We start from the raw sequence: 114,209 nt of genomic DNA on the forward strand, positions 1-114,209 counted from the left end.
GCGGGGACGTCGCTCGGCATGGAGACCACGGTAGGGCCGTGGCACGATCGAGGCGTGACGACCCTGCCCGACGACCAGCGCCTGCGCGACCTCGCGCGGCTGCGGAGCGTGCGCGACCGGATCGACCGCGAGTACGCGCAACCGCTCGACGTCGCGGCGCTCGCGGCCGGCGTGCACGTGTCGGCCGGGCACCTGAGCCGGGAGTTCAAGGCCGCGTACGGGGAGTCGGTGTACGCGTACCTCATGACGCGACGCATCGAGCGCGCGAAGGCGCTGCTGCGGCGTGGTGACCTGAGCGTCACGGACGTGTGCTTCGCGGTCGGGTGCTCGTCGCTGGGGACGTTCAGCACGCGCTTCACCGAGCTCGTGGGAGTGCCGCCGAGCGTGTACCGACGTCGGGCGGCCGAGTCCGACGCCGCGGCACGGTCGAGCACGGAGCTTCGCGCGACCGCCACGGCGGGGACGGGCCCCAGGGCCGCGGACGTCGTGTCCGGCAGGGTTCCGGCCGCCGGGCAGGACCCGGGTGCCGAGCGGCTGGACGGGATACCGGCGTGCGTCGCGCGGCGCGTCACGCGACCGGTCAGGAATCGAGAAGCGCGCTCCGGGCGACCGTCCTAGCGTCGTTCGCATGAACCTCACCATCAACTCCAGCTTCCTGCCCCAGACCGACCCCGACGCCTCGCTGGCCTTCTACCGCGACGTCCTCGGCTTCGAGATCCGCAACGACGTCGGCTACGAGGGGATGCGGTGGATCACCGTGGGCCCGGCCGACCAGCCGGACACCGCGATCGTGCTGCACCCGCCGGCCGCGACGCCGGGTCTCAGCGACGGGGACAAGCGCGCGCTCCTGGAGATCGTCGCGAAGGGCGCCTACTTCGGGGTGAACCTCGCGACGGCGGACGTCGACGAGACGTTCGCCCGGATCGAGGCCGCGGGGGCGGAGGTCGTGCAGGAGCCGATCGACCAGCCGTACGGCGTGCGCGACTGCGCGTTCCGCGACCCGGCGGGCAACGAGATCCGCATCCAGCAGCGGTCCTGAGCCCACGACGTCGGAGGACGACGACGAGCATCGGCGGCAGCGCGTCGCCGCGGAGCAGCCCCGCATCGCGCGGTACCAGGACAGTGCCGGGCGCCAGTACCCGCTCGTACGACGCACGCCGCGGTGACTCCCGTCAGACGGTGCATGCCCCGATGAGTCCTGCCCGCGCGGCCGGTCCCGACACCCGGGACGGCCGCGCGGGCGCAAAGCACGCGCCGTCGCGACCGTCGATCGGGCAGACTGCACGCAGCCGACCCGGTCGGTCCGCGCGTCGCCGCGTGGTGCGGCGGCTCGCCGGCACGACGCTCGGCCCGGTACGACGCTCGACAGGACGACCCGACCCGACGCCCTACCCGAGGAGACATCATGAGCACGGCAACGACGACTCAGGCGCGGGCCACGGAGCGGCGCGACGCGGACGGGCACGACGTCATCCGCGTCCAGGGGGCGCGGTCGAACAACCTGCAGGACGTGAGCGTCGAGATCCCCAAGCGGCGCCTCACGGTGTTCACGGGGGTCTCCGGGTCCGGCAAGAGCTCGCTCGTGTTCGACACGATCGCGGCGGAGTCGCAGCGCCTCATCAACGAGACGTACCCGGCGTTCCTGCAGGGCTTCATGCCGACGCTCGACCGCCCGGACGTCGACGTCCTCGACGGGCTCACGACGGCGATCGTCGTGGACCAGGAGCGCCTGGGGGCGAACCCGCGTTCCACCGTGGGCACGGTGACCGACGCCAACGCGATCCTGCGGGTCCTGTTCAGCCGGTTCGGGGAGCCGCAGATCGGGCCTCCGCCCGCGTTCTCGTTCAACGTCCCGGCCCGCAAGGCGAGCGGCATCATGACGTCCGCGACGGGCGAGAAGACGATCGTGCGCAACGCGATCTACCACGGCGGCATGTGCCCGCGGTGCGAGGGTCGCGGCTCCGTCTCGGACCTCGACCTCACCGAGATCTTCGACGACTCGAAGTCCCTGCTCGACGGCGCGATCAAGGTCCCGGGGTACACGGCCGACGGCTGGATGGTGCGCGGGTTCGTCGAGTCCGGGTTCTTCCCGGGCGACAAGCCGGTCCGCGAGTTCACCGAGAAGCAGCTCCAGGACTTCCTCTACAAGGAGCCCACCAAGATCAAGGCGGCGGGCATCAACCTCACGTACGAGGGCCTGATCCCCAAGATCCAGAAGTCGATGTTCTCCAAGGACGTCGACTCGCTCCAGCCGCACGTCCGGGCGTTCGTCGAGCGCGCGGCGACGTTCGCGGCGTGCCCCGACTGCGGCGGGACGCGGCTCTCGGAGTCGGCGCGCTCGTCGAAGATCCGCGGCGTCAACATCGCGGACCTGTGCGCGATGCAGATCACCGACCTGGCCGCCTGGATCAGGGACCTCGACGACCCGGACATGGCACCCGTCGTCAACGCGCTCGGCCACAACCTCGCGTCGTTCGTCGAGCTCGGGCTGGGGTACCTCAGCCTCGACCGGCCGTCGGGCACGCTGTCGGGCGGCGAGTCGCAGCGCATCAAGATGCTGCGTCACCTCGGGTCGTCGCTCACGGACGTCACGTACGTCTTCGACGAGCCGACGATCGGCCTGCACCCGCACGACATCGACCGCATGAACGGCCTCCTGCTCCAGCTGCGCGACAAGGGCAACACGGTCCTCGTCGTCGAGCACAAGCCGGAGACGATCACGATCGCCGACCACGTCGTCGACCTCGGGCCGGGCGCGGGGACGGCCGGCGGGCACGTGACGTTCGAGGGCACGGTGGACGGGCTCCGGGCGAGCGACACCGTGACGGGCCGCCACCTCGACGACCGGGCGACGCTCAAGGACGAGGTGCGGTCGCCGTCGGGCGCGCTGGAGGTGCGTGGCGCGGACGCGCACAACCTCCAGGACGTCGACGTCGACATCCCGCTCGGCGTGCTCGTCGTCGTGACGGGCGTGGCCGGGTCGGGCAAGAGCTCCCTGATCGAGGGCTCGGTGTCGCGGCGCGAGGACGTCGTGACGATCGACCAGGGCGCGGTGCGGGGGTCGCGCCGCAGCAACCCCGCGACGTACACGGGGCTGCTGGAGCCCATCCGCAAGGCGTTCGCCAAGGCCAACGGGGTCAAGCCCGCGCTGTTCAGCGCGAACTCCGAGGGCGCGTGCCCCGAGTGCAAGGGCGCGGGCGTCATCTACACCGAGCTCGGCTTCATGGAGACCGTCTCGACCCCGTGCGAGGACTGCGGGGGCCGGCGGTTCCAGGCCGCGGTGCTCGACTACACGCTCGGCGGCCTGAACATCGCCGACGTGCTCGACCTCCCGGTCTCGAAGGCGCGCGAGTTCTTCTCCGCGGGTGAGTCCAAGGTGCCCGCCGCGAAGGCGATCCTCGAGCGGCTCGACGACGTCGGCCTCGGGTACGTGAGCCTCGGCCAGCCGCTCACCACGCTGTCCGGCGGCGAGCGCCAGCGCCTCAAGCTCGCGACGCACCTGGGCGACAAGGGCGGCGTGATCGTCCTCGACGAGCCGACGACGGGCCTGCACCTCGCCGACGTGCAGAACCTCCTCGGCCTGCTCGACCGGATCGTCGACTCCGGCAAGTCCGTGATCGTCATCGAGCACCACCAGGCGGTCATGGCGCACGCGGACTGGATCGTCGACCTCGGCCCGGGCGCCGGGCACGACGGCGGTCGCGTCGTCTTCGAGGGCACCCCGGCCGACCTCGTGGCGGCCCGGTCCACGCTCACGGGCGAGCACCTGGCGTCGTACGTCGGCGCCTGAAGCCCGCTCACCCGCCCACACCCCAACCACCCCCCGCCCGTCGCCGAACAGGCGATCGTGGCGCGTCCTGGTCGACGGACGCGCCACGAGCGCCTGCTCGGCCGGCCAGGATCGCCTGGTCGGCGGCAGCGGGGGGTCTCCGTGCGGCGGGGGGCGGCGGGGCGGGGGGCGGGGGGTGGCGAGGATCCCGTGCTTGTCTGGGATCCCAGACTGAACTCGCGCCGGCAGGCTCCCGGTACGCCCGGCTGCGGTGTGTGCTGGCGGCATGGCAGCGACGACGCACTCCCCGGCCGCCCCCGGCCGGCCCGGTCCGGGCGCCCTCACCCCCCGCACACCGACACCAGCCGACCCCGGCACGACGGCGGGGCTCGCGCGCGACCCCGCCCGTGCCACGCGTGTGGTCGTCGTGGGCGACGGCCCGTTGACGATCGACGACGTGGTCGACGTCGCGCGCCACGACGCGCGCGTCCGGCTGGCCGACGCGGCGCTCGACGCGATGGCCGCGAGCCGCGCCGTCGTCGAGGGGCTCGCGGACGACGACCGCCCGCACTACGGCGTCTCGACCGGGTTCGGCGCGCTCGCCCGCCGCCACATCCCGGTCGAGCGGCGTGCGCAGCTCCAGCTCAGCCTCGTGCGGTCGCACGCGGCGGGGTCGGGGGCCGAGGTCGAGCGCGAGGTCGTGAGGGCGCTCCAGCTCCTGCGGCTCGCGACCCTGGCGACCGGGCGGACCGGGGCGCGCCCCGTCGTCGCACAGACGTACGCCGCGATGCTCGACGCCGGGATCACCCCCGTGGTGCGCGAGTTCGGCTCGCTCGGCTGCTCGGGCGACCTCGCGCCGCTCGCACACGTGGCGCTCGCTGCGCTCGGGGAGGGCGAGGTACGGGACGCCACGGGCGCGCTGCGACCCGCGGCCGACGCGCTCGACGAGGCCGGGATCGCTCCGCTCGTGCTGCGCGAGAAGGAGGGGCTCGCGCTCATCAACGGCACCGACGGCATGCTCGGCATGCTGTGCCTCGCGCTCCACGACCTCCGGTCCCTGCTCACGACCGCCGACGTCGCGGCCGCCGCGAGCGTCGAGGCGTTGCTCGGCTCGGACGCGCCGTTCGCGGCGGACCTCGTGGCGATGCGACCGCACCCCGGCCAGGCGGCGTCGGCCGCGAACCTGCGCGCCCTGCTCGACGGCTCGCCCGTCGTCGCGAGCCACCGCACGCTCGACCCCCAGGGCCGCCCGGAGTGCACGCGCGTGCAGGACGCGTACTCGCTGCGGTGCGCGCCCCAGGTCCACGGCGCGGCGCGCGACACGCTCGACCACGCGGCCGTCGTCGCGCGCCGCGAGCTCGCGTCGGCGATCGACAACCCGGTCGTCACCCTGGACGGGCGCGTCGAGTCGAACGGCAACTTCCACGGCGCCCCGGTCGCGTACGTGCTCGACTTCCTCGCGATCGCCGCGGCCGACGTCGCGAGCATGAGCGAGCGCCGCACCGACCGGTTCCTCGACAAGGCCCGCAACGAGGGTCTGCCGCCGTTCCTCGCCGACGACCCGGGTGTCGACTCCGGCCTGATGATCGCGCAGTACACCGCGGCGGGGATCGTCTCGGAGCTCAAGCGCCTCGCGGTGCCGGCGAGCGTCGACTCGATCCCGTCGTCGGCGATGCAGGAGGACCACGTCTCGATGGGGTGGGCCGGGGCGCGCAAGCTCCGCCGCGCCGTCGACGGCCTCGGCCGCGTCCTGGCCATCGAGCTCCTCACGGCCACGCGCGCCCTCGACCTGCGCTGCGCCCCCGACCGGTCAGCCCGCCACGGGACCCCGGACCCGTCCGCTGCGGACAGCTCGGTGATCGCGCTGGCGCCCGCGCGGGGGACCGGAGCCGTGCGGGACCTCGTCCGCACCGTCGTCGACGGTCCCGGCCCGGACCGCTACCTCTCGCCCGACATCGAGGCCGTGTCCCACCTCGTCACGAGCGGGGCCGTGGCCGCGGCGGCGAGCGCCGCCGTCGGGCACCTGGCCTGACCCCCGACCGCCCGACCTCACCCCGAAGGAGCGAGACGCCATGGCCCACGAGCCGACCCACCGACTCGGCACCCCCGTGCCCGTCCGCGCGCCGCGCGGCACGACCCTCACCGCGCGGTCGTGGCAGACCGAGGCGCCGCTGCGGATGCTCATGAACAACCTCGACCCGGAGGTCGCGGAGCGCCCTGACGACCTCGTCGTCTACGGCGGCACCGGCCGCGCGGCCCGTGACTGGCCGAGCTACCACGCCATCGTCCGCACGCTCACGACGCTGGCCGACGACGAGACGCTCCTCGTGCAGTCGGGCAAGCCCGTCGGGGTGCTGCGGACGCAGGAGTGGGCACCGCGCGTCCTGCTCGCGAACAGCAACCTCGTGGGGGACTGGGCGACGTGGCCCGAGTTCCGGCGTCTCGAGGCGATGGGCCTGACGATGTACGGGCAGATGACGGCCGGGTCGTGGATCTACATCGGCGCGCAGGGCATCCTCCAGGGCACGTACGAGACGCTCGCCGCGGTCGCCGCGAAGCGGTTCGGAGGCACGCTCGCCGGGACGCTCACCCTCACCGGCGGGTGCGGCGGGATGGGTGGCGCCCAGCCGCTCGCGGTGACGCTCAACGGCGGTGCGTGCCTCGTGGTCGACGTCGACCGGTCGCGCCTCGACCGCCGCGTCCGCGAGCGGTACCTCGACGTGGTCGCCGACGACCTCGACGCCGCGGTGCGGCTCGTCGAGGACGCGCGGCGCGAGCGCCGGGCGCTGTCGGTGGGGGTCGAGGGGAACAGCGCGGCGGTCGTGCCGGAGCTGCTGCGGCGCGGGGTCGAGGTCGACGTCGTCACGGACCAGACGTCGGCGCACGACCCGCTGTCGTACCTGCCGGTCGGGGTGTCGGTCGACGAGTGGGCCGACTATGCCGCCGCGAAGCCCGACGAGTTCACCGACCGCGCGCGCGAGTCCATGGCGCGGCACGTCGAGGGCATGGTCGGGTTCCTGGATGCGGGCGCCGAGGTGTTCGACTACGGCAACTCGATCCGTGATGAGGCCCGCCGCGGCGGGTACGACCGCGCGTTCGACTTCCCCGGGTTCGTGCCCGCGTACATCCGGCCGCTGTTCGCGCAGGGCAAGGGGCCGTTCCGGTGGGCCGCGCTGTCCGGCGACCCGCGCGACATCGCCGCGACCGACGCCGCCGTCCTCGACCTGTTCGACGACGACCACCTCCACCGCTGGATCCGCGCCGCCCAGGAGCGGGTCGCGTTCCAGGGTCTGCCCGCGCGCATCTGCTGGCTCGGGCACGGCGAGCGCGACCGCGCGGGCCTCGCGTTCAACGACCTCGTGGCGTCAGGCGCCGTCAGCGCGCCGGTCGTCATCGGTCGAGACCACCTCGACGCCGGGTCCGTCGCGTCGCCGTACCGCGAGACGGAGGCCATGGCCGACGGCTCCGACGCGATCGCCGACTGGCCGCTGCTCAACGCGCTGACCGCCGCGTCGTCGGGCGCGACGTGGGTCTCGATCCACCATGGCGGCGGCGTCGGCATGGGCCGGTCGATCCACGCGGGCCAGGTGTCCGTCGCGGACGGCACGCCGCTCGCCGCGGCGAAGCTCGCGCGCGTGCTGTCCAACGACCCGGGCCTCGGCGTGCTGCGCCACGTCGACGCCGGCTACGACGACGCGGTCACGGCGGCAGAGCGCGGCGGCCTCCGCGTCCCGACGCGGGAGTCCTGATGGACCACCCCTCGGCGCCAACCCCGGGGTCGTTCCCCACGGAGGGCCGGTCCTGGGGAGAGACCCCGGGCTCGGCAGCGTCCGGGAGGGGAGCGATCCCGGGTCCGGCGGGCGGGTCGACGCTCCTCACCGGGATCGGGGAGCTGACGACGAACGTGCCCGGCGGGCCCGGGACGCGCGAGGGCGACCCGACCGGGCTGGTGACGGACGCCGTCGTGCTGCTCGACGGCGGCCGGGTCGCCTGGACGGGTCCCGCCCGCGAGGTGCGCGACGCCGTCGGGCGCGCGCTGGGTGGGCGCGCGCCCGACGCCACCGTCGACGCGGGCGGGCGCGCCGTGATCCCGGGCTTCGTCGACTCGCACACCCACCTCCTGTTCGCGGGCGCCCGCGCCGCCGAGTTCGAGGCGCGCATGGCCGGGCGCCCGTACGAGGCCGGCGGCATCCGGTCCACCGTCGCGGCGACGCGCGCGGCGTCCGACGACGCGCTCCGGGCCGGTCTGGCCCGGCACCTCGACGAGGCGGCGCGGCAGGGCACGACCACGGTCGAGGTGAAGAGCGGGTACGGGCTCACGGTCGCCGACGAGGAGCGCGCCGCGCGGCTCGCGCGCGAGGTCACGCCGGAGGTGACGTTCCTCGGGGCCCACGTGGTGCCCGCCGAGTACGCGGGCCGCGCGGACGAGTACGTCGACCTCGTGCGCGGCGACATGCTCGCCGCGTGCGCCCCGTACGCGCGGTGGGTCGACGTGTTCTGCGAGACCGGCGCGTTCACGCCGGAGCAGTCGCGCCGGGTCCTCGAGGCCGGGGCCGCCGCGGGACTCGGCGTGCGCGTCCACGCGAACCAGCTCGGCCCGGGCGAGGGCGTGCGCCTCGCCGTCGCGCTGGGCGCGGCCGCCGTCGACCACTGCACCTACCTCACCGACGACGACGTCGCGGCGCTCGCGGGCTCGTGGTCGGGGGCGGCGGGCGCAGCGCCCGGGACCGTGGCGACCCTGCTCCCCGGTGTGGAGTTCTCCACGCGGCAGCCCTACCCGGACGCACGGCGCCTGCTCGACGCGGGCGCCGTCGTCGCGCTCGCGAGCGACTGCAACCCCGGGTCGAGCTACACGTCGTCGATGCCGCTGTGCGTCGCGCTCGCGGTGCGCGAGATGCGGATGACCGTGGCCGAGGCGGTGTGGTCCGCGACCGCGGGCGGGGCGCTCGCCCTGCGCCGGGACGACGTCGGGCACCTCGCCCCGGGTGCGCGGGCCGACGTCGTGCTGCTCGACGCCCCGAGCCGCGTCCACCTCGCGTACCGCCCGGGCGTCCCGCTCGTCGGGGCGGTCTGGAAGGACGGCGTCCGCCTCCCGCCGAGGTAGAGCCCCCGGTTCTTCGAGGGAGAGCCCCGGGGGGCCGAGGGAGAGACCCTGGTCGTGCCCGACGGGGGTGCGTTCGCCCGGCGGTCAGGTGAGCAGGCGGCGGCGGTACCCCTCGGCGACCGCCGAGGCCCGGTCGCGGACACCGAGCTTGTCGTAGACGTGCTGCAGGTGGGTCTTGATGCTCGCCTCGCCGATGAACAACGCCGCCGCGGCCTCCCGGTTCGAGCTGCCGTTCGCGACCAGCTGCAGCACCTGCTTCTCCCGGTCGGTCAGGGTCCCGGCGCCCGGCCGCCGGACCTGTCCCATGAGGTGCTGCGTCACCGACGGCGCGAGCACGGACTCCCCGCGCGCCGCGGCGCGGACCGCTCGCATGAGGTCGTCGGGGAGCGCGTCCTTCAGCAGGTAGCCGGTCGCGCCCGCCTCGATCGCGGGCAGCACGTCGCTCTCGCTGTCGAAGGTGGTCAGGATCAGCACGCGGGCGTCCGGAGCCCGGGCGCGCAGAGCAGCGGTCGCCGTGACGCCGTCCGTCCCGGGCATGCGCAGGTCCATGAGCACGACGTCCGCGGCCAGCTCGGTCGCGCGCTCGACGCCCTCGGCGCCGTCGCCGGCCTCGCCGACCACGACGATGTCCTCGGCCCCCGCGAAGGTGTCGCGCAGACCGCCCCGCACGACCGGGTGGTCGTCGACGATCACGACTCGGATCATCGGTCGATCATCCCTTCTGTACCCGTCCCGCCGGGAGCGATCGCCGGGACGCGCGCGCTGACGGACGTCCCCTCTCCCGGTGCGCTCTGCACCTCGACGTGCCCACCGACCCCGCGGATGCGCTGGCGCATGCTCGTCAGGCCGAAGCCGGTGCCGTCCTGCCTCCCGAAGCCGCGTCCGTCGTCCCGCACGTCGAGCAGCACCTCGGCGCCGGTGTACGACAGCGTGACGCCCACGCGGGTGGCTCCCGCGTGCTTCGCCACGTTCGTGAGCGACTCCTGCGCGACGCGGAACAGGGACACCTCGATCGCCGGGCTCAGGGGCTCGCGGTCGCCCGTGACCTCGACCTGCGCGCTGATCCCCTGGTCCTGGGACCACCGCTCGGTCAACGTGCGCAGCGCGTCGGGGAGGTGCGCCCGCCCCAGCTCCTGGGGAGCGAGCGCCTGCACGGACCGCCGCGCCTCGGTCAGGCTGCTGCGTGCGAGCCGCAGCGCACGCGCCACCTGCTCCCGCGCCTCGCCCCGCACGTCCGCGGAACGCTCCGCCGCCTGGAGCTGCGTGATGATGCCGGCGAGCCCCTGGGCGAGCGTGTCGTGGATCTCCCCGGCCAGCCGTTGCCGCTCGTCCTGGGCCCCGGACTCCCGCGCCTGCGCGACGAGCTGCGCGTGGAGCCCCGCGTTCTCGTGCAGCGCCTCCTCGAGGCGCTCGACGAGCTCCTCCCGCTTGCGCTCCTCCGGCTCGCTCCGAGCCGTCAGCAGGATGCCCGCCCCGATCGCCGCGGTCTGCACGGCGACGATGAGGAGGAACTCGCCGAGCACCTCCGGGCTCGGGTCGTCCCACACGTGCATCGCCGCGCCGTTGAGGACCACGGAGGTCGCCAGGACCCCGAGCACCCCCACGGGCCACGGCCGGAGCAGGTACGCCTGGAAGAAGCCCGAGATGGTGAAGACGAGGAACACCTCGGAGTAGGTCATGAGGACGACGCACAGCGTCAGCAGCCCGACGAGGTAGAGGCTCGCGGGCACGGGCCGCAGCGTCCTCCTCCGCAGCGGCAGCGTCTGCCCGACCAGCACCCACAGCGCCGAGGCCGCCACCAGCCCCAGCACGGGGGCACCCTCGGGCCAGAAGGGCTCTCCCGACCCCGTGAGCTCCTGCGACAGGTAGATCACCGTCGAGGTCGTCAGGAGCAGCCACGGGGCGACCAGCTGCAGGAGGTCCCAGACCCGGAGCTGCTCCGCCCTCCAGGCCAGCCGCGAGCGGTGCACGTTCTCGGCGTCCTCCGCGACCGCTGAGCCGGGCGCGCCGACGCCGGGGTGGCCGGTCCCCGAGTCCCGCATCATCGACACCTACTCCCAGCGGAAGAGCTTCGCGGCGATCGCGGTCGTGATCACGGCGATGGCCGCCATTATGGCAATCTGCAGCCAGAACGGCTGCCCGCCGGCCGCGGCGGTGACCTCCCCCGCCGCGGGGGACCACGCCGCGGTGAGCGCCTGCAGCCCGGGCGGGACGAACTCTCCGACGGTGCGCAGCGCGTCGGGCATGACGGCACGGGGGAGGAAGGCCCCGCCGAAGAACATCAGCGCGATGAAGAGGACGGTGCCGACCTGGTTCGCGGCGCTGCTCGTGCGGACCACGGCCGCGGAGACCAGGCCGATCCCGAGGAGTGCCGCATAGCCGACGACGAACGCGGCGACGAACTCCAACGGCCGCTCGGGCGGCGCGATGCCCAGCACCGCCCACGCGGCGAGGACCAGGAGCGTCGCCGAGACCACCACGGAGGCGAACGCGACGGTCATCTGCGCGAGCAGGACGTTGCGCGGGTGCGCAGGAGTGGTCGACAGCCTGCGCAGGATGCCGCGCTCGCGATACGTCGCGATCACCGACGGGACGTGCTGCACGGCGATCATCACCATCCCGAACACCAGGGCGGTCGGCGCCCACACGTCGACGGACCGGAGCCCGTCGGTCCCCGATATCGGCTCCTGGAGAGCGGGCACGGAGCCCAGCCCGAGCAGGAGCGCCGTCGGGAAGAGCACACCGAAGACGACGGTGGCGGAGTCACGGAGGAAGAGCTTCGTCTCGACCTCGACCAGCTGCAGACCGGCGTGCATCAGCGAGCCCTCCGCTCGGAGGGCGACGGCGATGCCGGGACACGTCCCGTCAGGGCCACGAACGCGTCGTCGAGGGTGCGCTGGGCGACGCGGAGGTCCTCCGCCACGACCTGCTCCCGGGCGAGAGCTCCTGCGACGCTGCTCAGGAGCTGTCCCTCCCCGGTGACGAGCCAGCGGTCGTCGACGACCTCGACCCGGGTCACCTCGGGAAGGGCGGTCAGGACGCTCTCGTCCAGCGGCCGGCTCGCGCGGAACCGGATCTGCTGCCCGGCGCTCGCCTGCGCGATCAGTCCTGCCGGTGTGCCCACGGCCGCGACGCGGCCGCCGTCGACGACGGCGACCCGGTCGCTGAGGCGCTCCGCCTCGTCCATGAAGTGCGTGACGAGGAGGACCGTCACGCCCGCGTCACGGACCCGCTCGACGAGGTCCCAGGTGTCGCGCCTCGCCTGCGGGTCGAGCCCCGTCGTGAGCTCGTCGAGGATCGCGACCTTCGGGTTGCCGACCAGGGCGACCGCGATCGAGAGCCGCTGCTTCTGCCCGCCGGAGAGCGCCTTGTACCGGGTGCCGCGCTTCTCGGCGAGCCCGAGCATCTCCAGGAGCTCGCGCGGGTCGGCCGGTCGCCGGTAGAAGGAGGCGTAGAGGTCGAGCGCCTCGGCGACCGTGATCGCGTCGGGGAAGCTGCTCTCCTGGAGCTGCACCCCGAGTCGTTCACGCACCTGGGCCCGGTCCGTGGTGGGGTCGAACCCCAGCACGGAGATCGAGCCCGAGTCGGGTGTGCGCAGGCCCGCGATGCTCTCGACCGTCGTCGTCTTGCCGGCGCCGTTCGGCCCGATGATGCCGAAGATCTCCCCCTCCTCGACGTCGAAGGAGACGTCGTCGACGGCGACGTGCCGCCCGTAGCGCTTGTGCAGGTGTCGTACTTCCAACGCGTTCATGCTGCGAGGCTAGGGACGGGTCGTGCCGTGCCACATCGACCGTGGCTGTGGCGGTGCGGTGGACTCGCGCCTCCACCGATCGGTCGATGCCGGGCGCCGTCGGGCGGGCTCGCGACTACACGGTCCGGGGCGTCGCGCGCAGGGCGAGGCCGGCGGCGAGCTCGAGGACGCAGAGCGCGGCGAGGCGGACGGTGCGGCCGTCGGGGGCGTCGGCGGTGGCGTCGACCTCGACGACGTCGGCAGAGCGCAGCCGGGCGTCGCGAGCCGCTGCGCGGACGAGGGCGCGCAGCTCCCAGGCCGCGATCCCGCCCGGGACGCTCGCGGGGCAGCCGGGGGCCACGGACCGGTCGCACACGTCGACGTCGACGTCGAGGTGCACCGGCCCGCCCGCGGCGCCCGCGACCTCGAGCGCCGCACGCATCACGTCCTCCGGGCCGCGTCGACGCAGCTCGTCGACGTGCACGACCGTGATCCCGAGCTCGACCGCCCGGCGCGCGTACTCGGCGGAGTTCGCGAAGTCGGCGATGCCGACCTGCACGACCCGCGCCGGGTCGAGCCCGGCCTCGACCAGCCGCCGCACGGGCGACCCGTTCGACACGCCGTCGCGCAGGTCGTGGTGGGCGTCGAGCGTGACGAGGCCCGCCGTGCCGAGGTCGTCGCCCCACGCCCCGAGCGCCGTCGCGACGGTCACGGAGTTGTCGCCGCCGAGCGCGACGAGCAGGCGGGCGCGCTCCAGCGCCGCGCGGACCGTTGCGCGCGTCCGGGCCTCGCCCTCCTCGCCGTCCGGCTCGTCGACGTCGCCGAGGTCCGCGAACGCCAGGCCGGCGAGGTCGACCGGCCCGCTGCGGTCCGACGACGCGCCGGTCCTGTCGGAGATCCCCTCGCCCGGGGTGGGCCGACCGCCCGAGGCTGCTCCGCCGACGACGGGACCCGGCGCGACGGCGGGCCGCACGCGGGCGGAGGGCCCGCCGTCGGGCAGGGGACGGTCGGGGACGAGGGCGGGACTGAACCGGCGCAGCGCGTCGCGCACGGCCGCGGGTGTCGCGTGCGCGCCGGTGGGGGAGAGCGACGTGCGCCAGGCCGGGACGCCGAGGACCGCGACGTCGACCGTGTCCCTGTCGAGCGGCGGCCAGCCGCCCGCCCGCGGCCAGGACGGGTCGTGGGACAGGGGCTGTGCGGCGCTGCTCACTCCTCGACCGTAGCAACGCCCCGCCGGGCCGAGCACCGGGTCAGGACGCGAGGGTCGCGAGGAGCGTCGCGAGCCCTAGCCCGGACTGCCCGAGGGTCCCGGTCCACAGCCGGTGGTCGGAGATCCACAGGACGACGCCGCCGAGCGTCATGAACCCCGCGGTGTACAGGACGAGGGTCCGCCCCTCGTCCACGAGGCCGTTCGCGGCGAGCACGACGCCGAGCACCGTGCCGGCGCCGAGGAACATGTTGTAGAACGCGACGTTGAACGCCCACAACGTGACCTCGCGCGGCGACGAGCGCGTGCGCAGCAGGAACTGCTGGGCCCAGGGTCGGTGGAAGAAGAAGGCCTCGACGACCCCGACGCCGACGTGCAGCACGCCGGCGGCGACGGCGAGGACCTGGGCGAGCGTGCTCATGGGAGCTCCTCCCGGTCGTGCGGCGCGAGCGAGCGGGCGAGGCGGCGGGCGCCGTCACCGTCCAGGTGGGCGAGGGCCGCGGGTCGCCCGGTGAGCAGCAGGAGCAGGGCGGTCATGGACCCGGTCACCTGCTGACCCTCGCCGCGTCGCCAGGACACGTCGGCGGCGACGAGGCGGAACCCGGCGAGCCGTTGTCGCGCGCGGAAGGGGAAGGACACGGCCCACACGCGCTCGGCCGCCTCCCGCGCCGCGACGGGCGGGGCGGGGGCGTCGATCCCGAGCGCGACGGCGACGTCCTGCGTGTGGACGAGCGCGTCGACGAGCGCGACGCGCGGGGTCGTCCCGGGGGCGAGGTGGTGCGACCCGACGGCCGCGTGCAGGGCGGCCAGGATCTCCTCGCGCGGACGCGTCCCCGCGTCCCGGGTCAGGATGTCCATCATCCCGTCGAAGCTCGCGCGGCCCCGGAGGAGCGCCCGGGCGAACCCGAGGGCGAGCGCCGCCCGCGAGGAGGTGGGGGCGAGGGTGAGGTGCGCGGCGACGTCGTGCACGCGCCACCCCGTGCACAGGCTGGGGCGCTCCCAGTCGGCGGGGTCGAGACCGGCGACGAGGTCCACGAAGGAGTTCCGGGCGGTCGCGATGGCCGCCCACACGTCCTCCTCCGCCATCCAGTAGTCGGGTGCACTCATCGGAGCGCCTCCAGAACTGATACGATGATCTGACTACTTTAGTCAGTTGCACTGACGATCGTCAACCCCTCGACGACCCGACGGAGGCACCGTGAGCGAGCAGGGCGAGCTCAACACCGGGCTGCTCCTGTTCATCCCCTACCGCGCTCTCGAGCTCCGGGTCTACACCGCGGTCCGCGAGGCCGGCTTCGACGACGCGACGCCTGCCCAGCTCCGGGTCTTCCAGCGGGTCGGGCCGCGCGGCACGCGCCTGACCGAGCTCGCGGAGGCGGCAGAGATCACCAAGCAGACGGCAGGGTTCCTCGTCGACCAGCTCGAGGCCGCGGGGTACGTCGAGCGAGTTCCCGACCCCGCGGACCGGCGGGCGCGACTCGTGCGCGTCACGGCCCGCGGCGAGGCCGCGTCGCGCGTCGCCGCCGCGGAGCTCGCCCGCGTCGAGGCCGAGTGGACCGCGCACCTCGGGGCGCGCGGCATGGCGGCCCTGCGGCGTCAGCTCGCACGCCTGCGCGAGATCACCGATCCCTGGGCCTGACGGCGAGCGATCAGCCCTTGCTCGCGTGCACGACGGCGACCGGGTGCGTCGCGTGGTGCAGCACCTGCTGGCTCACGGAGCCGAGCACCATGCCGCGCAGGTCGCCGCGCCCGCGCGAGCCGACGACGGTCAGCGCGGCGCCGGCCGCGGCCTCCCGGATCGCGACGGACGGCTCGCGGTCCACGACGAACGTCTCGACGAGGACGTCGTCGTGCTCGGGGGCGCGCACGCGGTCGAGCGCCGCCTCGACGGTGCGCGACGCCTCGGCCCGTGCGTCGCGCTCGGCCGACGTGTAGAACGACGGGTTCTCCTCCCACAGCGGCCCGACCGGCAGGCGCCACGCGCACACCGCGACGACGCGCGACCGGGTGCGGGCGGCCTCGTCGAGCGCGAACCGCAGCGCGGCGTCGCCGTGCACGGACCCGTCGACGCCGACCACGACGTCCGTCGTCCGCTCGCTCCGCTCCACGACGGGCGGCACGACGACGACGGGTACGGGCGACCGCGCGGCGAGCCGAGTCCCGACGGAACCGAAGAACATGGAGCCCACCGAGCCCAGGCCGCGCGACCCGACCACGACGAGGTCGGCGTCCTTGGCCTCGTCGAGCAGCGCCTCCGCGGGCGGGCCGGACCGCAGCGTGGTGCGCACGGGGACCGTGGGGTCGACGTGCGCCGCACGCTCGGCGGCGGCCGACAGGATGGGGCCGGCGATCTCACCGAGCTCCTCGACGCTCGGGTAGTACGCGCCGCCGACGAACGGCGTCGCGACCACCGGGACGTACGCCACGTGCAGCACGCGGAGCTCGGCGCCCCGACGCGCCGCCTCCCGCACGGCCCAGTCCAGGGCCTTGCCGCTCGTCGTGCTGCCGTCCACGCCGACCAGCACCACCTGGGTCGTCGAGTCGCTCACCGTGACCACCTCGGTCCGTCGTCCCCGTCGCGGCCGGGGGTCGCCCGCCGCCTGCACACCTCCTGGATACTCCTCGCGCCCGGCCTGCCGCACCCCACGACCGCCCCCGGCCTCCGGGACCCTCGCCTCGAAGCCGGGGGACGAAGGTCCCGCACCCGGGTCACGACGCCCTCGCGCGCGCGAGAATCCGTTTCCGACGGGCTAGGTTGAGGCCATGGGCTCTCCCCACCCGATCCGTGTGTTCCTGCTCGACGACCACGAGGTGGTCCGGCGCGGCGTGGCCGCGCTGCTCGAGGCGGCCGGTGACATCACCGTCGTCGGCGAGGCGGGCACCGCAGCCTCCGCGCTCGCGCGCATCAAGGCGACGCGGCCCGACGTCGCGATCCTCGACGTGCGCCTGCCCGACGGCTCCGGCGTCGAGGTGTGCCGCGAGGTGCGCTCCGAGCTCCCCGAGGTCGGCTGCCTCATGCTCACGTCGTTCGCCGACGACGAGGCGCTGTTCCAGGCCGTGCTCGCCGGGGCGTCGGGCTACGTGCTCAAGCAGATTCACGGCTCCGACCTCGTCGGCGCGGTCCGCACCGTCGCGGCGGGCGGGTCGCTCCTCGACCCGGCCAGCACCGCGCGCGTGCTGGAGCGTCTGCGGCACGCCGCGGACGAGACCCCGGACCGTCTCGAGGGCCTGTCCCAGCAGGAGCGCCAGATCGTCGCGCTCATCGGCGAGGGGCTGACGAACCGCGAGATCGGCAAGCGCCTCTACCTCGCGGAGAAGACGGTGAAGAACTACGTCTCGCACGTCCTCGCGACGCTCGGGCTCCAGCGACGCACCCAGGTCGCGGTGCTCGCGACCGAGATGCGCCAGGACGAGGCGTCGCGTCAGGGCACCCCGGGCGCGGGCGCGCCGGCGGGGGACCGGCAGCACGGTGGCCAGCCCTTCCGCCCCTGACGGCGACGCCGGGGCGATGCGTCCCGGGAGGCCCGAGGGCTCGTCGCCGGACGGACCGGGGGCCGACGGCGAAGGTCCGGGCGACCGCGCGCCGTCGGGACCTTCGGCTCTCGCCGATCTGACACCGCGGCGCGACGATGGCGACATGGACACAGTCGAGCGGACCGGGACAGGGGCACCGGTGGCAGGAGCGGGGCCCATGACGGCCGAACGCCCCCGCGCCTCGGCAGGGCTCTCGGAGCTCACGCCGGAGGAGAGCTACGCGCTCCTCGCGACCGTCCCCGTGGGCAGGATCGTCTACACCGACCACGCGCTGCCGGCTATCCAGCCGGTGAACTTCGTCCTCGACGGGCCCGACGTCGTGTTCCGTACCGCCGAGGGTTCCAAGCTTGCGGTCGCGGCGAGCCGCGCCGTCGTCGCGTTCGAGGTGGACCAGTTCGACGCCGAGGCGCGTTCCGGCTGGTCCGTCGTGCTCGTGGGCCGCACGTTCGAGGTCACCGAGCCGGTGGAGCGTGCACGGCTGCTCGCCCTCCCGCTCGTGACGTTCGTGCCGGGCGTGCGCGACCGGGTCATCAAGGTCGTCCCGCGCATCGTCACCGGGCGGCGGATACTGCGCTGAGGCGGACGCCCGGCCCGGCTACGCTCGCCGGATGACCGAGACGACCGAGGTGCGCGACGCGACGCCCGAGGACTGGCCGGGCATGTGGCGGGCCTTGGAGCCCGTCTTCCGCGCCGGTGAGACGTACACCTACCCGCGCGACATCAGCGAGGCCGACGCCCGCGCCGCCTGGACCGGCTCGCCCGGTGCCCGGGTCCTCGTCGCGGTCTCCACGGACCCCGACGCCACGGGCGTGGCGCAGGGGGCGGTGCTGGGCACGGCGAAGTACCTGCCCAACCACCCGGGTGCCGGGTCGCACGTCGCGAACGCGAGCTTCGTCGTCGGGCCCGACGGCGCGGGGCGGGGCGTGGGTCGCGCGCTCGCCCGCGCGGTGCTCGACGGGGCGCGCGGCGACGGCTACCGGGCGATGCAGTTCAACGCCGTCGTGGAGACGAACGAGCGCGCCGTGCGGCTCTGGGAGTCGCTCGGCTTCGCGATCCTCGCGACGGTGCCCGAGGCCTTCGACCACCCCGTGCAGGGTCTCGTGGGCCTGCACGTCATGCACCGCGCCCTCTGAGCCGCGGCGCGCCGGGTCAGACGAGCGGCACCCACCACTCGAGCCGCGTGCCGCCGTCGGGCAGCGCGGTCGCTGTGCTCGACCCGCCCAGTGCCGCCGCGCGCGCCTGCATGTTGCGCAGGCCCGAGCGGCGCCCGCCGGGCTGGATGCCGACGCCGTCGTCGGTGACCATGAGGCGCGCCTCGTGCGCGGTCACGGACAGGTGCACGACGACGTGGCTCGCCTGCGCGTGCCGCGCCACGTTGGTCAGGGACTCGCCCAGCACGACGACGAGCTGGTCGGCGACCTCGGCGGGCAGGCTCGGGCCGCCGTCCGACACGCCGGCTCCCGACCCCTCGGCCGCGACCTCGACGCTCACCTCCGGCGCGAAGCCCAGGACCGTCGTCGCGGCCTCGGCCTGGGCGCGGAACCGGTCCTCGATCGACGGCGCGTCCGGGTCGGTCGCCGTGTGCAGGGCGAAGATCGTCGAGCGGATCTGCCGGATCGTCTCGTCGAGGTCGGAGACGGTCTCCTCGATGCGGGTCCGGGCGTTCGGGTCGGCGACGAGCGGCTGCACGCTCATGAGGGTCATGGCGGACGCGAACAGGCGCTGGATCACGACGTCGTGCAGGTCGCGCGCGATGCGGTCGCGGTCCTCGAGCACGCCCACCTGCTTGGCCCGCCCGTAGAGCCGCGCGTTCTCGATCGCGACGCCCGCGGCGGCGGCGAGCGCGATCACGGCCGCCTCGTCCTCCGCCGTGAACTCGGTCGTGGAGTGCTCTCCGCCCGCCCCGGGCACCCGCTTGTCCGTCAGGTAGAGGTTGCCGAACACCGTCTCGCGCACCCGGACCGGGACGCCGAGGAACGTGTGCATCGGCGGGTGGCCCTCGGGGAAGCCTGCGGAGCGGACGTCGTCGGCGATCTCCGGGACGCGGATGGGCTCCGGGTGGTCGATCAGCTCCCCGAGCAGGCCCTCGCCGTGCGGCCAGTGGTCGATCGCGGCGACCTCGTCGTCCGAGAGCCCGAGCGGGATGAACTGCGCGAGGCGCTCGCGCCCCGAGGCGTCGAGCACACCGAGCGCGCCGTACCGGGCCCCCGTGAGCTCCATCGCCGCCTCGACGATGCGCCGCAGCACCTGCGGGAGGTCGAGGTCGCTCGTCACCGCCACGACGGCGTCCAGCACGCGTTGCCCGACGGCGGTCGGCAGGTCGGTCGTTCCGCTCACCCGATGCAGTCTCCCAGACACCGCGCCCCCGGCGGCACCCGGCCTGACGTGGGGGTGTGACGTGGGTGACACCCCCGCGCTATCGTGCGTCCACATCTCGGGACGTCCGACGCCGTCCTGCCGGTCGCCCGCCGCGCCCGGCCCGGCGCGAGCCGACCGAGGCCGCCGACGCAGGGGGCCGAAGGGACACGGTGCCGCATGCCGACCACCGACCAGGGCACGGGCCCCGCCGCGGCGACCGCGCTCGCAGACCTGCGCGCCGCCGTCGGGCACCTGCACCCCGACGACCCCGCCGAGCTCGTCGCCATCGCCGACGACCTGCGCGCCCTCGGCAGTCCCGCCGCCGCGGTGCCGTTCTACGAGGCGGCGGTCGAGCACGGGGTCCCCGGGGCGGTGTACCGGCTGGGCGTCGCGCACCACGAGGCGGGAGACGCCGCCGAGGCCTTCCGCTGCTTCGAGCTCGCCGGTCTCGCGGGCGACGTGCTCGGGGCGTTCATGGCCGCGCAGGTCGCGACCGAGCGGGGCGACCTGCACGCCGCCCGGCGGTGGTACGAGCAGGCGCTGGAGGTCGAGGGAGCCTCCGTGAGGCTCGCGCAGGTGCTGGCCGACCTGGGGGAGCGCGACGCCGCCGACGGCCTCCTCGCGACGGCCTCGGGCGAGAGCTGGGAGGCGGCCGTCGAGCTCGTGCGCGGCGGCGCGCTCACGGCCGACGAGGCCGTGGCCCTCCTGGAGGGCTGGGCCGAGGCGGGAGAGGCGCGGGTCGTGGTGGCGCTCGCGGACCTCTACGTCCGCGCTGGTCGCGCCCTCGCCGCGGAGGACCTGCTGGAGCAGGCCGCGCTCGCGGGCGAGCCGACCGCGCGCACGAGCCTCGGCGTCCTGCGGCTGCGCGCCGGACGGGTCGCGGAGGCGATGGCGCTGTGGCGCGAGTCCGCCGGCCAGGGCGACCCGCAGGCGGCGGAGCTGCTCGCCCGGTTCGGCTGACGCGCGGCGAGCACGGACGGTGGCCCGCCCTCCTCGCGACCGCCCGAGACGAGAAAGGCGCCCGGCGGGCGACCTGCTCCGTCGAGCGTCGGTCGCCCTGCCGGGCGCGAGGGGCGGGACGTGCGGGTGGTCTCCCCACCGCCCGCACGTCCCTCTTCCCCCGGGAGCGACTCCCTGCAGCGACGGCCTCAGAATCGTCGCGCGGTACCGGTCGCCCCGTCGGCCCGCCGCACACGGCGGGCGGTCGGAACCGTCAGACCAGCCAGGGGAGGCGCTGGACCAGCGGGAGCTTCTTCCACGTCCTGCCGAGACCCAGGACGTCGCCGGCGCCGATGAGCGCGAGGGCGATGATCGTCAGGGCCATCGTGAGGTGGTCGTCGAGGATCGGGTTCGTCGTCATGGGCAGCGACGCGAGGTACATGAACAGCAGGAGCGCCGTGCCGCTGACGGCCGCGACGCGCATGCCGATCCCGAGGATCAGCGCGAGCCCGATGCCGAGGAGGCCGAGCATGAACAGCACGTCGGCCCAGGCGGCGCCGGCCATGCCGTTGAAGAACCCGGCGAAGGGGCCCTCGACCCCCGACAGGTAGCCGGTCGTGGGGCTGCCGCCGTTGATCCAGGCGCGCTCCGACGGGGTGGAGAACCCGAGACCGAACGTCTTGTCGAGGAAGGCCCACAGGAAGTAGAACCCGAGCGCGATCCGCAGCACGCCGAGGACGACCTGTGCAGGTCGGCTTGCCCGTGCGGCGAGGCTGAGGGTCTCCGGCTCGTGGCCTTCGACCGTGGGGAGCGGCGCGTTGGCGTTCCGCTCGATCGTCCCCTTCATCACTGTCCCCTCTCGTCGACCCGGCCGGTGCGGTCGGGCTCCTGACATCAAGAGAACCCTGTGAAGGAAGGGTGGACGTCGGGCAAAGGTCGCCGGGCCCGGGGACCTAGGTCCCCGGTGCGCCGCGGCGGCCCCTGACGGCGACCCGGCGACGGCCGGGCGGTGGTCACGACGTCAGGAGCCGGTCGAGCCCTCCAGGTCCGCCCGGAGGGCGTCGACCTGCGTGCGCAGGCCCTCGATCGCGTCCCGGACGGCGGCGTCGGCGCCGGAGAGCGACTCGCCCACCGCCTCCAGGTCGGCCGACGCGTCCTCCAGCGCCGTCTCCGCGTCCGCGAGCCGCTGCTCGGCGTCCGCACGCGTCTCGTCGGTCGCGGCGGCGAGCTCGTCCGCGGCTGCGCGGGCCTCGTCGGCGGCCTCCTGCGCGCCGGTGACGGCGTCCTCGGCGCGCGTGCGCGCGTCGTCCGGGAGGGAGCCCAGGTCGTCCGTGATCGACCGGACGTCGTCGCCGATGGACTCCGCCTGGGTGCGGGCGTCGTCGAGGAACTGCTGCACCTGGTCGCCCGTGAGGGTGAATTCGGGCACGCTCACGGACCCGTCCTCCGCGCAGCCGCCGAGCGCGACGGTCGCGGCGAGCACGGAGCCGAGGACGAGTGCGCGGGACGTTGACCTGCGGTGACGTGTCGGTGAACTCATGGCGCCATTCTCCCTCGCGAACATGAGACGGGGGTGAGAGCCTCGTGGAGGCGGTGTACGGTAGGCGGACGAGGGCACTGTGGCGTGCAGCACACCGACCGGTGGGCGTGCGCAGCCGTGACGTCGGGCGCGACGACGCGCTGAACGGCGTGCGGGACCGCAGGTCCGTGGCAGGGCACGAAGCACGGGAGTGAGCGGTGAGCACCACGGCTGAGCACGAGGGCGCGACGGACGACGTGCCCGAGACGCCTGAGCCCGCAGCGCCCGCACCCGGGCCGTCGCCGACCTTCGTGCGACGGGCGCGCACCGTCTCCCACGTCCTCATCTCCTCCGCGCTCGCGATCACGCTGGCGGCCGCGCTCGCGGGGAGCGTCGAACCCCGACCGGGCGCGTCGTTCTTCTCCGCGGAGGGTGCGACCGCGACGCAGGTCTCGTCGCTGTCGAGCACGCTCGGTGCCGGTCTCGACGAGGACCAGCAGCTCGACGGGGCGATCGAGGTCCTCGCCACGGCGAACGCGCTCGAGGACGGCCAGGTCACCGCACCCGTGGAGCAGGCGCGCGCGGAGCTCGGCATGCTCCTCGCCACGTACCTCGCCCAGCAGGACGCCGCACGCCGCGTGCCCGTCCAGGTCGTCCCCGACGGCGGGCTCGACCTCGACGGGTCGCTCGACGACACCGAGGTTCCTGAGCTCCCCGAGCCGCTCGACCCGGGCACGGACCTCGACGACACGGACCGTCCCGGCGCGGACGAGCAGGGGACGACAGGCCCCGAGCGCCGCGCGCAGCAGCCCGCGTCCGTGGACGCCGCGGGAGACGCGGACGCGGTGCGCACGTCCGCCGTGCGCACGGTGCCGTCCCCCGGCCCGAGCGCCGAGCCCGGTGCGTCCCCGAGCCCGAGCGGGGCGCCGAGCCCGTCGCCGTCGGGCGACGCTCGGACAGGACCGACGGCGCCCGGCACCACCGGGGGCTCCGCGGGAGACCGCACGCTGCCCGAGGACGCCGTCCCGGCCCCCGACGGCGTCGCGCCGGGCGAGCTCGGTGGGACGCAGGGGGACCTGGACGACCCGTCGGGTGACAGCGGTGACGGCGAGCACGCCGAGGACGACGACCACGCCCACGGCGACGTGACGCTCGAGGACGTCGTCGTCTCGGCGACGCACCTCGCCGACCTGCTCGGCACGGACTTCTCCCCGGTCGGCGTCGTCCCGGCGGCCGGTGCGACCGCGCTCGCGGGGACGACGCTCGCGGAGCGCCTCGCCGAGGTCGTCGCGAAGTACGCCGGCTCGACCGCGCAGTACCAGAACGGGCGCATCCCGCCCGAGGCGCTGTGCGCGCTCGACTTCGCGCCCGGCAAGACGCTGCGCTGCGACGCGGCGGAGCAGCTCGAGGCACTGGCCGCCGAGTTCCAGAAGGAGTTCGGGTACGCGCTCAAGATCACCGACGCATACCGCCCCTACGACGACCAGGTGCGGCTCAAGGCCATCAAGCCGTACCTCGCGGCGGTGCCGGGGACGTCCCAGCACGGCTGGGGTCTCGCGATCGACATCGGCGGCAACGTCCCGTCGGGGACGTCGCGCGAGTACGTGTGGCTCCGCATGCACGGCCCGGACTACGGCTGGGACAACCCCGCGTGGGCGCGGCCGAACGGGTCCAAGCCCGAGCCGTGGCACTTCGAGTTCTTCGCCGCGGGCAAGATGCCGACGCGCTACACGCCGTCCGAGGGCACGGCGCCGTCGTCCCCGCAGAAACCCTCGACCCCGGGGACGCCGGCCCCGGCGCCGCAGCCCACGCCGACCGAGCCCCCGAAGCCGACCGAACCCACCACGCCCACCGAGCCGACGACGCCGACGGAGCCCACGGAACCGACCGAGCCCACGACGGTCGCCGTGCCGGCCGGGCTCGTCGGCCGGTCGCAGGCCGAGGTCGAGGCCGCGCTCGCGAAGGCCGGGCTCAAGGTCGGCGTGACGACCAAGGAGGACGCCGCCGCGGCGGGCACCGTGCTCGCGGTCAACCCCGGCTCCGGCACCCAGGTCGCGCCGGGGAGCACGGTGACGATCGTCGTCTCCTCCGGGCCCGCCGACCCCGAGCCCCCGGTGGACCCCGAGCCACCGGTCGACCCTGAGCCCACGCCGAACCCCACCCCGACCGAGCCGACGCCTGAGCCCACGGCCACGGTCGCGCCCGAGCCGACCGACCCCGCGACCGAGCAGACCGCACCCTGACGGTCCGTCGTCGCTCTGCGGTCCCGGTCCGGGTCCACCAGAACCGGACGCAGCGACGGCTCCGCGAAAAGAGGTGTACCTCGGACGTGGCGGCGGCGTAGCCTCGTCGACGATGTGATCCTCACCTGCCCCGACCGCTCCGTCCCGTCGAGCCCGTCGTCGTGGCCCCCGCGCCGTACCCGGCGCGCGTGCGTGCCGCCCGGGCACCCTGGTAGGTGATCACCCATGGCCCGTTCCACCCCTGTCCTGCGTGCGTCCGACGTCCGCGTGTCCTTCGCAGGCCGCCCCGTGCTGCGGGGCGTCGACCTCGCCGTCGACCCCGGCCACCGCACGGGCCTCGTCGGCGAGAACGGCGTCGGCAAGTCCACCCTGCTGCGCGTGCTCGCGGGCACGCTCGCGCCCGACGACGGGGCCGTGGCCCGGCCCGCCGACCTCGGGTTCCTGCACCAGGAGTTCCCCTACCCGCCGTCGACGACGGTCCGCACCGTCGTCGACGACGCGCTGGCGCGCGTCCGGGCGATCGAGCGCGAGCTCGAGGAGGCCGCGCTCGCCCTCGCGGGCCCGGACGGCGCCGAACCCGCCGCGGGGGCCGACGAGGCGTACGCGCGCGCCCTCGACCGGGCCGAGCTCGCGGACGTGTGGGACGCCGACGCAAGGGCCGCGCGCACGCTCGCCGGGCTGGGGCTCGACGTCGACGGCGTCGCCGGTCGCGAGGTCGGGTCGCTGTCGGGCGGGCAGCGCACGCGCCTCGGGCTCGCCGCGCTGCTCGTGCGCCAGCCGGGCGCGCTGCTGCTCGACGAGCCGACGAACCACCTCGACGACGGCGCCGCCGAGTTCCTCGCCGGGGCGCTGCGCGCGCTCCCGGGAGCGGTCGTGCTCGCGAGCCACGACCGGGTCTTCCTCGACGAGGTGTGCACCGAGATCCTCGACCTCGACCCGGTCGCCGAGCCGCTGCGGGGCGCCGCGACCGGGAGCCCGCGCGGCGGCGGGGGCGCGGCCACCCTGTACGGCGGCACGTACAGCGACTACCTGGAGGCGAAGCGCGTCGAGCGCGAGCGCTGGGAGCAGCGGTTCGAGGCCGAGCAGGCGGAGCTCGTCGAGCTGCGCCGGTCCGTCGCGGTCACCGCGCGCGACGTCTCGAAGGACCGCGAGCGCGGCAACCAGGCGAAGATCCTCTACGACTTCAAGGGCGAGCGCGTCCAGAGCCAGGTGTCGCGGCGCGTGCGCAACGCGCAGCAGCGGCTCGACACCCTGGAGCGCGACCAGGTGCGCAAGCCTCCGCCGCCGCTGCGCTTCGCCCCGCCGAGCGGCAGTGGCGTCGTGACCCCTGGTGGGGGCGACGTCGTCGCCTGGGCGCGGGGCGTCGTCGTGCGCCGACCCGCAGGCCCGGGCGAGGGGGTCGCGCCGGGCGAGCGCCCGGATCGGCTCGACATGGCGGCGTCGGGCGTGCCCTCGATCGAGGTCGCGCGCGGCACGCGACTGCTCGTCACGGGCGCCAACGGCGCCGGGAAGTCGACCCTGCTGCACGTCCTCGCGGGCGACCTCGCACCCGACGCGGGCACGGTCGGGCGGGCGCGCGGGGCGCGCGTCGGCCTGCTGGAGCAGGACGTCCACCTGCACGACGACGACCGCACCCCGCGCGAGCTCCTCGCCCTCGCGCAGGGCTGGGACCCCGCGGACCGGGCGGGAGCTCGCGAGGCCGCGGTGGACGCGCACGGGCTCCTCGCCCCGCGCGACCTCGGGCGCCCGCTCGCGGAGCTGTCCGTGGGTCAGCGGCGGCGCGTCGTGCTCGCCATGCTCGTGACGCAGGCGCCGGACGTGCTGCTCCTCGACGAGCCGACGAACCACGTGTCGCTCACGCTCGCCGGGGAGCTCATGGAGGCCGTCGAGGAGTGGCCGGGCGCCGTCGTCGTCGCGTCGCACGACCGGTGGCTGCGGCAGCGCTGGACGGGCGACGTCGTGCACCTCGCGTGAGCCCTGCACCTGTCAGCGCCCACGCGCCCGGACCCGTGGGGCGCTGACAGCTCGCTGGTCCTGTTCACCGCGCGGTGCGTAGGGTCGGTGGGTGGACGTCGAGCAGACCGGTGCCGCGGCACCGGACAACGCGTGGAAGCAGGTCGTCGCGTCGCTCGCGGACGCGGGCCGGCTCGAGGTGCTCGCGCGCGTCGTGACGGAGAGACCCGCCGAGGCCGTGCTCTCGACGGACGAGCGGCGGCGGCTCGCGCCGCTCCTCGCGTCGGGTGTGGTCGTGCGGGACGAGACGGGGTTCCTGCGCGCCGCGCCCGAGCGGTTCGCCGCGCTGCTCGCGACGGTTCCCACACCCCGGCCGACCGGCCCCGAGCGGTTCCTCGTCGACGGTCGCCTGCTGCGCTCGCCCAAGCGGTTGCGCGACCGCGAGCTCGTCGTGCGGTACCTGGCGGCGCAGGTGCTGCCCCTGGAGGAGCCTGTCACCGAGCTCACGTTGACCAAGCGGCTCGCGGCCCGTGCCGCGGACCCGGTGTCGCTGCGGCGCGCGATGGTCGACGGCGGTCTCGTGCACCGCACGCGTGACGGCGCCGAGTACTGGCGCACGGTCGTCACGGAGTTCGACGACGTCTGACCCCGGGCTCCCGGGGTGCGCGGCGGTGGGCGTCGGACCCGGCGGCTAGGGTCGGGTCCCATGAGCAGCGAGCGCGCCCTGGCGGCGCTGGAGGCGTCGGGCATCGACTACACCGTCACGCGGCACGGCCGGGTGGGGTCGCTCGAGGAGGCCGCCGCGGCCCGTGGTGTGGACCCGTCGCAGGTCCTCAAGACGATCGTCGTGCGGCGCGGCGAGGACGACTACCTGTTCGTGCTCGTCCCGGGCGACCGCCAGATCTCCTGGCCCAAGCTGCGCGCGCTCCTCGGCGTCTCGCGCCTGTCGATGCCGGACAAGGACGTGGCGCGCGACGTCACGGGCTACGAGCGCGGCACCATCACGCCGTTCGGCTCGACGCACGCGTGGCCGGTGGTCGCGGACGCACGGGTCGTCGCCGGGCCGGGGGAGGGTGACGGCGTCGCGGGCGACGCGGGCGAGCAGGGCGCCGAGCCCGACGCGGCGGCACGCCTCGTCTCGATCGGCGGTGGCGCGCACGGTGTCGCCGCGACGGTGGACGGCCAGGCTCTCGTCGGGGCGCTCGGCGCCCAGGTCGCGGACGTCACCGACCCGCTGTAGCGCACGCGGCCCGTCCGGGCCGGAACCTGCCCGAGGTTTGTGTGGGTTCGGAGGAAGGTCGCGCGCGACCCTCGCGGGGGGTGGTGTGCGTCGCGCGTCGGGTGCAGACTCTTTCTGCTCCGGTCACGGTCGCCCGGTGCGCCCCGTCACCCGACGGCGGCGCACGCGACCCGTACGGAGCCTCGCGGGGGCGCGCGGGGAACAGGCCGTCATCGCCGGACGTTCGTCCGGAGGGGCGGCCGACAGCACGCAGGACGACTCGAGAGAGACGGTGAGCGGGAACCGTGGACACAGGCAGCGCGATCGACCGGACGAGCGGGATCGTCTACGCCCCGGCGGACGGCGGCGTGGTCGTGACGATGTGGGGGGAGATCGACGCGGCGCTGCGCGACCGCGCGAGCGAGGCGATGTCGTACGTGCTCGACACGCGAGGTCGTGTCGTGGTCGACGTCGCCGACGTGACCTTCATCGACTCCTCGGGCATCGCGTTCATCATCCAGCTCTACATGCTCGGCGAGGAGGACGGTCGGGACGTCGTGCTCCGCGACCCGTCGCCCAGCATCGTCGAGCTGCTCGACATGATCGGCATGGGCGGGCGCATCCCCGTCGAACGCAGCGGCGCGTCGACGGGCCCGATCGAGGTCGTCGGCGCGGTCTGACTCAGGCCGACCCGTAGGGCGGGTCGTCGCGGCGGTCGGGTGCGTCCTGCGCGGCAGGTGCACCGGTGCCGTGCGGGGGGTTCTGCGCCGGGAGCTTCTGGCGCAGCGCCGCCCAGTAGAGGGCGTTGAGCATGGCGCCGACGACGGCGACCGGCACGAGCGCGTCCTTGAACCACAGCGCGGAGCACGCCAGGAGCGCCCCGTACACGATCGGTACCGCGAGGTCGAGGGTGCGCCTGTCCATGGTTCCTCCGTCGGTGGGGCGCCCGTGCGGGCGCCGTGCGGCTCGCACCCTACCGGGGGACGGGTGCGGGTCGACGCGTCGCGCCGCGGGTCGGACCGCACCGCCGTCGGTCCTCCGGCCTGTGGGTCGCGGTCGGTACGGTGCGATCATGCGCATCCTGCACACGTCCGACTGGCACCTCGGGCGCACGCTGCACGGGGTCGACCTGCTGGAGCACCAGGCCGCGCACCTCGACCACCTCGTCGAGCTGACCCGCACCGAGTCCGTCGACGCCGTCGTGGTCGCGGGCGACGTGTACGACCGCGCGATCCCACCGGTCGACGCAGTCTCGCTGCTGTCCGACTCGCTGACGCGCCTCGCGGAGCGCGCGCACGTCGTCGTCACGCCGGGGAACCACGACTCCGCGGTCCGGCTCGGGTTCGGGGACCGCGTGATGCGGCCGGGCGTGCACCTGCGCGCGCGGCTGTCCGACGTCGGGGAGCCGGTCGTGCTCGCGTCAGGGGGGAGCAGCGTGGACGAGGGCGGCGCGCCGCTGCTCGTCTACGCCCTGCCGTACCTCGACCCGGACACGGCGCGCCACGTGCTCGCCGACGACGCTGGTCACCCGCGGGCGGACCGGGGCGCGGAGCAGGCCACGGGCGGCCGGCGGGCGCCGCTCGCCAGGTCGCACGAGGCGGTCATGGGTGCCGCGATGCGGCGCGTCGGGGCCGACCTCGCGCGCCGCCGCGCGCAGGACCCGGCCGCCCGCGCGGTCGTCGTGGGGCACGCGTTCGTCGTCGGCGGCCTCGCCTCGGAGTCCGAGCGCGACATCCGTGTGGGCGGGGTCGATGCCGTGCCCGCCGCCACGTTCGGGGGCTGGGGGGTCGACTACGTCGCGCTCGGGCACCTGCACGGGCCGCAGCGCGTCCCTGTGCCCGATGTTTCACGTGAAACCGCAGGTCACGGCAGCGGGACGAAGACGGTCGCGCGCTACTCCGGCTCCCCGCTCGCCTTCTCCTTCTCGGAGCTGCACCAGCGCAAGTCCACGGCGCTCGTCGATCTCGACCGGCTCGGCGCGGACCCGGACGCGGCGGTCGAGCTCGTTCCCGCGCCCGTGCCGCGGCGGCTCGCCGAGGTCACGGGGACGCTCGACGACCTCCTCGGGGCGGCGGGCGAGCCGCACGTCGACGACTGGCTCCGGGTCGTCGTGACCGACGTCGTGCGCCCGGCCGAGCTCTACGGGCGCGTCCGGGCGCGCTTCCCCCACGCGCTCCAGGTGACCCACCGGCCGCCGCGACCCGCCGAGCGGGAGGTCGTGACCGCCGTCGGGCCGGGGCGCGACCCGCTCGACGTCGCGCGGGACTTCGTCCGGGACGTGTCCGGGCAGGCGCCGAGCGACGCGGAGGTCGCCGTGCTGCGCGAGGCGTTCGAGCTCGCGCTCGCGGAGGAGCGGAGCGCCTGATGCACCTGCACTCGCTGACCTTCCAGGCGATCGGGCCGTTCGCGGGCCTCCACCACGTCGACCTCGCGTCCCTCGGCGCGTCGGGGATCTTCCTGCTCGACGGGCCGACCGGCGCGGGCAAGTCCACGGTCATCGACGCGATCGTCTTCGCGCTGTACGGCAAGGTCGCCTCCGACGCCGCGAGCGACGACCGTCTCCGCTCGGCGTTCGCGGCCCCCGAGGTCGAGTCGTTCGTCGACCTCGTGCTGGAGGTCCCCTCGGGTGTCTACCGCGTGCGCCGCACGCCCGAGTACCGCCGTCCCAAGAAGCGCGGCACCGGCACGACGACCCAGCAGGCCTCGGTCCGGCTCTGGCGACTGGCGGAGGTGCCCTCCGCGGAGGCCGTCGCCGGGGTCGACGGCCCTCCGGGCGAGCTGCTCTCGGCGCGGCTCGACGAGGCCGGGGACGAGATCCGCCGGATCGTGGGTCTCGACCGTCGCCAGCTCGTGCAGACCGTCGTGCTGCCGCAGGGCGAGTTCGCGACGTTCCTGCGCGCCAAGCCCGAGGACCGGGCCGTGCTGCTCCAGAAGGTGTTCGGCACCGAGCTCTACCACCGCGCGGCGGTGCGGCTGGCCGAGCTGGCGCGCACGGCGCGCGCACGGTCGGACGCAGCGCGGCAGGGCGTCCGCGGCGCGGTCGAGCGGTTCGCCGGGGCGGCGGGGCTCGTTCCCGACGACGCGCGGCGGCTGCGCGAGGCCGCGCAGGACGACGCGCTGCTGCGCCGGGCCGACGAGGCCGCCGGACCGGCGAGCGGCGACGGCTCGTCCGCGTCGGCGGGGGTCCACGCGCTCGCGGTGGCGCACGTCGGGCGGCTCGCCACCGAGGCGGACGTCCTGGCGGAGCGTGAGGTGGCGGCGAACGCGACCCTCGTCGCGGCGCAGGACCACCTCGAGTCCGAGCGCGAGCTGGCGGACGCCGTGACGAGGCGTGCGCGGCTGCGCGCCGAGGCGGCCCGCCTCGCCGAGGAGGAGCCGCAGGTCGCCGCCGACCGGCGACGCGTCGACGCCGCGACCCGTGCCGCCGTCGTCGCGCCCGCCGCGCAGGGCCTCGCTCGCGCGCAGCAGGGCGTCGCCGCGGCGCAGGAGCGGCTCGTGCTCGCCCGGACGGGAGCGCCTGCGGACCTCGCCGACGCCGACGCGACGACGCTCGAGGCGCTGCGTGCCGGCGTCGCGACGGCCGCGGTGCGCGCGACGCGGCTGCTCCCGGTCGGGGCGTCGCTCCCGGTCCGCGAGCGGGAGGTGGCCGACGGTCGCAAGGACGTCGCGCAGGCGAGCGAGGAGCGAGGGCGCGTCCTCGACGAGCTCGCCGCGCGGCCGGCGCACCGCGAGGCGCTGCGCACGCGGCTGGCGGCGCTGGCCGAGACCGCAGGGACGCTCGGGGCGCTCCAGGAGCGGGCGCTCCGTGCCCGCGCGGTCGAGCGGGCGGCGCGACAGGCCGACGCCCTCGCCGGCGAGGAGGAGACGGCGCGTGCCGAGCGGGCGCGGGCCGCGGCGCTCGCCCGGGACGCCGTCGAGCACGAGGCGCGCGTCCGGGCGGCGCGCATCGCGGGGCTCGCGGGCGAGCTCGCGGCGGGGCTCACGGCGTCGTCGCCGTGCCCGGTGTGCGGTGGCACGGACCACCCGGCGCCGGCGCCGCTCGCGGACGGCCACCCCACCGCGGAGGACGTCGAGGACGCGGAACGTCGCCGCGCCGAGGCAGAGCGCGCGCTGCACGACGCCTCGGCGCGCGTCGAGGTGCTCGCCGAGCGGCTGACCGCGCGTCGCCGGGACGCCGAGGGTCTGACGCCGGACGAGGCCGTGGCGCAGGTCGCCGCCGTCGACGCGTCGGTCGCGGGTGCGCGGGCGGCGGCCCACGAGCGTGCGGACGCCGAGCGCGAGCTCGACGCCCTCGACGCCGCGACGGGCGCGCTCCAGGAGCGCGCCGCCGCGCTCGCGGAGACGATCGCCGGGACGACGGCGCGGCTCGGGGAGCTCGAGGCGGCGCTCGACGCCGACCGGGCCGAGATCCGCGCGGAGCTGGCTGCCGCCGGCCCGCTCGTGGAGCGGGTCGACCTGCCCGACCCGCTCGCGGGCGAGGGCGGCCCGCGCAACCCGGTCGCCGTCCTCGTCGCCGCGCTCGAGGAGCGGGTCCGCACGATCGACGCGCTCGCCGACGCGGGCGCCGCCCTCGCCACGTCGAGGAGCGCGGTCGACGAGCGTGCGGCCGAGCTCGGTGCGCTCGTCGACCGGTCCGGGTTCACGGACGCCGCCGAGGCGCTGGACGCGGTCCTCGACGAGCAGGACCGCCTCACGCTCTCGCGGCGCGTCGCCGAGCACGAGGCCGCGGGCGCCACCACCACGGCGGGGCTCGCCGACCCCGCCCTCGCGGACCTTCCCGAGGACGCGCGCCCCGACGTCGCCGCGGCGCGGGCCGCGGTCGCCGCGGCGGAGGCGTCGGCGCGGTCCGCGGCCCGCCGGCACGAGCTCGTCGCCCGGCAGGCGCAGGCGGCGGACGTCGCGGCGGAGGGGATCGGCACGGCCGTCGACGAGTGGGCCGGGGCGCGAGAGGCAGCGGGCCCGGTCGCCCGCATGGCGGCGCTGGCGTCCGGCTCCGGCGACAACGAGCACGCCCTCACGCTCGCCACGTACGTCCTCGTCCAGCGGTTCGAGGACGTCGTCGCGGCGGCGAACGAGCGCCTCGCGGAGATGTCGTCGGGCCGGTACGAGCTCGTGCGCAGCGCGACGCGCGAGGACGTGCGCGCGCACAAGCGCGGTCTCGCGATGAAGGTCCTCGACCACGTCACCGAGCGCGAGCGCGACCCGCGCACGCTGTCCGGCGGCGAGACGTTCTACGTGTCGCTGTGCCTGGCCCTCGGGCTCGCGGACGTCGTCACGGCGGAGGCGGGCGGCGTCGAGCTCGGGACGCTCTTCGTCGACGAGGGTTTCGGCAGCCTCGACCCCGAGACGCTCGACGCCGTGCTCACGGCCCTCGGTCGGCTCCGGGCGGGTGGGCGCGTCGTCGGCGTCGTGTCCCACGTCGAGGCCCTCAAGCAGGCCGTCGCGGAGCGGATCGAGGTTCGGCGCGCGCCCGGGGGCGGGAGCACGCTCACCGTGCGCGCGTGACGACGGCGGCACGCGCCGGGTACCGGCGCGCCCGGCCTCGCCAGGGGTGCGGGCGCACGCGGGCGGGCGTCATCGCGGGGGGAGCGGCGCGCACACCCGGTCCACGAGCTCGGTGACGGCCGCACGCACGGCGTGCGGCGGGGCCCCGCCGTCGAGCGCGAGCGCGGCCCGGTCGAACACGGCCGAGAGCAGGAGCGTGAGCGCGTCGAGACGGTCGTCGTGCGCGACGTCGTCGTCGACGCGCCCCGCCGCCGGCAGGTCGTCCCGCGCGCCGCGAGCGGTGTCGAGCGCCGCTCCGAGACCGGCGCGCAGCGTGCGACGGGCGTGCCGTGCGTCGAGCGCGTCGGCCTCGGTGGCGCCGAGCACGGCCGGGGCGTCGACGAGCAGCAGCCGTGTCCGGCCGGGCACCGCCATGGCGTCGAGGTAGGCGCGCGCGCCCTCGACGAGCATCGCGCGCGCGTCGGGCTCGCCCGACACCGCAGGAGATCCGGCTGCGGCCGCGGCTGCGGGTGCGGTGCGGTGCGGCTCGGTCCGCTCCTCGATCTCGCGGGCGACGGCCTCCGCCTCGGCCTCGACGACGGCCCGGAACAGGTCCCGCTTGTCCGCGTAGTGGTGGTAGAGCGCGCCGCGCGTGACGTGCGCGGCCGCGGCGATCTGCGGCGTCGACGTCGCGGCGTACCCCGCGTCGACGAACAGGTCGCGCGCGGCGGTGACGAGCGCGGTCCGGGTGGCGCGCGTGCGGTCGGCATTGGTGCGACGAGGCTCTTGCATACCGACAGACTGTAGGTCATTCTAGGAAACATGCAGTCTGTTTGTTAGTGGTCGGTGACCGCCGGCCCCGGACCAGGAGGAGAAGACCGTGCGCATCACGAGCTGGTACCCGGTGATCATGACCGGCGACGTCGCGGGGACGACGGCGTTCTACGTCGAGCACCTCGACCTCCGGCCGCTCTTCACGAGCGACTGGTACGTGCACCTGCAGTCCGCGGACGACGAGGACGTGAACCTCGCCGTGCTGGACGGCGACCACGAGACCATCCCCGAGAGCGGGCGGGGGAGGGCCGGGGGGCTCCTGCTCAACCTCGAGGTCGAGGACGTCGACGCCGTCCACGCGCGCTTCGTCGCGGCGGGCCTGCCGATCCTGCGCTCGTTGCGCGACGAGGCGTTCGGGCAGCGCCACTTCATCACCGCGGACCCGAACGGCGTCCTGATCGACGTCATCACGCCCATCCCGCCGACGGGCGAGTTCGTCGAGCAGTACGAGGAGTCCGCGCTCCCGACGGGGTAGCGGACCGGCGCCGCGCCGCTCCACCGCCGCGCGACCACCGCGCTCACCGACGTGCTCCGCGACGGATGTCACGAACCGGGACCGCGGCCGTCCCTCCTACGGGGGCAGGGCGACGACCGACCGCGGTCGTCGAGCGTCAACGCCGGGACCGTCGCCCGGTGCCGTCGAAGGAGAGCAGCAATGTCAGCAGCATCGTCCCCGCTCGAGCGAGAGCTGCGGCGCATGGAGGTCATCGCGCGCCGGGAGCAGATCCGGCTCGTGGGCCGCGCCCTGCCGCGCGTGGCGGAGCGCCGTCGCTGGGCCGACGCCCCGCGACGCCAGTCCCCGACGACCGCAGCCCGGTAGGCGCCGGCAGGAGCGTCAGCCTGCGCCGAGCCCGGCGAGGTCGCGCGCCCGCAGGAGCACGTCGTCGAGCATCTGCGGCGTGAGCCGCCCGGTGAAGGTGTTCTGCTGGCTCACGTGGAAGCACCCCAGGAGCGTGAGGGTCTGCTCCGGGGCCGCGTGCCCGCCGTCGGCCGGCTCGCGCCCGGGCCCTCCGGTCGCGGCACCGCCCGCCGGAGGGGGAGCCGCACGGAGCAGCGTCACCTCCGCGCCGTGCGCGAACCGAGGCCGGGGCCGCGGGACGTCCCAGCCCTGCTCGGCGAGCGTGGACAGGAGCGCCTGCCACCCGAACCCGCCGAGGACGACGGCGACGCGCACGGTGTCCCCGAGCAGCTCGACCTCGCGCGCGAGGTACGGCCCGCAGCGGTGCCGCTCCTCGGGCGTCGGCTTGTTGTCGGGCGGGGCGCACCGCACCGGGGCGGTGACGCGGATCCCGGTGAGGAGCAGTCCGTCGTCGGCGGACACGGACGTCGCCTGGTTGGCCAGGCCCGTGCGGTGCACGGACGCGAAGAGGAAGTCGCCGCTGCGGTCGCCCGTGAACATGCGGCCGGTGCGGTTGGCCCCGTGCGCGGCGGGCGCGAGCCCGACGACGAGGATGCCTGCGCGCTCGTCGCCGAACCCGGGGACGGGGCGGGCCCAGTAGTCGTCGTCGCGGAACGACGCACGTTTCACGTCGGCGACGTGCTCACGCCACGCGACGAGCCGCGGGCACGCGCGGCACTCGACAAGGCGAGCGTCGAGCGCCGCGAGCGTCGGCGCGGTGCGCGCCGCGAGCGGATAGTCGGGGTCGTCGGGCGTCACCCGCCCATTCTCCGCGCGGTCGTGCTCGGCGGGGAGCCCGGCCGGTCAGGCGCCGCGGTCCGTGAGCACCGTCGCCTCGGCGAGCGCCGCGGCGTCGTCGGGGACGTCGACGGCGCCCGCGTGACCGGGCTGGTCGGCGGCGCCCGCGGTGAGGGCGTCCGCCGCGTCGTCCGGGACGGGTGCGCCGAACGTGTGCCGCAGGCCGAGCAGGACCGCCCCCGCGACGACGACGACGCCGAACATCACCGCGGCCATCGTCACGGGCGGCGACCCGCCGAGCAGGCCGGTGACCGGCGCGACGACCGCGCCGACGCCGAACTGGAACGCCCCGATGAGCGCCGCCGCGCTCCCGGCGCGGTGCGCGTTGCGCTCGAGCGCGATGGCCGGCACGGACGGCATGACGAAGCCCGCGGTGCCGAGCGTGAGGACGATGAGCGGGACGAGCCACGCGAGACCGCCGCCGGCCAGCGCCGCGACGAGCAGCCCGCCTGACAGCACGAAGCCCGCGGCGACCGCGCCCTGCAGGATGCGCTCGGGCGCCACGCGGCCCACGAGCGCGCCGTTGATCTGGCTGCCCGCCGTCACGGACACCGCGCCGACGCCGAACACGATCGCGTACTGCTGCGCGGACATGCCGAAGAAGTCCTGGAACACGAACGTCGACGCGGAGATGTACGTGAACATCGCGGCCATGTAGAAGCCCGCGATGAGCGCGAGCCCGATGAACGACCAGTCGCCCAGCAGCGAGCCGTAGGAGCGGAGGGCGGCGGCGGTCCCGCCGGAGCGGCGCCGTTCCGCGGGCAGCGTCTCGCGCAGGCGCAGCAGCACGAGCACGAACAGCACCGCGCCGACCACGGCGAGCGCGACGAACATGCCGCGCCACGACCCGAGCCGCAGGAACTGGGCGCCGATGGTCGGCGCGAGGATCGGCGCGACGCCCACGACGAGCATGAGGCGCGCGATGACCTTGCCGATCTGGAAGCCCTCGAACGAGTCGCGCACGATCGCCATGGAGAGCACCATGCCGGCGGCCGCGGCGAGGCCCTGGACGAACCGCAGGCCGGTGAGCGCGGCCACCGACCCGGCGAACACGATGCCCGCGGACGCGGCGACGTACACCGCGAGCGAGACCAGCAGCGGCGTACGTCGGCCGATCGCGTCGGAGACCGACCCGATGAGGAGCTGGCCGATCGCGAGCCCGGCGAGCGTCGCGGTGAGCGTGAGCTGGACGCGGGACTCGGTCGTGCCGAGCTCGTCGACGATGCGCGGGAAGGCGGAGAGGTAGAGGTCGATCGTCAGCGGACCGATCGCGGTGAGCGCGGAGAGCAGGAGGACGAGCCCCGCGCTGACGCGCCCGGGTCGGGCGGGAGCGGCGGGGCTCGTGGAGCCGGCGCCCGGCGGGGCGGCGACGGGCGCGGTCGGCGCCGGGGTCGCGGGGGGAGTGGAGGCCATGACAGGCGCAACCCCGGGCGGGGCACCGCATGTTCCCGGACGCCGTACGCGATCGGATGCTGAGACGGCGGGCGGCCCGGGCCACCCGCCGTCTCGACGGGGATCGCGGCGTCGCTCCCTGGGGTCAGCCCTGCGCGTCGCGCCAGGCGACCCACTCGCGCACGAGCGAGAGGTCGTAGTCGGGACCGCTCGTGCCGACGGTGAACAGCGTCGCGCCGGCGGCGACGAGCGCGTCCGACGACTCCGCCGGCGGCCGCGAAACGCCGACCGACCGCTCGACGAGCGCGGCGGTGTCGCGACCGACGGCCTCGCCGTGCTCGTCGAGGATCGCGCTCTTGCGCGCGAGCGTCCCGGCGTCGCCGAACGAGTGCCACACGTCGGCGTGCTCGGCCACGACGCGCAGGGTCTTGCGCTCCCCGCCGCCACCGATCAGGACGGGGATGTCACGCGTCGGCGCGGGGCTCGACTCCGCCCAGCGGGCCTTGATCCGGGGCAGGGCCGCGGCGAGGTCGGCGATGCGCCCGCCGGCGGTGCCGAACTCGTAGCCGAACCGGTCGTAGTCCTTCTCGAACCAGCCCGCCCCGATCCCGAGGATCAGCCGCCCGCCGCTGATGTGGTCCACCGTCCGCGCCATGTCGGCCAGGAGGTCGGGGTTGCGGTAGCTGTTGCACGTCACGAGGGCGCCGATCTCGACGCGCTCGGTCTGCTCGGCCCACGCGCCGAGCATGGTCCAGCACTCGAAGTGCTTGCCGTCCGGGTCGCCGGTGAGCGGGAAGAAGTGGTCCCAGTTGAAGACGACGTCGACGCCGAGGTCCTCCGCGCGCAGCACGGCGTCGCGGACCTGGGCGTAGTCGGCGTGCTGCGGCTGGAGCTGGACGCCGATGCGGTACGGGTGCCGGGGTGAGGTCATGCGAAGCAATCTACGTCGACCGAGGACGACGACACCCCGGGTCGAGCACGACCGTGCCGTCGCCGCGAGCAGGAGAACGACAGCACGATCCGGCCCGGCGGACCTAGGGTGGGGCGCATGAAGCGACTGGTGGGCCTGCTCGTGACGCTCCTGGCGATCGTGGCGGTCGTCGTCGTCGCGGACCGGGTCGCGGTCGGCGCTGCGGAGCGCGGCGCCGTGACGGCGTTCGAGGAGCAGGCGGACGACGTCACCGGGGCGCAGCTCGACATCACGGGGTTCCCGTTCCTCACGCAGCTCGCGCGCGGCGAGCTCACGCACGTCACGGGCTCGGCGGACTCCGCCTCGTTCGGCGGCTACGCGATCTCCGACCTGCAGGTCGAGGCCGACGGTGTGAGCACGTCGGAGCCCCACCGCATCGCGTCCGGGACGGCGTCGGGGGTGATCGCCGCCGACTCCCTGCAGCAGGTCGTCGCCGAGCAGAGCGGCCTCGACGTGGGGCTGACGGCGTCCGGGGGCGTCCTGTCGCTGGCGTTCGACCTGCTGGGTGCGACGATCACGGTCGACGTGACCCCGCGCGTCTCCGGGCCGGCCGAGCTCGCGGTGGACGTCGTGGCGGTCCGCACGGGCCTCGGGACGGTGTCGGTCGAGGACCTGCCGTCGGGGATCGCGGGCGCGCTGTCCGACCTGCGGGTCCCGCTCGACCTGCCCGACGGCGTCGCGCTCGACTCCGTGGCCGTCGTCGAGGGCGGGGTGCGCGTCGCGGTGACGGGCACCGACGTCGTCGCCGAGGACCTGGTGGCGTCGTGACCTCGGGGGCCGGGCGGTAGGGATGGACGAGCGGGCGGTCGACGAGCGTCACGTCCTCGCGGCGCGCCTCGCCGCGCACCGCCTGCGGTCGCCCGACCTGCCCGACGTGCCGACCGCCGTCGGGCACCTGCTCGCCGTGCAGGGGCAGGAGTTCCACCCGTCGCTGTGGGGCCTCACGCGGCGGCTGCGGCCCGAGGCGCGACCCGGTGCGGCGGGAGCGGTCGCCGCGTGCGACCGGGGCGAGATGGTGCGCACCCACGTCCTGCGGCCCACGTGGCACCTCGTCCGGTCCGACGACGTCCGCTGGCTCCTCGAGCTGAGCGCGCCCCGGGTGCACCGGGCCAACGGCACGATGTACCGGCAGGTGGGTACCGACGGGCACGCGGCCGAGGTCGACCTCGTCGTCGCGTCCGTGGCTGAGCGGCCCCGGACGCGCCGCGAGCTCGCGGGGCTGCTCGCCGCCCAGGGTCGCCCGCTCGACGGCATGGCCCTCGGCTACGTGCTCATGCAGGCCGAGCTCGACCGGCTGCTGGTCAGCGGGCCCCTCGACGGGAAGCAGCAGACGTACGCCGCGTTCGACGACCGCGTCCCGGCGGGCTACGGGCCGCTCGGGGAGCGGTTCGACCGGGACGCCGCCCTCGTGGAGCTGCTGCGCCGCTACCTCGCCGGCCGCGCGTACGCGACGGTCAAGGACGTCGCGCAGTGGTCGGGCTTCACGCTCACCGACGTGCGGCACGCGCTCGACCTCCTCGGGGAGGACGTCGTGGCGGTACCGGGCGCGGGCACGCTGGAGGGCGCGACCCTGTGGCGGCTCGCGGACGCCGACGCCCGCGTGGTGGACCCCGGGCCGTTCGTGGGCGCCCTCGCGCCCGACGGCGACCCGGGCCGCCCGGTCGTCGACCTGCTGCAGAGCTACGACGAGCTCTTCATGTCCTACGGCGAGACGCGCGCGCTCGTCGTCGCGGAGGGTGTCGACCTGGGCGACCGGCTCGGGTCGTTCATCCACGGGCTCGCGGTCGACGGCGTGGTCGTCGGGCGGTGGCGCTGGGTCGTCGGGACGCGGGACGTCGTCGTCGAGCCGCAGTGGCGCCGCGCGCCCACGCCCGCGGAGACGGCGGCGTTCGACGAGCAGGTCGCCGCCGTCTCCGCGCACTGGGGCCGCACCCGGACCACCTGAGCCGGGACGCGCCCGCGGCCTCGGCCCGGGCGGCCCGGCGCGCGTCAGCCCTCGGCGGGGCCGGTGAGCACCTCGAGGCCCGCGGCGGCGCACGCCTCGTCGGCCATGCCGTCGGGAGCCCCGCCGACGCCGATCCCCGCGATCGTGGCGCCGTCGATCTTCACCGGGACGGCGCCCGGGAGGAACAGCGTGCCCGGCAGGTCGGCGACCGTCGCGCCGTCGCCCACCGCGCGCGGCGCGAGCTCGCTCGTCGCGGCGCCGAACGCCGCGGACGTGTACGCCTTGGCCTGCGCGGCCTCGAGCGTGTGCACCGCAGCCCCGTCGCCGCGCACGAGCGCCTGGACCTGTCCCGCGCGGTCGACGACCGCCACGCTGACGAAGCCGAGCCCCTCGGCCTGGCACGCGGCGAGCGCCGCGCCCGCGGCCTCCTGCGCCGCGGCCACGGAGAGCCGCCCGACCTGCACCACGTCCTCGGTGGTGACGTCGGCGACCGCGACGGCGTCGGGCTGCCCGGGCTGCTCAGCCTGGTCGGCGGCCGTGCCGTCGCTCCCGGACGCGCCGGCGGTGCAGGCGGTGAGCGTGAGGGCGGTCGCGAGCGCGACGGCGGTGAGGGTCAGCGGGCGGAGGCGCGAGGCGGCCATGGTGGTGCCTTTCTCGGAGTGGTCGGACGCGGTCGTCCGGGGTCGTGACCAGTCTTCGCGGCGGGCCGGTGCGTCCGCGTCGGCGGTTCGGGGCCGGCCCGCTGCCCCGTCCGGCGCGGCGCGTCTCGTCCGATCGGCTGATGTGCCGCGCCCGGTCCGCACCTACCGTGGTCCGGTGCCCACCGACCCGACCGCGCCCGCGGGGACCGCCGACGCGCGAGCCGATTCGCGCGCGGCCGAGGCGCGGGTCGGAGGCCTGCGGGCGCTCGACGTCGGGGTGCACGCGACGTTCCTCGCGCTCGTGGCGACGTCCACGACGCGGTACGTGGTGCGGCACGGCGCGGACGACCGCTGGCAGCTCGTGGTGGCGCTCGCGGCGGTGACCGTCGTCGCGTACGGGGCGCTCCTCGTGGCGTCGCGGCGGGCATCGGCACGCTCCGTCCCGGCGCGCTCGGCGACGCTCGTGCTCCTCGCGACGTGGTCCGTGCTCGCGCTGCTGGCCCCGAGCTTCGCGTGGTGCGCGCTCCCGCTGTTCTTCGTGTGCCGCGGCGCGTTCCGGCCGCCGTGGTCGCACGTGCTCGTCGGGGAGGTCGCGGTCGTGACGTCGGTCGCGCTGCTGCGCCTCTCGGACGGGACGGACTGGGCGGCGCTCGTCGGCCCGCCGTGCGTCGCGGTCCTGCTGACGCTCGTGACCGACCGGGTCGAGCGCGACGCCGCCGCGCGCGTCCGGCTCCAGGAGCAGATCGCGGACGCGCAGGCCCGCCTCGCGCGGTCGGAGCGCGAAGCGGGGGTCGTGGCCGAGCGCGAGCGCCTCGCACGCGAGATCCACGACACGGTGACGCAGGGGCTCGCGAGCGGTGTCCTCCTGCTGGAGGCGGCCGACCAGACGTGGGAGACCGCGCCCGACGACGCCCGGTCCGCCGTCCGCCGCGCGGCCGTGGCCGTGCGCGCGAGCCTCGCAGACACGCGCAACCTCGTCCACGACCTCGCGTCCGCACGCGTCGACCCGCACGGGTTCCACGCGTCGCTGCTCGCCGCCGCGCAGGGCCAGGTGCCGGGAGCGTCCCTCACGACGTGGGGCGACGCGCGCGCCGTCGCGCCCGAGGTCGCGCACGCGCTGCTGCGGGTCACGCAGAGCGCGGCGGCGAACGTCGCGCAGCACGCCGCCGCGGACCGCCTCGACGTGACGCTCACGTACCTGCCCGGCGCGGTCGCGCTCGACCTGTACGACGACGGCGTCGGCTTCGACCCCGAGGCGGTCGCCGCGCCGTCGAGCACCGGCGGGTACGGGCTGCGCGCGATGCGCCGCCGGGTCGCGCAGCTCGGCGGCACGGTCACGGTGGAGAGCGCGCCCGGCGAGGGGACCGTGGTCGCGGCGCAGGTCCCGACCCACGACGACGCACCCGCGACGAACTCCCTGGCGACCGACCCCGTGGAGGGATCCCGATGACCGACGCCGCACTCGTCGCCGTCCTGCTCGTGGACGACCAGCCGGTCGTGCGCGCCGGGCTGCGCGCGCTCCTGGAGTCGCAGCCCGACCTGCGGGTCGTCGCCGAGGCGGGGTCCGGCGAGGACGGGCTCGCACTGGTCGAGGGCGCCGCGCCCGACGTCGTCATGATGGACCTCGAGCTCGGCGACGGCATGGACGGGATCGACGCGACCCGGCGCCTGCGGGCCGCGCACCCCCGGGTCCCCGTGCTCGTGTTCACCACGTACGACACGGACGCCGACATCGTGCGCGTCATCGACGCGGGTGCGACCGGGTACCTGCTCAAGGACGCGCAGCCGCACGAGATCTTCGCCGCGGTCCGGGCAGCGGCCGCCGGGCGCAGCGTGCTCTCGCCGCCCGTGGCGTCGCGGCTCATGCACTCGATGCAGCACCCCGGCACCGCGCTCACGCCGCGCGAGGCCGAGCTCCTCACGCTGCTCGCCGACGGGCTGTCGAACCGCGAGCTCGGCCGCCGGCTCCACATCAGCGAGGCGACCGTGAAGACGCACCTCGCGCACGTCTACGCCAAGCTCGGCGTGGAGACGCGCGCTGCGGCCGTCGCGCACGCACTGCGCGCCCGGGGCGTGCGTCGCTGACACCGCCCGCGCGCCGGTAGGGTGCGGGCACCCGCGGAGCGGCGGGCCATGCAGGGTGACAGGGGGAACCATGCACGAGGCAGCGACCGAGGACGAGAACCGCACCCGACGAGACGACACCGGGACGGGGCGAGGCCCCCGTGCGCGAGCCCTGCTCGTGGGTGGGGCGCTCGTCGTCGCCGTCCTCGGTGTCGGGGTCGCAGCGGCCCTGACCGGCCGCGCGGCAGGGACCGAGCCGAGCGACGCCGTCGGCGGCGCACCCGTCGCGGAGGCACCCGAGGACGACCCGGCGGTCGCCGCCGAGACCCCGTCGTCGGCACCCGTCGAGACGAACGGGGTGCAGCAGTGCACCTTCGTCGGCTTCGAGGGCACGCCGATCCAGGTGCGGGGCGACGACGGCGAGCCGGAGGAGCTCGGCGGGCTCGAGGGCTGGTGGAACAGCACGCCGGTGAGCGACGCCGGGGGGTGGCTCGACGTCGAGAGGTGGCCGCGTCAGATTCTCGACCACCCCGCCACGGTCACCGTCGAGACCACGACGGGCACCGTGCTGGAGTCCTTCGACCGCCGTACCTGCACGGGTGTCGCCGACTGGACGGCCCCGGACCTGTCCGCGCTCCCGCCGTCGACCGTCGTCGTGCTCGACGCCGAGACGGGCGAGGTGCTCGCCGAGCACCCCGTGGAGCTCGTCGAGCCCTGACGCGGACGGGCCCCGGGCTGGTCAGGGTCGGGGCGCGCCCGGGCGCGTGACGAGGTGGATCAGCACCGCCGTCACCACGATCACCCCGACGTACACCGCCATCGCGACGGGGGAGGTGACGGCGAGGACCGTCAGCGCGACGTTCCCCACGAGGTGCAGCGCGACGGCGGCAGGCACGCCGCCCCGCAGGCGCTCGCTGACCAGCCAGTACGCGCTGGACAGCGGGATCATCGCGAGCAGGAACAGCATCGCCTCGACGCTCGCGAGGCCGAGCGACGACTGCCAGGTCCCGGTGAGCGCGAACAGCGGCAGGTGCCAGACCCCCCACACCGCGCCGAGCACGACCGACGTCGCGAGCGGCGAGAGCCGACGACGCAGGCGCGGCTGGGCGTAGCCGCGCCACCCGAACTCCTCCGAGAGCGGCCCCGCACACAGCGAGACGAGGGCGAACAGGAGCGGGCCGCCCGACCCGGCGACGGCGGCCGCGCCGGCCGACAGGTCCGCCGTCGGGCCGCCGAGGAGCGGGACGACGAGCGCCGTGAGGACGGCGGGCGCGGCACCGATCCCGACCGCGGCCGGGAGCCACCGCCCGGCCGCGCCCCAGCGTGCGGCCCGCGGGCTGCGACGACCCGCGCACCGCAGCACGAGCGCGGCGAGGCTCGGCCCGAACCCGGCGAACGCGTAGAGGGCGAACACCCGCGGATCGGCGAGGTCGCCACCGAGCAGGCTGGCGGCGCCCCACGACACCCAGGACAGCCCGAAGGCGAGCGCCCAGAACGTGGCGAGCCCGCCGCGCAGGGGTCGGCCGGGCGAGCCGGGGGACGACGTGGGGGAGACGCGTCGCGAGCGCGAGGCGACGGGGAGAGGGTGAGCGCTGGTCGTCATGTCTCGATCCCACCGGTTCGTCCGGTGCGGCGGAGCCCGGGACGCCGCCGCGGGACGGTGGGGACAACCCCCGTCGGCCCGGTCCGGGCGCGCTCCGCTCGCCCGGGAGCCTGGCCCTCGCTACCGTCGGACGAGTACCGGAGTGACCGGACGACCTATCGGCCCGTCGTCGTGCCGCCCGTCTCGGGCGCGCGGGCGGGCACCGGGACGAGGAGGACCGTGACGACGACCGGAGCGACCGGCGGGGCACCGACGGCCGAGGCACCGCGCGAGGAGTGGACCGGGCAGGTCGGCTTCATCATCGCCGCCATCGGCTCGGCCGTGGGGCTGGGCAACATCTGGCGCTTCCCCGGGGTGGCGTACGAGAACGGGGGCGGGGCGTTCCTCGTGCCCTACCTCGTCGCCCTCCTCACGGCGGGCATCCCGATCCTGTTCCTCGACTACGCGATCGGGCACCGGTTCCGCGGCTCGGCGCCCACGGCGTTCCGGCGGCTGCGGACGTGGCTCGAGGGCCTCGGCTGGTTCCAGGTGATGATCTGCTTCGTCATCGCGCTCTACTACACGGCCGTCATCGCGTGGGCCGTGAGCTTCTTCGTCTTCTCGTTCGACCTGCGGTGGGGCGACGACCCGGCCGCGTTCTTCACCGGCGAGTACCTGCAGCTCGGCGAGCCCGGCGTGAGCCTCGACTTCGTGCCCGCCGTGCTCATCCCGCTCGTCGCGGTGTGGGTCGTGACGATCGTCGTCCTCGCGGCGGGCGTCGCGAAGGGCGTGCAGCGCGCGAACACGGTCTTCCTGCCGCTGCTCGTGGTCGCGTTCCTCGTGCTCGTCGTGCGGTCGCTGTTCCTGGAGGGTGCGGCGGACGGGCTGAACGCGCTGTTCACGCCCGACTGGTCCGCGCTCGGCGACGCGAACGTGTGGATCGCGGCCTACAGCCAGATCTTCTTCTCGCTGTCGATCGCGTTCGGGATCATGATCACCTACGCGTCCTACCGCAAGCGTCGGGCCAACCTCACGACGCCGGGCCTCGTCGTCGCGTTCTCCAACTCGTCGTTCGAGATCCTCGCGGGCATCGGCGTCTTCGCGACGCTCGGCTTCCTGGCGCACGAGCAGGGGATCGGCGTGGGCGAGCTCGAGGGCATCAGCGGGCCGATCCTGTCGTTCGTCACGTTCCCCGCGATCGTGTCCCAGATGCCGGGCGGGCCGATCTTCGGCGCGCTGTTCTTCGGCTCGCTCGCCATGGCCGGGTTCACGTCGCTCCTGTCGATCCTCCAGGTCGTCTCGGCGGGCTTCCAGGAGAAGTTCGGGTGGACGCCGCGACAGGCGTCGGTGCGGCTCGGCGTCGTCAGCGCCGTGATCTCCGTGCTGCTCTTCTCCACGACGACCGGTCTCATCGCGCTCGACACGGCCGACCAGTGGGCCAACAACGTCGGCATCGTCGGGTCGGCGGTGCTCATGACCGTGCTCGTGCTGTGGGTGCTGCGGCGAGGCCCGGAGCTGCGGTACCACCTCAACGCGGTCTCGACCTTCCGCGTCGGCGCGTGGTGGCAGGTGCTCGTCGCCGTGCTCGCCCCGCTCGTGCTCGGGTACATGCTCGTGTCGCGCATCGTCACGCTCCTCGTCGAGGGGTACGAGGGGTACCCGGGCTGGTACCTCGCGCTCGTCGGGTGGGGCACGATCGCCTTCGTCGTCCTGGCAGCGCTCGTGCTCACCGCGATGCGCTGGCGGCGCAGCCCCGACGACTTCGTCCCGTGGCCGCCCTACCCGCCGGTCGAGCGGGACGCCCGCGGTGCGGAGGTGACCCGATGAGCGCGCCCGCCGTCGTCCTGCTGGTCCTCGCGATCACCGTCGTGTGGGGCGGGCTGATCGCGGCGATCCTGCTCCTGCGCGCGCAGCCCGAGCGCACCGACCTGCCGCCGGGCGGCGACGACGACCACCGCGAGGACACGGCCCCGATCGAGCGCGACACGTAACCCGCCCCGCACGGTCGAACATGACATGAGGGTCGTTAAGGGACGATTAGCGCCTCTCATGTCGACTTCGTCGTGCGGGTTCGTCACGGTTCGGCGTCGAAAGGGGCCCCGGTTTGGCGAGCGGGGCACTGCGGGCCCACACTTCTGCGCAGGTGCCGCGCACCGCCGGGTCCTCTGTTCCCCGTACGTTCCCCGGGCTTCACACGCCTGGGTGCCGACGTAACACGACGGAGACGATCGGTGTCTACGCTGCCCCCTGCCCGGCCCGAAAACCCGATCGGAGAACCCGATGCGTACCTCGCGCAAGCTCCCCCTCACCGGCCTCGTCGCGCTCGCCGCGACCAGCGCCCTCCTTCTCACCGCGTGCACCGACGCGTCCCAGACCGGGACGGACGGCAGCACCGCGGGCTCCGACGGCGAGACGTCGGCCGCCCCGTCGTTCGACCCGTCGACCATCGAGGTCGACGAGGCCGCGGCCGCGCTCCTGCCCGAGGACATCGCGTCCGCCGGCACGCTCACCGTCGGCTCGAACCTGGAGTACGCGCCCGCGGAGTTCGTCGACACGGACGGGCAGACCCCGATCGGGTTCGACATCGACGTCATCAAGGCCGTCGGGGCGACGCTCGGCCTCGAGGTCGACGTCCAGTCCGCCGACTTCCCGGCGATCATCCCCGCGCTCGGCACCAAGTTCGACGCCGGCATCTCCTCGTTCACGATCACCGAGGAGCGCATGCAGGAGTCGAACATGATCTCCTTCCTCAGCGCCGGCTCGGCCTACGCGGTCGCGTCGGGCAACCCCGACGACATCGACCCCTCGAGCCTGTGCGGGCTCACCGTCGCCGTGCAGACGGGCACGATCCAGGACGAGGACATCGCCGTGCAGAGCCAGGCGTGCACGGACGCGGGCGAGGAGGAGATCGACATCCTCCAGTACGACTCGCAGGCGGACGCCACCACGAACCTCGTCGGTGGCAAGGCCCAGGTGATGTACGCGGACTCCCCGGTCGTCGGCTACGCGATCGAGCAGACGGGCGACCAGATCGAACAGCTCGGCGACGTGTTCGACAGCGCGCCCCAGGGCATCGTCGTCGCGAAGGACGCGACCGACCTCGCCGCCGCGATCCAGGCGGCGCTGCAGTCGCTCATGGACAGCGGCCAGCTCGTCGAGGTGCTCGACGGCTGGGGCAGCGGTGACGCCGCTCTCGACACGGCCGAGATCAACCCGTCCGTCGGCTGACCCCGGCACGACCTGACACGACCCGCCGCGTCGTGGGCGCCCGCCGTACGACGGGCGCCCGCGACCGGCACACTGGTCGTCAGCGGAGGTGACGGCGCCCCGCGACGGCCGCTCCTGCCCGGAGCCCGAGACCCCGAGGTGGACCATGTCCCGACCTGACGCGGCCGACGATCCCGCACCCGATCGCTCCGTCACGACCGCCGACCCGGTCCCGGACCGCATCCACGCCCGGCCTGTCCCCCGGCCGGGACGGTGGATCTCCGCCGTCGTGCTCCTCGTCCTGGGAGCCATGGCCGTCAACGCCCTGGTGACGAACGAGAAGTTCCGGTGGGACGTCGTCTGGCTGTACTTCCGCGACGTCACGGTCGTGCGCGGCGTGGGCTGGACGCTCGTGCTGACGTTCGGCTCGATGGCGATCGCGATCGTCCTCGCCGTCCTGCTCGCGATCATGCGACGCTCGAACAACCCGGTGATGACCTCCGTCGCGTGGGGCTACATCTGGTTCTTCCGCGGCACCCCCATCTACACGCAGCTCGTGTTCTGGGGTCTCATCTCGGTGCTCTACCCGAGGCTGAGCCTCGGCATCCCGTTCGGGCCCGAGTTCTTCGAGTTCCGCACGGCGGACCTGTTCACCGCGTTCGTGTGCGCGCTCGTGGGCCTCGCGCTCAACGAGGCGGCCTACCTCGCGGAGATCGTGCGCGCCGGCCTCGGGTCGGTGGACCCGGGGCAGACCGAGGCGGCGAAGGCCCTCGGTATGAAGGACGGCAAGATCCTCATGCGGATCGTCCTGCCGCAGGCGATGCGCGTCATCGTGCCGCCCACGGGCAACGAGACCATCTCCATGCTCAAGACGACGTCCCTCGTCCTCGCGGTGCCGTTCACGCTCGACCTGCAGTACTCGACGAACGCGATCGGGAACCGGACGTTCCTCCCGATCCCGCTCCTCATGGTGGCGGCGATCTGGTACCTGCTCATCACGAGCATCCTCATGATCGGCCAGCACTACATCGAGCGGTACTACGGCCGCGGCTTCGGCACGCAGACCTCGTCCCGACGCCGCGGGCGCGGGCCGGGCGGGCGGGGCGGCGGCCGCAAGAAGCCGAGCAGGCAGGACCTCATCGCGGCGTCCGGCACGACGAAGGACGACCCCTTCCTGGAGGTGACCCCGTGAGCGGGACCCACGACGCGACGTCCTCGACGGCCGGTGCCACGCCGGACCGGTCCGAGCCCACCGGGACCCCCATGGTCCAGGTCGAGGGCCTGCACAAGATGTTCGGCGACCTCCACGTGCTCAAGGGCGTGGACCTCGTGGTCCCGCGCGGGTCGGTGTGCGTCGTGCTGGGGCCCTCCGGCTCGGGCAAGTCGACCCTCCTGCGCTGCGTCAACGAGCTCGAGGAGATCACCGGCGGTCGCATCCGTGTCGACGGCGAGCTCATGGGCTACCGCGAGGTCACGAAGGACGGGCGCTCGCGACTGTTCCGCCTGCACCCCAAGGTCGTCGCGCGCCAGCGCTCGCGCATCGGGATGGTGTTCCAGCGCTTCAACCTGTTCCCGCACATGACCGCGCTCGAGAACGTCGCCGAGGCGCCCGTGCAGGTCCGCGGGCTCGGCAAGGCGCAGGCCCGGGCGCGGGCCACGGAGCTCCTGGAGCGCGTGGGCCTCTCCGACCGGGCCGGCCACTACCCGGCGCAGCTCTCCGGCGGCCAGCAGCAGCGCGTCGCCATCGCGCGGGCGCTCGCGATGGACCCCGAGCTCATGCTGTTCGACGAGCCGACGTCGGCGCTCGACCCCGAGCTCGTCGGCGAGGTCCTCGCCGTCATGCGCGACCTCGCGCGGTCCGGCATGACGATGATGGTCGTGACGCACGAGATCGGGTTCGCGCGCGAGGTCGCGGACACCGTCGTCTTCATGGACGAGGGCGTCATCGTCGAGCAGGGCACGCCCGAGCAGGTGCTCGGCGACCCGCAGCACGAGCGCACGCGGTCGTTCCTCGCGCACGTGCTGTAGGAGCGGGTCAGCCCGCGCGACGGCGGCGCGGGAGCGCGGGTGCGCCGTGCGCCGGGGCGAGGCGCGGTGAGAGGCCCGTGGGGCGTGCGACCGTGACCATCTCCCCGCTGAGCGCCCGGCCCAGGTGCACGAGCGGCAGCATGTTCTCGTGCTCGACCACGAGCGCGTCGTAGATCGGGGTCTCGCTGTCGGTGGCGTGGGAGTGGGATCGCGTCAGCACGCCTCCCACTGTCGGCGAGGGACGTGCGTTCCGCGACCGGAAGCGGTGACGTGTCCGTGAGACGTTCGTGGAGACCGCGGGTGCGCTCGGCGGGCCGACGCCGCCTCCCGGCCCGGACGACCGGGGCGACCGGTGGCGCGGTCGGCGGGGCAGCGGTTCAATGCACCCTGACAGGTGTCGGTCACCGCGTCCCGTCGCGCCGGGAGGACCCCATGAGCCTCGCCCCGATCGTCCACGAGCTGCGGCTCGCGTGCTCCGTCGAGGTCGCCTTCGACACCTACGTCGACCGGATCGCCGAGTGGTGGCCGCCCGCGCACACGGCCGACGCCGCGTCGTTCAGCGGGATCGTCGTCGAGCCCGTGGTCGGCGGCCGCGTGGTCGCCTCGCACGGGGCGACCGAGGAGGTGTGGGGGCGCGTCACGCTCTGGGAGCGTGCGACCCACCTCGCGCACACGTTCACGCCAGGCCAGCCACCGGGCCGCGGGTCGCTCGTGCGGCTCGACCTGAGGCCGAGCGCGACCGGGACGGCCGTGCGGCTGGAGCACGGGGGCTGGGCGCCGGGGAGCGAGCGCGTGCGGTCGCGCTTCACGGGGTGGCCGCGGATCCTCAGCCGCTACGCCCGCCTCGCGGAGCACCCCGACCCGGAGAAGTGAGCGGGACCGGCTCGCTCACCAGCCCCAGTCGCCCCAGCCCCAGCTCCCGTCGTTCCCCTCGTTCCCGTTGTTCCCGCCGTTCCCGTTGCCGGGCTGGTTCTGCTCCTCGTCGCGGTCGTCCTGCTCCTTCTGCCGGTCGTCGAGCTCCTGCGACCGCTTCGAGGCGTCCTCCTCCGCCTTCGCGACGGCCGCCTCGCGCTCGGTGAGCTGCGTCGTCGCGGCGTCGAGCTCGGCGCGCTGCGCCTCCAGGTCGGCCCGCTCGGACTCGAGCTGCTCGCGCGCGGCCGCGACCTCGCTCTGCACGCGCTGCGCCTCCGCCTTCTCGCGCTGCGCCTCACCCTGCGCGGAGAGCGTCAGGCCGATGCCGACGAGCAGGCCGACGGCGACGCCCGCGAGACCGACCGCGGTGGGGACGAGCCACCGACGTCCGCGGTCCGGTGTCGGCTCGTCGTCGTCGTCCGCGGCACGCAGCCCGAGCGGGCCGACGGTCCCGGCGCGGGGCGTCGGGCCGGACGTGGGAGCCGACGGCGGCCCGGACGGGACGGGCCCGACGGGCACGACGCCGGACCGGGCCGCACCGGGCGAGACCGACGGGCTCACCGCCGGGGCGGCGGGTCGAGCCCCGGGGTCCTCGAGCATCCCGCCGAGCGCGGGGAGGATCATCGTCGAGCTGGACACCGGGTGGTCGTCGACGACGCTCGTCGCCACCGGGGCGATCGTCGCGACGTGCGTCGCGTCCGGGTGCCGGTCGACCGCGGGCGTCGCGCCCGACGAGCGCTCCCGCAGGGACCGGCGCGTCGGGGCCGCCCCGGTCCCGGAGGGCAGCGGCTCGGTCGAGCGCAGGACGGGGGCGTCCGGGACAGGCGCCGCGGGCGCGGCGTCGTCCCAGAAGACCCAGCCCGGGGGCGGCGGAGGCCAGGACGGGTCCGGGTGCCAGTCGGTCGTCGGGGTGAAGCCCTCGGGGACGGGCCACCCCGGGGGCGGTACGAACCGCACGGCCATGGGTCCTCCTTCGGTGGCGCGCTCCTCACGGCGGAGGCGCGGAGCTCGACGGGACGCGGGGTCCGACGGGAAGAGTAGGGGAGTTCCGGTCCTCGGCACGAATCGCGCCGCCGTTCGTCCCGTCGCCGCTCGCGCCACGTGGAGCGGCGGGCACGCGGGCCGGGCCGCGTGGGTGGGCGCTGGTAGAAACGGGTGCAGACCGACGTGGCGGACCGGCGACGGCCCCGGCTCGGCGGTGACCGACTTCTGACCCGGAGGTGTGCGTGTTCCTCGTCGACGAGCCGGTGCTGCGGGTCCCGGCGGCTGATCCGGGACCGGTCGCCGCGGGCGCCGCTCCGGTGGCCGAACCCGTCCTCGTGCACTCGGCGAGCGACCTCGTCGTCGCGGCCGACTGCGAGTACCGGCTCCTGTGCCGGCTCGACGAGCAGCTCGGCCGGGCCTCGCGCCGGGACACCGGGGAGGACCCGATGCTCGTGCGCGCCGCCGCGCTCGGCGAGCGGCACGAGCGCGACGTCCTCGCACGCTACGAGGCCGAGCACGGCCCGTTCGACCCCGCGACGGGTCGGGGCGTCCTTCGCGTCGAGCCCCCGCGCCGGGCGTCCTGGGACGAGCTCGTCGCCGCCGCGGACCGGACGCTGGCCGCCCTCGAGACGGGGGCCGACGTCGTGCACCAGGCGAGCTTCTTCGACGGGGCCTTCCACGGGCGCGCCGACTTCCTCGTGCGCACCGGGACGGACGACGCGGGGGCGGCGCGGTACGCCGTCGTCGACACCAAGCTCGCGCGCCGGGCCAAGGTGCCCGCCCTGCTCCAGCTCGCCGCCTACGGCGACCAGCTCCTCGCGGCGGGCGTCCCGGTCGACCCGGACGTCTCGCTCGTCCTCGGCACGCGCGAGCGCACGTCGCACCGCCTCGCGGACCTCCTGCCCGTCTTCCGGGACCGCCGCGACAGGCTGGTCCGGATCACGACGGAGCACGTCGCGCGCGACGGCCGCGCCCCCTGGGACGACCCCGACGTGCGTGCGTGCGGGCGCTGCGACGACTGCCGCGCGCAGATCGAGGCCCGCCGCGACGTGCTCCTCGTGGGCGGGGTGTACGAGTCGCAGCGCGCGCGGCTGCGCGCGGCGGGGATCCGCACGATCGACGAGCTCGCCGCCGCCACCGACGAGACGCCCGTGCCCGACGGCATGAGCCGCTCCGCGTTCGCGAAGGTCCGGCGCCAGGCCGCGCTCCAGCTCGGCACCGGGCCGTCCGACGGCACGGTCGTGTGGGCCGACGCGTCGGGGCCGCACGAGCTCTCGTGGCGCATCGACGACCCCGACCCCGTGCTCGCTCTGCCCCCGCCGAGCCCTGGCGACGTGTTCTTCGACTTCGAGGGCGACCCGCTGTGGACGGACGCCGCCGGCACGAGCTGGGGCCTCGACTACCTGTTCGGCTGGGTCGAGCGCCCCACCGGGCCCGACGACCGGCCGCCCTTCCACGCGCTGTGGGCCCACGACCTCGCGGCGGAGCGCGACGCGCTCGTCGCGTTCGTCGACCACGTCAACGCGCGCCGCCGCACGTACCCGGACCTGCACGTCTACCACTACGCCGACTACGAGCGCGCGCACCTGCTCGCGATCGCCGCGCGGCACGGGGTGTACGAGGAGGAGGTCGACGACCTCCTGCGCGACGGCGTCCTCGTGGACCTGTACGCCGTCGTGCGGCAAGCCCTGCACGTCTCCGACAAGTCCCGCTCGATCAAGAAGCTCGAGCCGCTCTACATGGGCGACGAGCTGCGCACTGGCGACGTGACCACCGCCGCGGCGTCCGTCGTCGCGTACGCCGAGTACACCGCGCTGCGCGAGGCGCGCCGGGACGACGAGGCGGACGAGCTGCTCCGCGGGATCGCGGACTACAACCGCTACGACTGCGTGTCGACGCTGCGGCTGGCGGACTGGTTGCGGCATGCGGTCGCCTCTCGTGACGACGCGGTGGCTGGCCTGGGTGCGGGGTCGGGGGACGTGCGCGCCGTCTACCATCCGCGCCGCTCGTCCCTCGCGGCGCTCCCGCCAGACCCGACCACGACGGCGCGCACGTCCCCCGACCCCGCTGCGTCCGTCGCCTCTCCCTGCGGTGCGACCTCGACGGGGCGCGCGTTCCAGGGCACTGCTGCTTCCGTCGCCACTCCCTCGGGCGAGATCCTTGCCGACCGGGCTGCTGCGGCCGTCGCGGGGGAGGTCGGGCCGCGGGAGCGGCCGTCGGCGGTGGTGCTGGAGGAGGAGATCCGGCAGGCGGTGGGGGAGGACCGGGCACGGCGCGGTGCGGACGAGCGGGCGCTCGCGCTGTACGGCGCGGCGGCCGGGTACTTCCGGCGCGAGGCCAAGCCCTTCTGGCACGAGCACTACTCGCGGCTCTCGCTCCCGACGGACGAGTGGCTGGGCCGGCGCAACGCGTTCCTCGTCGAGCAGGCCGAGGTCGTGTCGGGCTGGGAGGTGGAGCCGGGGCGGCGCACCTGGTCGCGCCGCCTCGAGCTCGTGGGCCGGCTCCCCGAGGGGAGCGACCTGCGCGTCGGCGTCGCGCCGTACGCGCTCTACGACCCGCCTCTGCCGCCCTGCGCGAAGACCGCCGTCGACGGTGTGCGGGGCTGGCTCACGGGGGCGTCGATCATCGACGCGGCGCGCCGCGCCACGCCCGCCGGCGAGCGGGACGTGCTGGTCGTGCGCGAGCAGCTCCCGACCGGGGCGGAGCCGTTCGACGCGACCCCCGTCGCGCTCACGCCGTCGCCCGGCCCGAGCGCGAGCTCCCTGGAGGCGGCGGCGGAGGCCGCAGCCCGGAACGCGTTCGGGTCGTGGCGGGCGACGGGCACGCTGCCGCGCGACGCCGCGACCGACGTCCTCCTGCGGCGACCCCCGCGGCTCGTGCCGGTGCCCCCTGCGGACCCTGACGTCCCTGACGTCCCTGACGTCCCGGGCGTCCCGGGCGTCCCGGGAGGCGCCGGCACGGCGGCCGAGCCCGGGCTGCCGCCCGTCGTGGACGGCGACGTCGTCGCGGCCGTCACGTCCGCCGTCGAGCGGCTCGACGACTCGTACCTCGCGGTCCAGGGGCCGCCCGGGACGGGCAAGACGTACGTCGGGTCGCGGGTCGTCGCCCGGCTCGTCGAGCAGGGGTGGCGGGTCGGCGTCGTCGCCCAGTCGCACGCAGTCGTGGAGAACATGCTGCGCGCGATCGTGCTCGGGGCGGGCGTCCCGCGCGACGCCGTCGCGAAGAAGCTGGCGGCGGACGGCCCGTCACCGCGCGCCGTGTACGACGAGCTCGACGGCAACCGGCTCGCGGCGTTCGCGACCCGCCCGGGCGGCCGGGTCGTCGGCGGGACCGCGTGGGACTTCGCGGCCGACCGGCTCCCGGCGGGCACGCTGGACCTGCTCGTCGTGGACGAGGCCGGGCAGTTCTCCCTCGCGAGCACGGTCGCGGTGTCGCGGGCCGCGCGCCGGCTCCTCCTGCTCGGCGACCCGCAGCAGCTCCCGCAGGTGAGCCAGGGCCGGCACCCGGAGCCCGTCGACCGGTCCGTGCTCGGCTGGCTCGCGGACGGCCACGGCGTGCTCCCGGCCGGGCGCGGCTACTTCCTGCCCACGACGTGGCGCATGCACCCGCGCCTCGCCCGGGCCGTCTCGACGCTCGCGTACGAGGACCGCCTCCACGCGCACCCGTGCACGGCGGAGCGCGAGCTCGACGGCGTCGCGCCTGGGGTCGAGCAGGTGCTCGTGGAGCACGCCGGGAACTCGGTGCGCTCTCCCGAGGAGGCGGCCGAGGTCGTCCGGCAGGTCGAGCGCGTCCTCGGGCGCACGTGGACGACGACGGTCGACGGGGTCGTGGAGGATCGTCCGCTGGGCCAGGGCGACGTCCTCGTCGTCGCGGCGTACAACGCGCAGGTGTGGGCCGTGCGCGGCGCGCTCGAGGCGGCGGGGTACCCGGACGTGCAGGTCGGCACCGTCGACCGGTTCCAGGGCAAGGAGGCACCCGTCGTCGTCGTGACGCTCGCGGCGTCCTCGGGCCGTGAGGCGTCGCGCGGGCTCGGGTTCCTGCTCTCCCGGCACCGCGTCAACGTCGCGGTGTCGCGCGCGCAGTGGAGCGCGGTCGTCGTGCGCGCGCCGGGTCTCACCGACCTGCTCCCGCACTCCCCGCGCGGTGTCGAGGAGCTGGGCGCGTTCCTCGGGCTGACGGGCTCCACGCCCGGCGGCTGAGCGCCGTCCGGCCGGCCGAACGCGTTCCGCCCGGCCGAGCGTGGTTCGCCCGGCCGAGCCGGGAGCCGTCGAGCCGAGCGCAGGCGCCGCCCGGCCGAGCAGGGGGCAGCCCGGCCGGGCGAGGTGGTACCGGCGGTGCTGGGGTCAGAACTCCCCGAAGCCGCCGCCGAAGTCGTCGAAACCGCCGCCGAAGTCGCCGCCGCCGAAGTCGCTGCCGCCGAAGTCTCCGCCGCCCGAGGGGTCCTCGCCTGCGGCCTCGACCGCCCCGCCGTCGCCGCCCTCCGCGGCACCGGGGTCCTCGCCGCCCTGCTCGGCCGCGGCGTCCTCCGCGACCGGTTGCGTCGGGTCGGCGAACGCGGGCCCGAACAGGGCGTTCGCGACGGCCGAGCCGATGACGACGCCCGCGATCGTGCCGAGCAGGCTGGAGCCGACCATGGCGCCGAAGCCGGGTGCGCCCTGGCCGCGGCCCGCGAAGGTGCGCTCGAGCGTGCCGGGCTGGCGCATCTCGGCGCGCGTCGCCATCCGGGCGAGGTCCTGCGGCGCGTCGGACGGCGCACGCTCCGACGCAGGCACCTGCTCACCGAGCTCGGCGAGCACCTGTCGCCGCTGCTCGGGCGTCAGGCGCGCGAACGCCTCGGCGTGCGCCTGCTCGACCTGGTCCGGCGGGGCGGTGCGCAGCAGGTACCGGTAGCGGTCGACCGCGACCTGGTCGGGGGTGCGGTGCGCGGTCGGGCGGGCGTCCTGCGGGGCGCTGCCGTACGCGGGCTGGGCGGGGTACTGCGTGGGCTGCCGTGCGGGGTGCTGCGCCTGCGGCGAGCCGTACGGTCCCGCCTGGGTCGGGCCGTACGCGTCGCGCGGCTCGCGGCCGAGGAGCCGGTCCAGGAATCCCATGGGTCGTCCTCCGAGTTCGGTGGCGCGGCGTCGGGCGCTCGCGCGGGGGTCGTGGCCGGTACGGCTCACTCTCGGACCAACGAGAACTCCCGGCCCGCGGTTCCGCCCGACGCCGAACCCGGGTTCCTTCCTCACCGCGTCCGTCGCGCGAGGAGCTACCCCGGGTTCGGCAGGGCTCCCGAGGCGCGACCGGCCCCGGACGCACGAGTGCCCCCGACCCGGAGGGGTCGGGGGCACTCGGTGAACGATCGGTCGGCGCGACCCACGAGGGTCGTCACCGGGGAGATCGGATCAGATCGCGCGGATGTTCTCCGCCTGCGGGCCCTTCGGGCCCTGCGTCACGTCGAACTCGACGCGCTGGTTCTCCTCCAGCGTGCGGAAGCCCTGCGACTGGATCGCGGAGTAGTGCGCGAACACGTCGGCCGAGCCGTCCTCGGGGGCGATGAAGCCGTAGCCCTTCTCGCTGTTGAACCACTTCACGGTTCCGGTAGCCATTGTTACTCCTTCAAGAGTGTGGAAACACCCCCCGCGGGCGCAGGGGAGTACATCACGGTGTTCGTCGTCAACTCTTGGGTAACAAGGTCCGCCGGGCGCCCACCAGGCGGTGGTCACATCGACGCGAGGACAAGCGAGGCACTGCAATCTCGGGGTCAACCGTACAGGGTAGGCCCCATCTTGGCCATGGCTCTCCCCGCTGGTGTCGTCCCCGGTCGTGCGCCGGGTCTCCGGGGCGTCGTGGGGCCCTCCGGGAGCCAGGCTCCGCGGTGCGTCAGGCCGCGGGCACCGTGAGCTCGACGACCGGCACGACACGACGCCAGTCGTCCTCGCCGCGCTCCGTCGCGAGCGGTTCCGCCCACTCGAGGACGACCGGCTCCAGCACTTCCCAGGAGCGGGCGTGCTCGGCCGCGTACTCGCGGAGGAACCGCGCTCCGTCCTCGGGCGCCAGGGTGCGGGCGTGGCCGCGCACGCCGCGACGGGCGCCCACCCAGAGGAGGACGCGCGGGTCGGCGACGACGTTGCGGTACCACTGAGATCGGGGGCCGAGCCCGGCGACGACGACCCACGTGCGGGGGTCCGGTCGCCCGGAGACCTCCAGCACGGCGTACCGGGTCTCGCCGGTCGTCCGGCCGCGGTGGCCGAGCAGCAGGAGCCGTCCGCCGAGCAGGAAGCCGAGCCCGGAGCGGAAGAGGGCGACGGGCGCCCGGACGAACCAGCGCGTGTGCAGGAGGCGGGACGCGAAGGTCATCCGTCCACCGTACGGCGACACCTGAATCGGCACATCCGTACCGTCCACGGAACGAAACGAGACCCTTGCGTTACGAGTCGGTAACAACTCCCTGCGCCCCACGAAATCCGATCCGCCTACGTTCGCGTCACCCAGGAACGCGGAGGGCGCCCTCTCCCGCGGATTCGTGGGTCCGGAGCCCTCCGGGATGCCGCGGAGGGCCCCGGACGACACGTCCGCGAGGAGGTTTCGCCCCCGGGTGACCTGTGTCACTATTCAGCACGCAATTCAGTGTTGAATTCAGCGATCGACCGCGGGAGAAGCGGCTTCACGGCCCTCCGCGGGGATCAGGACCACGGAGGTTGGCATGCATCGCACAGCACGACGGGCGAGCGGGGGCGCTGCCCTGCTCCTCGCGGCCACTCTCGTCCTCACCGCCTGCGGTCCCCAGTCCCAGGGCGGCGGAGACGACGAGACGACCGGGACGTCGACCGAGACCGACGACGGCGGCTCGGCCGAGCTCGCCATCGTCCCGTCGGTCCAGGTCGACATCGACGGCGCCGAGGTCGAGGCGACCGAGGCCGGCAACCCGGTCGACCCGGCCGGCGACGGCAGCGCCGAGTGCGCCGAGGGCACCTCGATCGCGATGGCGGGCGCCCTCACGGGCCCGAACGCCGCGCTCGGCCTCAACATCCAGTACGGGGCGCAGGTCGCGGTCGACGCGTTCAACGCCGCGAACCCCGGCTGCCAGGTCACGCTCAAGCCGTTCGACACCGAGGGCGACCCGCAGAAGGCCACCCAGGTGGCCCCGCAGATCGTCGGCGACGCCACGGTCCTCGGCCTGCTCGGCCCGGCGTTCTCGGGCGAGACGGCGGCGACCGGCGACGTCTTCAACCAGGCGGGCCTGCTGTCGCTCACGGCGTCGGCCACGAACCCGGACCTCACCGGCAACGGGTGGACGAACTTCTTCCGCGGTCTCGCCAACGACGCCGTCCAGGGGCCGTCGGTCGCCAAGTACCTCGTCAACACGAAGGAGTTCGGCAGCGTCTGCGTCGTCTCCGACAACTCGGACTACGGCATCGGCCTCGCCCAGCAGATCACCGAGGGCCTGGGCGACGCCGCGAACGCCGACTGCGCCGCCGAGGTCAAGACGGGCGACAAGGACTTCTCCGCCGCCGTCCAGATCATCTCGGGCGCCGACGCGGACGCGGTCTTCTACGCCGGCTACTACGCCGAGGCCGCTCCGTTCGTGCAGCAGCTGCGCGACGGCGGCGTCGAGATCCCGTTCGTCTCGGCGGACGGCACGAACGACCCGCAGTTCGTCTCGCAGGCCGGCGCGTCGTCCGACGGCGCGATCCTGTCCTGCCCGTGCGGGCCCGCGCCCGACGACTTCGCGGCCACCTACGAGGAGTCGGCCGGCCAGGCGCCGGGCGTGTACTCGGTCGAGGGCTACGACCTCGCGACGATCATGCTCACGGGCATCGCCTCCGGGGTCACCGACCGTGCGGGCCTGATCGACTACGTGGCGAACTACTCCGGTGAGGGCCTGGCCCGCACCTACGAGTGGGACGACACGGGCGAGCTCGCCGCGGCACTCATCTGGATCTACGAGGTCCAGTAGTCCGACGACGGGCGCCCCGCCCGCCGGACCTCCCGCCGGTCCCCGCACCGCGCGGGGACCGGCGGGCGGGGCGCCCGTCGTGGACCACGACCTCGTACGCCAGAGAAAGAACCAGGGAGCGACATGCCCGCTCTTGCCGACGCGCTCATCCACACCGCGACCGCCGGTCCCCTCGTCCACCAGTCCCTCATCGACTTCAACATCGCCGGCCTCGCCCGGAACTTCTGGGGCCTCACCATCGAAGGCCTCACCTACGGCGCGATCTACGCGCTCGTGGCCGTCGGCTACACGCTCGTCTACGGCGTGCTGCGGCTCATCAACTTCGCCCACTCCGAGGTCTTCATGCTCGGTATGTTCGGGCAGTACGCGACCCTCATGCTCCTGGGCTTCTACCCGAGCGGGAACGCGTACGACAAGGGGATCGCCCTGACGGTCCTGTACCTCGGCATCGCGATGCTCGGCGGCATGCTCGTCGCGGGCGGCGCCGCCGTCGGGCTGGAACGCGTGGCCTACAGACCGCTGCGACGGCGCGGCGCGCCCGCTCTCGTGTTCCTCATCACCGCGATCGGGATGTCGTTCATCCTCCAGGAGTTCGTGCACTTCGTGCTGCCGAAGCTCACGGGCGGCACCCTCGGCGGCGTGAACGCGCAGCAGCCGATCCGGCTCGTGCAGCCCGAGGTGCAGTTCACGATCGGCGGCGCACCCGTCACGAACATCACGCTCGTCATCATCCTGTCGGCGCTGATCCTCGCGCTCGCGACGGACATGTTCATCAACCGGACCAAGTTCGGCCGCGGCATCCGCGCGGTCGCGCAGGACCCGGTGACCGCGACCCTCATGGGCGTCTCGCGCGAACGCGTCATCATGCTGACGTTCCTCATCGGCGGCATCCTCGCCGGTGCGGCGGCGCTGCTGTACACGCTGCGCGTGCCGAACGGGATCATCTACTCGGGCGGGTTCATCCTCGGCATCAAGGCGTTCTGCGCCGCGGTGCTGGGCGGGATCGGCAACCTGCGCGGCGCGCTGCTCGGCGGTCTGCTGCTCGGTGTCATGGAGAACTACGGCCAGGTCGTGTTCGGGACGGAGTGGCGCGACGTCGTCGCGTTCGCGCTCCTGATCATCGTCCTGATGTTCCGCCCGACGGGCATCCTCGGCGAGTCTCTGGGGAGGGCGCGCGCATGAGCACCTCGACCCCCGCACCTCAGCCGGCGCCCGAGGGGCGCCCCACGTCCATGCCCCCCGTGGGCCGCGTCGCGACGAAGGACCGCCCGCACGGCGGCGTCGGCGACCGGTTCCGCCTGTGGTGGGACGCCCAGGCGCGCCCCACCCAGTGGCTGATCGGCGTGCCGTTCCTGATCTTCATCGCGCTCGTGCCGATCCTCAACATCCCGGTGCTCACCACGGTGGGGACCAACTTCGGCGGGGTGATGGCGCAGTTCGGCATGATCGCGCTCATCGCCATCGGCCTCAACGTCGTCGTGGGCCAGGCCGGCCTGCTCGACCTCGGGTACGTCGGCTTCTACGCCATCGGCGCGTACACGGTCGCGATCCTCACGAGCCCCGACAGCCCGTGGAACCAGACGGACGAGTGGTTGTCGAGCGACTGGGCGTGGCTCGCCGCGCTGCCGGTCGCGGTCGCGATCACGTCGCTCTCGGGCCTGATCCTCGGGTCGCCGACGCTGCGCCTGCGCGGCGACTACCTGGCCATCGTCACGCTCGGCTTCGGCGAGATCGTCCGCCTGCTCGCGGACAACCTCGACGAGCTCACGGGCGGCGGCCAGGGCCTGCGCGGCGTGGCCTACCCGCGCGTCGGCGTCACGGAGGAGCTGCCCAACGGCGTCTTCTCCGCCGGAAACGCGGCGGGCACGCTCAACTCGGGTGTCTGGTGGTACTGGCTCAGCCTCGTGTTCATCGTCATCTCGCTGCTCCTCGTGGGGAACCTCGAGCGCTCGCGCGTCGGGCGTGCCTGGGTCGCGATCCGCGAGGACGAGGACGCGGCGGAGATCATGGGCGTCCCGACGTTCCGCTTCAAGCTGTGGGCGTTCGTCATCGGCGCGTCGATCGGCGGCGTCGCGGGCGCGCTCTACGCGGGCCAGGTCCAGTTCGTCATCCCGACGAACTTCAACGTCATCAACTCCGTGCTCTTCCTCTGCGCGGTCGTGCTCGGCGGCCAGGGGAACAAGCTCGGGGTGATCCTCGGAGCGTTCATCATCGTGTACCTGCCGAACTTCTTCCTCGGCCGCACCGAGCTGTTCGGCATCCCGATCAACGGCAACGAGATCGCGAGCTACCGGTACCTGTTCTTCGGGATCGCGCTGGTCGTGCTCATGATCTTCCGTCCGCAGGGCCTGATCCCCGTCCGGCAGAAGCTGCTCGCCTACGGGCGCGAGCTCTACGTGGCGGCGCGCCGGGCGGCGCAGGCCGCCACGCGGTCCTCCGACGGCGGTGCGCGGCCGGGCCCCCCGGCCGTCGCGACGGCGTCGGGCGGCACCGGCACGGCGGCGACCGGGACCGGCACGGGAGAGAGCACGACGGACGGGGAGGAGACCCGATGAGCACCCACGACCCCGGCGGCATCGGGGCGGGCGGCGAGCACGGCGACGAGCACCTCGCGTCGTCGGGCCGCGCCGACTCGTCGCGCGCCGACCTCTACATGCCCGGCGCCGGGCTGGAGGAGCCGGTGATCGTCGACGTCGCGGAGGTGCGGCCCGAGCTCGCGAACCCCGAGCTCGTCGACGCGATGGTCGCCCCGGACCGCACGGTCCACGCGAAGGTCGGCGAGCCGCTGCTCCAGATGGAGAACGTCACCGTGCAGTTCGGCGGTCTCGTCGCGCTCGACGACGTGTCTTTCGACATCCGTCGCGGCGAGATCCTCGGCCTCATCGGGCCGAACGGCGCGGGCAAGACGACGGCGTTCAACGCGATGACCGGCGTCTACCGGCCCACGCAGGGGCAGGTCGTGTTCGACGGCACCCCCGTGGGCAAGCTCAAGCGGTACCGGATCACGCAGCGGGGCATCGCGCGCACGTTCCAGAACATCCGCCTGTTCAACGAGATGACGGCGCTGGAGAACGTCGTCGTCGGGTCGGACGCGCGGCACCGCACCTCGGTGCCGGGCGCGCTGTTCCGCACGCCGCGCCACCGGCGCGAGGAGCGGGACGCGATCGACCGCGCGATGGCGCTCCTGGAGTTCGTGGGCGTCGGTGGCCGGGCGACCGAGAAGGCGCGCAACCTCTCCTACGGCGACCAGCGCCGTCTGGAGATCGCGCGCGCCCTCGCGACCGAGCCCAAGCTGCTGTGCCTCGACGAGCCGGCGGCCGGCTTCAACCCGGCGGAGAAGGAGGCCCTCATGGACCTCATCCGCCACATCCGCGACGACGGCTACACCGTCCTGCTCATCGAGCACGACATGCGCCTCGTCCGCGGGGTCACCGACCGCATCGTCGTGCTCGAGTTCGGGCGCGTCATCGCGGACGGCACGCCCGACGAGGTCACGAACGACCCCAAGGTCATCGCGGCCTACCTGGGCGTCCCGGACTCCGAGCTGACGGCAGACGAGGGGGGCACGGGACCGGACCGTGCCGCCGGGCCGACGACCGAAGGAGGCAGCGGCGATGCCTCTGCTTGAGCTGCAGGACATGACGGTCGCCTACGGCCGGATCGAGGCGGTGCGGGGTATCTCGATCACCGTCGAGGAGGGTGAGCTCGTCACCCTCATCGGGGCGAACGGCGCCGGGAAGACGACGACGATGCGCGCGATCTCGGGCATCCGCCCGGTGTCGCGCGGCAAGGTCCTCTTCGACGGCAAGGACATCACGAAGATGAAGGCGCACCTGCGCGTGCTCGAGGGCATCGTGCAGGCGCCCGAGGGCCGCGGGATCTTCCCCGGGATGACCGTCATCGAGAACCTCGAGATGGGTGCCTACGCGCGGACGTTCGCGTCGAAGGCCGAGCACGACGAGACCCTCGACCGGGTGTTCGACCTCTTCCCGCGCCTCGCCGAGCGCAAGGACCAGGTGGGCGGCACGATGTCCGGCGGCGAGCAGCAGATGCTCGCGATCGGGCGCGCGCTCATGGCCCGCCCGCGGCTCCTGCTGCTCGACGAGCCGTCGATGGGCCTCGCGCCCATGGTCATCCAGCAGATCTTCCGCATCGTGTCGGAGATCAACGCGCAGGGGACGACCGTCCTGCTCGTCGAGCAGAACGCGCAGCAGGCGCTGTCGCGCTCCGACCGCGCGTACGTGCTGGAGACGGGTGAGGTCGTGCGCACGGGCGGGGGCAAGGAGCTCCTCGCGGACTCCAGCATCAAGGAGGCCTACCTGGGGGTCGCCTGACCCCTGGCGCGACCCGCCGAGCACGCTCTCACGCGCTGTCGAGCACGACCTGGGCGCCGTTATCCGACGGATAGCGGCGCCCAGGTCGTGCTCGGCGGGGTGCGGGCCGCCGCGAGGCGGGCCTCGCCCTCGCGCACGAGCTCGTCGGCGTCCGCCGCTCCCGCGACGGACCAGGTGAGGGAGGTGCGGAACGACGGCCGCACCGGAGCGTCGAGAGCGCCGAGCCGCGCGAGGACCTCCTGGCGCAGGGCCTCGGCGCTCGCGGCGGCGTCGTGGTCGCCCATCCCGGGGAGCGTCGCGAGCACGGCGAACCGGTCGCCGTCGACGCGCCCCGCCTCGCAGCCGCGAGGGAGCCACGCGAGGAGGCTGCGACCGACCGCGGTGAGCACCGCGTCCCCGGCGTCCTGCCCGTGCAGGGCGTTGATCCCGGCCATGTCCTGCACGTCGAGGAGCAGCAGGACGACGCGCGTCCCGCCGTGCGCGACGAGGCGGCAGCGCCGGGAGAGCGAGTGCCACGTGCTGCGGCGCGAGAGCAGGCCGGTGAGCGCGTCGTGCGTGGACCGCTCCGCGAGCGTGCCGACGAGGGAGCGCACGAGCTCGGCGGCTCCCACGCTCGTCCAGTGCGCGCCCCGGACGAGGACGTCGTCGTACCGGCGGTCGTCCGGCCGGGCCATGGCGAGGGTCGCGACCTCGGCGACGGCCGCCGTCGGCGCGACGACGAGCGGCGACCAGTCCGTGACGCTCGCGACCGGGCGGCGCTCCAGGACCGCCCGGCCGTAGCCGAGCCGTCCCGTGAGCGCGGCGACGAGGCTCGTGCGCACCACGACACCCGTGCGCGGGGCCGCCGCACCCGGAGGGGGGACCTCGTCGTCGTGCACGACGACGCACGCCACGTCGGGGTTGCGGAACAGCACCTCGAGCTGCCCCACGGGCATCGAGGAGCCGACGGTCAGCGCGGGGCGGGCGAGGTCGGCGACGGTGCCGCCCGCCCGGCCGCCGGGGCGCATCGCGGTGTGCTGGGCCAGCGCGGTGAGTGAGTCGTGCACAGGGGCAGTGTGGCGGCGCGGCAGCGGTCGCGGCGGGGCGGGGCTCAGTGTTCGACGAGAGTTCACCGCCGGGCCACCGGGGCGTCGACGGGCGTCACCGGTCGTGCCACGACGCGGGGGTGGGGACTCGGCGCGACGCCGTCCCCTACGCTGGGCCGCGTGCCGCCCCGCCGTCGTGACGCCCGTGCCCGACTGACGTTCGAGCTCGTCGAGTCGCCCCACGAGCACGCCCTCGACGAGGACGACGCGTGGGCGGTCGGCCCCGCGCCGACCCGGTCGGCGGACGCGCACGCGGCCCGGGCCACGACCCCGTCGGGACCGGTGCCCGGGGGGCCCCGCGACCTCGACGACGCAGACCTTGCCGCGGGGTCCGGCACAGAGCCCGACGACGAGCCCGGGTCCGACGGCGGCGACCGCGACGGCGCGCCGCCCGCTCGTCCGCGGCGCGGACGCCGGGCGGTCGTGGTCGGCGCGGTGTCCGCCGGGCTCGTGCTCGTGCTGGGCGGGATGGCGGCGGTCGACGCGTGGCACGGCCGGGCGGACCTCGAACGCCTCCGCACGGCCCCGGGCGGGATCGAGCCCATCGCGGAGACCCCTTCCGAGCTGTGGACCACCGACCTCGTCCTCGGGAACGGGCTCGGCTTCCTCCCCGGCGCGATCGTCACCGTCGAGGACGGCGCCGCGGTCGCCGTGTCCCTCGACGGCGGCGAGGAGCGCTGGCGCGTCGACGTCGGCGCGCACGCGGTGTGCGGGAGCCCGTTCTTCTGGTCGCTGCCGTCGGGCGAGCCGGAGGCCAGGATCGTGTGCCTCGCCCCGGTCGTCGAGCACGCCGCCGGGGAGCCGCTCGCCGAGGCCGATCTGCCGGTCGACCCGACGACGGGCCGCATCGACGCGTCGGCCTGGTCGGTCACCGTCCTCGACGAGGACGGCGAGGTGCTCGGGCGCCGCGACACGACGGACGAGGGTGGACTGCCGGCACCCGGGCCCGGGGGCTCGCTGGTCCGCACCGAACGGGTGGGCGAGGTGCCCGCGGGCGACGGCGCCGTCGTCGAGCAGGACCCGGCCACGGGCGAGGTGACGGACCTCCCGGAGGGGCGGCCCGCCGTCGTCCGGGTCGAGGACGCGCTCACGGGCGAGGTGCGCTGGGAGGCCGAGCTGCCGTTCGTGCCCCGGACCGGGCAGTGCATCACGTGGAGCGAGGCCGACGGCGCCGAGACCGTCACTGCCGAGCTCGAGAGCGTCTGGACGGCGTCCGACGCGCGGCTCGTGCGCGTGGAGGGCTGCGGGCTGTCGGCCTGGTTCACGCCCGAGGGGACGCGCCTGGACGAGGTCGACAACCCTTCGGACTCCGTCGTCGCGCTGCCCGACGGGACCTTCTCCCGCGACCCCGCCGGCAACGAGTTCGGCTGGGGCGGGACCGCGGGCACGGACGTGTCGGCCGCTCCCGCGATCCTCGACGCCGACGGCTCGGTGCGCTGGGAGCCGCCGGGCGCCGTCCTCGTCCCGACGGCGACGGACGGGCGCGCCGCCCCGCTCCTCGTCCAGGACGGCCAGGACGTCGTGGCCTTCGACGACGAGGGGACCGAGCTGTGGCGGACGCCGGAGGTCGGGTCGTCGGCGCAGGTCCGGGCGGTCGCGGGCGGCACCGTCGTGCTCTCCAACGGGTACGGCTCGAGCGTCCTCGCCGGCCTGGACACCGCGACGGGCCGGCAGCGCTGGGTCCTGGACGAGGCGGCCACGCCCCTCCTGCCCGGGAGCAGGGGCGACGGCGGCTGGGGGATCGACGCCGCGTACACCGACGGCGTGCGGGTGGTCGTCTCGGTGACGGACTGGGACGCGGGGCGCACGGTGCTCACGGCGCTCGACCTCGTCGACGGCGCGGTCGCGTGGCAGACCGAGCTCGCGAACGACGACGGCGCGGCCTGGACGGTGCCGGTCCAGGGCCGGCTGCTGCGGGCCGACGACACCACGCTCGCCCGGATCGGGTGACGGTTGACGGTCGTCCTACGCTGGGGGCGTGCCCGTCCGACGGCGAGACGGCGGTGACGACCGCCGCACGTTCGAGCTCGTCGAGACGGCCGGGGTCGACGTGGACCCCGACCTCCTCGACGCGCCGCACCCCGTGCTGCTCGGCGCGCCACCGCCTCCTGGTCTGGACGGCGTCCCTCCTGCGAGCCGGGAGACCCCCGGGCCCGGCAGGAGGCGCCCGCGCCTCGTCGCCGCGGCCGTGGTGGCCGGCGTCGTGGTCGTGCTGGTGGGCGGGATGCTCGTCGTCGACGCGGTGACGAGCCGGGACGCGCAGGAGCGGCTGGAGACGGCGCGCGGCGCGGTGCGCGCGCTCGACGGCGCACCGGCCGAACGGTGGTCGGCACCGGCGGCGGCAGAGCGGGGCGTGGCCTTCCTGCCCGGCCTGCTCGTCACGGTCGAGGGTGACGAGGCGGTCGCGCTGGACCTGGACACGGGCGCGGAGGCGTGGCGCGCTCCGCTCGCCGGGGACGAGTCCGTGTGCGGGTCGTGGAGCCCGTGGATGCTGCCCGGCACGCCGGCGCGCACGGTCGTGTGCGTCACCGGCTCCGAGGTGGTGCCGTCCTGGTACGAGCCCGCGCCGTCCGCACCCGTCGAGGAGGACGCCGACGTCCGCCCGGTGACCGTGGCCGTCCTGGACGCGACCGGCGCGGTCGTGGGGGAGCGCGAGGTCGAGCTGGGCGGTGCGGTGCTCGTCCCGGGGCCCGACGGCGGGCTCGTCCGGGCCGAGCGCGTCGGGGAGCCGGGGGAGCCGACCGGCGCACCGGTCGCGGTGGACCCGGGCGCGGGGGAGACCGTCGACGGCGTCGCGGGGCGGGACGTCGTCGTGACGCTCGAGGACGCCCGGAGCGGCGAGGTCCGCTGGCGGCGCGAGCTCCCGTTCCAGGACGTCCCGTGGTCGTGCACCACGTGGGACGCCGAGACTGGCGGCGAGGAGATCGACCCGGAACGGCTCACCGTCGTCGCCACCGAGTCGCTCGTCGACGTCACCGGGTGCGGTGTCGCCGCGTCCTTCCTGCCCGACGGCGCGCGGCTCGACGACCCCGACGTGGCCGCCGACGGCGCGGTCCCGCTCGCGGGCGGGCGGTTCCTCGTCGACGCGGACCGGCAGGGGTCGTCCGGCGCGCTGCGGGCGGACCGTGTGCTGGACCCCGACGGCACGCCCGTGCTCGACCCCCCGGGCGAGGTGCTCGACCCGCAGGCGACGGACGACCCGGCGCCGGGGGTGCTCCTCGTGCGCGACGGCATCGACCTGCGCGCGTACGACGACGAGGGCTCGCGCCTGTGGACGTTCGACGGCACGCGCGCCCCGGAAGCGGTGTACGTGCTCGCGGACGGGACGGCCGTCGTCGGCACGGCCAGCACCGTCGTCGGGCTCGACGCGCTCTCCGGGGAGCAGACGTGGTCGCGGTTCCTCGACGACCTCGGGGGCGAGGAGGGCCGCCCGACCATGGTCGCGCAGGCGTTCACCGACGGGCGCTGCGCGATCCTCGTGCTCGTCGACCCGTCCACCGGCTCGCGGCCGCGGGTGGTCGCGCTCGAGCTCGGCACGGGCGCGCTCGTCTGGGAGGCCGACGTCGACGGGGAGTGGGCGTCGTTCGTCTCGGCCCAGGGGCGGTTCCTGCGCTGGGACGGGCAGACGGTGGCGCTGCTGGGGTGAGCCGCGCCGCGGCTCACCCGACGAGCGCCGCGTCCGCGGGAACCGCGGCCCAACCCGTCCGCCGGGTGGCGAGGTCCGTGGATCCGAGCCGCCCCGTGGGGGACCACGTCGTCACGAAGCGTCCCGGGCGGAGCCGCTCGTCCGTCGCCCACAGGACCGTGAGCGCGGCCTCGGCGTCACGGTCGCCGCCGTCCGCCAGGACGGTGAGCTCCGCGACGCGGTCGGTGAGTGCGACGGTGCCCTCGTCCGGCGTGCCGCCCGGGAGCACGGACGCGCCCCACACGTCCCACAGGAGGAGCTCGTGCCGCTGTCGGTGCGCCAGGTCGGCGAGCACGTACCGCTGCACGAACCCCGGCCCGGTCAACCAGGGGAGGTCGGGGCCGGCGCCGTGGTCGGTCAGGTCCCGACGCCCCGCGCGGTACGCGGACCAGACCTCGGCGGCCGTCTCGAACGGTGCGTCCTCCCCGGTGGGCAGGTCGTGCGGGTCGAACGCGACGTCGTCGGGCGCCGCCTCGGGGTCGAACCGGACCCAGCGCGCGCCGTCGTGCCGCTCCGCGACGACGTGGTCGTGGCGGAACCCTTCGGCGCCGAGGTAGTCGACGAAGCCGAGCCGCGTCCGGGCGGGGACGTCGTGCTCGCGGAGCACGGCCACCGCGAGGAGGGAGTGGTCCCGGCAGCACCCGCCGACCTGCTGCTCGGGGGAGCGGGGCGCGTCGAGGGGGCCGGGCGCGCGGTCCGCGACCGCGTCGAGGATCGACGCGACCCAGCGCCGGTCGACGTCGTCGAGCTGCGCGGGTGTCGGCGGGGTCGTCCCGGCGCGGTAGTGCACGACGGCGGTCGTCACCGCGGCGTGCAGGCTCGCCGGCTCGGGCGGCACGGCGGCGAGCAGCGGGGCGTGGTGGCGGGGGTCCGAGTACGGGCTGTGGTCGGCGTAGCGCGAGACGTCCATGGGCCGACCCTCGGCCCCGCCCCAGGGGCAGGGTCAAGCGGTCCTGTCCGGTGGCAGGACCTCGGGGCGGACCCTACGGTCGGCCTAGCCGCACGCCGCCGGGCGTGCCGCCCGCGACGACGAAGGGCCGCGCACATGACCGAGAGCACTCCCGCGACCGACGACGCGCTGGCCGCGGCGGTCGCCGCGGTGAGCACGCCGTCCCCGGTGGACACCCCGCTCGGCCGGTTCGAGCTGGTCGACGGGGTGCCGACCCCGGAGTCCGTCGAGCGGCTCTACGGCTCGCTGGACTTCCTGCGCGGCGTCGAGGCGTTCCTCAGCGCGATGCCCGGCGCGTCGCTCGTGGCGATGCGACGCGGGTTCCGCGAGCTCGGCCTCCTGCGCTCGAACCAGGTCGGGTACACCGACCCGCGGGCCGACTCGGGCGGCATCTTCCTCACGCCGAACACGGCGACCACGTACGGGTCGCTCTTCGTCGACCTGCGCGAGACGGGCCCGCTCGTCATCGAGCCCCCCAAGAACTCGCTGTGCGTGGTCGACGACTTCTGGTTCCGCTACGTCGCGGACATGGGCATCGCGGGTCCGGACCGCGGCGAGGGCGGCCGCTACCTGTTCCTCCCGCCCGGCTACGACGGCGAGGTCCCGGACGGCTACTTCGTCTACCGGACCCCCACGTTCACCAACTGGGTCGTGCTGCGCGCGCTGGGCGGCGTGCCGGCGATGAAGGAGACGCGGATCTACCCGCTCGCCGACGCGGGGGACCCGCCCCCGACCGAGTTCGTCAACATCGCGGGGACGCGCGTCAACACGGTCCACGCCAACGACGCCTCGTTCTTCGACGAGGTCGCCGAGATCGTCGCGGAGGAGCCGACGAGCGCGCTCGACCCCGAGCGTGCCGGGCTGCTGCGGGCCGTCGGCATCGTGCCCGGCCGCCCGTTCGTCCCGAGCCCGGAGCTGCGCGCGACGCTCGACACGGCGGCCAAGGCCGGTGCGGCGATCAGCCGCGCGCTCGTCTACTCCCCCCGCGACCCGGAGGCGCGCGTCGCTCCCGGGTCGAGCTGGCTCCAGGCGTTCCTCGGCGGCTCGTACGAGTTCCTCGCCGACGGCGCGAGCCTGCTCGACGCACGCGCGCAGTTCCACTTCTTCGCAACCGTCATCACGCCCGCGATGGCGCACGCCCAGGTCGGCGCCGGGTCGGCGTACGCCTACACGGCGCACGACGCGCAGGGCCGCATCCTCGACGGGTCGCGCACGTACCGGCTCGTGCTGCCGCCCAACCCGCCCGCGAAGAACTTCTGGTCCGTCGACCTCTACGACACCCAGACCCGGTCGCTGCTCCAGACGGACAACCCGTACCCGAGCCTCCTGAGCCTCAGCGGCGCCGTGGCGACGGAGGAGGACGGCAGCACCGTGCTGTGGTTCGGCCCGGAGCCCCCGGCGGGACGCGAGTCCAACTGGGTCGGGACCGTCCCGGGCAGGTCGTGGTTCCCCATGCTGCGCCTCTACGGGCCGCTCGAGCCGTGGTTCGACCGCACGTGGCTCCCGGGGGACCTGGAGCTCGTCGAGGACTGACGCCCGGTGTCAGTGCGCGCCCGCGGCGGGCCCGACGGCGAGGGCGACCTCCGCGACGACCGCGTCCGGCTCGTCGGACCACGGGACGGCGTACACCTCGCGGGACGTGGCGTGCTCCTGGCCGGTCGCGACGCGGAGCACGTCGAGGTACCCGACGATCTGCGGGAACCGGCAGTCGCGCGACGGCACCTCGACGTAGGCCTCCGTGCGGGCCGGGTCCTCGCGGAGCACGACCGGCCCAGCGGGGACGACCGCCCCGCGGTACGGGACGCACGCCTCGACGCGCCCGGCGACGTCGCGGCCGACGGGCGAGTGGTAGATCACCCAGTGCGCGGCACCCGCCTCCGCCCCGGCGGCGGCGAGGTGCGCGCGGATCGTCAGCAGGTCCGCGCTGAACGTGGGGACGAGCTCGGACTGGGTCGTCAGCGACGTGATGGTCGCGACCGTGCACGCGGGGACGTCGCGCCACCGGACCGACGCGCCCTCCGGGCCGGGCGCGGTCTCGTGCCGGTCGTCGCCGGCGAGCCGGCGCGCGAGCTCCTCCGCGGTCGCACGCTGCGCGGCGAGGGCCCGCTGCTGCTCGTCCCACCAGCCGAGGAGGACGTCGCGCACGTCCCGCGGGTCGGCGTCGAGCACCTCGGGGACGCGCGCGAGCGGTACGTCGATCCGGCGCAGCAGCGCCAGGGCACGTGCCCGCTCGACCTGCTCGGGCGCGTACGCGCGGTACCCCGTGCGGGGGTCGACGCGGGCCGGGGCGAGGAGTCCGTTCGCGTCGTAGATCCGCAGGGCCTTGATCGACAACCCGGACGCGCGCACCATCTCGCCGCTCGTGAGCGACGCCGACGCCCGGGGCGCCCCCTGCTCCTCCGTCACGCGTCGAGCGTAACGACCGGGGTGCGTCCCGTCCGGGCGACCGCACGCCGTCGCGCAGCACTACCCTGGCCAGATGCCTGACGACCTCACGCAGACCGCCGTGCCCGAGCCGACCGTGGGCCGGCAGGTGCCCGAGGCGCCGGTCGCGCCCCGCCGTCCGACCCCGCGCACGCACCACGGCGAGACCGTCACCGACGACTACGAGTGGCTGCGGGACAAGGAGTCGCCCGAGGTCGTCGCGCACCTGGAGGCCGAGAACGCGTACACCGAGGCGCGGCTCGCCCACCTCGAGCCGCTGCGCGAGCGCATCTTCGAGGAGATCAAGGCGCGCACCCTGGAGACCGACCTGTCCGTGCCCGTGCGGCAGGGCGCGCACTGGTACTACGCGCGCACCGTCGAGGGCTCGCAGTACCCGATCCGGGCGCGCGCGCCGATCGACGCGAGCCTCGGCAGCGACGCGCCGTCGTCGTGGGTGCCGCCCGTGCTGGAGCCGGGCGTGCCCGTGCCGGGCGAGCAGGTGCTGCTCGACGACAACGTCGAGGCCGAGGGCCACGAGTTCTTCTCGCTCGGGTCGTTCGACGTGTCGGTCGACGGCACGCGGCTCGCGTACGCCGTCGACGTCGTCGGCGACGAGCGGTACACGCTGCGGATCCGTGACCTGGAGTCCGGCACCGACCTCGTCGACGAGGTCCCCGGGACGTTCCCGGGCGCCGTCTTCTCCCCGGACGGGCGGTACGTCTTCTACCCGACGGTCGACGACGCGTGGCGGCCCTGGCGCGTGTGGCGCCACGAGGTGGGCACGCCCGCGACGCAGGACGTCGTCGTCTTCGAGGAGCCCGACGAGCGCTACTGGGTCGGGGTGGGCGTCTCGCGCTCGCAGCGGTTCGTGCAGATCGACGTGGGCTCGAAGATCACGTCGGAGACGTGGCTGATCGACGCCGCCGACCCGACGGCCGAGCCCCGCGTCGTGTGGCCGCGCCGCGAGGGCGTCGAGTACACGGTCGAGCACGCCGTCCTGCCGAGCACGTGGTTGCCCGCCGTCGAGCACGACACGGAGGACGGCGACGGCCCGACGACGACGTCCATGTCGGGTTCGGCGGGGGCCGGGCGGGACGTGCTGCTCGTGCTGCACAACGACGGCGCGGAGAACTTCGAGCTCGTCGTGACCGGGGTGCCCGACGACGGCGCGAGCCCGGGCGGGCCGGGCGACGCGACCGTCGTCGTGCCGCACGACCCCGAGACCCGGCTGGAAGGGGTCGACGCCTTCGCCTCGCACCTGGTCGTGTCCTACCGGCGCGACGCGCTGTCGCGGCTCGGGGTGATCGACCTCGCGTCCGCCGAGCCACCGCGGCCCGTCGGTCTGCCGACACCGATCCGCACCGGCGACACGCCCGCGCCCGCGACCGACCACTGGCACGTGCACGAGGTCGCGTTCGACGAGCCCCTGTACACCGCGGCGCTCGCGGGCAACCCCGAGTGGGACCAGCCCAACGTGCGCCTGTCCTACTCGAGCTTCGTCACGCCCTCGACCGTGTACGACCTGCGCGTCGAGACCGACGAGCTCACGCTCCTCAAGCAGCAGCCCGTGCTCGGCGGGTACGACGCCGCGGACTACGTGCAGCGTCGAGAGTGGGCCACGGCCGAGGACGGGACGCAGGTGCCGGTCTCGCTCGTGTGGCGGCGCGACACCGTCGGGCTCGACGCGACGGGCACGGGCGCGGAGCCCGCGCCGCTGCTGCTCTACGGGTACGGGTCGTACGAGATCAGCATCGACCCGGGGTTCTCGATCTCGCGCCTGTCGCTGCTCGACCGCGGCGTCGTGTTCGCCGTCGCGCACGTGCGCGGCGGCGGCGAGATGGGCCGCCGCTGGTACGACGACGGCAAGACGCTCGCCAAGCGCAACACGTTCACCGACTTCGTCGCCGCGGCACGCCACCTCGTCGACGCGGGCTGGACGAGCCCCGAGCGGCTGGTCGCGCAGGGGGGGTCCGCGGGCGGGCTGCTCATGGGCGCGGTGACCAACCTCGCGCCCGAGCTGTTCGCGGGCGTGCTCGCGCAGGTGCCGTTCGTCGACGCGCTCACGTCGATCCTCGACCCGTCGCTCCCGCTGACCGTCGTCGAGTGGGACGAGTGGGGCGACCCGCTGCACGACCCCGACGTCTACCGGTACATGCGCACGTACACGCCGTACGAGAACGTGCCCGACGACGCGGCCCACTACCCGCGGATCCTCGCCGTGACGTCGTTCCACGACACGCGCGTGCTCTACGTCGAGCCGGCCAAGTGGGTCGCGCGCCTGCGCGCCGCCGGGGCGCCGGCCCTGCTCAAGATCGAGATGCACGCCGGTCACGGCGGCGTCTCGGGCCGGTACGAGGGCTGGCGCGAGGTCGCCTACGAGGACGCCTGGGTCCTCGACGTGCTCGGGCTCGCGGGGCGGTGACCGGCCGGTGACGGGCCCGACGACGGACGGGGTGAGCCCGGTGGCCGCCGTGGCGACGACCCGGTGACCGGGCCCACGCCCACGGCCGACCCGCGAGCGGCGCACGACGCGACGCCCCCGGGCACGGCGGCGCTGCTGCTGCGCCCGCTCGGCTACCTCGCGATCGGGCTCGTGTGGACGGCGATCGGGCTGTTCGTCGTCGGGCTGTACCTCGCGCTCGCCACCTACGGGCTGTTCGAGCCACCCGAGGACCAGGAGCTGTGGTCCGAGCTCGCCGCGGCTCCCGGTGACGTGGCCGGTCGCCTCGCCGTCGTCGCGCCGATCGCCGTCGTGCTGACGGGTCCGGTCGCCTGGTACCTGTCGTGCGCGATCTGGCCGCTCGCGGCGCTGTCGTTCGTGTACGCCGGGCGGGCGCTGCGGCCGTCGTACCGCGGCGACCGGCTGTCGTTCACGAGCCACGTCGCGCCCGGGACGACGCTCGGCCCGCCCGTGCCCGGGCCGGTCGCGATGTCGCTCCAGCCGCAGCGGCGCTCGCGGCTCACGGACACGCTCATGCGCTTCTACGCCTGCGGCTGGAACCCGGACTTCCGTGAGTTCTGGCCCGCCGTCCCGGCCGGGATCGCGTGGGCGCTCGCGAGCACCGGGGCGTCGACGGCCCTGCCGTCGGGCTGGCGGCTCGGGCTCGCCGTGGCTGCGGTCCCGTTCGCGCTCTGGTCCGTCGTCGCGCTGCGCCGGGCGTGGACGTGGCGGTTCCACCGCGAGCGCGCACGCCTGGCGGCGCGGCGCCGCCTCGAGCGGCACGGCGACCGGTACCGGATGGACCCGCGCGTCGTCCGCACGCGCCCGCAGTCGTCCGAGCACCGGGCCGGTGTCGAGGCCGAGCGCGCCGCGTCGCGCGTCGCGCAGGACCGGCTGACGAGCCTCACGAGCGACGAGATCGGCGAGCGGCGCGAGGCCGTGCTCCGGGCGCGCGAGCGGCGCCGCGCCGAGGGCGGAGCCCATGGTGGGCGCCGCGCCGGAGGCGACGACGGGGAGCGGGGGCGCGCGGGGGAGACCGCACCGTGACGACGGGTGGAGACGACGGCGCCCGCCCGGCCGTGGTCCGTGCGGACGCGCCGGGGCCGAGCACGGTCGCGCTCGTGCTCCGCCCGTTCGGCTACCTCACGACCGGGCTCGTGTGGACGGCGATCGGGCTGCTCCTCCTGGCGCTCTACGCCGGCGTGGCGGTCGCGCAGGTCGTGTGGGGCGCCGGCGTCCCGCCGGTGTGGGAGGTCGACGGCAGGCCTGTGGGCTGGGGCGTCGCCGCACTGCTCGTCGTGGTGCTGGCACCGCTCGCGGGACCGGCCGCCTGGTACCTCGGGTGCGCGACGTGGCCGCTGGCGGCGCTCTCGTGGATCTACGTGGTGCGTGCGCTCCGACCGGCCTTCCGGCGGGAGAAGCTCTCCCGCACCACGTACGCGCTCCCCGGCACGACCCTCGGACCGATGACCGCGACGCCCGTCGCCCTGTCGCTCCAGCCGGTGCGGGCGTCTCGTGCCACGGACGTGCTCATGCGGTTCTCCGCGCGCGGCTGGCGGCCGGTCGGCCGCGATGCCCTCGCCACGCTCCCGGCCGGCGTCGGCTGGGCGGCGGCGACCGTCGCGTGCTCGCCCCACCTGGGGGCGGGCGCGCGGACGGCGCTCGGCGTGGCTGCGCTCCTGCTCTACGGCACGACGGCGGTCCTGCTGCGTCGTGGGTGGACCCGGCAGTCGGGTGCCGTGGCAGCCCCGGAACAGCGCCCGGTGGTGGACCTGACGGCCGACGAGATCGGTGCCCGCCGTGCGGCGGTGGCCCGGGCCCGGGAGCGGCGGCTGCGCGCTCGAGGACGGTCCCGGGAACGCTGAGCGCGCGGGGACCGGCGGTGCGGTCAGGTGGTCTGCGGGCTCCCGCAGTCGGCGCAGAACCGCGCGCCCGTGGCGTTCTGCGCGCCGCACTCGCGGCACGCGGCGACCTGCGCGAGCCGCTCGCCGCACTCGCCGCAGAACTTGCCGCCGTCGACCTTGGCCGCGCACGACGGACACTGCGTCACGGCCTGGGTGCGCAGGTCGGTGCCGCCGACGAGATCGGTCGTCCGGAGCTGCTCCCGGAGCTGGTCGCGCCGCGCGTCGGCCTGGAGCTGGGAGAGCTCCTCCGCCTGCTTGGGGGAGCAGCGCACGCACTGACCGACGGCGTCGTTCCAGCAGACCTCGTGGCACATCCAGTCACCGCACCCGTGGCACTGGCGGAACGCGTCGCGCACCTCGCCGACGGCGGCGTCCATCGCCTTGTCCTTGGCCTGCGAGTTGGTCTGGCGGTCCGCGGCCCACGACCCCGCCGCGTAGGAGAGGTCGGCGACCTTGCCCCCGAACAACCGGCCCGCCGCCTGGATCAGGCTGCTGCCCTTCGCGACGACGTCGGTCTGGTAGGCGGAGCGGTAGCCGTTGCCGCAGCGCTCGCACCGGAACTCGAACTGGTAGCCACCGGCGTTCGACAGGTCGCGGACGTTGTCGGTGAAGGCGATGGGCGCGCTCATGGCAGGGACCTCGGCAGGCTCGGGGGTCGGCTTCCCCGCAGGCCAGGCCCGCGGGAGGGGGCATCATGGGGATTCCATGACCGCAGCGATGCTACCCACCGACCCTCGTCGCCCGGGCGGATCACCCGGGTGAAATCGGGCAGACCGCCGAGCGTGCGGGTGGGTCAGGGGTGGATGAGGCGGAGCGGGGCTGCGGCGGTGCGGACCGTGACCGTCTGTCCCCAGGAGGCGACGAGGCGGTCGTCCTCCACGCCGTCGCCGAACACGACGAGGCGGTCCGAGGCGACGGTGAGCGCGACGTCGTCGCCGTCCTCCACGACGCCCTCCGTGAGCGTGACGCCCGTCGCGGGCGACGGCCACGCCTCGCGGACGAACCAGCCGAGCCGGTGCTCGGTGCGCCCCGGTGCCGGGCGGCCGCCGCGGTCGTGCGCGAGCGACGCCCACCAGCCCGTCGCGCCCGTCCCCGTCGCGACGAGCACCCCCGACGACGACTGCCGCTCCTCGCCCGCCGCGCACCGCAGCGTGTAGCGCGCGCTCTGGTGGCTCGGGTGCCCGACGAACACCTCGTTGAGCGCGGTGAGGTGCTGGCCGTCGTCGAGGTCGGCGCGGACCATCGTGAGCGCGTCGACGGGCAGGACGGCCGCGCGGTCGGGCGCTCCCGCGGGGGCGTCGGCGTCGAGCCCGCGCAGGAGCGCCGTCGCCGCGGCCACCGAGTGCCGCACGAGCACACCGGCGTTGACGCCGGGCTCCGGGTCGACCCCGAGCACGGGCTGCCCGCGCAGGTACTTCGCGACGTTCGCGACGAGGCCGTCCTGCCCGACGACCACCACGACGTCCTCGGGCGCGACGAGGAACCGCGACAGGTCGGCCCGCTCGACGTCCGCGCGCGCCCAGCCCGCGGGGAGGGCGGCCACGACGGCGTCGCGCGCCGCGGAGAGCGCGTCGTGCCGTGCCTGGACCTCGGCGAGCGACCGCCCGCGTGAGCGGAGGAAGAACTCCGCCTGGCCCCGGGTCCCGTGCCGGTCCAGCAGGTCGTCGAGCTCCGTCCGGCGGTGCACGACGACGGCGCGTCGCCGCAGCATCGTCAGGCCGCCTTCCCGGTGGTACCCGACCCCGTGCCGTCCGGCGTGCCGCCCGGACGCGTGGCGCTCGGTCCGCCGTCGGGACGACCGAGCGCGCCGCCCAGGAGCGAGCCGAGCACACCCGTCAGGAGGTCGGGCGTGATGGTGAGGTTCTGGACGTCGGGGAGCGACCCGGCGGCCTCGCGGACCGCGAGCGCGAGGAGCGTGCCCTGCCCGGCGCTCGCGTAGACGTCCATGCGGGCCTGCTCCGCGGCGGCCTCGGCCGCGCCGACGACGCGCACCTGCTCGGCCTTCGCGTCGGTCGCGAGCTGCGCCCGCTCGGCGGTCGCGCGGGCGTCGACGAGTGCGGCGGCGGCCTTCTCCTCCGCCTCGCGCCGCGCGTTCGCGCCCTCCTGGGCGACGAGCCGTTCCCGCCGCGTGGCGAGCTCGATCCTGCTCGCGAGCTCGTTCTCGGCGATGGCGCGCTCGCGCTCGACGGCGAGGGCGCGGCGCTCGTAGGTCGCGCGGTCGGCCTCGGCCTGGACGTGCTCGCGCGCGGGCGTCTGGAGCGCGCGCTCGACGTCCTTCTCCGGCCGGACGGCGAGCACCTGGACGCCGATGACGACGATGCCCGTCGCGGTGAGGCGCGGGTCCGTGGTCAGCGCCCCGGTGAGGACGTCGCGCACGCGGGGCACGCCGCTCGTGAGCGCGTCGGCGAGCGGCATCGTCGCGAGCGCGTCGGCGGCCGTGCTCTGCGCGAGCCGGCCGACGATGCTCGTGACCTGGTCGCGACCTGCGGTGCTGGTCTCCCCGCTGCCCGGGTCGACCGCGAAGTCGAGGCGCTGCGACGCGACCACCGGGTCGGCGAACCGGTAGGTCACGCCGGCCTGGACGGTGACGTCCTGCTGGTCGGCGGTCACGGCGTGGAAGAAGACGGGCAGCTCCTGGTCGTCGACGGGGACCTCGGAGAGGACCGACGTCGTCGGGCGGAACCAGAACGCCTGCCCGACACCCTCGTGCGCGACGCGCCCGCGGCGCAGGTGGACGACGTGCCCGGTGGGGCTGCCGAGGAAGTGCCGGGTCCACGGGTAGGTGCGGATGGTGGCCATGGTCGTCTCCGATCTGTTCTCGTCATGGTGACGATAAGAGCGTAGGCACGTCGACACGTTCTCGTCAATCTGACGCGAATGTGCGACGATGGCTGCATGACCGAGCCTGTGAGCCCGCACGCCGACGTCCCGCCGACCGCCGCGCTCCTGCCCGTGACGGTCGACGTCGTCGCGCTCACGGTGCGCGACGACGCCCTCCACGTGCTCCTCGTCGAGCGCGGGGTCGACCCCTACCGCGGTGCGCTCGCCCTGCCCGGCGGCTTCGTCCTGCCGGGGGAGCGGCTCGCGCAGGCGGCGCGCCGCGAGCTCGCGGAGGAGACGGGCGTCCGCCCGCCCGGCCATCTCGAGCAGCTCCGCACCTACGGGCCGCTCGACCGCGACCCGCGCGGCCCGGTCCTCTCCGTCGCCTACCTGCTGCTCGCGCCGGAGTTCGGCGTCGTGCACGCGGGGTCAGACGCCGGGGGAGCGGCCTGGCACCCCGTCGAACCCCTGCTCCCCGCCGCCCCGGGCCCGTCGGCCGGGCCGGGCGTGCCGACGGCGTCGGGCGACCCGGCGCCGTCGGGAGGTCTCGCGTTCGACCACGCGCGGATCCTGGCCGACGGCGTCGAGCGCGCCCGCGCCAAGCTCGAGTACTCCGCGCTCGCGACCGCGTTCTGCCCGCCCGAGTTCACCGTCGCCGACCTGCGGCGCGTCTACGAGGCGGTGTGGGGCGTGCGGCTCGACCCCCGCAACTTCTCCCGCAAGGCCACCACGACCCCCGGCTTCCTCGCCGAGACCGGTCGCACGACGTCGGGCGGCACCGGTCGCCCCGCCACCCTCTACCGCGCCGCGCCGAACCCGGCATCCCTCCCCACGACCGTCCCCGCCCAAGGAGCGACCCCGGGTTCGGCGGCGGACCCGGACGACGCCCCGGCGAGCGTGCCCGCCGTCCTCGACCCGCCGCTCATGCGTCCGCGACGCTGACCGCCGCGGCGCGGACCGGGGAGAACTCCCCCTCGACAGCGGTGTGCCGCTGAGTACGCTCGCGCGCATGTCGACGTACAGCTACTGGCGCAGCGACCAGGGCAACATGCAGGCCCTCTCGGACGAGCTCGCCTCGCAGGCCGCGATGGCCCGGTCGCGGGAGGCGTCGCTCAACCGGCGGCTGCGCTCGCTCGAGGGGGACCTGTCGAGCCGCGTCGAGGTGCTCACGCGCCTCGTCAACGCGCTCATCGAGCTCGGCGAGGTGCGCGAGGAGCTCGCCCTGTTCACGCCCGCGCGCCGTGCGCGGGACGCGGCGCGCGCCCTGACGCGCGCCGTCGTGACGGGCGAGGGCGACGTGTCCCACCTGCGCCGGTCGCCCGACCTCGCCGACGTGCCCGGCTACTGGCTCGTCCCGGCCGCGCTCGCCGTCGCCGAGGTCGCGGCGGGCCACGTCGACGCGGAGGCCGCGCAAGAGGCGCTCCTGCGTGACCGTCGCCGCGCCGCGACGTACCTCGTCGCGGTGTGCACCCTGGTCGGACGGCCGGCTCTCGCGCGCGAGTGGACGCCCTGGGTGCTCGACGCCCCCGTCCTCCCGGCGGCGGGCTGGGGGAGCGCCGACGGCGCGCCCGGGCCGACGGCCGCGATCGGGCACCCGGAAGGGGTGCCCGAGGAGGTGCTCGTCACCGCCGCCGAGCGTGCGCTCTGGCTCGCGGCCGCAGCAGGGCACCTCGGGGACGACGGCGTGGCGGTCCTGCGCTCGGCGCTCGCCGATCGCGTCGCCCTGCTCGACGACGACGCGCACGCCCGCTGGCGCGCCCGGCTCCTCGAGGCCGCCCCCGCGCTCCCCGGGGGCGGGGGCGACTGGGGCACGCCCGAGACCGGGTCGGGCGACCGGTCCGGGACGCGTCGCCGTCCCGCGGCGCCCGACGCCCTGCCGCTGCTGCGGTCCTGGACCGCGTGGTCGCGTGCCGTCGCGGCGGGGGAGGTCGCGGTGCCCGCGCCGGCGCCCGGTCCGCTCGCCCTCGGGGCGTCGTCGGGCACCGCGGGCACGGCACCGGGTACCCCGGGCGCGGCCCCCGGCGCCGCTCCGACGCCGAGCGGCCCGCAGGTCCTGCGCGGCTCCCCGAGCGGGGTGCTGCTGGGCGTCGTCGGGTCGCTCGTGAACGAGGGCGCGCCCGTGGAGCGCGACCTGCTCGAACGGGCGGAGCTGCTGGCCGACCGCGTGGGGCGTGCGCCCGAGGACGACGGCCCGGAGTGGGACGCGTCCGCGGGGACGCTCGTCGACCTGCTCGTGGACGACGCGCGCGGGACCGACCCCGGGCTCGCCGCGCTGGCCGCCCCGTTGCTCGTCGACGACCTGCGCGCCGCGAGCCACGCGCGCGCCGCCGAGCTCGCGGCCGCCCCGGTGCCGTCGCGGGAACTGCGTCTCGCGGGCCGGACGGTCACGGTCACGCCGACCGAGGACGGCGCGGCGCTCGCCGCGACGGCGCGGTCGGAGCTCCTGGCGCGCCCCGTCGACGGGGTGTCGTGGGGCGTCGTCGGCGGGGTCGGCGCGATCGCGGTGGTCACGCTCGTGCTCGGGATCGCCGTCGCGCCGGCGTGGTTCGCCGTGGCCGTCGTCACCGGTGTCGTGGCGGCGTGGCAGTGGTTCGCGGGCGAGCAGCGCGCACGCGAGCAGCGCACCGACGCCCAGGCGCGTGCCGCCCGGTTCGACGTCGATCTCGCGCAGGCGCGCAGCACCGTCACCGCGGAGGCCGAGCGTGCCCGGACGCAGCGCGAGGCCGTCGCGACCGTCCTCGCCGACCTCGACGACACCCTCGCCGACCTGGGGGAACGCGCGCTCGCGTGACGGCTCGCCAGGGTCGGACGGCCGCGGTGCCCGGGTCGTCCGACCCTGCCCGTCCGGGCCTCTCGCCGCGTTCGAACAAGCGCTTCGAACACTGGATGAACTGTCGGTGAACAGTGGCCGAAGAATCCACAGGATGGTCGAGCGCGCTCCCACGGTGACCTCACCATGGAGAACGTGACCGAGACGCTCCTGCTGGTGCTCGTCGTCGTGACCGCACTGGCCTTCGACTTCACCAACGGCTTCCACGACACGGGCAACGCGATGGCCACGTCCATCGCCACCAAGGCCCTCAAGCCCAAGACCGCCGTCGCCCTCTCCGCCGTCCTCAACATGGTCGGGGCGTTCCTCTCCCTGGCCGTCGCGGCGACCATCGCGAAGGGCCTGGTCGACGCCAACGTCATCACCCTCGAGGTCGTCCTCGCGGGGCTCGTGGGCGGCATCACCTGGAACCTGCTGACCTGGTTGCTCGGCATCCCGTCGAGCTCCTCGCACGCCCTGATCGGCGGTGTCGTGGGCTCCGTGCTCGCGGCCGTCGGCACCCAGGGCGTCATCTGGAGCGGCGTCGCCGCGAAGGTGCTCATCCCCGCGCTGCTGGCCCCGCTCATCGCGGTCGGCGTCGCGAGCGTCGGCACGTGGGCGGTCGCACGGCTCACGCGCGACGTCCCCGAGGGCGTCTCGACCCGCGCGTTCCGCTGGGGCCAGGTCGGCTCCGCGTCGCTCGTCTCGCTCGCGCACGGCACCAACGACGCGCAGAAGTCGATGGGCATCATCCTGCTCGCGCTCATCGCGGCGGGCGCCGTGCCCGCGGACTCCAGCGTGCCGTTCTGGGTCATCCTGTCCTGCGCGTTCTTCATGGCGCTCGGCACCTACCTGGGTGGCTGGCGCATCATCCGCACGCTCGGCAAGGGCCTCGTCGAGATCGACACGCGTCAGGGCATGGCCGCCGAGACGTCGTCCGCGGCCGTCATCCTCATGTCGGGCCTGTTCGGCTACTCGCTCTCGACGACGCACGTCGCCACGGGCTCGATCCTCGGCTCGGGCGTCGGCATGCCGGGCGCCAAGGTCCGCTGGGGAGTCGCCGGCCGGATGCTCGCCGCCTGGGGCCTCACGCTCCCCGCCGCCGGGATCGTCGGCGCCGCGTGCTACGGCATCCAGCACCTGATCGGGGGCACGGCCGGGACGGTCGTCGTGTTCGCGATCCTCATCGTCACCTCGGCAGCCATCTGGGTCGCGTCGCGCCGCAAGCCGGTCGACCACACCAACGTCAACGACGCCTGGGAGGAGGGCGCGGTGGACGCCGGGCTCGAGTCCGAGGTCGTCGAGGCACGCGAGGCCGCGCTGGAGCGCCGGCTCGACATGGCCGACCCGTTCACCGACGCCGAGGCGCCTGCCGCCGCGTCGCCTGCGCCCGTCCCGGGCGCCCCGACCGTGACCTCGCCCGCCGCGCGTCAGCGCGCGAGCGTCTGACCCCGGCCGCCCGGAGGAGAGAACCGTGTTCGTCGAGATCGACTCCCTGCTCAAGGTCGTCGTCGCCGGCCTCGTCGTCGGCGCCGGCCTGCCCGCCCTGTTCGCGCTCGGGGTCCGGCTCGCCGCCGGTCGCGCCGTGCGCGTCGAGGTCGGCACCCCCGACGGCCGTCTCACGTCCGACGGCCGCACCGTGCGCGTCGAGCGGGCGTCGGGAGCGCGCCAGGTCGGCGCGGTCGTGTGCTTCGCCGTGGTCGTCGTCGCGATCGTGGTCGGCATCGCCTTCGTCGCGGGCGGCGGCCACTGACCCGGGCTACCCACCCCCGCTGAGTGCATGAGATAGTCGCGGTCGGATCGATCCGATCGCGACTGTTTCATGCACTCAGCGCGAGGCGAGGTCAGGCGGAGTCGCGCACCACGAGGGTCGGGTCGAACAGGACCGAGCGGGGCTCGGTCTCCGGGGTGTCGATGGCCGCGAGCAGGAGGCGGGCCATCTCCGCCGCCATCTCCTCGACGGGCTGACGGACCGTGGTGAGCGGCGGGTGCGCCTGGTGCGCGACCGTGGAGTCGTCGAACCCCACGACCGCGACGTCCTCCGGGACCCGCCGGCCCGACTCCTGCAGGACCGTGGACGCCCCGTCCGCCATGAGGTCGCTCGCGCCGAACACGCCGTCGACGTCGGGCCGGGCTGCGAGCAGCTCGCGCGCGGCCGCCTCGCCGCCCGCGCGCGTGAAGTCGCCCTCCACGACGAGCGGCTCGGGCAGGCCCGCGGCGCGCACCGCGTCGAGGAAGCCGTCGAGGCGGGCGCGGGCGAAGGGGACGTCGGTGGGCCCCGCGACGGTCGCCAGGCGCGTCCGGCCACGTGCCACGAGGTGCTCCGCCGCGAGCCTGCCGCCCGCCGCCTGGTCGAGGTCGACCCAGCTCACCCCGGCCGACTCGTCCGCGCCCGCGAGGTGCGTCGACAGCACGACGGGGACGGCCAGCGCGGCGAACCGGGCCGGGAGCGGGTCGCCGGTGCTCGACGTGACGAGCAGGACGCCGTCGACGTGCCCCTGGCGCACGTAGCGCACGACCTGGTCGTGCGCGGGCGGGTCGGCGGGCAGGATCGCGAGGTGGATGTCACGGGGGCGGAGCACCTGCTGCGCCCCGGCCGTCACCCGGCCGACGTACGGGTCGGTGAACAGGCGCTCCAGGAAGGGGCTGGCGTGGGGCCGCTCCGTCGGCTCGGAGACGACGAGCGCGACCGACCCGGTGCGCCGGGTGACGAGCGTGCGGGCCGCGAGGTTGGGGACGTAGCCCGTCTCGTCGATCGCCTTCTCGACCATCGCGACGATCGCCGGGTCGACCGTCTGCACGCCGTTGATGACGCGGGACACGGTGGCGCGGGAGACGCCCGCCACGGCCGCGACGGCCTCGAGCGTCGGGCGGGTATCGGGGCGACGGGCGGTCATGGCGTCAGTTATACCCGCCGCCGCGGGCGAGGCGCCGGTCAGCCCAGACGCTCCTTCGCGGCGAGCACCCGGACCACCGCGGCGTCGACCTTCGCGGCGAACGCCGGGTCGGTCGTCGCGCGCTCGACGACCGCCGCCACCATGGGCTGCACGACGCTCGGGTCCGCCGACGCGAGCACCATGTCGCCGCCCGCCTCGATCGTCAGGACCGCACGGTCGGCGGGCGACCACGCCTGCACCTGCCGCGCCGCGGACACGTCGTCCGTGATGACGACCCCGTCGAACCCGAGGTCGCCACGGAGCATCCCGTCCACGACGACGGGCGAGAACGCCGCGGGGAGCGACCCGTCGATCTGCGAGTAGACAGCCGTGGACGTCATGACGAACGCGGCGCCGGCCTCGATCCCCGACGCGAAGACCGCGACGGACGGGTCGTCGCGCGTCGTCACGTCGTCGGTGACCCCCGCGTCCGTGTCCGTGTTCTCGGTGACGCGCCCCAGCCCCGGGAAGTGCTTGATCGTCACGTCCACGCCGGACGCCTCCATGCCGGCGCTGAACGCGTTCGCGTGGGAGGTCACGACGTCGGGCGTGGAGCCGTAGTTCCGCTCGAAGTACCCGATCGGCGGGTTCTGCGCGGCCGTCCCCTCGGGCACGAGGTCCATGACGGGGGCGAGGTTGAGGTTCACGCCCGCGGCCGCGAGCTCGGCGCCCCAGGCCATCGCGTCCGCCTGGAGCGTCGCCGGGTCGAGCGTCGCCTGGTCCGTGGCCGTGGGGACCTGCGAGAACCCGGGGCCGCGCAGCACCTGGACGTAGCCGCCCTCCTGGTCGGTCGCGACGAACAGCGGCGTGCCGTTCGTGGTCTCCGGCGAGACGAGCGCGGTGAAGCCCGCGACGAGGTCCGCCGTCGGGCCGGTGCCGGCTTGTGACCGTCCCGCGAGGAACACGTTGCCGACGTGGAGCTGCGACACGGCGTCGTAGCTCTCCTGCTGCGGGGCGCGCACGTCCACGCCGACCATGAAGAGCTGTCCCACCTTCTGCTCGAGCGTCCACCCGGCCAGCGGGTCCGCGGGCGGGGTGGACGGGGTCGGGGGAGTGCCCGACGGCGACGGGTCGGGCGAGGCGGTCGGCGCGCCCGAGGGCGACGGGGCCCGGGCGGGGCCCGGGCGGGTCAGGTACCACGCGACCGCAGAGACGGCGGCGAGCGTGGTGACGACGGCGACGACGATCCAGGTGGTCCGGGCGCGGGTGGTCAAGACGGGCACCTCCAGCGGCCACCGTAGCCCGCTGGCGTTCGACGGGCGGAACCTGGGGCGGCGCGACATGATGCCCGCACGGGGTGCCGCGTCCCGGGGCAACGGTGCGTCGGGACCCGCGCGCCGCAGAACGACGTCACCGATCCTGGAGCCCGGCATGACCTATCGCTCGCCCACCCGTCCCGCCCTGCTCGACCGTGCTCGTCGGGCCACCGCCGCGCTCGTCGTCGCCGCGCTCGCGCTGGCGGGAGCGGTCGCTCTGGTGGCCGGCCCGCAGGCCCGACCTGCGGCGGCGGCGATCGGGTTCTGCCCCGACCCCGACGACTTCCCGAACATCGGCCCGCTGCCGATCTTCACGGACAACAACGTCGCCGTGTATGCGGGCGGGGACTACACGGCGACGGGGACCTCGGCCGAGAGCGAGGGCGTGCTCGTCGTGCGGGGGGACGCGACGTTCGACACCCCGGGGAGCTTCAACGTGGGCACGGTCGGTGCCGGGTCGGGCATCACCCCCGCGCCGGGGTCGCCCATGCTGCACGTCGGGGGCGTGATGAGCATCGCCGCCGGGACCAACGTCATCGTGGGCGCGAACCTCGACGGCGGCGGGGCGGTGCACGTCGGCGGGGACCTGGCGGACGCGGGCGGCCTCGACACCAACGGCGGCGCGGTCGAGACGAACATGGGCGCGGACGCGGCGATCGCGCCGTGGCAGGGCTTCCAGGACGCCGTCGTCGACACGTCGGCCGTGCTGGGCGCCGCGCCGGACACCGGCACGGCGGCGCGCGACGGCGGCCGCGTCACGTTCACCAGCACCGACCCGGCCAATACGACGCTCCAGGCGTTCACCGTCGACGCGGCGGCCCTCGACGGCGCGTCGGAGTTCTTCTTCGAGGGCATCCCGGAGGGCGCGCCGATCGTCGTCAACGTCGTCGGCGACGAGCCCGTCACCGTCTCGTCCGCGTACGTCGACATCAACGGCGAACGCGTCGACGACCCGGCGAACATCGGCAACGCGGCCGCGCGCACCCTGTGGAACTTCACGGGCACAGGCGACGTCACGGTGAGCGGTTCCGGGCAGTGGGTGGGCTCGATCCTGGTGCCGTCGGCGGACCAGGTGACGCTCACGGCGAGCACCAACGGGCGCGTCTACGCGGGGAACGACCTCACGACGTCGGGCAGCGGCAACGAGCAGCACAACTACCCCTGGATCGGGCCGGGGCCGTTCGACTGCATCCCGTCGGCGAGCTTCGTCGTCCAGAAGACCGTGACGGGCGAGGCCGCCGCCGACGTGCCCGCCGACACGACGTTCGACGTCGGGTACACGTACGAGGAGCCGGACGGGACGACCGGTGGCGACACGCTCGTCGTGCCGATCAGCGGCGCGCTCGTGAACGGACCGACGCTCCCGGTCGGCACCGTCGTGACGATCACCGAGACGAACCTGCCCACCGTGCCCGGTGTCGAGTGGGGCACGCCCGTCATCCAGGTGAACGGCGAGCCGCTCGGCGACCCCGCCCAGTTCACGATCCAGGAGAACCAGACCGTCACGGTGACCGTGGTGAACACGGCGAACGGCGGCGCCGTCCCGGTGGTGGGCGGGTTCTCCGTGGCCAAGGCCATGACGGGCGACGCCGCGGGGCTCGTCCCCGACGACACCGCGTTCCTCGTCGACTGGGAGGCCACCCTCCCTGAGGGGGCCACGTACGACGGCGACCTGTCGGGCACGCTGACCGTGCTCGCGGACGGGACCGTGGTGGACGGCCCGTCCGACCTGCCCGTCGGCACGACCGTCACGCTCACGGAGCAGACGCCGCTGCCGGAGATCGACGGTGTGGAGTGGGGCGAACCCGTGCTCAGCCCGGCGTCGCCGATCACGATCGTCGAGGGCGCGACCGGGGTCGCGGTCACGGTGACCAACGTCGCGGACGCCGTGGTCGGCGGCTTCACGGTCCAGAAGGCGCTCGAGGGCGGCGCGGCCGACGTCGTCCCGCCCGGCACCGCGTTCCTCGTCGACTGGACCGCGACCGTCCCCGCCGGCGTCGTGTACGACGGTGACACGTCGGGCACGCTGACCGTCCTCGCGGACGGGACCGTGACGGGCGGACCGTCGGACCTGCCGATCGGCACGACCGTGACCCTCGTCGAGCAGCCGCTGCCCGACGTCGGCGGCGTCGTGTGGGGTCTGCCCACCCTCGAGCCGGCGTCCCCGATCACGATCGTCGAGGGGCCGACGGGCGTCGCGGTGACCGTGACGAACACGGCGAACGCGCCGGAGGAGGTCGGCGGGTTCGCGGTGCAGAAGTCCGTCACGGGCGACGCGTCCGGGGCGGTGCCGCCGGACGCCGCGTTCGTCGTCGCCTGGGAGGCTGAGCTGCCGCCCGACTCCGGCTACGAGGGCCCGACCTCCGGGACGGTGACCGTGCTCGCGGACGGGACCGTGGTGGACGGCCCGCAGGACCTGCCCGAGGGCACGGTCGTGACGTTCACGGAGCAGACCATGCCCGACGTCCCCGGCGTCGACTGGGGGCAGCCCACCGTCTCGCCCGGCACCGTGACGATCGGCGAGGGGGACGCCGTCGCGGGCGTCGTCGTGACGAACACGGCGACCGCGCAGGTCGGCGGGTTCTCGCTCGCGAAGGCGGTCGAGGGCGACCTCGCCGGGAGCGTGCCGCCCGGGACGGCGTTCGAGGTCGAGTGGTCCGCGACCCTGCCCGCGGGCTTCGCGTACGACGGCCCGCTCGCGGGGTCGCTGACCGTGCTCGCCGACGGCACGGTGGTCGACGGCCCGCAGGACCTCCCGGTGGGGACGGTCGTGACGTTCACCGAGATCAACCTGCCGGAGGTCGACGGCGTCGTCTGGGGCGCTCCCACGTTCTCCCCGGGTTCCGTGACGGTCGGCAACGAGGAGAACACCCTCGTCACGCTGACCAACACCACGCAGGACGTGGCCGAGGTCGGCGGGTTCTCCGTCGCCAAGGAGGTGACCGGCGACCGCGCGGACCTCGTGCCCGCCGACACCGAGTTCACCGTCGCGTACTCGTACGAGCTCGACGGCACCCTCGTCGGCGGGTACCTCCAGGTCCCGGCCGACGGGACGGTCGTCGCCGGCCCGCAGAACCTCCCCGTCGGCACGGTCGTCACGTTCACGGAGGCGGACCTGCCCGACATCCCCGGCGTCGCATGGGGCGTCCCGACGTTCAGCCCGCCGACGCTCGTCGTCGGAGACGGGGAGGACACGCAGGTCACCGCGACCAACACGGCGAACGAGGCGGTCGGCGGGTTCTCCGTGGTCAAGCGGGTGACCGGCGAGGCGTCCGACGCCGTCCCCGCGGCCACGGAGTTCGTCGTGGGCTACGCGTACGACGGCCCGGACGGCACCGTCACCGGGTCGCTCACCGTCCGCGCCGACGGGGTCGCGGTCGACGGCCCGCAGAACCTGCCCGTGGGGACCGTCGTCCGGCTCACCGAGACGGGCGTGCCCGAGATCGGCGGGGTCGACTGGGGCACGCCGACCTTCACGGTCGAGGGGACGGTGGTCACCGAGGTGACGGTGGGCGACGGCACGGTGGTCGTGACGCTCACCAACGCCGCGGAGGACGAGGAGCTCGCGATCACCGGCACCGACGCGGTGCTCGTGACCGTCCTCGCCCTGACCTTCCTCGCGACCGGCAGCGCGCTCCTGCTGCTCCGCGCCCGACGTCGCCGCCTCGCCTGACGAGCACCGAACCGACGGCCGGCATCCCGCGGGGTGCCGGCCGTCGTCGTGTCGGGGAGGACGAGGTGGGTCCGATCCGACCAAGCCACTCAAGAGGACGAGACCGAGATCACAGCGCAGAATGCGTCATGGGGGAAGAGCCGCGATGTCTCAGAGACAGAGGACGGCGCCGCGATCCTGGGCGCCGTCGCCCGCCTGACCAGGAGCGCGCATGACCCGAGGTTCCCGACCCCGAACGTTCGACCCGTTGCGACGCGTCGTCGCCGCCGTCACGGCCGCGACGCTGGCGTTCGCCGGGGCGGTGGTGCTGGTCACCGGACCGCAGGCCGTTCCCTCGTTCGCCGCGGTCGGGCAGTGCCCGGACCCGGGCCAGTTCCCCGGCATCGGGAACTTGCCGCCGGTGTTCACCGACAACAACGCCGCCGTCTACACGGGGGGGAACTTCCTGGCCACGGGCTCGGCCTCCGAGGCCGAGGGCGTGCTGGTCGTCGAGGGGAACGCGACGTTCAACCGGACCCTCAGTGGGAACTCGTTCAACGTCGGCACGGTCGGGGCGGGTTCGCAGATCGCGCCGGACCCCGGCACGGTCATGCTCCACGTGGGTGGCACCCTCGATGTCGTCGCACCGACGAACGTCATCGTGGGCGCGGGCTACCAGGACCAAGGGGGCGGCGACGTCCAGGTCGGCTCGACGAAGACCGGGACCGGGACGGTCGACACGAACAACGGCGAGCTGCGGCAGAACCTCGGGGAGGCGCCCGCGCTCGCGCCGTTCGGCAACTTCGGGGATCAGGTCTCCCAGGCCTCTACGGCGTTCGCCGGTCTGACCGGGACGCCCGCCGCGGTGGCGGGCAACATCGCGACCTTCGACGGCTCGACGAGCGCCGACCTCCACGTGTTCACGGTGGACGCCGCAGCGCTCAACGGCGTGAACACCCTCAACTTCGACGGGTTCGCCGACGGCTCCCCGATCGTCATCAACGTGGTGGGCGGCCCCGTCGACTTCCAGCCCAACTACTTCGCTGCGAACAACGTCCGGTTCGACGACTTCGCCAGCCCCGACTTCGGCAACTGGGCCTCGCGGATCATGTGGAACTTCGTCGACGCCGACGCGGTCCAGCTCGGCCCGGCGGGGGCGGCACAGTTCATGGGGTCGGTCCTGGCACCGGCGGCGGACGTGCAGCTCTACAACCACATGAACGGGCGCGTCTACGTGGGCGGCGACCTCACCTTCGGGGGCGAGGGCTCGCAGAGCGGCCTGGAGATCCACAACTACCCGTGGATCGGACCGGGGCCGTTCAACTGCGTCCCGACGTCGAGCTTCGTCGTGCAGAAGACGGTGACGGGCGCTGCCGCGGCGGACGTCCCGGCCGGGACCGTGTTCACGGTCCACTACTCGTACGTCACCCCGGCGCCGGACAGCGAGACCGGCGAGGGCGACCTCGAGGTGCCGCTCAACGGCAACCTCGTCGCAGGCCCGGACCTTCCCGTCGGGACCGTCGTGACGATCTCGGAACCGACGTTGCCCAGCATCCCCGGTGTCTCGTGGGGCTCGCCGGTGTTCCGGGTCAACGGGGACGTGGTGAGCGACCCCGCCTCGTTCACCGTCGTGGACGGCACGATGATGACCGTGACGGTGGTCAACACCGCGAACGTCGGCGGTCCCGTCGGCGGGTTCTCGGTGCAGAAGGCGCCGCTCCAGGGCAACGCGGCGGGCGCCGTCGACCCCGCGACGGAGTACCAGGTCCAGTGGGCGGCCGAGATCCCGAGTGGCTCTACGTACGACGGGGAGCTGAACGGCACGCTCACCGTGCTCGCGGGTGGCGCGGTCGTCGACGGCCCCCAGGACCTGCCGGTCGGCACGATCGTGACGTTCACGGAGGTCACGCCCGACCCGGTCGACGGCGTCGTCTGGGCGACGCCCGTCGTCGAGCCGTCGACCGTGACGGTCGGCGAGGGCCAGAACGTGCTCGTCACGGTGACCAACACGGCGACCTCGCAGGTCGGCGGGTTCACGGTCGTGAAGATCGTGGACGGCAACGCCGCGGGGCTGGTCCCGGGTGACACGGCGTTCACCGTGACGTGGACCGCCGACATCCCCGACGGCGTCGTCTACGAGGGGGAGACGACCGGCGAGGGCGTGATCCTCGCGGACGGCACGGTCTACGCCGGACCCGTCGACCTCCCCGTCGGGACGGTCGTCACGTTCACGGAGGTCGCGCCGCCGGTGATCGACGGCGTCGTGTGGGGCACGCCGTCCATCAGTCCTGCCGAGCTCACGGTGGGCCAGGGCCAGCCGGCGATCGTCCAGGTGACGAACACCGCGAGCACCGTGAACGGCGGGTTCACGGTGCACAAGGAGCTCCTGGGCAACGCCTCGGGTGCGGTGCCGGGCGACACGGAGTTCCTCGTGGACTGGGCGGCGACGCTGCCGACCGGGGTCACCTACGGCGGTCCTCTCGCCGGCACGCTGACCGTGCTCGCGGACGGGACCGTGGTGGACGGCCCGCAGGACCTCCCGGTCGGGACGGTCGTGACGTTCGCCGAGCAGACGCCGTTCCCCGAGGTCGACGGCGTCCAGTGGGGCAGCCCGATCGTCTCGCCCGAGTCGCTCGTCGTGAGCGAGAACGGCGGGCAGCCCGTCGCGGTGACGGTCACGAACGTCGCGACCTCCGTCGACGGCGGGTTCACGCTCCAGAAGGCGCTCGCGGGGAACGCGTCGGGCGCCGTACCGGACGACACCGAGTTCCTCGTGGACTGGTCGGCGGTGCTGCCGACGGGCGTGACGTACGACGGCGCCCTCTCCGGCACGCTGACGGTGCTCGCGGACGGGACCGTCGTGGACGGCCCGCAGAACCTCCCGGTGGGTACCGTCGTGACGCTCACGGAGCAGACCCCCCTGCCGGCCGTGCCGAACGTCGTCTGGGGCGAGCCGTCGTTCGACCCGGGCGCGCAGGTGACCATCACCGAGAACGGTGGTGAGGCGGTCGGGATCACCGTGACCAACATGGCGACCAGCACCGTGGGCGGGTTCGCGGTCGCCAAGGACGTCGCCGGCGACGCCGAGGGCCTCGTACCGGGGAGCACGCCGTTCTCCGTGACGTGGGTCGCGACGCTCCCCGCGGGCGTCACGTACGAGGGCCCGGTCACCGGGACGCTGACCGTCCTCGCGGACGGGACCGTCGTGGACGGACCGCAAGACCTCCCGGTCGGGACGACCGTGACGTTCTCCGAGCCGACGCTCCCGACGATCCCGAACGTCGTCTGGGGCGAACCGTCGTTCGACCCCGCCACGCTGACGGTCACCGAGACCGGGGACACCCCCACGCTCGTGACCGTGACCAACACGGCGTCGAGCGTCGTGGGTGGCTTCACGCTCCAGAAGGACGTCCAGGGGAACGCAGCCGGGATCGTGCCCGACATCACCACGTTCACGGTCGCCTGGACCGCGGTCCTGCCCCCGGACGTCGCCTACGACGGCCCGCTCACCGGGACGCTGACGGTACGGGCCGACGGGACTGTCGTGGACGGACCGGCGGACCTCCCGGTGGGCACCGTGGTGACCTTCGCCGAGCAGACCCCGCTGCCCGAGGTCGGTGACGTCGTGTGGGGCCCGCCGTCGTTCACCCCGGCGCAGCTCACCGTCACCGAGAACGACGGCGAGCCCGTCGCGGTCACGGTGACGAACACCGCGAACTCGGTCGTCGGGTCGTTCGGCGTCGCGAAGACGGTCGCGGGCAACGCCGCCGGGCTGGTGCCCCGCGACACCGCGTTCCTCGTGGACTGGAGCGCCGACGTCCCCGACGGCGTCGAGTACGACGGCGACACGTCCGGCACGCTCACCGTCCTCGCGGACGGCACGGTCGTCGACGGCCCGACCGACCTGCCGGTCGGGACGGTCGTGACCCTGAGCGAGCAGACCCCGCTCCCGGAGATCGACGGCGTCGTGTGGGGCACGCCGTCGTACGACCCCGGCACCACGGTCACCATCACCGAGAACGCCGGCGCGCCCGTCGTCGTGACGCTGACGAACACCGCGACCACGGTGGACGGCGGGTTCTCGGTCGCCAAGGCGCTGACCGGGAACGCGGCCGGGCTGGTACCCGGCGACACCGCGTTCCTCGTCGACTGGTCCGCGGTGCTGCCCGACGGGGTCACGTACGCGGGTCCGCTGACCGGGACGGTGACCGTGCTCGCGAGCGGGGCCGTCGTCGACGGCCCGCAGGACCTCCCGGTGGGCACCACGGTGACGTTCACCGAACGCACGCCGCTGCCGTCGGTCGACGGCGTGGTCTGGGGCGTGCCGACCTTCGCGCCCGCGTCGACGGTCGTCGTCGTGGAGAACGGGGGCGACCCCGTCGCGGTGACGGTCACCAACACGGCCACGACGGTGAACGGCGGGTTCACGGTGGCCAAGGCCGTGACGGGGAACGCCGCCGGCCTCGTGCCGGACGACACGGAGTTCCTGGTCTCGTGGTCGGCGGCCCTCCCGCAGGGCGTCACGTACCCCGGTGCGCTGACCGGCATCCTCACGGTCCTCGCGGACGGGACGGTCGTGGACGGTCCGGCAGACCTGCCGGTCGGGACGGTCGTGACGTTCACGGAGCAGACCCCGCTGCCCGACGTCGAGAACGTCGTCTGGGGGACCCCCGCGTTCACGCCGGGCGCCCAGGTGACGATCGTCGAGGGCGCGACGGGCGTCGAGCTCACGGTGACGAACACGGCGACGAGCGTCGTCGGCGGGTTCACGCTGCAGAAGGACGTCCAGGGGGACGCAGCCGGGATCGTGCCCGACGGCACGGAGTTCCTGGTCGACTGGACCGCGACGCTCCCCGACGACGTGACCTACGAGGGCGACCTGTCCGGGACGCTGACGCTCCTGGCGGACGGGACCGTCGTGAACGGTCCGCAGGACCTGCCGGTGGGCACGGTCGTGACGTTCGCCGAGCAGACGCCGCTGCCCGAGGTGCCGAACGTGGTCTGGGGCACCCCGACGTACGCGCCGGGCACCGAGCTCACGGTCACCGAGAACGGTGGTACGCCCGTCGCGGTGACAGTGACGAACACGGCGACGAGCGTCGTCGGCGGGTTCACGGTCCAGAAGGCGCTCGCGGGGAACGCTGCGGGCGCGGTGCCGCCCGGCACGGAGTTCCAGGTCGACTGGACGGCGGTGCTGCCCGAGGGGGTGACCTACGAGGGCGACCTCTCCGGGAGCCTCACGGTGCTGGCGGACGGGACCGTCGTGGACGGACCGGCGGACCTGCCGGTGGGCACGGTCGTGACGTTCACGGAGCAGACGCCGCTGCCCGACGTCCCGAACGTGGTCTGGGGGAGCCCGGCGTTCGCGCCGGGTGCCGAGGTGACGATCGTCGAGGGCGCGACGGGGGTCGAGCTCACCGTGACGAACACGGCGACGAGCGTCGTCGGCGGCTTCACGCTGCAGAAGGCCGTGACGGGGAACGCCGCTGGTCTCGTGCCGGGCGACACCGCGTTCTCCGTGACCTGGGTGGCGACCCTCCCTGCGGGCGTGACGTACGACGGGTTCCTCACCGGGACGCTGACGATCCTGGCCGACGGAACAGTCGTGGACGGCGCGCAGGACCTGCCGGTGGGGACCACGGTGACGTTCACCGAGGCGACGCCTCCCGCGCTCGACGGCGTCACGTGGGGCGCGGTGTCCGTGGACCCCGCGACGCTGACGGTCACCGAGAACGGTGGGGCGCCGTCCGCGGTGACCGTGACGAACACCGCGAACGCGGTGACCGGGTCGTTCGGGGTGGCCAAGGCGCTCGCGGGCGACGCGGCCGGCGTGGTCCCGGACGACACGGCGTTCCTCGTCGACTGGACCGCGACGATCCCGCCCGGGGTCGACTACGACGGCGACACGTCCGGCACGCTGAGCGTGCTCGCAGACGGGACGGTCGCGGACGGCCCGGCGGACCTGCCGGTCGGGACGGTCGTGACGTTCGCGGAGCAGACGCCGCTCCCCGAGGTCGAGAACGTGGTCTGGGGGCCGCCGGAGCTCTCCCCGGAGTCGGTGACGATCGCCGAGGGCGACGAGCCGGTCGTGGTGACGGTGACGAACACGGCGACGAGCGTCGTCGGCGGGTTCTCGCTGGCGAAGTCGGTCGGGGGCGACGCGGCCGGGATCGTGCCGGACGACACCGCGTTCCTCGTGGACTGGACGGCGACCCTGCCGGACGGCGTGACCTACGACGGGACCCCGTCGGGCACGCTCACGGTGCTCGCCGACGGGACGGCCGTGGACGGTCCGCAGGACCTGCCCGTGGGCACGGTCGTCACGTTCGCCGAGCAGACCCCGCTGCCCGAGGTCGAGAACGTCGTGTGGGGCACCCCGACGTACGCGCCGGGCGCCGAGCTGACCATCACGGAGAACGACGGGCAGCCCGTCGCGGTGACGGTGACGAACACGGCGACGAGCGTCGTCGGCGGGTTCGCCGTGCAGAAGGCGCTGGCCGGGGACGCGGCGGGCATCGTGCCGGGCGGGACGGAGTTCTTGGTCGACTGGACCGCGGTGCTGCCCGGCGGCGTGACGTACGAGGGTGACCTGTCCGGGACGCTGACGGTGCTCGCGGACGGGACCGTCGTGGACGGCCCGCAGGATCTGCCGGTGGGCACGGTCGTGACGTTCGCGGAGCAGGCTCCGCTGCCGGAGGTCGAGAACGTCGTGTGGGGCGACCCGGTCGTCTCCCCGGAGTCGGTGACCGTCACGGAGACGGGCGAGACACCGACCCTCGTGACGGTGACGAACACCGCGACGAGCGTCGTGGGCGGGTTCGCCGTGGCCAAGGCGCTCGCGGGGAACGCGGCGGGGGTCGTGCCGGACGGCACGGAGTTCCTCGTCGACTGGACGGCGACCCCGCCCGACGGTGTGACGTACGACGGCGACCTGTCCGGGACCCTCACGGTGCTCGCGGACGGGACCGTCGTGGACGGCCCGCAGGACCTGCCGGTGGGGACGGTCGTGACGTTCGCCGAGCAGACACCGCTGCCCGACGTCCCGGACGTCGTCTGGGGGACCCCGGAGATCTCGCCGGAGTCCGTGACGATCACGGAGACCGGGGACACCCCCACCGAGGTCACCGTGACGAACACGGCGACGAGCGTCGTCGGCGGCTTCACGCTGCAGAAGTCCGTCATCGGCGACGCCGCGGGGATCGTGCCGGGCGACACGGAGTTCTCCGTGACGTGGGTCGCGACCCTCCCGCCGGACGTGACGTACGACGGGTTCCTCACGGGGACGCTGACCGTCCTGGCGGACGGGACGGTCGTCGACGGTCCGCAGGACCTCCCGGTGGGGACCACCGTGACGTTCACCGAGGCCACGCCTCCGCCCGTCCCGGACGTCACGTGGGGCGCGGTCTCCGTGGACCCGGCGACGCTGACGATCACCGAGAACGCCGGCGAGCCGTCCGCGGTGACGGTGACCAACACCGCGAACGCGGTGACGGGGTCGTTCGGGGTGGCCAAGGCGCTCGCCGGGAACGCGGCCGGCGCGGTGCCGGACGACACGGCGTTCCTCGTGGACTGGTCGGCGACGCTGCCCGACGGCGTGACGTACCCCGGCCCGCTGACCGGAACCCTCACCGTCCTCGCGGACGGCACGATCGCCGACGGCCCGGCGGACCTGCCGGTCGGGACGGTCGTGACGTTCGCGGAGCAGACGCCGCTGCCCGACGTGCCGGACGTCGTGTGGGGCACGCCGGAGCTCTCGCCGGAGTCGGTGACGATCGCCGAGGGCGACGAGCCGGTCGTGGTGACGGTGACGAACACGGCGACGAGCGTCGTCGGCGGGTTCGCCGTGGCCAAGGCGCTGGCCGGGAACGCGGCCGGTCTCGTGCCGGACGACACGGAGTTCCTGGTGGACTGGTCCGCGGTGCTGCCCGACGGCGTGACGTACGACGACCCGCTCACCGGCACCCTCACGGTGCTGGCGGACGGGACCGTCGTGGACGGCCCGCAGGACCTGCCTGTCGGCACGGTCGTGACGTTCGCCGAGCAGACGCCGCCCGACGTGGCGGACGTGGTCTGGGGCGACCCGGTCTTCTCCCCGGAGTCGGTGACGATCACGGAGACCGGGGACACCCCCACCGAGGTCACCGTGACGAACACGGCGACGAGCGTCGTCGGCGGCTTCTCGCTGCAGAAGGCGCTGATCGGCGACTCGGCCGGGGTCGTCCCGGGCGACACGGCGTTCCTCGTGGACTGGTCGGTGGTCCTGCCCGACGGCGTGACGTACGACGACCCGCTCACCGGCACCCTCACGGTGCTCGCGGACGGGACCGTCGTGGACGGCCCGCAGGACCTGCCCGTGGGCACGGTCGTGACGTTCGCGGAGCAGACGCCGCTGCCGGGGGTCCCGGGCGTCGCGTGGGGCGAGCCGAGCCTCGACCCCGAGGGCGCGCTGACGATCACGGAGAACGGCGGCGAGCCCGCGGCCGTGACCGTCGTCAACACTGCGGACACCGTCTTCGGCACGTTCACCGTCGCGAAGACGCTCACCGGCGCCGCGGCCGGCGCCGTCCCGGAGGACACGGCGTTCACCGTGACCTGGTCGGCGACCGTGCCCGACGGCGTCGCGTTCGACGGCCCGACGAGCGGCACGCTCACGGTCCTCGCGGACGGGACGGTCGTCGACGGACCCGAGCTGCCGTACGGCTCCGCCGTGACGCTCGCCGAGCCGACGTTCCCCGACGTCCCCGGGATCACGTGGGGCACGCCGTCGTTCGACCCGACCACGGTCGTGGTCGGGGACGCCGGCGCCCCGGTGGCGGTCACGGTGACGAACACGGCGGTCGCGCAGGCCGGCGGGTTCACCGTGCACAAGGAGGTCGGCGGCGAGGCCGCGAGCCTCGTCCCGGTCGGCACGGCGTTCCAGGTCGACTGGACCGCCGTGCTCCCGGGAGGGGTCGAGTACGACGGCGCCACGGGGGGCACGCTCACCGTCCTCGCCGACGGCACCGTGGTTGCCGGGCCGCAGGACCTGCCCGCGGGGACCGAGGTGACGTTCACCGAGCGCACCCCGCTGCCGGAGGTCCGGGGCGTCCTCTGGGGCGAGCCGACGTTCGCGGTGGACGGCGTGGCCGTCGACCCGGCGACTCTCACGGTCGTCGCGGACACCGCGGTCGCGGTCACCCTGACCAACGCCGCGAACGACGCGCACCTCGTCGGCGGGTTCGCCGTGCACAAGGTCGTCGCCGGGAACGCGGCGGGCCGGGTGCCCGACGACACCACGTTCACGGTCACCTGGACCGCCGACGTCCCAGGCGGGACGCTCTACGCCGGCCCGACGTCCGGGCGGCTCACGATCCGCGCCGACGGCACGGTCGTCACCGGCCCGGCGGACATCCCCGAGGGGACCGTGGTGACGCTCGGCGAGGTGGACCTGCCGGAGATCGACGGCGTCCGGTGGGGCACGCCGGCCTTCACGGTCGACGGCGAGCGCACCACCGGGCTGACGGTCGCCGTCGGCGAGGTCGCGGACGTGACGCTCACCAACACGGCGAGCACGACCGGGGGCCTCGCCGTGACCGGCGCGACCACGGGCGGGCTCGTCGGCCTGGGTGCGCTGCTCGTCCTCGGCGGGGCCGCGCTGCTCGCCGTGACGCGGCGCCGCCGGACCGCCTGACGGGCGGGACGCCGTCGCTCACCGCGACGCACGACGGGCCGGTCACCCCGCGGGGTGACCGGCCCGTCGTCGTACCGCTCGCGCGGGGGTGCCCGGCCTCAGTCGTGGCCCGCGAGCGTCGCGAGCGCCTTGCTCCACAGCGCGTGCGCGCGCTCGGCGCGCTCAGCCGTCTCGATGTTGCGCTCGACGACGCGCACGCGCGTCCCGGAGTCGTCCGGCTCGAGCGTGATGGCGATGTCGTGGTAGTTCTCCGGGGCGTCGGGCAGGCCCATCGTCGGGGAGAAGTGCGTGAAGTGCAGCAGCCGCGGGCGCTCGACCGCGACGACGGTGCCCCAGTCCGCGAACTCGCGACCCATGTAGTGGCCCTCGAAGGTCACGGGGCTGCCGGGCATGAAGTCGGTCTCGACGTTCATGCCGAGCATCCAGCGGGCGCTCGGGTGCATGAGCTCGGCCCACACGACCTGCGGGGGTCGTGCGACGTGGATCTCGGCGGTCGTGCTGTGGTCGGTCAGGGAGGGGTCGCTCATGGGTACCTCGGGGGCTCGGGGGCTCGCTTCTGGGGCCGACGGTAGACCCTCCGGCCGACACCGGCAGCCGGTAGGTTCGGGCGCGTGACCCGACTCGTGCTCGTCCACGGCCGCGACAACCAGGGCCTCGACGCCGACGTCCTCGACCGGACGTGGACCACCGTGCTGGACGCGGGCCTGAGCGCGGCGGGGTCCGGGCGCGTGCTGCACGACGACGACACTGCGTTCGTCTTCTACGGCGACACCCTCGCGGGGCTCGTCGCGGGCGACGCCGACCCGCCGCCGGTGACCGTGCACGCGCTGGCGGAGCTGCCCGACGCGGAGCTCGCGTTCGTCGCGGCCGTCGCCGAGGAGGTGCTGCGGGGCGCGGGAGCGCGCGTCCCGGCGCGCCCCGAGGGTGCCGGGGCAGGCGGCGGCGCCGATGTCGGGGCATGGCTGAACCTGCTGCTGGCCGCGCTCGACCGGTACGTGCCCGGCCTGAGCGGCGCGGTCGTCGTGCTGCTCGCGCGCGACGTGTGGGCGTACCTGCACGACGACGCCGTGCGCGCGACGATCGACGACGCCGTCGCGGCGGCGATCCCCACGGACGGCCCGGCCGTCGTGGTCGCGCACTCGCTCGGGTCGGTCGTGGCGTACTCGGTGCTGCGCGAGCACCCTGACGCCGCACGGTGGGACGTGGCCCTGCTGCTCACGCTCGGTTCACCGCTCGCGATCCGGGCGATCCGCGACGTCCTCGCCGCCCGCGCCGCGCTGCGCGTGCCCGCCCCGGTGCGGCGCTGGGTCGCGGTGCGCGACCGCCGGGACGCGCTCGCGCTCCACGGTCTCGGCCCGGACGCGTTCCCGCTCGACCCGGCGACGCCGGCGATCGAGGACCTCGTCGTCGCGAACGCGGCACCCGGGCACCACGCGGCGGCCGTGCTGCTCGCCGACGGCAGCCCGGCGGGCTACCTCGCGCTCCCGGAGGTCGCGGGCGCGGTGGCGGCCGCGCTGGACGGCTGACGCGACCTGTCAGCGCGAGGTCGCGACAGGTCGCGACCTCGCGCCGGCAGGCTCAGGACACGCCGTGCAGGCGCGCGTGCAGCGACCGGATCTCGGGCGCGAGCTCGTACGCCGGGCCGCGGACGGCGACGCCGGGGGCGACGTCGCCGATCGCGAGCGGGCGCACGGGTCCGGGCGCCACGCCCCACTCGTCGAGCCAGCCGACGAGCTGCGTCGTGCTCGACGCGTAGACGATCGGGCCGAGCCCGACCCAGGCGTGGGCCGCGCTGCACATCGCGCAGTGCTCGCCCGACGTGTACACGACCGCGTCGCGACGCTCGCCGGGCGTGAGGTGCTCCGCGGCCCAGCGGGCGATCTCGAACTCCGGGTGCCGGGTCGCGTCGCCGTCCTTCACGCGGTTGCGGTCCTCGAACCGCACGACCCCGTCGCGGTCGACGAGGAGCGAGCCGAACGGCTCGTCGCCGTCGTCGAGCGCCTCGCGCGCGAGCTCGACGCAGCGGCGCAGGTGGAGGAGGTCGTCGGCGGTGGGCAGCGTGTCGGGAGCCATGGCGCCCATCCTCGCCCGGTCAGCGCGCGACCGCGAGGACGCTGCGCACGTCCGCGACGAACGCGTCCACGTCGCCGGGGGTGGTGTCCCACGCGCACATCTACCGGACCTCGACCCGGTCGGGCGACTCGCCCGGACCCCAGTCGTAGAAGCGGTGCCGCTCGCGCAGGCGCTCGACGGCGGCGCGGGGGAGCGTCGCGAAGACCGCGTTGACGAGCGTGGGCTGCGTGAAGGCGAGGCCCGACGTCGGCGCGGGGACGGCGTCGTCGGGGCCGAGCGCGGCGGGGACGACGACGTCCGCGAGCCCGGCGCGCAGGCGCGCCGCCATCGCGTTCGCGTGCCGCGCGTTGCGCAGCCACAGCTCGTCCTCGTCCGCGATCTCGTCGACCTCGGCGACGGCGTCGCCCACCGGCTCGAACAGCGCGAGGAGCTGCGCGGACACGTAGCGCATCTTCGACGCGAGCTGCATCGTCGCCTTGCGCACGAACTCGACGCCGTCGACGGCCGACGGGTCGAGCACGACGACCGCCTCCCCGAGCGCGAGCCCGTTCTTGGTGCCGCCGAACGACAGCACGTCCACGCCGGCGTCCGTGGTCAGCGCGCGCAGCGGGACGTCGAGCGCCGCGGCGGCGTTCGCGAGGCGCGACCCGTCGAGGTGCACGCGCATGCCGCGGGCGTGCGCGGCGTCGGCCAGCGCGCGGATCTCGGCCGGCGTGTACAGCGTGCCGAGCTCGGTGGACTGCGTGAGCGACACGACGAGCGGCTGCGCGCGGTGCGGGTCGCCGAGGTCGCCCGCGAACCGCTCTACCGCGGCGGGCGTGAGCTTCGCGTCCGGCGCCGGGACGGCGAGCACCTTGACCCCGCCGACACGCTCGGGCGCCCCGTTCTCGTCCGTGTTGAGGTGCGCGTGCTCGGTCGCGACGACCGCGCCCCACCTCGGCAGCATCGCCATGAGCGCGACGACGTTCGCCCCCGTCCCCGTGAGCACCGGGTACGCCGTGGCGTCCGGGCCGAAGCGCGCCCGCACGACGTCCTGCAGGCGAGCGGTCCACGGGTCCTCGCCGTACGAGACCTCGTGCCCCGCGCTCGCGGTGGCGAGCGCGGCGAGGACGTCCGGGTGGGCGGGGGAGTAGTTGTCCGAGGCGAACGAGGTCACGGTCCCACCCTAGGCACCCGGGCGCGCGCCTCCGTGCGACCACGGCGCGCCGACGCCGCGCGCCGTGCGCGGCGGTCCGTGCGCACGAGCCGTGGAGACGTCGCGCAGGTCCGTGGCCGGGACGCGTGCACCGGGGACCACGGACCGACCGCTCTCGTACGCTGACGCGATGCGCCTCCTGACCTGGACGTTCGCGGCCTATCTCGCCGCCGTGGGCGTGGTCACGCTGTGGCCGTCGCCGCAGTCGACCGCCGCGCCCGGCTGGGCGACCGCGACCCTCGACGTCCTGCACGGGCTCGGCGTCCCGATGACGCTCGCGGTGCTGGAGGCGTCGGCGAACGTCGTCATGTTCCTCCCGTTCGGGGTGCTCGGGCTGCCGCTGCTCCGGGGCCGCGCGGCGCGGCGCGGGGCGCGCGTGCCCGGCCCGTGGCGCGGCGTCGGGATCGTCACGCTCGCCGGAGGCGTGCTGTCCGCGGCGATCGAGCTGACGCAGAACCTGCTGCCCGGCCGTGTCCCGACCGTCCAGGACGTCGTCCTCAACACGCTCGGCGCGCTCGTGGGCGCGCTGGCCGTGGCCGCCGTGCTCGCGCTCCGGGGCCGTCGCCGGGCCGTGCGGTCCGGGACGGCCTGAGCCCTCAGGCCTGGCGGCGCTGCACCGCCCGGTACTGCGACGGCGGCTGCCCGTACTCCGACGAGAACGCCTGGCGGAGCGCCTCGGCCGTCCCGAGCCCGCACTCGCGCGCGATGGCGGCCACCGTCCGGTCCGTCGTCACGAGCAGGTGGGCGGCCGCCTCGGTGCGGGCCCGCCGGACGTAGCGCGCGGGCGTGCGTCCCGTGTGCCGGACGAACAGGCGGCTGAGCTGGCGCGGGCTCACCCCCGCGTGGTCGGCCAGGGCGCCCAGGCTCAGGTCGGCGTCGGGCCGTGACGTGACGTGGTCCACGACGTCCCGCACGACGGCGTCGCGCACCTGGCGACCGGCCGTGAACATGCTCATCTGCGCCTGGTTCCCGGGACGCTGGAGGTAGGTGACGAGCACGCGGGCGACGCGCCGCGCGAGATCGGGACCGTGGTCCTCCTCGACGAGCGCGAGCGTGAGGTCGAGCCCGCTCGTCACCCCCGCCGAGGTGTAGACGTCGCCGTCGCGGACGTAGATCGGCGCCGGGTCCACGTGCACCGCGGGGAAGTCACGGGCGAGCTGGTCCGCGTAGTGCCAGTGCGTGGTGGCGCGGCGCCCGTCCAGCAGGCCGCACGCGGCGAGGACGGTCGACCCGGTGCAGACGGAGGCGACCCTGCGGCTCAGGCCCGCGAGGCGGCGCACGTGGGCGACGACGAGCGGGTCCGTCCCCGCGGCCGTGTGCCCGAGCCCGCCGGCCACGACGAGGGTGTCGAGCGGTCGGGTCCACCGCTGCAACGAGCCCTGCGCCTCGAGGGTCAGCCCGGAGTCGCACACGACCGGGCCCCCGGCGGGGGTGAGCAGGACGACGTCGTACGCGGGCGCCGCGCCGAGCCGGTTCGCCATCGCCAGCGTCGACGTGACGCAGGAGACGTCGAGCAGCTCCGAGCCGGGGTAGCCCACCACGGCGACCCGTCGTGCGTCCATCCCCACCCCCGTGCACCAGACGTCCACGCCAACGATCCGGACACGTTCGACCATACCCCCAGGGAGTACCCGTGCGGGAGGGGCAGCCTGAGGTTCCGACGGAGAGGGAGGAACCATGAGCACGCAGCACACCGACCGCACCGCGGGGCACGACGCCCCGCCCCGGACGACCGCACCCACCACGGCCCCACCTCGGGCCCCGAGGCCCGACGCCGTCGGCACCGCGGTGTCGTCGCGGCGCTCCGGGGCCCGCGCTCTCCTCGACCGCTGGCCGGGCGTCCTCGGCCTGGTCGTGGCGGCCGCGCTCCTGGCCGTCGGCGCGGGCGACCGCGACACCCTGGCCATCGGGGTCACGGCGGCCGCGTCCTGCTACCTCGCGGCCGGGGCGCTGGGCAGACCGTGGGTCGCGTGGGCCGCGATCCCGGGAGCCTCGCTCGTCATCGTGGCCGCGCGGCTCGCGGACGTGCCCTGGTGGGCCGGGCTGGGGCTCGCCGCGCTCGTGCTCGTCGTCCTCGGCCTGCGGCGCGGCGCCGCCCGGCCGACCCTCGTCCAGGGCGCGGCGCTGCTGGCCTACGGGGGCCTCGCCGTCCTCGCGCTGGCGATCGACCCGCGCGCGGGCCTCGTGCTCGCCGGCCTGACCCTCGCGGTGCACGCGGTGTGGGACGTCGTCCACCACCGCCGGGGCGAGGTCGTGCCCCGCTCGATGGCCGAGGCGTGCATCGGGTTCGACGTCGTCCTGGGCCTGGGGGCGATCGTCCTCGCCGCCACGGGGTGACGGTCGACGCCGGCGTCGCGGGGTGACGGTCGACGGCGGCGCGTCTACCCGGCCGCGCCGTCCACGTACGACCAGCGGCCTCCCTCGCGGACGAACCGGCTGACCTCGTGGAGCCGACCGCGCTCGGCGCGGTCCGTGCGCGACCGGTGGTGCGCGACGAACTCGACGACGCCCGTGGCGTCGAACGGCCCGCCGGCCTCGGTGCGCAGCACGTCGAGGCGGCGCCACTCGAGGTCGTCGTCGAGGTCGAGCACCTCGGGGCGGGTCGACGGGTGCCACGTCGCGAGCAGGTAGCGGGAGTCCCCGTCGGCGAACGCGCTGTAGCGCGAGCGCATGAGCGCCTCGGCCGTCGGGGCGTGCGGCCCCGGGGCGGTGCCCTCCGCCCCGGGGCGCGCTCCCGCGTGGTACCTCCCGCAGCACGACCCGTAGGCGTCGCCGGACTGGCAGGGGCACCGCGCGTCGTCGGGCAGGGTCACGACGCGGCCCGACGACGCGCGGGCGTGGCGGCCCCGTCGCACCCGGCACCGGGGGCCCGGCCCGAGCGTTCGACCGCCTGCGCGATGGTGCGCGACACCGCCTCGAGCCGGGCCAGGCCTTCGGGCCCGAGGGGCTCGAAGACGACCTCGCGCAGCAGCTCGGTGTGCCCGCGCACGGTGCGCAGGAGGGCGCGGCGGCCGGGGTTGGTGAGGACGATCCACGTGCCGCGCGCGTCGTCGGCGCGCTCGGTCCGCTCGACGAGGCCGCGGTCGGCCATGCGGCGCGTGAGGTGCGAGACGCGGCTGCGCTCCCAGCACAGCTCCGCGGCGAGCTCGCCCGTGCGCAGGGCGCGGTCCGTCGCGGCGTGCAGCGCCGCGAGTGCCTGGAACTCGGCCTCGGAGAGGTCGCCGTCGTCGCGCATCCCGGCGGCGAGCACGCGGTCGAGCGCCTTGCGCATCGTCACGAAGGCGTCCCACGCGTCGTGCTCGGCATCGTCGAGGATCGGGTGTCCCGCCATGCGGACGATCCTACCGCTGGAGGGTGACACGTCACCGAGATGGAGCTATGGTGACGCATCACCAATTTTGGTGACACGTCACTCTTTCTGGAGGAGCCATGACCTCGACCCCGCGCATCGCCGTCCTCGTCGGCAGCACGCGCACCGGGCGCAAGAGCGCGAGCGTCGCGACGTGGGTGCTCGACCGTGCCGTGCAGCGCGCCGACGCCACGTTCGGTCTCGTCGACCTCGCCGACCACCCGCTGCCGCACCTCGACGAGGCGCTCCCGCCGCGGATGCAGCAGTACGAGAACCCGCTCGTGTGGGAGTGGTCCCGCGTGATCGACGGCTACGACGGCTACGTCGTCGTGACCCCCGAGTACAACCGCGCGCCCGCTGCGGTGCTGAAGAACGCGCTCGACTGGCTGTACCACGAGTGGGCGGACAAGTCCGTCGGCTTCGTCGGGTACGGCGTCCAGGGCGGCGCCCGCGCCGTCGAGCAGCTCCGCCTCGTCGCGGGCGAGCTCCAGCTCGCCGACGTGCGTACCCAGGTGGGGCTGTCGCTCTTCGACGACTTCGAGGAGTACACCCGCCTCGCGCCCCGCGAGCGGCACGAGCGCGACCTCGACCAGCTGCTCGACGAGCTCGTGGCCTGGAGCGGAGCCCTGCGCTCCGTGCGCGAGCACAAGGCCGTCGCCGCGGCAGCCTGACGCGGGCACCGCGCCGCCGAGACGCGAGGATCCGCCCCGGAATCCGACGATCCCGGGGCGGATCGGCACTTCTCGCTGCGGTCCGGTGCCCGACGGCGCCCGCCCACCTGGGGTGAGCGGGCGGCGTCGGGCATCGCCTCACCCGGGCCGGGGGCCCGGGCGGCCGTGCGAGACCGGCCGGTTCAGGACTGTGCCGCCCACGGGCCCCAGCGGTCACCGGGCTCCTGGTTCCGCGTCCACCACTTCGCGGTGTACGTCGTGCCCTCGTGGGTCACGGTGTCGCCCTTGACGTAGACGCGGCTCGGCTTCCACGCTCCGACGCCGTTCGCGTCGACGCCCGCGATCTCCTCCCACGGGCCCCACGGGTCGCCCGGTTTCTGGCCCTTCGTCCACCACTGCGCGCGCCAGACCGAGCCGCCGTACGTGACGGTCGCCCCGCCCTGGTAGGCCGTGCTCTTCGACCAGGCCGACGGCTCCTCGTACGTCGGCTGGGCCTGCGGGTTGAACTCGTCCGTGACGATCGACTTCGCCGCGTTGGTGTGCGGGTCGTCGAGCAGCAGGACGTCGAGGCCCATCTGGATGTCGTTCGAGATGATCGCGCCGTTGTACCAGTACGCCGACCACGAGCCGCCGAGGATCAGCCGGTCGGTGGAGAGCGGTCCGCGGTCGAACCACGCGATCTCGACCGGGTTCGCCGAGTCCGTGAAGTCCCACACGGAGATGCCGCCCTGGTACCAGGCCTGGACCATGATGTCGCGGCCCGGGACGGGGATGAGCGACCCGTTGTGCGCGACGCAGTTCTCCGTCGCGGCCTGCTCCCGGTCGATCTTGTAGTAGCTCTTGAAGACGAGCTCACCGTCCACGATGTCGTAGATCGCGTCCGCGCCCTTCTCGGGACCGGTCGCCGCGTTGCACGTCGGGCCGCTCCCCCCGCCGAGCTCGTCGGTGAAGACGACCTTCGTGCCGGCGTTGTTGAACGTCGCGGAGTGCCAGAACGCGAAGTTCTCCGTGTCGCGGACGACCTCCGTGACCACCGGGTGCGCGCGGTCGGAGATGTCCATGAGGACGCCGTCGCCCATGCACGCGCCTGCCGCGAGGTCCTTCGACGGGTACGTCGTGATGTCGTGGCAGCCCGAGGTCTCCCGGGAGTAGTTGCCGGCCGGGTTGCCGCCCTGGGGGAACAGGACCGGCTCCCCGACGAGCGCGGCGGACGCGGGGTCGTCGAGCGGGATCTGCACGACCGAGATGAGGTCGTGCGGCGTCTGGCAGTCGGGGAACGCGTCGTTCGGCCCGTACGACGAGACGTAGACGAACAGGTCCTCCCCGTCCTGGCTCGGTGCCAGGGAGTGCGTGTGGGAGCCGCACAGCGTCTCGACCGACGACACGTACTGCGGCGACGTCGGGTCGGAGACGTCGAAGACCTTGAGGCCTTCCCACGAGTCCTTGACCGTGGCGCTCTGGGCGACGTTGTTGCACGAGTCGTTGCTGCGCGAGGAGTCGGTGCTCAGGACGAGCAGGTCCCCGTAGACCGAGATGTCGTTCTGGGAGCCCGGGCAGATCACCTGGGCGACCTGCTGCGGGGCGGTGGGGTTCGCGACGTCGTAGACCGTGAACCCGCCGTAGTTGCCGGCGAACGCGTAGCGGCCCTGGAACGCGAGGTCGCTGCTGTACTGGCCCTCGGGGGTGAACGCACCGTTCTTCGGGATGTTCGCGACGAGGGTCAGGTTGGGGCTGCTCGCCACCTCTCCGGGAGCCAGGACGTCGGTGGCCTGGGCGAGGGGGGCGAGGCGCTGGGCGGGAAGGCCGGCGGTCGAGGACTCCTCGATCAGGGCGGCCACCGCCTCGGGGGAGCCGTCGGACGGTTCGGCGGACGCCGACGAGACGACCGCGAGCGAGGACACGGCGAGCGTGGCCGCGAGGGACGAGGCGAGCAGGACCCGGCTTCCTTGCCGGCGCGTCTTGTTCGTCGTTCGATGCACGAGCGAAACACCTCCTTGGTAGTGTTCTGCGAATTCTGTCCGGCAGATGTGATCTGGACCACCCCAAGCGCGCGATTCGTGGCGAGCTTTTACACGGAGGGAACAGAGCGGGTGCAGAGTTTTCCCAGTGGAAACGTGGTCCAGGTCGTCGGTGCACGGGTCCTGACCTGCGGCGCCGTGCTGCTCGGCGTCGTGCTCGGCGTGTCCGCCTGCACGCCTGACCCCGCGCCGACCCCCACACCGTCGAGCGCCGTCGTCCAGCCCGGCAGGCCGGGGGAGGGCGCGACGACGGTCGCCCCCGAGGACTACACGGCCGCGCCCGAGGAGGACTCCTGGAACGAGGCCGACGCCGCGTTCGTGACCGGGATGATCGAGCACCACCTCCAGGCGCTGGAGATCGCGGCGCTCGCACCGGACCGCGCGGGGTCCGACGCCGTCCGGTCGTTCGCGGAGCGGGTCACCGCCGCGCAGGGTCCGGAGGTCCACGGGCTCGCGGCCTGGCTCCAGGCGCGCGACCTCGCCGTCCCCGAGGGGGCGCAGGGCGCGGGCGGGACGGGACCGCGCACCCCGGAGGGTGCGGGGTCGGAGCACGGTGCGCACGGCGACGGGGTCGCCGGGATGCTCTCGGACGAGCAGCTCGCCGCGCTCGAGTCCGCGAACGGCGCGGAGTTCGACCGCCTCTTCCTCGAGGGGATGATCCAGCACCACGAGGGTGCGCTCGCCATGACGGACGTCGTGCTCGTGGAGGGTCAGGACCTGTTCGCGAACGAGATCGCGGCCGAGACCGCGTCCGGCCAGGGCGGCGAGATCGAGCGCATGCGCGACCTCCTCGCGGACCTCTGACCCCCACCGAGGAAGACCTCGGTAGCGCGAGGTAGAACCCTGGTACCGCGAGGTAGAACTCTGGTACCGCGAGATAGAACCCTGGTAGCGCGAGGTAGGACCGTGGTCGCGCGCGGTTGAGCTCTGGTCCGCCGGGAGGCGGTGCCGGTGCGGGCTGCACGGGCCCCGGACGCACGACGGCGGCCCGCCCGGGGAGGGGCGAGCCGCCGTCGGGCGGGTGGGCGGGGTCAGCAGGAGAGGTTCGCGCCCGTCGTCGTGCCGAGGATCTGGGTGAACCGCTGGAAGGCGTTGATCCGCGACTGGACCTGCGCCGGGTTGCCGCCGTTGCACTCCAGCGACCCGTTGATGGAGCGGATCGTCTCACCGAAGCCGGCGCCGTTCACGATCGCCTGGTGGCCCGTCATCGTGCCCGGTCCGGACTGGGTGTTCCAGTACCAGAGCGCGGTCTTCCACGCGATCGCCGAGTTCTGCTCCACGAGGTACGGGTTGTTGAGCAGGTCGATGCCGAGGGCGTCGCCGGCGGCCTTGTAGTTGTAGTTCCAGCTCAGCTGGATCGGGCCCTTGCCGTAGTAGGCGCTCTGGCCGGCGGGGCAGCCGTACGGCTGCGTGGCGTCGCAGTAGTGCGGGTAGTTCGCGGTGTTGATCTCCTTCACGTAGACCAGGCCGCCCGTCTCGTGGTTGATGTTCGCGAGGAACGCCGCCGCCTCGCGCTTGGCGACCTGGTCGCCGCCCGTCGTCGCGAACGCGGGGTACGCGGAGAGCGCGTCGACGAGGCCCTGGTAGGTGTAGAACGCGTTCCGGTTCGGGAACATCTGGTTGAACTGCGCCTGCGACACGACGAAGCCGCTCGGGTCGGGGTCGACCGGACCGGTCCCGCCGCCGCAGGCGCCTTCCGTGCGCCAGACGCCCCACTGGCCGGTGCTGCCGGGCGTCTCGCCCTGGGTCCACCAGCCGGCCTTCCAGTTCTGACCGCCGTGCGAGACGACGGCGCCTCCCACGTACACGGAGCCCGCGCTCCACGCGGGGGCGCAGGCCGCGGCGTCCGCGCGCTGCGCGGGCCCGGCGACGGTCCACGAGAGGGCGCCGAGGAGGGCGAGGGTGGCGGCGAGGAGCAGGGCGACCGGACGGGACGCGCGGCGTGCCGCCGTGGCGGGCGCGGCAGGGGAGTGCGACGCCGGGGCTCGGGTGTGCATCGGTGCACCTTTCGTCGGGATCGGGACCGTTCGAGCCTGGGGTGCCGCGTCGCCGTGGACAACCCCCGTACGAGGAACCCCGTACCCGGGGTTGACGACCGCGGGGGACGGGTGCGAGAGTGGCCGCACCCCCGGAAACGTTTCCAGGACTGCCGAGGCCGACAGTCTGGAAACGATTCCAGAACGACGGTCCTTCGACGACGAGGTGGACGACAGTGACGTCATCACGCGCCACGCTGAACCAGGTGGCACAGCGGGCCGGGGTCTCCCTGGCCTCGACCTCCCGCGCCCTGCACGGGACGGGCGCGAGCCCTGCGATGGTCGAGCGCGTGCGCGCCGCGGCCACCGAGCTCGGCTACAGCCCCGACGCGATCGGGCGCTCGCTGCGGCTCAAGAAGACGTTCCAGGTCGCGTTCGCCGTCGCCGACATCGGCAACCCCGTCTACGTCGAGATGATGACCGCGATCCACGAGGTCCTCGCGCCGCACGGGTACCGCGTCGTCGTCATGACGACGGGGGACACCACGAGGTCGACCGTCGAGCTCGTGCGCAGCCTGTCGAGCGGGTTCGTCGACGCGATGATCCTCAGCCCGCTGCGCACCGACGACGAGCTCGTCGAGGAGATCCGGCAGGCGCCCGTGCCCGTCGTCGTCATCGGCCGCACCCTCGCGGACCGCGGCATCGACTCCGTGTCCACCGACTCGGCGGGCGGGATCGGCGAGGCCGTCCGCCACCTGCTCGACCTCGGACGCCGCCGCGTCGCGTTCCTCAACGGTCCCCTCGACACCACGCCCGGCGAGGCGCGGCAGCGCGGCTTCGACGCCGCGACGCGCGCGGACGGGTTCACGGGGGAGCGCATCGACGTCGCCCCCGCGGCCGACTTCACCGTCGCGGCGGGCCTCGCCGCCACGCGCGCGCTCCTCGACGTGCCCGACGGCGGCCCCCGCCCGGACGCGATCGTCGCGGCCAACGACCTGCTCGCCATCGGCGCGATCCGTGCCGTGCGCGAGCGCGGGCTGTCCGTCCCCGAGGACGTCGCCGTGACCGGCATGGACGACACCGAGATCGGCCGCGTGTTCCAGCCCAGCCTCACGAGCGTCTCGCTCGGCTCCACCGAGCGCGGGCGGATCGCCGCTCAGCTCGTCGTCGACCTCGTGGACGGCGACGCGCAGGCCGGTCGGCACGAGGCCGTGGGGCCGCGCCTCGTCGTGCGCGAGTCGACCGCGGCGACGACCGAGGCCGGCGCGCCGGCTGGGGCGAGCGGCGCCGTCGGGCACGACGCCACGGCCACGACGGGGGACGACCAGCGATGAGCGCCCCGACCCTCGCGGGCGACCCGCACGCCGCTGCGGCCCGTCGCCCGGACCGCCGCGCCCCGCGCCGGACAGGCGGCATGGCGCGCGCCAAGCGGCGCGAGGCGATCGCGCTCGTCATGCCGTCGCTCCTGCCGATCCTCGTGCTGAGCGTCGCGCCGCTCGTCATGGGCGTCGCGCTCGCGTTCACCGACGCGCGGCTCGTGCGCCACCCGGACTACCAGTTCGTGGGCGTCGACAACTTCGTGCGGCTCGCGGACAACTCGTTCTTCTGGGACTCGTTCCGCATCGGCATGATCTGGGCCGTCTCGGTGACGCTGCTCCAGCTCGTCGCGGCGATGGGCCTCGCCCTCCTGCTCAACTCCGGGCTCCGGCTCCAGGGGCTGACCCGCGTCCTCGCGCTCATCCCGTGGGCCATGCCGCCGGTCGTCGTGGCGATCATGTGGCAGATGATCTACTCGCCCAACGCCGGGCCGCTCAACGCGTTCCTCGGCGCCCTCGGGCTGCCGGACGACATCAACTGGCTCGCGGACTTCTCGACCGCGCTGCCCGCCGTGATCGTCGTCGGGGTGTGGGTCGGCATGCCGCAGACCACCGTGACGCTGCTCGCCGGCCTTCAGCAGATCCCGGACGAGCTCCACGAGGCCGCCGCCATGGACGGCGCGGGCGCGTGGCGCCGCTTCACCGCCGTGACGCTCCCGAGCCTGCGACCGATCATCACGTCGATCACCTCGCTGAACTTCATCTGGAACTTCAACTCGTTCTCGCTGGTCTACGTGCTCACCGAGGGCGGGCCGGGCGGCCGGACCATGCTGCCGATGCTCTTCACCTACCTGGAGGCGTTCAAGAACCGGAACATCGGCTACGCCGCCGCGATGGGCGTCGTGCTCGTGGTCGTCGTCGTCCTCCTGCTCGCGATCTACCTGCGGTCGCAGTTCCGCTCCGAGAAGGAGAGCTGACCCGTGCGCGCACTCGTCCGCCCGGCCCAGTACGTGGCCCTGGCGTTCTACATCCTCTTCCTCGGCTTCCCGCTGCTGTGGCTCATCTCGGCGTCGCTCAAGTCGTCGGGCGAGCTCAACTCGCTGACCGTGAGCCTGATCCCGCAGGACTTCCACTGGGAGAACTACTCCCAGGCGCTCTCGCGGCAGGGCCTCGTGCGCTCCGCGTGGAACAGCGCGCTCGTCGCGGTCGTCTCGACGATGCTCGTCATCGTCATCGCGCTGCCCGCGTCGTACGTGCTCGCGCGCCTGCGGGGCAAGATCCGCGCGGCCGGCGTCGGCTGGATCCTCGTGAGCCAGGTGTTCCCGGTGATCCTCATCATCCTGCCGCTGTTCCTCATCCTGCGGACCATCGGGCTCACGGACTCGCTCGTCGGGCTGACGCTCGTCCACACCACGTACACCCTGCCGTTCGCGCTGTGGATGATGCAGGGCTACGTCTCCGCGATCCCCGTGGACCTCGAGGAGGCGGGCTCGATGGACGGAGCGAGCCGGTTGACCGTGCTGCGCACGATCGTCTTCCCGCTCCTCATGCCGGGCATCGTCGCGACGGCGATGTTCAGCTTCGTCTCGTCGTGGAACGAGTTCTTCTTCGCGCTCGTCCTGCTCCAGTCGCCCGAGAACTACACGCTGCCCATCACGCTGAAGATGTTCATCGGCGGCGAGGGCAAGGTGGCGCTCGGCCCGCTCGCCGCGGGCTCCGTGCTCGCGGCCATCCCCAGCATCGTCTTCTTCTCGATCATGCAGAAGAAGCTCACCGGCGGGCTGCTGTCCGGCGCCGTGAAGGGGTGACCCCCCATGTACCCCCCTGCAACACCCCCACCCGAAAGGTAGAACCATGAAGACTCGTGGTGCGTCCATCGCCGCATGCCTCACGATCACGACCCTGCTCGTCGCCTCCTGCTCGAGCGGGGGCGGCAGCGGGGACGACGGCGCCGACGGCGGCCCGGTGACCCTGAAGTTCCAGTCGCTGTCCGACCAGCCGGCCGCCATCGAGGCGACCGAGAAGATCGTCGCGGACTGGAACGAGGCCAACCCCGACGTCCAGGTCGAGATCGTGCCCGCGGGCTGGGACGGGATCTACGACAAGCTCATCACGCAGTTCAACGGCGGCGCCGCGCCGGACATCATCCACTACGAGGCGGCGAGCATCGTGCCCTTCGCCGTGGACGGCTACCTGGCCGACCTGTCGGAGTACATGTCGGACGAGAAGCGTGCCGACATCCCCGAGGGCATCCTCGACTCCGTGACGGTCGACGACCAGGTCATCGCGTACCCGACCGAGCTGCAGTCCTACATGGTGTTCGCCAACAGGACGATGCTCGAGGCCGCCGGTGTCGAGATCCCGACCGGCGAGACCATGACGTGGGACGAGCTGCGC

98 protein-coding genes (2 of these 98 only partly in view) are annotated in these 114,209 nt (G+C 74.7%); 58 read left to right on the forward strand and 40 right to left on the reverse strand.

Translation table 11 applies throughout. The features are described from left to right. Nucleotides 1–20, reverse strand: partial view of an IclR family transcriptional regulator gene (locus FIC82_RS03265; RefSeq protein ID WP_154797540.1) — the beginning only. The gene continues 784 nt to the left of window position 1, outside the view; 20 of the gene's 804 nt are visible here — the first part of the coding sequence; its start codon is at nt 18–20; its stop codon lies beyond the left edge, outside the window. 34 nt (nt 21–54) lie between these two features. Here FIC82_RS03265 and FIC82_RS21355 point away from each other — a divergent pair, with 34 nt between their 5' ends. The 6 genes from FIC82_RS21355 (at nt 55) to hutI (ending at nt 8,873) form a co-directional block, all read left to right on the forward strand. Beyond that, nucleotides 55–618, forward strand: coding sequence for a helix-turn-helix transcriptional regulator (locus tag FIC82_RS21355; RefSeq protein ID WP_472843488.1), 564 nt, complete (start codon nt 55–57; stop codon nt 616–618). A 10-nt stretch (nt 619–628) separates the two neighbouring features. Beyond that, the gene (locus FIC82_RS03275) at nt 629–1,039 is read left to right on the forward strand and encodes a VOC family protein (RefSeq protein WP_154797542.1); all 411 of its coding nucleotides are present in this window, start codon (nt 629–631) and stop codon (nt 1,037–1,039) included. 366 nt (nt 1,040–1,405) lie between these two features. Then, nucleotides 1,406–3,790 carry an ATP-binding cassette domain-containing protein gene (locus tag FIC82_RS03280; protein ID WP_154797543.1) on the forward strand — a complete coding sequence of 795 codons (2,385 nt, stop codon included), beginning with the start codon at nt 1,406–1,408 and terminating at the stop codon, nt 3,788–3,790. Between the two features lie 265 nt (nt 3,791–4,055). Then, nucleotides 4,056–5,801 (forward strand): histidine ammonia-lyase, encoded by a 1,746-nt coding sequence (gene hutH / locus FIC82_RS03285; protein WP_154797544.1) that lies wholly within the window; start codon nt 4,056–4,058, stop codon nt 5,799–5,801. 40 nt (nt 5,802–5,841) lie between these two features. Next, nucleotides 5,842–7,518 (forward strand): urocanate hydratase, encoded by a 1,677-nt coding sequence (hutU, locus tag FIC82_RS03290; protein ID WP_154797545.1) that lies wholly within the window; start codon nt 5,842–5,844, stop codon nt 7,516–7,518. Further along, a complete protein-coding gene (gene hutI, locus FIC82_RS03295; protein ID WP_154797546.1) occupies nt 7,518–8,873 on the forward strand; it encodes an imidazolonepropionase in 1,356 nt (451 codons plus the stop codon). Before hutU ends, hutI begins: the two co-directional genes overlap by 1 nt. A gap of 84 nt (nt 8,874–8,957) precedes the next feature. Here hutI and FIC82_RS03300 read toward each other — a convergent pair whose 3' ends face one another. The 7 genes from FIC82_RS03300 to FIC82_RS03330 all read right to left on the reverse strand — a co-directional run bounded on the left by FIC82_RS03300 (nt 8,958) and on the right by FIC82_RS03330 (nt 14,917). Then, entirely contained in the window at nt 8,958–9,578 is a 621-nt protein-coding gene (locus tag FIC82_RS03300) for a response regulator (RefSeq protein ID WP_154797547.1), read from the reverse strand. After that, entirely contained in the window at nt 9,575–10,918 is a 1,344-nt protein-coding gene (locus FIC82_RS03305; protein ID WP_216609974.1) for a sensor histidine kinase, read from the reverse strand. The genes FIC82_RS03300 and FIC82_RS03305 overlap by 4 nt, the downstream gene beginning before the upstream one ends. Nucleotides 10,919–10,924: 6 nt before the next feature. After that, nucleotides 10,925–11,689 carry an ABC transporter permease gene (locus FIC82_RS03310; protein WP_216609975.1) on the reverse strand — a complete coding sequence of 255 codons (765 nt, stop codon included), beginning with the start codon at nt 11,687–11,689 and terminating at the stop codon, nt 10,925–10,927. Continuing rightward, the gene (locus tag FIC82_RS03315; RefSeq protein ID WP_154797549.1) at nt 11,689–12,624 is read right to left on the reverse strand and encodes an ABC transporter ATP-binding protein; all 936 of its coding nucleotides are present in this window, start codon (nt 12,622–12,624) and stop codon (nt 11,689–11,691) included. The genes FIC82_RS03310 and FIC82_RS03315 overlap by 1 nt, the downstream gene beginning before the upstream one ends. A 115-nt stretch (nt 12,625–12,739) precedes the next feature. Continuing rightward, nucleotides 12,740–13,813 (reverse strand): arginase family protein, encoded by a 1,074-nt coding sequence (locus FIC82_RS03320; RefSeq protein ID WP_154797550.1) that lies wholly within the window; start codon nt 13,811–13,813, stop codon nt 12,740–12,742. 40 nt (nt 13,814–13,853) lie between these two features. Next, a complete protein-coding gene (locus FIC82_RS03325; RefSeq protein WP_154797551.1) occupies nt 13,854–14,231 on the reverse strand; it encodes a DUF1304 family protein in 378 nt (125 codons plus the stop codon). Further along, a complete protein-coding gene (locus FIC82_RS03330) occupies nt 14,228–14,917 on the reverse strand; it encodes a maleylpyruvate isomerase family mycothiol-dependent enzyme (RefSeq protein ID WP_216609976.1) in 690 nt (229 codons plus the stop codon). The genes FIC82_RS03325 and FIC82_RS03330 overlap by 4 nt, the downstream gene beginning before the upstream one ends. Before the next feature lie 91 nt (nt 14,918–15,008). Here FIC82_RS03330 and FIC82_RS03335 point away from each other — a divergent pair, with 91 nt between their 5' ends. Then, on the forward strand, nt 15,009–15,449 hold the full coding sequence (locus FIC82_RS03335) for a MarR family winged helix-turn-helix transcriptional regulator (RefSeq protein WP_168731450.1): 441 nt from the start codon (nt 15,009–15,011) through the stop codon (nt 15,447–15,449). A gap of 10 nt (nt 15,450–15,459) precedes the next feature. Here the strand turns inward: FIC82_RS03335 and FIC82_RS03340 are convergent, their stop codons facing one another. Then, nucleotides 15,460–16,359 carry a universal stress protein gene (locus tag FIC82_RS03340; RefSeq protein ID WP_154797552.1) on the reverse strand — a complete coding sequence of 300 codons (900 nt, stop codon included), beginning with the start codon at nt 16,357–16,359 and terminating at the stop codon, nt 15,460–15,462. Nucleotides 16,360–16,573: 214 nt separating this feature from the next. Between FIC82_RS03340 and FIC82_RS03345 the strand changes: the two genes are divergently transcribed. The 3 genes from FIC82_RS03345 (at nt 16,574) to FIC82_RS03355 (ending at nt 18,477) form a co-directional block, all read left to right on the forward strand. Then, entirely contained in the window at nt 16,574–17,302 is a 729-nt protein-coding gene (locus FIC82_RS03345) for a response regulator (RefSeq protein ID WP_154797553.1), read from the forward strand. A gap of 199 nt (nt 17,303–17,501) precedes the next feature. Beyond that, entirely contained in the window at nt 17,502–17,921 is a 420-nt protein-coding gene (locus FIC82_RS03350; protein WP_047231042.1) for a pyridoxamine 5'-phosphate oxidase family protein, read from the forward strand. Nucleotides 17,922–17,952: 31 nt separating this feature from the next. After that, nucleotides 17,953–18,477, forward strand: coding sequence for a GNAT family N-acetyltransferase (locus tag FIC82_RS03355; protein ID WP_154797554.1), 525 nt, complete (start codon nt 17,953–17,955; stop codon nt 18,475–18,477). Between the two features lie 16 nt (nt 18,478–18,493). Here the strand turns inward: FIC82_RS03355 and FIC82_RS03360 are convergent, their stop codons facing one another. After that, nucleotides 18,494–19,681, reverse strand: a complete 1,188-nt coding sequence (locus FIC82_RS03360) for a GAF domain-containing sensor histidine kinase (protein ID WP_253691389.1) — start codon at nt 19,679–19,681, stop codon at nt 18,494–18,496. 198 nt (nt 19,682–19,879) lie between these two features. Here FIC82_RS03360 and FIC82_RS03365 point away from each other — a divergent pair, with 198 nt between their 5' ends. Next, the gene (locus FIC82_RS03365) at nt 19,880–20,662 is read left to right on the forward strand and encodes a tetratricopeptide repeat protein (protein WP_154797556.1); all 783 of its coding nucleotides are present in this window, start codon (nt 19,880–19,882) and stop codon (nt 20,660–20,662) included. 253 nt (nt 20,663–20,915) lie between these two features. Here the strand turns inward: FIC82_RS03365 and FIC82_RS03370 are convergent, their stop codons facing one another. Next, nucleotides 20,916–21,488: a hypothetical protein gene (locus FIC82_RS03370; protein ID WP_154797557.1), complete on the reverse strand. Its 573-nt coding sequence runs from the start codon at nt 21,486–21,488 to the stop codon at nt 20,916–20,918. Between the two features lie 174 nt (nt 21,489–21,662). Then, nucleotides 21,663–22,181, reverse strand: coding sequence for a hypothetical protein (locus tag FIC82_RS03375; RefSeq protein ID WP_154797558.1), 519 nt, complete (start codon nt 22,179–22,181; stop codon nt 21,663–21,665). Nucleotides 22,182–22,378: 197 nt separating this feature from the next. On the opposite strand from FIC82_RS03375, the gene FIC82_RS03380 reads away from it, so the two are divergent. The 5 genes from FIC82_RS03380 (at nt 22,379) to FIC82_RS03400 (ending at nt 28,255) form a co-directional block, all read left to right on the forward strand. Then, complete coding sequence (locus FIC82_RS03380; protein WP_154797559.1) at nt 22,379–24,403, forward strand: PASTA domain-containing protein; 2,025 nt, start codon at nt 22,379–22,381, stop codon at nt 24,401–24,403. Nucleotides 24,404–24,628: 225 nt separating this feature from the next. Further along, a complete protein-coding gene (locus FIC82_RS03385) occupies nt 24,629–26,377 on the forward strand; it encodes an ABC-F family ATP-binding cassette domain-containing protein (protein WP_154797560.1) in 1,749 nt (582 codons plus the stop codon). A 91-nt stretch (nt 26,378–26,468) separates the two neighbouring features. After that, a complete protein-coding gene (locus FIC82_RS20990; protein WP_253691391.1) occupies nt 26,469–27,002 on the forward strand; it encodes a DUF2087 domain-containing protein in 534 nt (177 codons plus the stop codon). A 60-nt stretch (nt 27,003–27,062) separates the two neighbouring features. Further along, on the forward strand, nt 27,063–27,596 hold the full coding sequence (locus FIC82_RS03395) for an aminoacyl-tRNA deacylase (protein ID WP_154797561.1): 534 nt from the start codon (nt 27,063–27,065) through the stop codon (nt 27,594–27,596). A gap of 284 nt (nt 27,597–27,880) precedes the next feature. Continuing rightward, complete coding sequence (locus FIC82_RS03400; RefSeq protein WP_253691393.1) at nt 27,881–28,255, forward strand: STAS domain-containing protein; 375 nt, start codon at nt 27,881–27,883, stop codon at nt 28,253–28,255. 1 nt (nt 28,256) lies between these two features. On the opposite strand, the gene FIC82_RS03405 is transcribed toward FIC82_RS03400, so the two are convergent. Then, the gene (locus FIC82_RS03405; protein ID WP_154797562.1) at nt 28,257–28,499 is read right to left on the reverse strand and encodes a hypothetical protein; all 243 of its coding nucleotides are present in this window, start codon (nt 28,497–28,499) and stop codon (nt 28,257–28,259) included. A 148-nt stretch (nt 28,500–28,647) separates the two neighbouring features. On the opposite strand from FIC82_RS03405, the gene FIC82_RS03410 reads away from it, so the two are divergent. Both FIC82_RS03410 and FIC82_RS03415 read left to right on the forward strand, forming a co-directional pair. Further along, nucleotides 28,648–29,940, forward strand: a complete 1,293-nt coding sequence (locus FIC82_RS03410) for an exonuclease SbcCD subunit D (RefSeq protein WP_154797563.1) — start codon at nt 28,648–28,650, stop codon at nt 29,938–29,940. Further along, the gene (locus FIC82_RS03415) at nt 29,940–33,080 is read left to right on the forward strand and encodes an AAA family ATPase (protein WP_154797564.1); all 3,141 of its coding nucleotides are present in this window, start codon (nt 29,940–29,942) and stop codon (nt 33,078–33,080) included. Before FIC82_RS03410 ends, FIC82_RS03415 begins: the two co-directional genes overlap by 1 nt. Before the next feature lie 69 nt (nt 33,081–33,149). Here FIC82_RS03415 and FIC82_RS03420 read toward each other — a convergent pair whose 3' ends face one another. Then, nucleotides 33,150–33,851, reverse strand: a complete 702-nt coding sequence (locus tag FIC82_RS03420; protein WP_154797565.1) for a helix-turn-helix domain-containing protein — start codon at nt 33,849–33,851, stop codon at nt 33,150–33,152. 88 nt (nt 33,852–33,939) lie between these two features. Here FIC82_RS03420 and FIC82_RS03425 point away from each other — a divergent pair, with 88 nt between their 5' ends. Both FIC82_RS03425 and FIC82_RS03430 read left to right on the forward strand, forming a co-directional pair. Further along, nucleotides 33,940–34,368 (forward strand): VOC family protein, encoded by a 429-nt coding sequence (locus tag FIC82_RS03425; protein WP_168731451.1) that lies wholly within the window; start codon nt 33,940–33,942, stop codon nt 34,366–34,368. Between the two features lie 180 nt (nt 34,369–34,548). Beyond that, nucleotides 34,549–34,713: a hypothetical protein gene (locus tag FIC82_RS03430; RefSeq protein WP_154797566.1), complete on the forward strand. Its 165-nt coding sequence runs from the start codon at nt 34,549–34,551 to the stop codon at nt 34,711–34,713. 15 nt (nt 34,714–34,728) lie between these two features. Here the strand turns inward: FIC82_RS03430 and FIC82_RS03435 are convergent, their stop codons facing one another. The 3 genes from FIC82_RS03435 to FIC82_RS03445 all read right to left on the reverse strand — a co-directional run bounded on the left by FIC82_RS03435 (nt 34,729) and on the right by FIC82_RS03445 (nt 37,912). Beyond that, nucleotides 34,729–35,550 carry a uracil-DNA glycosylase gene (locus FIC82_RS03435; protein WP_168731452.1) on the reverse strand — a complete coding sequence of 274 codons (822 nt, stop codon included), beginning with the start codon at nt 35,548–35,550 and terminating at the stop codon, nt 34,729–34,731. 45 nt (nt 35,551–35,595) lie between these two features. Then, entirely contained in the window at nt 35,596–37,002 is a 1,407-nt protein-coding gene (locus FIC82_RS03440) for a multidrug effflux MFS transporter (protein WP_154797567.1), read from the reverse strand. A gap of 124 nt (nt 37,003–37,126) precedes the next feature. Beyond that, entirely contained in the window at nt 37,127–37,912 is a 786-nt protein-coding gene (locus FIC82_RS03445; protein ID WP_154797568.1) for an LLM class F420-dependent oxidoreductase, read from the reverse strand. 117 nt (nt 37,913–38,029) lie between these two features. Between FIC82_RS03445 and FIC82_RS03450 the strand changes: the two genes are divergently transcribed. Both FIC82_RS03450 and FIC82_RS03455 read left to right on the forward strand, forming a co-directional pair. Next, on the forward strand, nt 38,030–38,719 hold the full coding sequence (locus FIC82_RS03450) for an LmeA family phospholipid-binding protein (protein WP_154797569.1): 690 nt from the start codon (nt 38,030–38,032) through the stop codon (nt 38,717–38,719). A gap of 22 nt (nt 38,720–38,741) precedes the next feature. Beyond that, complete coding sequence (locus FIC82_RS03455) at nt 38,742–39,896, forward strand: DNA glycosylase AlkZ-like family protein (protein WP_154797570.1); 1,155 nt, start codon at nt 38,742–38,744, stop codon at nt 39,894–39,896. Between the two features lie 44 nt (nt 39,897–39,940). On the opposite strand, the gene FIC82_RS03460 is transcribed toward FIC82_RS03455, so the two are convergent. Beyond that, complete coding sequence (locus FIC82_RS03460) at nt 39,941–40,537, reverse strand: GlcG/HbpS family heme-binding protein (protein WP_154797571.1); 597 nt, start codon at nt 40,535–40,537, stop codon at nt 39,941–39,943. Nucleotides 40,538–40,712: 175 nt separating this feature from the next. Here FIC82_RS03460 and FIC82_RS03465 point away from each other — a divergent pair, with 175 nt between their 5' ends. The 3 genes from FIC82_RS03465 to FIC82_RS03475 all read left to right on the forward strand — a co-directional run bounded on the left by FIC82_RS03465 (nt 40,713) and on the right by FIC82_RS03475 (nt 43,319). Beyond that, a complete protein-coding gene (locus FIC82_RS03465) occupies nt 40,713–41,987 on the forward strand; it encodes a sensor histidine kinase (RefSeq protein WP_253691395.1) in 1,275 nt (424 codons plus the stop codon). Next, nucleotides 41,984–42,622: a response regulator gene (locus FIC82_RS03470; protein WP_154797573.1), complete on the forward strand. Its 639-nt coding sequence runs from the start codon at nt 41,984–41,986 to the stop codon at nt 42,620–42,622. The genes FIC82_RS03465 and FIC82_RS03470 overlap by 4 nt, the downstream gene beginning before the upstream one ends. Before the next feature lie 70 nt (nt 42,623–42,692). After that, nucleotides 42,693–43,319 (forward strand): hypothetical protein, encoded by a 627-nt coding sequence (locus tag FIC82_RS03475; protein WP_154797574.1) that lies wholly within the window; start codon nt 42,693–42,695, stop codon nt 43,317–43,319. A gap of 21 nt (nt 43,320–43,340) precedes the next feature. Here FIC82_RS03475 and FIC82_RS03480 read toward each other — a convergent pair whose 3' ends face one another. Continuing rightward, nucleotides 43,341–44,204: a CPBP family intramembrane glutamic endopeptidase gene (locus tag FIC82_RS03480; RefSeq protein ID WP_154799788.1), complete on the reverse strand. Its 864-nt coding sequence runs from the start codon at nt 44,202–44,204 to the stop codon at nt 43,341–43,343. 219 nt (nt 44,205–44,423) lie between these two features. On the opposite strand from FIC82_RS03480, the gene FIC82_RS03485 reads away from it, so the two are divergent. The 5 genes from FIC82_RS03485 (at nt 44,424) to FIC82_RS03505 (ending at nt 49,418) form a co-directional block, all read left to right on the forward strand. Continuing rightward, a complete protein-coding gene (locus FIC82_RS03485) occupies nt 44,424–46,010 on the forward strand; it encodes a sodium-dependent transporter (protein WP_168731453.1) in 1,587 nt (528 codons plus the stop codon). Continuing rightward, on the forward strand, nt 46,007–46,174 hold the full coding sequence (locus FIC82_RS03490; protein ID WP_154797575.1) for a methionine/alanine import family NSS transporter small subunit: 168 nt from the start codon (nt 46,007–46,009) through the stop codon (nt 46,172–46,174). The genes FIC82_RS03485 and FIC82_RS03490 overlap by 4 nt, the downstream gene beginning before the upstream one ends. A 289-nt stretch (nt 46,175–46,463) precedes the next feature. Then, nucleotides 46,464–47,411 (forward strand): ABC transporter substrate-binding protein, encoded by a 948-nt coding sequence (locus FIC82_RS03495; RefSeq protein WP_154797576.1) that lies wholly within the window; start codon nt 46,464–46,466, stop codon nt 47,409–47,411. Nucleotides 47,412–47,556: 145 nt separating this feature from the next. Then, the gene (locus tag FIC82_RS03500; RefSeq protein ID WP_154797577.1) at nt 47,557–48,582 is read left to right on the forward strand and encodes an amino acid ABC transporter permease; all 1,026 of its coding nucleotides are present in this window, start codon (nt 47,557–47,559) and stop codon (nt 48,580–48,582) included. 71 nt (nt 48,583–48,653) lie between these two features. Continuing rightward, the gene (locus FIC82_RS03505) at nt 48,654–49,418 is read left to right on the forward strand and encodes an amino acid ABC transporter ATP-binding protein (protein ID WP_154799790.1); all 765 of its coding nucleotides are present in this window, start codon (nt 48,654–48,656) and stop codon (nt 49,416–49,418) included. 7 nt (nt 49,419–49,425) lie between these two features. On the opposite strand, the gene FIC82_RS03510 is transcribed toward FIC82_RS03505, so the two are convergent. After that, nucleotides 49,426–49,638 (reverse strand): hypothetical protein, encoded by a 213-nt coding sequence (locus FIC82_RS03510; protein ID WP_154797578.1) that lies wholly within the window; start codon nt 49,636–49,638, stop codon nt 49,426–49,428. Nucleotides 49,639–49,850: 212 nt separating this feature from the next. Here FIC82_RS03510 and FIC82_RS03515 point away from each other — a divergent pair, with 212 nt between their 5' ends. Then, nucleotides 49,851–50,291, forward strand: coding sequence for an SRPBCC domain-containing protein (locus tag FIC82_RS03515; protein ID WP_154797579.1), 441 nt, complete (start codon nt 49,851–49,853; stop codon nt 50,289–50,291). Nucleotides 50,292–50,306: 15 nt separating this feature from the next. On the opposite strand, the gene FIC82_RS03520 is transcribed toward FIC82_RS03515, so the two are convergent. Beyond that, nucleotides 50,307–51,293 (reverse strand): hypothetical protein, encoded by a 987-nt coding sequence (locus tag FIC82_RS03520; protein ID WP_154797580.1) that lies wholly within the window; start codon nt 51,291–51,293, stop codon nt 50,307–50,309. 263 nt (nt 51,294–51,556) lie between these two features. On the opposite strand from FIC82_RS03520, the gene FIC82_RS03525 reads away from it, so the two are divergent. Then, complete coding sequence (locus FIC82_RS03525) at nt 51,557–55,513, forward strand: TM0106 family RecB-like putative nuclease (RefSeq protein ID WP_253691398.1); 3,957 nt, start codon at nt 51,557–51,559, stop codon at nt 55,511–55,513. A 144-nt stretch (nt 55,514–55,657) separates the two neighbouring features. Here FIC82_RS03525 and FIC82_RS03530 read toward each other — a convergent pair whose 3' ends face one another. From FIC82_RS03530 to FIC82_RS03540, 3 genes are all read right to left on the reverse strand, one after another. Further along, on the reverse strand, nt 55,658–56,404 hold the full coding sequence (locus FIC82_RS03530) for a hypothetical protein (RefSeq protein WP_154797581.1): 747 nt from the start codon (nt 56,402–56,404) through the stop codon (nt 55,658–55,660). Between the two features lie 291 nt (nt 56,405–56,695). Beyond that, nucleotides 56,696–56,899, reverse strand: coding sequence for a transcription antiterminator/RNA stability regulator CspE (cspE, locus tag FIC82_RS03535; protein ID WP_047231069.1), 204 nt, complete (start codon nt 56,897–56,899; stop codon nt 56,696–56,698). Nucleotides 56,900–57,173: 274 nt separating this feature from the next. Beyond that, entirely contained in the window at nt 57,174–57,650 is a 477-nt protein-coding gene (locus FIC82_RS03540; RefSeq protein ID WP_154797582.1) for a nitroreductase family deazaflavin-dependent oxidoreductase, read from the reverse strand. A gap of 346 nt (nt 57,651–57,996) precedes the next feature. Here FIC82_RS03540 and FIC82_RS03545 point away from each other — a divergent pair, with 346 nt between their 5' ends. From FIC82_RS03545 to FIC82_RS03565, 5 genes are all read left to right on the forward strand, one after another. Beyond that, entirely contained in the window at nt 57,997–59,250 is a 1,254-nt protein-coding gene (locus FIC82_RS03545) for a branched-chain amino acid ABC transporter substrate-binding protein (RefSeq protein ID WP_154797583.1), read from the forward strand. A gap of 123 nt (nt 59,251–59,373) precedes the next feature. Then, complete coding sequence (locus FIC82_RS03550; RefSeq protein ID WP_154797584.1) at nt 59,374–60,432, forward strand: branched-chain amino acid ABC transporter permease; 1,059 nt, start codon at nt 59,374–59,376, stop codon at nt 60,430–60,432. Further along, nucleotides 60,429–61,805 carry a branched-chain amino acid ABC transporter permease gene (locus tag FIC82_RS03555; RefSeq protein ID WP_154797585.1) on the forward strand — a complete coding sequence of 459 codons (1,377 nt, stop codon included), beginning with the start codon at nt 60,429–60,431 and terminating at the stop codon, nt 61,803–61,805. Before FIC82_RS03550 ends, FIC82_RS03555 begins: the two co-directional genes overlap by 4 nt. Then, on the forward strand, nt 61,802–62,878 hold the full coding sequence (locus FIC82_RS03560; protein WP_154797586.1) for an ABC transporter ATP-binding protein: 1,077 nt from the start codon (nt 61,802–61,804) through the stop codon (nt 62,876–62,878). The genes FIC82_RS03555 and FIC82_RS03560 overlap by 4 nt, the downstream gene beginning before the upstream one ends. After that, entirely contained in the window at nt 62,865–63,584 is a 720-nt protein-coding gene (locus FIC82_RS03565; protein WP_154797587.1) for an ABC transporter ATP-binding protein, read from the forward strand. The genes FIC82_RS03560 and FIC82_RS03565 overlap by 14 nt, the downstream gene beginning before the upstream one ends. Before the next feature lie 59 nt (nt 63,585–63,643). On the opposite strand, the gene FIC82_RS03570 is transcribed toward FIC82_RS03565, so the two are convergent. Beyond that, nucleotides 63,644–64,630 (reverse strand): GGDEF domain-containing protein, encoded by a 987-nt coding sequence (locus FIC82_RS03570; protein ID WP_154797588.1) that lies wholly within the window; start codon nt 64,628–64,630, stop codon nt 63,644–63,646. A 159-nt stretch (nt 64,631–64,789) separates the two neighbouring features. On the opposite strand from FIC82_RS03570, the gene FIC82_RS03575 reads away from it, so the two are divergent. Further along, nucleotides 64,790–66,619, forward strand: a complete 1,830-nt coding sequence (locus FIC82_RS03575; RefSeq protein ID WP_154797589.1) for a PQQ-binding-like beta-propeller repeat protein — start codon at nt 64,790–64,792, stop codon at nt 66,617–66,619. A gap of 28 nt (nt 66,620–66,647) precedes the next feature. Then, complete coding sequence (locus FIC82_RS03580) at nt 66,648–68,315, forward strand: outer membrane protein assembly factor BamB family protein (RefSeq protein ID WP_154797590.1); 1,668 nt, start codon at nt 66,648–66,650, stop codon at nt 68,313–68,315. Between the two features lie 13 nt (nt 68,316–68,328). Here the strand turns inward: FIC82_RS03580 and FIC82_RS03585 are convergent, their stop codons facing one another. Beyond that, the gene (locus FIC82_RS03585) at nt 68,329–69,264 is read right to left on the reverse strand and encodes a transglutaminase-like domain-containing protein (RefSeq protein ID WP_154797591.1); all 936 of its coding nucleotides are present in this window, start codon (nt 69,262–69,264) and stop codon (nt 68,329–68,331) included. Nucleotides 69,265–69,399: 135 nt separating this feature from the next. Here FIC82_RS03585 and FIC82_RS03590 point away from each other — a divergent pair, with 135 nt between their 5' ends. Beyond that, the gene (locus tag FIC82_RS03590) at nt 69,400–70,836 is read left to right on the forward strand and encodes a DUF1254 domain-containing protein (protein WP_154797592.1); all 1,437 of its coding nucleotides are present in this window, start codon (nt 69,400–69,402) and stop codon (nt 70,834–70,836) included. A gap of 9 nt (nt 70,837–70,845) precedes the next feature. Here FIC82_RS03590 and FIC82_RS03595 read toward each other — a convergent pair whose 3' ends face one another. Next, on the reverse strand, nt 70,846–71,709 hold the full coding sequence (locus tag FIC82_RS03595; protein WP_154797593.1) for a MerR family transcriptional regulator: 864 nt from the start codon (nt 71,707–71,709) through the stop codon (nt 70,846–70,848). A 73-nt stretch (nt 71,710–71,782) separates the two neighbouring features. Between FIC82_RS03595 and FIC82_RS03600 the strand changes: the two genes are divergently transcribed. From FIC82_RS03600 to FIC82_RS03610, 3 genes are all read left to right on the forward strand, one after another. Continuing rightward, nucleotides 71,783–74,149, forward strand: a complete 2,367-nt coding sequence (locus tag FIC82_RS03600; protein ID WP_154797594.1) for a S9 family peptidase — start codon at nt 71,783–71,785, stop codon at nt 74,147–74,149. 63 nt (nt 74,150–74,212) lie between these two features. Further along, nucleotides 74,213–75,214, forward strand: a complete 1,002-nt coding sequence (locus FIC82_RS03605; RefSeq protein ID WP_154797595.1) for a hypothetical protein — start codon at nt 74,213–74,215, stop codon at nt 75,212–75,214. After that, nucleotides 75,211–76,032 carry a hypothetical protein gene (locus FIC82_RS03610; protein ID WP_154797596.1) on the forward strand — a complete coding sequence of 274 codons (822 nt, stop codon included), beginning with the start codon at nt 75,211–75,213 and terminating at the stop codon, nt 76,030–76,032. The genes FIC82_RS03605 and FIC82_RS03610 overlap by 4 nt, the downstream gene beginning before the upstream one ends. A gap of 23 nt (nt 76,033–76,055) precedes the next feature. Here the strand turns inward: FIC82_RS03610 and FIC82_RS03615 are convergent, their stop codons facing one another. The 3 genes from FIC82_RS03615 to FIC82_RS03625 form a co-directional block, all read right to left on the reverse strand. Beyond that, complete coding sequence (locus tag FIC82_RS03615; RefSeq protein WP_154797597.1) at nt 76,056–76,700, reverse strand: zinc ribbon domain-containing protein; 645 nt, start codon at nt 76,698–76,700, stop codon at nt 76,056–76,058. 164 nt (nt 76,701–76,864) lie between these two features. Beyond that, nucleotides 76,865–77,782, reverse strand: a complete 918-nt coding sequence (locus FIC82_RS03620) for a diacylglycerol kinase catalytic domain-containing protein (RefSeq protein WP_154797598.1) — start codon at nt 77,780–77,782, stop codon at nt 76,865–76,867. Nucleotides 77,783–77,784: 2 nt separating this feature from the next. Further along, nucleotides 77,785–78,870 carry an SPFH domain-containing protein gene (locus FIC82_RS03625; RefSeq protein ID WP_154797599.1) on the reverse strand — a complete coding sequence of 362 codons (1,086 nt, stop codon included), beginning with the start codon at nt 78,868–78,870 and terminating at the stop codon, nt 77,785–77,787. Between the two features lie 96 nt (nt 78,871–78,966). On the opposite strand from FIC82_RS03625, the gene FIC82_RS03630 reads away from it, so the two are divergent. From FIC82_RS03630 to FIC82_RS03645, 4 genes are all read left to right on the forward strand, one after another. Further along, nucleotides 78,967–79,833, forward strand: a complete 867-nt coding sequence (locus FIC82_RS03630; protein WP_154797600.1) for an NUDIX hydrolase — start codon at nt 78,967–78,969, stop codon at nt 79,831–79,833. A gap of 67 nt (nt 79,834–79,900) precedes the next feature. Continuing rightward, entirely contained in the window at nt 79,901–81,682 is a 1,782-nt protein-coding gene (locus tag FIC82_RS03635) for a serine/threonine-protein kinase (protein WP_154797601.1), read from the forward strand. Between the two features lie 165 nt (nt 81,683–81,847). Next, nucleotides 81,848–83,149 (forward strand): inorganic phosphate transporter, encoded by a 1,302-nt coding sequence (locus FIC82_RS03640; protein WP_154797602.1) that lies wholly within the window; start codon nt 81,848–81,850, stop codon nt 83,147–83,149. A 25-nt stretch (nt 83,150–83,174) separates the two neighbouring features. Beyond that, nucleotides 83,175–83,453, forward strand: coding sequence for a hypothetical protein (locus FIC82_RS03645; RefSeq protein WP_168731454.1), 279 nt, complete (start codon nt 83,175–83,177; stop codon nt 83,451–83,453). 91 nt (nt 83,454–83,544) lie between these two features. Here FIC82_RS03645 and FIC82_RS03650 read toward each other — a convergent pair whose 3' ends face one another. Both FIC82_RS03650 and FIC82_RS03655 read right to left on the reverse strand, forming a co-directional pair. Then, nucleotides 83,545–84,597 (reverse strand): LacI family DNA-binding transcriptional regulator, encoded by a 1,053-nt coding sequence (locus FIC82_RS03650; RefSeq protein ID WP_154797603.1) that lies wholly within the window; start codon nt 84,595–84,597, stop codon nt 83,545–83,547. A 38-nt stretch (nt 84,598–84,635) separates the two neighbouring features. Next, the gene (locus tag FIC82_RS03655; protein WP_253691403.1) at nt 84,636–85,859 is read right to left on the reverse strand and encodes a glycoside hydrolase family 3 N-terminal domain-containing protein; all 1,224 of its coding nucleotides are present in this window, start codon (nt 85,857–85,859) and stop codon (nt 84,636–84,638) included. Between the two features lie 148 nt (nt 85,860–86,007). Between FIC82_RS03655 and FIC82_RS03660 the strand changes: the two genes are divergently transcribed. Together FIC82_RS03660 and FIC82_RS03665 are read left to right on the forward strand one after the other, a co-directional pair. Continuing rightward, the gene (locus FIC82_RS03660) at nt 86,008–89,565 is read left to right on the forward strand and encodes a DUF5979 domain-containing protein (RefSeq protein WP_168731455.1); all 3,558 of its coding nucleotides are present in this window, start codon (nt 86,008–86,010) and stop codon (nt 89,563–89,565) included. 211 nt (nt 89,566–89,776) lie between these two features. Next, complete coding sequence (locus FIC82_RS03665) at nt 89,777–99,214, forward strand: DUF5979 domain-containing protein (protein ID WP_154797606.1); 9,438 nt, start codon at nt 89,777–89,779, stop codon at nt 99,212–99,214. 98 nt (nt 99,215–99,312) lie between these two features. Here FIC82_RS03665 and FIC82_RS03670 read toward each other — a convergent pair whose 3' ends face one another. Beyond that, a complete protein-coding gene (locus FIC82_RS03670; protein ID WP_154797607.1) occupies nt 99,313–99,741 on the reverse strand; it encodes an SRPBCC family protein in 429 nt (142 codons plus the stop codon). 84 nt (nt 99,742–99,825) lie between these two features. On the opposite strand from FIC82_RS03670, the gene FIC82_RS03675 reads away from it, so the two are divergent. Beyond that, the gene (locus FIC82_RS03675; protein ID WP_154797608.1) at nt 99,826–100,740 is read left to right on the forward strand and encodes a hypothetical protein; all 915 of its coding nucleotides are present in this window, start codon (nt 99,826–99,828) and stop codon (nt 100,738–100,740) included. Nucleotides 100,741–100,792: 52 nt separating this feature from the next. On the opposite strand, the gene FIC82_RS03680 is transcribed toward FIC82_RS03675, so the two are convergent. After that, the gene (locus FIC82_RS03680) at nt 100,793–101,287 is read right to left on the reverse strand and encodes a nucleoside deaminase (RefSeq protein ID WP_154797609.1); all 495 of its coding nucleotides are present in this window, start codon (nt 101,285–101,287) and stop codon (nt 100,793–100,795) included. Nucleotides 101,288–101,387: 100 nt separating this feature from the next. Next, nucleotides 101,388–102,443 (reverse strand): threonine aldolase family protein, encoded by a 1,056-nt coding sequence (locus FIC82_RS03685; RefSeq protein WP_168731456.1) that lies wholly within the window; start codon nt 102,441–102,443, stop codon nt 101,388–101,390. Nucleotides 102,444–102,612: 169 nt separating this feature from the next. On the opposite strand from FIC82_RS03685, the gene FIC82_RS03690 reads away from it, so the two are divergent. Next, nucleotides 102,613–103,074, forward strand: a complete 462-nt coding sequence (locus FIC82_RS03690; protein WP_154797610.1) for a VanZ family protein — start codon at nt 102,613–102,615, stop codon at nt 103,072–103,074. Between the two features lie 4 nt (nt 103,075–103,078). Here FIC82_RS03690 and FIC82_RS03695 read toward each other — a convergent pair whose 3' ends face one another. Continuing rightward, the gene (locus tag FIC82_RS03695; protein WP_154797611.1) at nt 103,079–104,044 is read right to left on the reverse strand and encodes a GlxA family transcriptional regulator; all 966 of its coding nucleotides are present in this window, start codon (nt 104,042–104,044) and stop codon (nt 103,079–103,081) included. A gap of 115 nt (nt 104,045–104,159) precedes the next feature. Here FIC82_RS03695 and FIC82_RS03700 point away from each other — a divergent pair, with 115 nt between their 5' ends. Continuing rightward, the gene (locus FIC82_RS03700) at nt 104,160–104,819 is read left to right on the forward strand and encodes a hypothetical protein (protein ID WP_216609978.1); all 660 of its coding nucleotides are present in this window, start codon (nt 104,160–104,162) and stop codon (nt 104,817–104,819) included. A 44-nt stretch (nt 104,820–104,863) separates the two neighbouring features. Here the strand turns inward: FIC82_RS03700 and FIC82_RS03705 are convergent, their stop codons facing one another. Both FIC82_RS03705 and FIC82_RS03710 read right to left on the reverse strand, forming a co-directional pair. Beyond that, on the reverse strand, nt 104,864–105,289 hold the full coding sequence (locus FIC82_RS03705) for a YchJ family protein (RefSeq protein WP_154799793.1): 426 nt from the start codon (nt 105,287–105,289) through the stop codon (nt 104,864–104,866). 2 nt (nt 105,290–105,291) lie between these two features. After that, on the reverse strand, nt 105,292–105,813 hold the full coding sequence (locus FIC82_RS03710) for a MarR family winged helix-turn-helix transcriptional regulator (protein ID WP_154797612.1): 522 nt from the start codon (nt 105,811–105,813) through the stop codon (nt 105,292–105,294). Nucleotides 105,814–105,911: 98 nt separating this feature from the next. Between FIC82_RS03710 and FIC82_RS03715 the strand changes: the two genes are divergently transcribed. Beyond that, nucleotides 105,912–106,502 (forward strand): NADPH-dependent FMN reductase, encoded by a 591-nt coding sequence (locus FIC82_RS03715; RefSeq protein ID WP_154797613.1) that lies wholly within the window; start codon nt 105,912–105,914, stop codon nt 106,500–106,502. Nucleotides 106,503–106,684: 182 nt separating this feature from the next. Here the strand turns inward: FIC82_RS03715 and FIC82_RS03720 are convergent, their stop codons facing one another. Beyond that, nucleotides 106,685–108,481, reverse strand: coding sequence for a carbohydrate-binding protein (locus FIC82_RS03720; RefSeq protein WP_154797614.1), 1,797 nt, complete (start codon nt 108,479–108,481; stop codon nt 106,685–106,687). 135 nt (nt 108,482–108,616) lie between these two features. Between FIC82_RS03720 and FIC82_RS03725 the strand changes: the two genes are divergently transcribed. Beyond that, nucleotides 108,617–109,324, forward strand: a complete 708-nt coding sequence (locus FIC82_RS03725) for a DUF305 domain-containing protein (protein WP_168731457.1) — start codon at nt 108,617–108,619, stop codon at nt 109,322–109,324. Between the two features lie 227 nt (nt 109,325–109,551). Here the strand turns inward: FIC82_RS03725 and FIC82_RS03730 are convergent, their stop codons facing one another. Then, nucleotides 109,552–110,517, reverse strand: a complete 966-nt coding sequence (locus FIC82_RS03730; RefSeq protein ID WP_154797616.1) for a glycoside hydrolase family 19 protein — start codon at nt 110,515–110,517, stop codon at nt 109,552–109,554. A 245-nt stretch (nt 110,518–110,762) separates the two neighbouring features. On the opposite strand from FIC82_RS03730, the gene FIC82_RS03735 reads away from it, so the two are divergent. The 4 genes in view from FIC82_RS03735 to FIC82_RS03750 are tightly spaced (at most 46 nt apart) and all read left to right on the forward strand, a layout consistent with a single transcriptional unit that may run on beyond the window. Further along, complete coding sequence (locus tag FIC82_RS03735) at nt 110,763–111,830, forward strand: LacI family DNA-binding transcriptional regulator (protein WP_253691405.1); 1,068 nt, start codon at nt 110,763–110,765, stop codon at nt 111,828–111,830. After that, entirely contained in the window at nt 111,827–112,789 is a 963-nt protein-coding gene (locus FIC82_RS03740) for a carbohydrate ABC transporter permease (RefSeq protein WP_154797617.1), read from the forward strand. The genes FIC82_RS03735 and FIC82_RS03740 overlap by 4 nt, the downstream gene beginning before the upstream one ends. A gap of 3 nt (nt 112,790–112,792) precedes the next feature. Next, nucleotides 112,793–113,620, forward strand: coding sequence for a carbohydrate ABC transporter permease (locus FIC82_RS03745; RefSeq protein ID WP_168731459.1), 828 nt, complete (start codon nt 112,793–112,795; stop codon nt 113,618–113,620). A 46-nt stretch (nt 113,621–113,666) separates the two neighbouring features. After that, on the forward strand, nt 113,667–114,209 hold the 5' end (the start) of the coding sequence (locus tag FIC82_RS03750; RefSeq protein WP_154797618.1) for an ABC transporter substrate-binding protein. The gene runs 747 nt beyond the window's last position; only the first 543 of its 1,290 coding nucleotides appear in the window; its start codon is at nt 113,667–113,669; its stop codon lies off the right edge, out of view.

The organism is Cellulosimicrobium protaetiae, assembly GCF_009708005.2.
In the GTDB taxonomy this organism is placed as follows: Bacteria; Actinomycetota; Actinomycetes; order Actinomycetales; family Cellulomonadaceae; genus Cellulosimicrobium; species Cellulosimicrobium protaetiae.

Bases quoted from the DNA above. Each gene is read 5' to 3' on its own strand.
- hutU (WP_154797545.1), top strand. From the start codon at position 5,842: ATGGCCCACGAGCCGACCCACCGACTCGGCACCCCCGTGCCCGTCCGC.
- FIC82_RS03565 (WP_154797587.1), top strand. From the start codon at position 62,865: ATGCCTCTGCTTGAGCTGCAGGACATGACGGTCGCCTACGGCCGGATC.
- FIC82_RS03615 (WP_154797597.1), bottom strand. From the start codon at position 76,700: ATGAGCGCGCCCATCGCCTTCACCGACAACGTCCGCGACCTGTCGAAC.
- FIC82_RS03490 (WP_154797575.1), top strand. From the start codon at position 46,007: ATGAGCGCGCCCGCCGTCGTCCTGCTGGTCCTCGCGATCACCGTCGTG.
- FIC82_RS03330 (WP_216609976.1), bottom strand. From the start codon at position 14,917: ATGAGTGCACCCGACTACTGGATGGCGGAGGAGGACGTGTGGGCGGCC.
- FIC82_RS03590 (WP_154797592.1), top strand. From the start codon at position 69,400: ATGACCGAGAGCACTCCCGCGACCGACGACGCGCTGGCCGCGGCGGTC.
- FIC82_RS03740 (WP_154797617.1), top strand. From the start codon at position 111,827: ATGAGCGCCCCGACCCTCGCGGGCGACCCGCACGCCGCTGCGGCCCGT.
- FIC82_RS03625 (WP_154797599.1), bottom strand. From the start codon at position 78,870: ATGGCCACCATCCGCACCTACCCGTGGACCCGGCACTTCCTCGGCAGC.
- FIC82_RS03430 (WP_154797566.1), top strand. From the start codon at position 34,549: ATGTCAGCAGCATCGTCCCCGCTCGAGCGAGAGCTGCGGCGCATGGAG.
- FIC82_RS03540 (WP_154797582.1), bottom strand. From the start codon at position 57,650: ATGACCTTCGCGTCCCGCCTCCTGCACACGCGCTGGTTCGTCCGGGCG.
- FIC82_RS03710 (WP_154797612.1), bottom strand. From the start codon at position 105,813: ATGGCGGGACACCCGATCCTCGACGATGCCGAGCACGACGCGTGGGAC.
- FIC82_RS03530 (WP_154797581.1), bottom strand. From the start codon at position 56,404: ATGGGATTCCTGGACCGGCTCCTCGGCCGCGAGCCGCGCGACGCGTAC.
- FIC82_RS03560 (WP_154797586.1), top strand. From the start codon at position 61,802: ATGAGCACCCACGACCCCGGCGGCATCGGGGCGGGCGGCGAGCACGGC.
- FIC82_RS03385 (WP_154797560.1), top strand. From the start codon at position 24,629: ATGGCCCGTTCCACCCCTGTCCTGCGTGCGTCCGACGTCCGCGTGTCC.
- FIC82_RS03660 (WP_168731455.1), top strand. From the start codon at position 86,008: ATGACCTATCGCTCGCCCACCCGTCCCGCCCTGCTCGACCGTGCTCGT.
- FIC82_RS03480 (WP_154799788.1), bottom strand. From the start codon at position 44,204: ATGACGACCAGCGCTCACCCTCTCCCCGTCGCCTCGCGCTCGCGACGC.
- FIC82_RS03600 (WP_154797594.1), top strand. From the start codon at position 71,783: ATGCCTGACGACCTCACGCAGACCGCCGTGCCCGAGCCGACCGTGGGC.
- FIC82_RS03545 (WP_154797583.1), top strand. From the start codon at position 57,997: ATGCATCGCACAGCACGACGGGCGAGCGGGGGCGCTGCCCTGCTCCTC.
- FIC82_RS03500 (WP_154797577.1), top strand. From the start codon at position 47,557: ATGTCCCGACCTGACGCGGCCGACGATCCCGCACCCGATCGCTCCGTC.
- FIC82_RS03515 (WP_154797579.1), top strand. From the start codon at position 49,851: ATGAGCCTCGCCCCGATCGTCCACGAGCTGCGGCTCGCGTGCTCCGTC.
- FIC82_RS03355 (WP_154797554.1), top strand. From the start codon at position 17,953: ATGACCGAGACGACCGAGGTGCGCGACGCGACGCCCGAGGACTGGCCG.
- FIC82_RS03520 (WP_154797580.1), bottom strand. From the start codon at position 51,293: ATGGCCGTGCGGTTCGTACCGCCCCCGGGGTGGCCCGTCCCCGAGGGC.
- FIC82_RS03495 (WP_154797576.1), top strand. From the start codon at position 46,464: ATGCGTACCTCGCGCAAGCTCCCCCTCACCGGCCTCGTCGCGCTCGCC.
- FIC82_RS03305 (WP_216609974.1), bottom strand. From the start codon at position 10,918: ATGATGCGGGACTCGGGGACCGGCCACCCCGGCGTCGGCGCGCCCGGC.
- FIC82_RS03280 (WP_154797543.1), top strand. From the start codon at position 1,406: ATGAGCACGGCAACGACGACTCAGGCGCGGGCCACGGAGCGGCGCGAC.
- FIC82_RS03585 (WP_154797591.1), bottom strand. From the start codon at position 69,264: ATGGACGTCTCGCGCTACGCCGACCACAGCCCGTACTCGGACCCCCGC.
- FIC82_RS03635 (WP_154797601.1), top strand. From the start codon at position 79,901: ATGTCGACGTACAGCTACTGGCGCAGCGACCAGGGCAACATGCAGGCC.
- FIC82_RS03470 (WP_154797573.1), top strand. From the start codon at position 41,984: ATGACCGACGCCGCACTCGTCGCCGTCCTGCTCGTGGACGACCAGCCG.
- FIC82_RS03445 (WP_154797568.1), bottom strand. From the start codon at position 37,912: ATGACCTCACCCCGGCACCCGTACCGCATCGGCGTCCAGCTCCAGCCG.
- cspE (WP_047231069.1), bottom strand. From the start codon at position 56,899: ATGGCTACCGGAACCGTGAAGTGGTTCAACAGCGAGAAGGGCTACGGC.
- FIC82_RS03555 (WP_154797585.1), top strand. From the start codon at position 60,429: ATGAGCACCTCGACCCCCGCACCTCAGCCGGCGCCCGAGGGGCGCCCC.
- FIC82_RS03300 (WP_154797547.1), bottom strand. From the start codon at position 9,578: ATGATCCGAGTCGTGATCGTCGACGACCACCCGGTCGTGCGGGGCGGT.
- FIC82_RS03550 (WP_154797584.1), top strand. From the start codon at position 59,374: ATGCCCGCTCTTGCCGACGCGCTCATCCACACCGCGACCGCCGGTCCC.
- hutI (WP_154797546.1), top strand. From the start codon at position 7,518: ATGGACCACCCCTCGGCGCCAACCCCGGGGTCGTTCCCCACGGAGGGC.
- FIC82_RS03310 (WP_216609975.1), bottom strand. From the start codon at position 11,689: ATGCACGCCGGTCTGCAGCTGGTCGAGGTCGAGACGAAGCTCTTCCTC.
- FIC82_RS03315 (WP_154797549.1), bottom strand. From the start codon at position 12,624: ATGAACGCGTTGGAAGTACGACACCTGCACAAGCGCTACGGGCGGCAC.
- FIC82_RS03375 (WP_154797558.1), bottom strand. From the start codon at position 22,181: ATGAGTTCACCGACACGTCACCGCAGGTCAACGTCCCGCGCACTCGTC.
- FIC82_RS03700 (WP_216609978.1), top strand. From the start codon at position 104,160: ATGAGCACGCAGCACACCGACCGCACCGCGGGGCACGACGCCCCGCCC.
- FIC82_RS03680 (WP_154797609.1), bottom strand. From the start codon at position 101,287: ATGGCTCCCGACACGCTGCCCACCGCCGACGACCTCCTCCACCTGCGC.
- FIC82_RS03690 (WP_154797610.1), top strand. From the start codon at position 102,613: ATGCGCCTCCTGACCTGGACGTTCGCGGCCTATCTCGCCGCCGTGGGC.
- FIC82_RS03455 (WP_154797570.1), top strand. From the start codon at position 38,742: ATGGACGAGCGGGCGGTCGACGAGCGTCACGTCCTCGCGGCGCGCCTC.
- FIC82_RS03350 (WP_047231042.1), top strand. From the start codon at position 17,502: ATGACGGCCGAACGCCCCCGCGCCTCGGCAGGGCTCTCGGAGCTCACG.
- FIC82_RS03665 (WP_154797606.1), top strand. From the start codon at position 89,777: ATGACCCGAGGTTCCCGACCCCGAACGTTCGACCCGTTGCGACGCGTC.
- FIC82_RS03650 (WP_154797603.1), bottom strand. From the start codon at position 84,597: ATGACCGCCCGTCGCCCCGATACCCGCCCGACGCTCGAGGCCGTCGCG.
- hutH (WP_154797544.1), top strand. From the start codon at position 4,056: ATGGCAGCGACGACGCACTCCCCGGCCGCCCCCGGCCGGCCCGGTCCG.
- FIC82_RS03415 (WP_154797564.1), top strand. From the start codon at position 29,940: ATGCACCTGCACTCGCTGACCTTCCAGGCGATCGGGCCGTTCGCGGGC.
- FIC82_RS03405 (WP_154797562.1), bottom strand. From the start codon at position 28,499: ATGGACAGGCGCACCCTCGACCTCGCGGTACCGATCGTGTACGGGGCG.
- FIC82_RS03275 (WP_154797542.1), top strand. From the start codon at position 629: ATGAACCTCACCATCAACTCCAGCTTCCTGCCCCAGACCGACCCCGAC.
- FIC82_RS03670 (WP_154797607.1), bottom strand. From the start codon at position 99,741: ATGAGCGACCCCTCCCTGACCGACCACAGCACGACCGCCGAGATCCAC.
- FIC82_RS03505 (WP_154799790.1), top strand. From the start codon at position 48,654: ATGGTCCAGGTCGAGGGCCTGCACAAGATGTTCGGCGACCTCCACGTG.
- FIC82_RS03395 (WP_154797561.1), top strand. From the start codon at position 27,063: ATGAGCAGCGAGCGCGCCCTGGCGGCGCTGGAGGCGTCGGGCATCGAC.
- FIC82_RS03420 (WP_154797565.1), bottom strand. From the start codon at position 33,851: ATGCAAGAGCCTCGTCGCACCAATGCCGACCGCACGCGCGCCACCCGG.
- FIC82_RS03630 (WP_154797600.1), top strand. From the start codon at position 78,967: ATGACCGAGCCTGTGAGCCCGCACGCCGACGTCCCGCCGACCGCCGCG.
- FIC82_RS03365 (WP_154797556.1), top strand. From the start codon at position 19,880: ATGCCGACCACCGACCAGGGCACGGGCCCCGCCGCGGCGACCGCGCTC.
- FIC82_RS03620 (WP_154797598.1), bottom strand. From the start codon at position 77,782: ATGCTGCGGCGACGCGCCGTCGTCGTGCACCGCCGGACGGAGCTCGAC.
- FIC82_RS03410 (WP_154797563.1), top strand. From the start codon at position 28,648: ATGCGCATCCTGCACACGTCCGACTGGCACCTCGGGCGCACGCTGCAC.
- FIC82_RS03475 (WP_154797574.1), top strand. From the start codon at position 42,693: ATGCACGAGGCAGCGACCGAGGACGAGAACCGCACCCGACGAGACGAC.
- FIC82_RS03730 (WP_154797616.1), bottom strand. From the start codon at position 110,517: ATGCACACCCGAGCCCCGGCGTCGCACTCCCCTGCCGCGCCCGCCACG.
- FIC82_RS03345 (WP_154797553.1), top strand. From the start codon at position 16,574: ATGGGCTCTCCCCACCCGATCCGTGTGTTCCTGCTCGACGACCACGAG.
- FIC82_RS03460 (WP_154797571.1), bottom strand. From the start codon at position 40,537: ATGGCCGCCTCGCGCCTCCGCCCGCTGACCCTCACCGCCGTCGCGCTC.
- FIC82_RS03715 (WP_154797613.1), top strand. From the start codon at position 105,912: ATGACCTCGACCCCGCGCATCGCCGTCCTCGTCGGCAGCACGCGCACC.
- FIC82_RS03325 (WP_154797551.1), bottom strand. From the start codon at position 14,231: ATGAGCACGCTCGCCCAGGTCCTCGCCGTCGCCGCCGGCGTGCTGCAC.
- FIC82_RS03440 (WP_154797567.1), bottom strand. From the start codon at position 37,002: ATGGCCTCCACTCCCCCCGCGACCCCGGCGCCGACCGCGCCCGTCGCC.
- FIC82_RS03695 (WP_154797611.1), bottom strand. From the start codon at position 104,044: ATGGACGCACGACGGGTCGCCGTGGTGGGCTACCCCGGCTCGGAGCTG.
- FIC82_RS03370 (WP_154797557.1), bottom strand. From the start codon at position 21,488: ATGAAGGGGACGATCGAGCGGAACGCCAACGCGCCGCTCCCCACGGTC.
- FIC82_RS03450 (WP_154797569.1), top strand. From the start codon at position 38,030: ATGAAGCGACTGGTGGGCCTGCTCGTGACGCTCCTGGCGATCGTGGCG.
- FIC82_RS03640 (WP_154797602.1), top strand. From the start codon at position 81,848: ATGGAGAACGTGACCGAGACGCTCCTGCTGGTGCTCGTCGTCGTGACC.